Annotated in this window: 78 protein-coding genes, 3 tRNA genes and 1 pseudogene; 45 read left to right on the top strand and 37 right to left on the bottom strand. The window is 71.5% G+C overall.

The window, feature by feature from the left end; translation table 11 throughout:
• The first annotated feature begins 449 nt into the window (after window positions 1–449).
• Both ACFYX4_RS19360 and ACFYX4_RS19355 read left to right on the top strand, forming a co-directional pair.
• Window positions 450–629 carry a hypothetical protein gene (locus ACFYX4_RS19360; protein ID WP_389334165.1) on the top strand — a complete coding sequence of 60 codons (180 nt, stop codon included), beginning with the start codon at window positions 450–452 and terminating at the stop codon, window positions 627–629.
• 86 nt (window positions 630–715) lie between these two features.
• Window positions 716–775 (top strand) — tRNA-OTHER (locus ACFYX4_RS19355).
• A gap of 364 nt (window positions 776–1139) precedes the next feature.
• Here ACFYX4_RS19355 and ACFYX4_RS19350 read toward each other — a convergent pair.
• Window positions 1140–1514, bottom strand: coding sequence for a DUF6344 domain-containing protein (locus ACFYX4_RS19350; RefSeq protein ID WP_389334162.1), 375 nt, complete (start codon window positions 1512–1514; stop codon window positions 1140–1142).
• 350 nt (window positions 1515–1864) lie between these two features.
• On the opposite strand from ACFYX4_RS19350, the gene ACFYX4_RS19345 reads away from it, so the two are divergent.
• Together ACFYX4_RS19345 and ACFYX4_RS19340 are read left to right on the top strand one after the other, a co-directional pair.
• Entirely contained in the window at window positions 1865–1993 is a 129-nt protein-coding gene (locus ACFYX4_RS19345) for a DLW-39 family protein (protein WP_003999697.1), read from the top strand.
• A gap of 260 nt (window positions 1994–2253) precedes the next feature.
• Window positions 2254–3582, top strand: a complete 1329-nt coding sequence (locus tag ACFYX4_RS19340) for a hypothetical protein (RefSeq protein ID WP_389334159.1) — start codon at window positions 2254–2256, stop codon at window positions 3580–3582.
• Here ACFYX4_RS19340 and ACFYX4_RS19335 read toward each other — a convergent pair.
• Together ACFYX4_RS19335 and ACFYX4_RS19330 are read right to left on the bottom strand one after the other, a co-directional pair.
• The gene (locus tag ACFYX4_RS19335) at window positions 3546–5123 is read right to left on the bottom strand and encodes a serine/threonine-protein kinase (protein WP_389334156.1); all 1578 of its coding nucleotides are present in this window, start codon (window positions 5121–5123) and stop codon (window positions 3546–3548) included. The genes ACFYX4_RS19340 and ACFYX4_RS19335 overlap by 37 nt on opposite strands.
• Before the next feature lie 249 nt (window positions 5124–5372).
• Window positions 5373–5921: a helix-turn-helix domain-containing protein gene (locus ACFYX4_RS19330; protein WP_389334149.1), complete on the bottom strand. Its 549-nt coding sequence runs from the start codon at window positions 5919–5921 to the stop codon at window positions 5373–5375.
• Between the two features lie 186 nt (window positions 5922–6107).
• On the opposite strand from ACFYX4_RS19330, the gene ACFYX4_RS19325 reads away from it, so the two are divergent.
• Window positions 6108–6180: transfer RNA gene (locus ACFYX4_RS19325), tRNA-Ala, on the top strand.
• Window positions 6181–6271: 91 nt separating this feature from the next.
• Here ACFYX4_RS19325 and ACFYX4_RS19320 read toward each other — a convergent pair.
• Complete coding sequence (locus ACFYX4_RS19320; protein ID WP_389334146.1) at window positions 6272–6970, bottom strand: DUF5324 family protein; 699 nt, start codon at window positions 6968–6970, stop codon at window positions 6272–6274.
• A gap of 344 nt (window positions 6971–7314) precedes the next feature.
• On the opposite strand from ACFYX4_RS19320, the gene ACFYX4_RS19315 reads away from it, so the two are divergent.
• Together ACFYX4_RS19315 and ACFYX4_RS19310 are read left to right on the top strand one after the other, a co-directional pair.
• Complete coding sequence (locus tag ACFYX4_RS19315; RefSeq protein ID WP_389334142.1) at window positions 7315–7842, top strand: peptidylprolyl isomerase; 528 nt, start codon at window positions 7315–7317, stop codon at window positions 7840–7842.
• A gap of 185 nt (window positions 7843–8027) precedes the next feature.
• On the top strand, window positions 8028–8918 hold the full coding sequence (locus ACFYX4_RS19310; RefSeq protein WP_389334139.1) for a rhomboid family intramembrane serine protease: 891 nt from the start codon (window positions 8028–8030) through the stop codon (window positions 8916–8918).
• 279 nt (window positions 8919–9197) lie between these two features.
• Here ACFYX4_RS19310 and crgA read toward each other — a convergent pair whose 3' ends face one another.
• On the bottom strand, window positions 9198–9452 hold the full coding sequence (gene crgA / locus ACFYX4_RS19305; protein WP_389334136.1) for a cell division protein CrgA: 255 nt from the start codon (window positions 9450–9452) through the stop codon (window positions 9198–9200).
• A gap of 141 nt (window positions 9453–9593) precedes the next feature.
• Here crgA and ACFYX4_RS19300 point away from each other — a divergent pair, with 141 nt between their 5' ends.
• From ACFYX4_RS19300 to ACFYX4_RS19275, 6 genes are read left to right on the top strand one after another with little or no spacing between them, the layout of a single operon-like run.
• Window positions 9594–10385 carry a DUF881 domain-containing protein gene (locus ACFYX4_RS19300; protein WP_389334133.1) on the top strand — a complete coding sequence of 264 codons (792 nt, stop codon included), beginning with the start codon at window positions 9594–9596 and terminating at the stop codon, window positions 10383–10385.
• Between the two features lie 38 nt (window positions 10386–10423).
• The gene (locus tag ACFYX4_RS19295) at window positions 10424–11200 is read left to right on the top strand and encodes a class E sortase (RefSeq protein ID WP_389334130.1); all 777 of its coding nucleotides are present in this window, start codon (window positions 10424–10426) and stop codon (window positions 11198–11200) included.
• Between the two features lie 4 nt (window positions 11201–11204).
• Window positions 11205–11414, top strand: coding sequence for a hypothetical protein (locus tag ACFYX4_RS19290; RefSeq protein WP_389334126.1), 210 nt, complete (start codon window positions 11205–11207; stop codon window positions 11412–11414).
• Window positions 11411–12049 carry an aminodeoxychorismate/anthranilate synthase component II gene (locus tag ACFYX4_RS19285; RefSeq protein WP_389334123.1) on the top strand — a complete coding sequence of 213 codons (639 nt, stop codon included), beginning with the start codon at window positions 11411–11413 and terminating at the stop codon, window positions 12047–12049. Before ACFYX4_RS19290 ends, ACFYX4_RS19285 begins: the two co-directional genes overlap by 4 nt.
• Window positions 12046–13158 carry a class E sortase gene (locus ACFYX4_RS19280; protein ID WP_389334120.1) on the top strand — a complete coding sequence of 371 codons (1113 nt, stop codon included), beginning with the start codon at window positions 12046–12048 and terminating at the stop codon, window positions 13156–13158. Before ACFYX4_RS19285 ends, ACFYX4_RS19280 begins: the two co-directional genes overlap by 4 nt.
• 6 nt (window positions 13159–13164) lie before the next feature.
• On the top strand, window positions 13165–13923 hold the full coding sequence (locus ACFYX4_RS19275; RefSeq protein WP_389334117.1) for a class E sortase: 759 nt from the start codon (window positions 13165–13167) through the stop codon (window positions 13921–13923).
• Window positions 13924–13994: 71 nt separating this feature from the next.
• Here ACFYX4_RS19275 and pknB read toward each other — a convergent pair whose 3' ends face one another.
• The 6 genes from pknB to ACFYX4_RS19245 all read right to left on the bottom strand — a co-directional run bounded on the left by pknB (window position 13995) and on the right by ACFYX4_RS19245 (window position 22163).
• Entirely contained in the window at window positions 13995–15980 is a 1986-nt protein-coding gene (gene pknB / locus ACFYX4_RS19270) for a Stk1 family PASTA domain-containing Ser/Thr kinase (RefSeq protein WP_389334114.1), read from the bottom strand.
• A 169-nt stretch (window positions 15981–16149) separates the two neighbouring features.
• Window positions 16150–17622 (bottom strand): peptidoglycan D,D-transpeptidase FtsI family protein, encoded by a 1473-nt coding sequence (locus ACFYX4_RS19265; protein ID WP_389334111.1) that lies wholly within the window; start codon window positions 17620–17622, stop codon window positions 16150–16152.
• Window positions 17619–19058 (bottom strand): FtsW/RodA/SpoVE family cell cycle protein, encoded by a 1440-nt coding sequence (locus ACFYX4_RS19260; protein ID WP_389334108.1) that lies wholly within the window; start codon window positions 19056–19058, stop codon window positions 17619–17621. The genes ACFYX4_RS19265 and ACFYX4_RS19260 overlap by 4 nt, the downstream gene beginning before the upstream one ends.
• 27 nt (window positions 19059–19085) lie before the next feature.
• A complete protein-coding gene (locus tag ACFYX4_RS19255) occupies window positions 19086–20606 on the bottom strand; it encodes a Stp1/IreP family PP2C-type Ser/Thr phosphatase (protein ID WP_389334105.1) in 1521 nt (506 codons plus the stop codon).
• A 140-nt stretch (window positions 20607–20746) separates the two neighbouring features.
• On the bottom strand, window positions 20747–21265 hold the full coding sequence (locus ACFYX4_RS19250) for an FHA domain-containing protein (RefSeq protein WP_389334102.1): 519 nt from the start codon (window positions 21263–21265) through the stop codon (window positions 20747–20749).
• Window positions 21266–21275: 10 nt separating this feature from the next.
• Window positions 21276–22163, bottom strand: a complete 888-nt coding sequence (locus ACFYX4_RS19245) for an FhaA domain-containing protein (RefSeq protein WP_389334099.1) — start codon at window positions 22161–22163, stop codon at window positions 21276–21278.
• A 449-nt stretch (window positions 22164–22612) separates the two neighbouring features.
• On the opposite strand from ACFYX4_RS19245, the gene ACFYX4_RS19240 reads away from it, so the two are divergent.
• The 4 genes from ACFYX4_RS19240 (at window position 22613) to ACFYX4_RS19225 (ending at window position 25695) form a co-directional block, all read left to right on the top strand.
• Window positions 22613–22696 (top strand) — tRNA-Leu (locus ACFYX4_RS19240).
• A 217-nt stretch (window positions 22697–22913) separates the two neighbouring features.
• The gene (locus ACFYX4_RS19235; protein WP_389334096.1) at window positions 22914–24422 is read left to right on the top strand and encodes a DUF2252 domain-containing protein; all 1509 of its coding nucleotides are present in this window, start codon (window positions 22914–22916) and stop codon (window positions 24420–24422) included.
• Between the two features lie 104 nt (window positions 24423–24526).
• Entirely contained in the window at window positions 24527–25324 is a 798-nt protein-coding gene (locus tag ACFYX4_RS19230; RefSeq protein ID WP_389334094.1) for a hypothetical protein, read from the top strand.
• Between the two features lie 41 nt (window positions 25325–25365).
• Window positions 25366–25695, top strand: a complete 330-nt coding sequence (locus tag ACFYX4_RS19225; protein ID WP_389334226.1) for a rhodanese-like domain-containing protein — start codon at window positions 25366–25368, stop codon at window positions 25693–25695.
• 59 nt (window positions 25696–25754) lie between these two features.
• On the opposite strand, the gene ACFYX4_RS19220 is transcribed toward ACFYX4_RS19225, so the two are convergent.
• The 6 genes from ACFYX4_RS19220 to paaA form a co-directional block, all read right to left on the bottom strand.
• Window positions 25755–26894, bottom strand: coding sequence for an acyl-CoA dehydrogenase family protein (locus ACFYX4_RS19220; RefSeq protein WP_389334091.1), 1140 nt, complete (start codon window positions 26892–26894; stop codon window positions 25755–25757).
• 156 nt (window positions 26895–27050) lie between these two features.
• Window positions 27051–28118, bottom strand: coding sequence for a 2Fe-2S iron-sulfur cluster-binding protein (locus tag ACFYX4_RS19215; protein WP_389334088.1), 1068 nt, complete (start codon window positions 28116–28118; stop codon window positions 27051–27053).
• A complete protein-coding gene (paaD, locus tag ACFYX4_RS19210; RefSeq protein ID WP_389334085.1) occupies window positions 28118–28657 on the bottom strand; it encodes a 1,2-phenylacetyl-CoA epoxidase subunit PaaD in 540 nt (179 codons plus the stop codon). The genes ACFYX4_RS19215 and paaD overlap by 1 nt, the downstream gene beginning before the upstream one ends.
• Entirely contained in the window at window positions 28651–29403 is a 753-nt protein-coding gene (gene paaC / locus ACFYX4_RS19205; protein WP_389334082.1) for a 1,2-phenylacetyl-CoA epoxidase subunit PaaC, read from the bottom strand. The genes paaD and paaC overlap by 7 nt, the downstream gene beginning before the upstream one ends.
• Complete coding sequence (gene paaB / locus ACFYX4_RS19200) at window positions 29400–29687, bottom strand: 1,2-phenylacetyl-CoA epoxidase subunit PaaB (RefSeq protein ID WP_130439069.1); 288 nt, start codon at window positions 29685–29687, stop codon at window positions 29400–29402. The genes paaC and paaB overlap by 4 nt, the downstream gene beginning before the upstream one ends.
• Window positions 29684–30727 carry a 1,2-phenylacetyl-CoA epoxidase subunit PaaA gene (paaA, locus tag ACFYX4_RS19195; protein WP_389334079.1) on the bottom strand — a complete coding sequence of 348 codons (1044 nt, stop codon included), beginning with the start codon at window positions 30725–30727 and terminating at the stop codon, window positions 29684–29686. The genes paaB and paaA overlap by 4 nt, the downstream gene beginning before the upstream one ends.
• A 1094-nt stretch (window positions 30728–31821) precedes the next feature.
• Here paaA and ACFYX4_RS19190 point away from each other — a divergent pair.
• Genes ACFYX4_RS19190 through ACFYX4_RS19180 form a run of 3 tightly spaced genes read left to right on the top strand, consistent with a single transcriptional unit; the run spans window position 31822 to window position 34378 of the window.
• Window positions 31822–32388, top strand: coding sequence for a DUF5819 family protein (locus ACFYX4_RS19190; RefSeq protein WP_389334076.1), 567 nt, complete (start codon window positions 31822–31824; stop codon window positions 32386–32388).
• Window positions 32385–33602, top strand: coding sequence for an HTTM domain-containing protein (locus ACFYX4_RS19185; protein WP_389334073.1), 1218 nt, complete (start codon window positions 32385–32387; stop codon window positions 33600–33602). Before ACFYX4_RS19190 ends, ACFYX4_RS19185 begins: the two co-directional genes overlap by 4 nt.
• Window positions 33599–34378: a TrmH family RNA methyltransferase gene (locus ACFYX4_RS19180; protein WP_389334070.1), complete on the top strand. Its 780-nt coding sequence runs from the start codon at window positions 33599–33601 to the stop codon at window positions 34376–34378. The genes ACFYX4_RS19185 and ACFYX4_RS19180 overlap by 4 nt, the downstream gene beginning before the upstream one ends.
• Window positions 34379–34390: 12 nt before the next feature.
• Here the strand turns inward: ACFYX4_RS19180 and paaN are convergent, their stop codons facing one another.
• Window positions 34391–36097: a phenylacetic acid degradation protein PaaN gene (gene paaN / locus ACFYX4_RS19175; RefSeq protein WP_389334066.1), complete on the bottom strand. Its 1707-nt coding sequence runs from the start codon at window positions 36095–36097 to the stop codon at window positions 34391–34393.
• A 170-nt stretch (window positions 36098–36267) separates the two neighbouring features.
• Between paaN and ACFYX4_RS19170 the strand changes: the two genes are divergently transcribed.
• Together ACFYX4_RS19170 and ACFYX4_RS19165 are read left to right on the top strand one after the other, a co-directional pair.
• The gene (locus ACFYX4_RS19170; protein ID WP_389334063.1) at window positions 36268–37782 is read left to right on the top strand and encodes a 3-hydroxyacyl-CoA dehydrogenase; all 1515 of its coding nucleotides are present in this window, start codon (window positions 36268–36270) and stop codon (window positions 37780–37782) included.
• Window positions 37779–38372 (top strand): TetR/AcrR family transcriptional regulator, encoded by a 594-nt coding sequence (locus ACFYX4_RS19165; protein ID WP_389334060.1) that lies wholly within the window; start codon window positions 37779–37781, stop codon window positions 38370–38372. The genes ACFYX4_RS19170 and ACFYX4_RS19165 overlap by 4 nt, the downstream gene beginning before the upstream one ends.
• Window positions 38373–38405: 33 nt before the next feature.
• Here ACFYX4_RS19165 and ACFYX4_RS19160 read toward each other — a convergent pair whose 3' ends face one another.
• On the bottom strand, window positions 38406–38981 hold the full coding sequence (locus tag ACFYX4_RS19160) for an Lrp/AsnC family transcriptional regulator (RefSeq protein WP_389334057.1): 576 nt from the start codon (window positions 38979–38981) through the stop codon (window positions 38406–38408).
• Window positions 38982–39156: 175 nt separating this feature from the next.
• Between ACFYX4_RS19160 and pdhA (ACFYX4_RS19155) the strand changes: the two genes are divergently transcribed.
• The 5 genes from pdhA (ACFYX4_RS19155) (at window position 39157) to ACFYX4_RS19135 (ending at window position 45103) form a co-directional block, all read left to right on the top strand.
• Window positions 39157–40290: a pyruvate dehydrogenase (acetyl-transferring) E1 component subunit alpha gene (pdhA, locus tag ACFYX4_RS19155; RefSeq protein WP_389334054.1), complete on the top strand. Its 1134-nt coding sequence runs from the start codon at window positions 39157–39159 to the stop codon at window positions 40288–40290.
• On the top strand, window positions 40290–41294 hold the full coding sequence (locus tag ACFYX4_RS19150) for an alpha-ketoacid dehydrogenase subunit beta (RefSeq protein ID WP_389334051.1): 1005 nt from the start codon (window positions 40290–40292) through the stop codon (window positions 41292–41294). The genes pdhA (ACFYX4_RS19155) and ACFYX4_RS19150 overlap by 1 nt, the downstream gene beginning before the upstream one ends.
• Window positions 41294–42688, top strand: coding sequence for a dihydrolipoamide acetyltransferase family protein (locus tag ACFYX4_RS19145; RefSeq protein WP_389334048.1), 1395 nt, complete (start codon window positions 41294–41296; stop codon window positions 42686–42688). The genes ACFYX4_RS19150 and ACFYX4_RS19145 overlap by 1 nt, the downstream gene beginning before the upstream one ends.
• Window positions 42689–42758: 70 nt before the next feature.
• The gene (locus tag ACFYX4_RS19140) at window positions 42759–43679 is read left to right on the top strand and encodes an NTP transferase domain-containing protein (RefSeq protein ID WP_389334045.1); all 921 of its coding nucleotides are present in this window, start codon (window positions 42759–42761) and stop codon (window positions 43677–43679) included.
• Entirely contained in the window at window positions 43676–45103 is a 1428-nt protein-coding gene (locus ACFYX4_RS19135) for a molybdopterin molybdotransferase MoeA (RefSeq protein ID WP_389334042.1), read from the top strand. The genes ACFYX4_RS19140 and ACFYX4_RS19135 overlap by 4 nt, the downstream gene beginning before the upstream one ends.
• Window positions 45104–45192: 89 nt before the next feature.
• Here ACFYX4_RS19135 and ACFYX4_RS19130 read toward each other — a convergent pair whose 3' ends face one another.
• A complete protein-coding gene (locus ACFYX4_RS19130) occupies window positions 45193–46311 on the bottom strand; it encodes a potassium channel family protein (protein WP_389334039.1) in 1119 nt (372 codons plus the stop codon).
• A 120-nt stretch (window positions 46312–46431) separates the two neighbouring features.
• Between ACFYX4_RS19130 and ACFYX4_RS19125 the strand changes: the two are divergent.
• Window positions 46432–47091 (top strand): annotated as a pseudogene (locus ACFYX4_RS19125) (potassium channel family protein); the annotation flags it as partial.
• A gap of 1 nt (window position 47092) precedes the next feature.
• On the opposite strand, the gene ACFYX4_RS19120 reads toward ACFYX4_RS19125, so the two are convergent.
• Entirely contained in the window at window positions 47093–47941 is an 849-nt protein-coding gene (locus ACFYX4_RS19120) for an ABC transporter permease (protein WP_389334036.1), read from the bottom strand.
• A complete protein-coding gene (locus tag ACFYX4_RS19115; RefSeq protein ID WP_389334223.1) occupies window positions 47938–48984 on the bottom strand; it encodes an ATP-binding cassette domain-containing protein in 1047 nt (348 codons plus the stop codon). Before ACFYX4_RS19115 ends, ACFYX4_RS19120 begins: the two co-directional genes overlap by 4 nt.
• Window positions 48985–49152: 168 nt before the next feature.
• Between ACFYX4_RS19115 and ACFYX4_RS19110 the strand changes: the two genes are divergently transcribed.
• Window positions 49153–50136: an NAD(P)H-quinone oxidoreductase gene (locus ACFYX4_RS19110; RefSeq protein WP_389334033.1), complete on the top strand. Its 984-nt coding sequence runs from the start codon at window positions 49153–49155 to the stop codon at window positions 50134–50136.
• A gap of 710 nt (window positions 50137–50846) precedes the next feature.
• On the opposite strand, the gene ACFYX4_RS19105 is transcribed toward ACFYX4_RS19110, so the two are convergent.
• On the bottom strand, window positions 50847–51353 hold the full coding sequence (locus tag ACFYX4_RS19105; RefSeq protein ID WP_389334030.1) for a hypothetical protein: 507 nt from the start codon (window positions 51351–51353) through the stop codon (window positions 50847–50849).
• A gap of 163 nt (window positions 51354–51516) precedes the next feature.
• On the opposite strand from ACFYX4_RS19105, the gene ACFYX4_RS19100 reads away from it, so the two are divergent.
• Complete coding sequence (locus ACFYX4_RS19100) at window positions 51517–52065, top strand: bacterial proteasome activator family protein (RefSeq protein WP_389334027.1); 549 nt, start codon at window positions 51517–51519, stop codon at window positions 52063–52065.
• 94 nt (window positions 52066–52159) lie between these two features.
• On the opposite strand, the gene ACFYX4_RS19095 is transcribed toward ACFYX4_RS19100, so the two are convergent.
• Complete coding sequence (locus tag ACFYX4_RS19095) at window positions 52160–53809, bottom strand: protein kinase (RefSeq protein ID WP_389334024.1); 1650 nt, start codon at window positions 53807–53809, stop codon at window positions 52160–52162.
• 344 nt (window positions 53810–54153) lie between these two features.
• Here ACFYX4_RS19095 and ACFYX4_RS19090 point away from each other — a divergent pair, with 344 nt between their 5' ends.
• Window positions 54154–55770, top strand: coding sequence for a protein kinase (locus ACFYX4_RS19090; RefSeq protein ID WP_389334021.1), 1617 nt, complete (start codon window positions 54154–54156; stop codon window positions 55768–55770).
• A 78-nt stretch (window positions 55771–55848) separates the two neighbouring features.
• On the opposite strand, the gene ACFYX4_RS19085 is transcribed toward ACFYX4_RS19090, so the two are convergent.
• Window positions 55849–56847, bottom strand: coding sequence for a phosphotransferase (locus ACFYX4_RS19085; protein WP_389334018.1), 999 nt, complete (start codon window positions 56845–56847; stop codon window positions 55849–55851).
• 576 nt (window positions 56848–57423) lie between these two features.
• Between ACFYX4_RS19085 and pdhA (ACFYX4_RS19080) the strand changes: the two genes are divergently transcribed.
• The 3 genes from pdhA (ACFYX4_RS19080) to ACFYX4_RS19070 are packed head-to-tail and all read left to right on the top strand — an operon-like array spanning window position 57424 to window position 61145.
• Window positions 57424–58698: a pyruvate dehydrogenase (acetyl-transferring) E1 component subunit alpha gene (gene pdhA, locus ACFYX4_RS19080; protein ID WP_389334015.1), complete on the top strand. Its 1275-nt coding sequence runs from the start codon at window positions 57424–57426 to the stop codon at window positions 58696–58698.
• Window position 58699: 1 nt separating this feature from the next.
• Window positions 58700–59677, top strand: a complete 978-nt coding sequence (locus tag ACFYX4_RS19075; RefSeq protein WP_389334012.1) for an alpha-ketoacid dehydrogenase subunit beta — start codon at window positions 58700–58702, stop codon at window positions 59675–59677.
• Window positions 59678–59687: 10 nt separating this feature from the next.
• On the top strand, window positions 59688–61145 hold the full coding sequence (locus ACFYX4_RS19070) for a dihydrolipoamide acetyltransferase family protein (RefSeq protein ID WP_389334009.1): 1458 nt from the start codon (window positions 59688–59690) through the stop codon (window positions 61143–61145).
• Window positions 61146–61246: 101 nt separating this feature from the next.
• Here ACFYX4_RS19070 and ACFYX4_RS19065 read toward each other — a convergent pair whose 3' ends face one another.
• From ACFYX4_RS19065 to ACFYX4_RS19055, 3 genes are all read right to left on the bottom strand, one after another.
• Window positions 61247–61681, bottom strand: coding sequence for a hypothetical protein (locus ACFYX4_RS19065; RefSeq protein WP_389334006.1), 435 nt, complete (start codon window positions 61679–61681; stop codon window positions 61247–61249).
• A 358-nt stretch (window positions 61682–62039) separates the two neighbouring features.
• Entirely contained in the window at window positions 62040–63407 is a 1368-nt protein-coding gene (locus ACFYX4_RS19060) for a nitrate/nitrite transporter (RefSeq protein WP_389334003.1), read from the bottom strand.
• Entirely contained in the window at window positions 63404–64066 is a 663-nt protein-coding gene (locus ACFYX4_RS19055) for a GntR family transcriptional regulator (RefSeq protein ID WP_389334000.1), read from the bottom strand. The genes ACFYX4_RS19060 and ACFYX4_RS19055 overlap by 4 nt, the downstream gene beginning before the upstream one ends.
• A gap of 200 nt (window positions 64067–64266) precedes the next feature.
• Here ACFYX4_RS19055 and ACFYX4_RS19050 point away from each other — a divergent pair, with 200 nt between their 5' ends.
• Window positions 64267–65169 carry a D-alanyl-D-alanine carboxypeptidase family protein gene (locus ACFYX4_RS19050; RefSeq protein WP_389333997.1) on the top strand — a complete coding sequence of 301 codons (903 nt, stop codon included), beginning with the start codon at window positions 64267–64269 and terminating at the stop codon, window positions 65167–65169.
• Window positions 65170–65270: 101 nt separating this feature from the next.
• Here ACFYX4_RS19050 and ACFYX4_RS19045 read toward each other — a convergent pair whose 3' ends face one another.
• Window positions 65271–66095, bottom strand: a complete 825-nt coding sequence (locus ACFYX4_RS19045) for a maleylpyruvate isomerase family mycothiol-dependent enzyme (RefSeq protein WP_389333994.1) — start codon at window positions 66093–66095, stop codon at window positions 65271–65273.
• A 192-nt stretch (window positions 66096–66287) separates the two neighbouring features.
• Between ACFYX4_RS19045 and ACFYX4_RS19040 the strand changes: the two genes are divergently transcribed.
• Complete coding sequence (locus tag ACFYX4_RS19040; RefSeq protein ID WP_389333991.1) at window positions 66288–67139, top strand: carbon-nitrogen family hydrolase; 852 nt, start codon at window positions 66288–66290, stop codon at window positions 67137–67139.
• Between the two features lie 58 nt (window positions 67140–67197).
• Here the strand turns inward: ACFYX4_RS19040 and ACFYX4_RS19035 are convergent, their stop codons facing one another.
• Entirely contained in the window at window positions 67198–67692 is a 495-nt protein-coding gene (locus tag ACFYX4_RS19035; RefSeq protein WP_389333988.1) for an LURP-one-related/scramblase family protein, read from the bottom strand.
• An 87-nt stretch (window positions 67693–67779) separates the two neighbouring features.
• Here ACFYX4_RS19035 and ACFYX4_RS19030 point away from each other — a divergent pair, with 87 nt between their 5' ends.
• On the top strand, window positions 67780–69609 hold the full coding sequence (locus ACFYX4_RS19030) for a thioredoxin-like domain-containing protein (protein ID WP_389333985.1): 1830 nt from the start codon (window positions 67780–67782) through the stop codon (window positions 69607–69609).
• Window positions 69610–69684: 75 nt separating this feature from the next.
• Here ACFYX4_RS19030 and ACFYX4_RS19025 read toward each other — a convergent pair whose 3' ends face one another.
• From ACFYX4_RS19025 to ACFYX4_RS19015, 3 genes are all read right to left on the bottom strand, one after another.
• The gene (locus ACFYX4_RS19025) at window positions 69685–69930 is read right to left on the bottom strand and encodes a DUF6458 family protein (protein WP_389333982.1); all 246 of its coding nucleotides are present in this window, start codon (window positions 69928–69930) and stop codon (window positions 69685–69687) included.
• Between the two features lie 114 nt (window positions 69931–70044).
• Window positions 70045–71337: a M18 family aminopeptidase gene (locus ACFYX4_RS19020; protein WP_389333979.1), complete on the bottom strand. Its 1293-nt coding sequence runs from the start codon at window positions 71335–71337 to the stop codon at window positions 70045–70047.
• 155 nt (window positions 71338–71492) lie between these two features.
• A complete protein-coding gene (locus ACFYX4_RS19015; RefSeq protein ID WP_389333976.1) occupies window positions 71493–73319 on the bottom strand; it encodes an acyl-CoA dehydrogenase in 1827 nt (608 codons plus the stop codon).
• A 995-nt stretch (window positions 73320–74314) separates the two neighbouring features.
• On the opposite strand from ACFYX4_RS19015, the gene ACFYX4_RS19010 reads away from it, so the two are divergent.
• Together ACFYX4_RS19010 and ACFYX4_RS19005 are read left to right on the top strand one after the other, a co-directional pair.
• Window positions 74315–74788, top strand: coding sequence for an SseB family protein (locus ACFYX4_RS19010; protein WP_389333973.1), 474 nt, complete (start codon window positions 74315–74317; stop codon window positions 74786–74788).
• A gap of 124 nt (window positions 74789–74912) precedes the next feature.
• The gene (locus tag ACFYX4_RS19005; RefSeq protein ID WP_389333970.1) at window positions 74913–75893 is read left to right on the top strand and encodes a pirin family protein; all 981 of its coding nucleotides are present in this window, start codon (window positions 74913–74915) and stop codon (window positions 75891–75893) included.
• Window positions 75894–75971: 78 nt separating this feature from the next.
• Here ACFYX4_RS19005 and ACFYX4_RS19000 read toward each other — a convergent pair whose 3' ends face one another.
• On the bottom strand, window positions 75972–76907 hold the full coding sequence (locus tag ACFYX4_RS19000) for a Bro-N domain-containing protein (RefSeq protein WP_389333967.1): 936 nt from the start codon (window positions 76905–76907) through the stop codon (window positions 75972–75974).
• 175 nt (window positions 76908–77082) lie between these two features.
• Between ACFYX4_RS19000 and ACFYX4_RS18995 the strand changes: the two genes are divergently transcribed.
• On the top strand, window positions 77083–78201 hold the full coding sequence (locus ACFYX4_RS18995) for an AI-2E family transporter (protein ID WP_389333964.1): 1119 nt from the start codon (window positions 77083–77085) through the stop codon (window positions 78199–78201).
• Here the strand turns inward: ACFYX4_RS18995 and ACFYX4_RS18990 are convergent.
• Window positions 78099–80348, bottom strand: coding sequence for a SpoIIE family protein phosphatase (locus ACFYX4_RS18990; protein WP_389333961.1), 2250 nt, complete (start codon window positions 80346–80348; stop codon window positions 78099–78101). The genes ACFYX4_RS18995 and ACFYX4_RS18990 overlap by 103 nt on opposite strands.
• A 234-nt stretch (window positions 80349–80582) precedes the next feature.
• On the opposite strand from ACFYX4_RS18990, the gene aspS reads away from it, so the two are divergent.
• The 4 genes from aspS (at window position 80583) to ACFYX4_RS18970 (ending at window position 85192) form a co-directional block, all read left to right on the top strand.
• Complete coding sequence (gene aspS / locus ACFYX4_RS18985; protein WP_389333958.1) at window positions 80583–82346, top strand: aspartate--tRNA ligase; 1764 nt, start codon at window positions 80583–80585, stop codon at window positions 82344–82346.
• Between the two features lie 132 nt (window positions 82347–82478).
• Entirely contained in the window at window positions 82479–83510 is a 1032-nt protein-coding gene (locus tag ACFYX4_RS18980; RefSeq protein ID WP_389333955.1) for an intradiol ring-cleavage dioxygenase, read from the top strand.
• 178 nt (window positions 83511–83688) lie between these two features.
• Window positions 83689–84057 (top strand): hypothetical protein, encoded by a 369-nt coding sequence (locus ACFYX4_RS18975; protein WP_389333952.1) that lies wholly within the window; start codon window positions 83689–83691, stop codon window positions 84055–84057.
• 64 nt (window positions 84058–84121) lie between these two features.
• Entirely contained in the window at window positions 84122–85192 is a 1071-nt protein-coding gene (locus tag ACFYX4_RS18970; protein WP_389333949.1) for an intradiol ring-cleavage dioxygenase, read from the top strand.
• An 87-nt stretch (window positions 85193–85279) separates the two neighbouring features.
• Here the strand turns inward: ACFYX4_RS18970 and ACFYX4_RS18965 are convergent, their stop codons facing one another.
• On the bottom strand, window positions 85280–88408 hold the full coding sequence (locus ACFYX4_RS18965) for an FG-GAP repeat domain-containing protein (protein WP_389333946.1): 3129 nt from the start codon (window positions 88406–88408) through the stop codon (window positions 85280–85282).
• Between the two features lie 303 nt (window positions 88409–88711).
• Here ACFYX4_RS18965 and ACFYX4_RS18960 point away from each other — a divergent pair, with 303 nt between their 5' ends.
• Window positions 88712–90055, top strand: a complete 1344-nt coding sequence (locus tag ACFYX4_RS18960; RefSeq protein WP_389333943.1) for a polysaccharide lyase family 1 protein — start codon at window positions 88712–88714, stop codon at window positions 90053–90055.
• A 64-nt stretch (window positions 90056–90119) separates the two neighbouring features.
• Here the strand turns inward: ACFYX4_RS18960 and ACFYX4_RS18955 are convergent, their stop codons facing one another.
• A complete protein-coding gene (locus tag ACFYX4_RS18955) occupies window positions 90120–90485 on the bottom strand; it encodes a PH domain-containing protein (RefSeq protein WP_389333940.1) in 366 nt (121 codons plus the stop codon).
• Between the last annotated feature and the right edge of the window lie 141 nt (window positions 90486–90626).

Below are 90626 nucleotides of genomic sequence, written 5' to 3'. Positions count from 1 at the left end.
ACACGCACCGCAACGACGCGCACAGAAAAGCCGATCACGGCCACTGTCAACCATCAGCTGGGACCGAAGTGTCAAGCATCTCCCGGGACCGGACAAGCCCCGCACGTCCGACTGAGTTACAACTTTCTCTACGGGTTCAAGGCGGCTCGCTCCGCTCCCCGCGCGCGGCCCGGCCCCCGGCCGGGCCTGCGCTCCTGCCTTCGTCCCGCTCCAGCCCGGCCGAGGTCCGTGCCGCGCAGAAGTGGAGGAGCCGAATCGTGAGCGAGTACCGCATGCGAACGGCCATGGTCAGAACAATGCCTCCGGCGGGGGATCGGCCGGCACCGGGATGGAGGGGGCGCCGTTCCCGACCGCGGGTCCGTAGTGGCGTGCGCGGGGAGGCTCCCATCCCGTCCACCGCCGACCCAGGCAGAGCCGAGCAGACGTGGTGCAGGGGCGTCAAGAAAATCATGCTCCTGTGGGCTGTGGCCACGGCGTGCGTGATCAACGGCGACACGATGACGGGCGTTCTGTGCCAAGCCACTTGGCTGGTGGTCGCGGTGATCATGCTGATCGTCGTGCAGGTGATCGCCATGCGCCTTCCGCAGCCGCGTGTCAAGCCCGTTGCGGAGCCTGACACCAACGGCTGACACCAACGGCGGCGAACGCCAACGGACGAGAACGGCCCCAAGCGGTCGAAAGACCATCGCGACGCTTGGATCCCTCCAGCTTTCCGGGGGCCGTGATCGACCTGACAAGGATGAGGCCACAGGTTCAAATCCTGTTGGCCCCACCAGCATGAAGACCCTCGGTCCGGATGGATCGGGGGTCTTCTTTTTGGGGTTTGTGGGTGTGTTGAGGGGCGTGAACCGGTGGGGTGATCGGCCTGGTCGGGCTGGTTGGTGTGGTCGGGTCGGGAGATCTGGTCAGCTCCGTCGGTTGGAGTGGCGGTGTGCAGGACTGCCGGTCTGTCGGGTGGCGGACAGCCAGTGGGTGTGGGCGTCGGTCGGTGTGGCGGCCGGTGTGGGCGTTGGTCGGTGTGGCGGTCGTTGTGGGGTGGATGAGGACGTGGCGAAGGCCCGGGGCTCCTGGGGAGCTGCCGGGCCTGGTCTGCGGTGTACGCGGTTCGCCGTCAGAGGTGTCGGGGTGGGGCCGGAGGGTCAGCGCTGTAGGGGGACCAGCCTGGTGAGGGACGGTGGGGGGTCCTCAGGGGTGCAGGGTTCCGAGGCGGGGTCGGCGGTGGGCTCGCCCTCGGGGAGGGGGCTGTGGCGGCAGCTGGGGGACTTGCCGTGGGCCTCCGCGCGGATGCGCTGTTTCATCGTGGGGGGCAGGGACATCGCGGGGAGCCAGGGCTTGGCGGACGCCGGCGTCACGTTCGTGCGAACGGCGCCCTCGGTCTCGTCGCTGTTGCGCGTCGGCTCGGTCTGCGCTACTGCCGGCGCGGCGGTCGTCGTGACGAAGCCGAGCGCCGTGCACAGCGCGAGGAAGGCGCTGACTACGGCGGCCCAGAGCTTCATGACCCGGTTCTCGCGCATGTCCCCTCACTTTCGGGTTGGGCGATTTGCGTACTTTGCTCATCATGTGTATGGGGGGACCGAAGTGGTGGACCGACGCTCGTGGCGTGGCGATGTTCCGATGAACACCACTCGGATGGGCGCAAGGGGAGAAAAGAGCGGGAGAGGCGGGGTGCCGGGGCGGAATGATCACCGGTCGTGGAGATCCGATCACCCTCCGATCGGAGGGTGTGATCCGCTTTTCCCGCGCCCGCTACTGAGCTTTCGAGGGCGGGAGTTGGGGAGCCGACGTAGGTCACCGATCGGTATCGGTCGGTGTGTATAGTCGGGCGCCAGAGGTCCCCAACGTCAAGGAAAGACGAGGTAGCGCGGTGAAGAAGCTTCTCCTGGTCGCACTGGCCGCCATCGGCGGGCTCCTCGTGTACCGCCAGATCCAGGCGGATCGCGCCGAGCAGGATCTGTGGACGGAGGCGACTGACTCCGTGCCCACGGGTTCGTGAGTACCGACACCGGAAACTGAGCAGACCCCGGCCGCTTCTCGCGGTCGGGGTTTTGTGTTTCCGTGTTGCGGGCGACGCCGCCAAGGGTTGGAGGACGCGTGGGAGCCGGCGTGCCAGAGGGAAAAGGCGTGCGTCCGTCGTGTTTTGGACGGCCATGACGGATTGCGCCGCGGCCGGCGGGGCCACAGGGCAGGATGGCCCACGATCAGGTCGGTCCGGACAGGGCGCGGATAGGTGCCGGTGAGGCGAGGGGGCTTCTCATGGGGCGGCGTGGGGTGGGGCGGACGGCCGCCGTGCGGGGCCTCGCGGTGGCCGTGGCGGTCTGCGTGTGCTCCGTCGCGCTTCCGGGGGGCCTCGCCATGGCGGACACGTCCTCCTACGCCTTCGACGCCGACGCCCGTGGCGTCCCGGCCGCGGCCGGCACCGCCGACGCCGTGGGCCTGGCGCCCGGCACGACGTACCGGAGTTCCTTCACCGCCCCGGGCAAGGCCTACTACCGGCTCGAACTCGACGACGCCTCGAACGTCTACGTCCCCGTCACCGCCGTCCCCCGCCCCGGCGCCGTGCTCGCCATCGCTGACGGCATCAGGGTCTCCGTGCAGGACGCGGACGGCATCAACTGCTCCTCGGACTCCGTGACCGTCGGCGCGTCCAAGAGCCCGCGGCCGATCACCGCCTGGGGCGCCCGCGAGATCCTCGTCGGCAAGGGGCTGTGCCAGGGCGCGGGGACCTACTACGTCGTCGTCGAACGCACCGAAAGGCGCGGCGCGTCCGATCTGCCGTGGGAACTGGAGCTTGCGCCCGTCTCCGAGCCGTCACTCGCCACGGCCGGACCCACGGAGGTTCCCGAGGCGTGGGACTCCGCCACGCCCGCGCCCGCCACCGGCGAGGCCGTACGCCGCCCGGGTGGCGCCGGCTTCGCGCGGGCGACGGCCGTGGGACAGGGCGTCTGGCGCGACGACATCGCCCCCGGTGAGACCCTCTTCTACAAGGTGCCCCTCGACTGGGGGCAGCAGCTGTCCGCCGGGGTCGAGCTGGGCAACGCCGGCAAGGACACCGGCTTCGTGGTGCCCGCCCTGGAGATGACCCTCTACAACCCGGTGCGGTCCAAGGTCGACGAGACCAGTATCGGGTACGGCGGCGTCCAGAAGTCGAGCGCCCTGAAGCCTCTGCCCCCGGTCAGGTACGTCAACCGGTACGCCCCCACCGCGCCCGCGAAGACCCTGCGGTTCGCCGGCTTCTACTACCTCGAGGTGCACCTCTCCGCGGCCGTCGCCGAACGGTTCGGCGATGGGCCCTACGGGCTGCTGCTGCGCGTTCGGGTCGGCGGGACCGCCCAGTCCGGGCCGGGGTACGCGGGACAGGCGGTGCCTCGCGGATTCTTCGAAGTCGGCGCGGAGGAGCGGGCGGACGCGGCGTGGGGCGGGGGCGCGGGGGACGCGGGCGGCGGTACCGCGATGAGGGCGGTCGCCTTCGGCGGCCTCGGCACCGGCACCGCCCTGCTGGTCGTGCTCGGCGTGTGGACGGTCACCGCCCGGCGCCGGGCCTCCGCTCAGATCCGCGCCAGCGCCCAGAACCCGACGGCGTAGCAGGCCAGAGCAAGGAGCAGGAGCGGGACCGCGATCTTGAGGGGCGGTCCCGGGCGACGGGGCGCACGGGCGCGGCGGTGGGCACGGTGAGGTCGGTCCTCGCGCCGGTCCCCGGGCCGAGCCGCGGGCGGGAGGGGCGGAGGCGGGGCCTGGGGGTCTTGAGCCGTGTAGGAGGCGGTCGAGGTGTCCGCTCGCCGGTCGCCGGGCGGGTGGGCGGTACGGGCGGGCAGGGCGAACGTGGGTTCGTACGGGGCGAGCGCAGGCAGGGGCGTGGGAGTCGAGGACGGGGGCGGGGACGGGGACCGGGTGACCGTGGGCTGCGGTGGCGGCAGGTGGAAGCTGCCGGTGTCCGACATGGAAGGGGCGGGGACGGCCGGCGGTAGGGGTGCCGCATCCGGGGGCCTGCGGGGGTCGTCCGGCGTGGAGTCCGCGTCCGGCGTGGGGTCCGGGTCCTGGCGGGAACCGTGCGACGGCGATACGACGCCGGGGTCCGGGGCGGCGGGCGCGGGCAGGGATGCGGACGCGGAGGATGCGGAGTCCGTGCCGGGCCACTGCGCGAGGGAGCCCGTGCCCGGGGCGACGGGAGTGCGGCCTCCCGTGTCCTGCCAGGGGGACGTGCGTTCGAAGGCCTGCGGGGTCACGGTGATGCCCGAGGCCTGCTTCAGAGGGCCCTGAGGGCCGAACCCGTCGGGCAGCGGCCCGAGTTGGTCGAAGACCTCGATCTGCTCGTCGTCCGGGCCGGGTTCGGGCAGCAGCTCGACGGCCGAGGCCAGGGCCTTGCGCGCCCCCGTGGCCGTACGGAAGCGGGATTCGGGGTCCGGCTGGACCAGCGTGGCCACCACCTGCCACAACGGCTCGGGAATTCCCTTGGGAGCGGCGGGAGTTCCGTGCTCCGCGAAGTACTGGACGAGGGCCTTCGCGTCCGGTTTGGCGCCCTCCAGGAGATACAGCGCGACCAGGCCGACGGCGAACAGGTCGGCGGGGAAGTCGGGGTCGGAGCCGAGCATCTGCTCCGGGGCGAGGTAACCGGGCGTTCCCACCACGAGGTTGGTCTCGGTCAGACGTGGTTCGCCCAGCCGCATCGCGATGCCGAAGTCGGACAGCCGCAGCCGTGGCCGGGCGGTGCCGGTGGCCTCCAGCAGCACGTTGGCGGGCTTGATGTCACGGTGGACGACGCCCTCCGCGTGGACCGCGGAGAGCCCGGACAGCAGTTGGTCGATCAGGGTGCAGACGAACATGGGCGGCAGCGGGCCGTAGTCGCCGACGAGGTGGGCCAGCGAACCGCCGGCGACCAGGTCCATGGTGAAGAGAACTTGGTCGTCGTCCGCGGCCCAGCTGGCCGGCGCGAGGACATGCGGATGGTCGATGCGCAGGGCCTGCTCGCGGACGAAGCGCAGCAACGCGTGGGCGTCCCGCTGCTGGAGCACCTTGGCGGCCACATAACGGCGGCGGCGGTGGTCCCAGGCGCGCCAGACGGCGCCCACCCCTCCGCGCCCGATCGGATCCGCGAGTTCGTACCGTCCGGCGAAGACCTCACCCATGGCAGTGCGTCGCTCCTCCCCCTGCGGTTTCCCCCTTGCTACCCGCTCGCCACCCCCGTGATGAGCGGAACCCCCGCACGAACCTGCGACGGGCGGGCCACTCCGCTTCCCCCGTGATGAGCGGAACCCCCGCACGAACCCGCGACGGGCGGGCCACTCCGCTTCCCCCGTGAAGAGCGGACCCCCTCCGCGTCCCCCGTGCCGCTTCCCGCCCGGTCGCCGAACCCCCTTCGGCCACCGGGCCGAAGCTCAGCTCTGGTGGGACTGGTAGTGCGCGACCGCGTCCGAGGTGCGGCCGGCCCCGTACACCCGGAGGAACTCTGCCAGTTCCGGGTGGGTCGGGGCGAGGCTGTCGGCGGCGTCGATGATGTCGCCGGCGGCGGCCACCGAGCGCAGCAGCGACTGGATCTCGCGGACGACCCGCTTGACCGTGGGCGCCCCCGAACCGCTCGTCGTCTGCGTGGTGTTGCTGAGCACCGATCCCCCCTGCGACCTCTTGATCTCGTCCATGCGGTCGGTCGCCTCGGCGGCGCTGACGCTGCCGTTCGCCACCTGGGCCGCCAACTCCTGGAGCAGCTGAACCCGTTGCACCACCGCCGGGTTGCCGATCTTCGCCCGCTGACCGCTCATCAGCTGGGACAGCATCGGCGCCGACAGTCCCAGCACCCCCGCGAGACGAGCCTGGTTGAGACCAAGATCGTCGATGAGCTTACGGAAGAGCGCCCCCAACGGCTCCCCGTACCAGTTCCGCTGCAGTTCCCGCGCTCTCGCGGTGGCTTCCTGCTGTGCGGCGTCCATGTGCGTCTCCCCATCGCTTCCCCAAAAAACGGCGGTTCGCTGTAGCGAACCACGCCGAGCATCTTACGGAGAGTGGTCATCCGTGGGGACCCCCAATCTTTTTGCGAGATACGGGGGGTGACCCGGTACTCTGGTGCAGCGGCGCCCAACCGGTACGAGGTTCCTCCGGCTGGACGCTTCTCTTCCGGGGCCTTAGCTCAGTTGGTAGAGCGCTGTCTTTGCATGGCAGATGTCAGGGGTTCGACTCCCCTAGGCTCCACACACGAAGAAGCCCCTCCGGCCGGTGTCTCCACCGGGCGGAGGGGCTTCTTCGGTTGTTTCACGTGAAACAGCTGTTTCACGTGAAACGCTCAGCTGCGGTCCTCGCGGTTCGCGGCCTCCTCGGCTTCCTTGGCCTGGACCTCGGGGTCGAGGACGGCCGGGTCGGTGCCGTCGACCGAGGACAGACCGCCGGCGGCGGGGACCTCGGTGGCGGCGGGGGGCTCGACCAGCCAGTCAGGGTTGGCCTGCTTGTCCCACCATTTCCAGGCCGCGAAGGCACCGCCGGCCACGACGCCCACCACGGCCAGGGCCTTGGCGAGCTTGCCCGCCCGGGCCCGGCGCCGGTGCTTGCGCGCCAGCTTCTGGATTTCCTTCGGCGTCACCTGGCCGCGCAGTGCGGCCAGCGCGGCGACGCTTCGGGAGGCTGCCTCGTCCTTCACGGGCCCGGCCACGGCGACTGCCTGTTCGATCTTCGGCCGGGAGTACACGGCGGCCTGCCGTGCGGCGATGCGGGTACGGAGAGCTGCTTCATGAGCGGCCTTGTCGACCTTCGGCGGGACATGCGCCCGTGCCTGGTCCAGGCGGGGCGCGACATGGGCGTCATACTGCACGCGGGCCTGTTCGGCGGCCTGCGACACCTTGGGCGCGAGCCGTACGCGGGCCTCGTGCGCATAGAGCGCGGCCCTCTCCTTGGCCGTGTCGGCGTAAGGCGCCACCACTTCCGCGGCGTGCAGCACGCTGTCCTTCGCCGAGCCGGTCGCGGCGCGCACGCTGTCGATGCGGGTCACGGGTTCCTCCTCCTCGGTGGCGTACGGTATTTCGACTTTCCACCCTTTTACGGATCATGCCTGTCGACAGCCGCCGTGGCACGCCCGGACGGGCATACGGGTGCCGAACGTCCCGAGTTGTCTTGATCGGATTGCAAGAGGGGGTGAATACGGGACAACAGGAGCTTGTCGTCGACAATGCCACGGATCGGCGTGGCCCGCTCCCGTCCCGGGCGACTCGGGCGCAATTCCGTACCCGAAGCGACCCGTTCCCGGCGGGAGGCGGACGTCGGACGACGTACGGCAGAGCGCGTGCGAGGATGCGGGGATCGGGGATTTCACGGGAAGACAACGGAAGGCAGATCGTGGCCGAGCAGCTGTACGCCACCCTGAAGACCAACCACGGCGACATCGAGGTCCGGCTGTTTCCGGACCACGCCCCCAAGACGGTCAAGAACTTCGTCGACCTCGCCACCGGCGAGCGCGAGTGGACCCACCCCGCCACCGGCGAGAAGTCCACGGCGAAGCTCTACGACGGCACGGTCTTCCACCGGGTGATCAGTGGATTCATGATCCAGGGCGGTGACCCGCTGGGCAATGGCACCGGCGGCCCCGGCTACCAGTTCGAGGACGAGTTCCACCCGGACCTGCGCTTCGACAAGCCGTACCTGCTGGCCATGGCCAACGCCGGCCCGGGCACCAACGGCTCGCAGTTCTTCATCACCGTCTCCCCGACGGCCTGGCTGAACCGCAAGCACAGCATCTTCGGCGAGGTCACCGACCCGGCCAGCCAGAAGGTCATCGACGCCATCGTGGGCACGCAGACCAACCCGCGCACCGACCGTCCGCTCAACGACGTCGTCATCGAGTCGGTCGTCGTGGAGAAGCGCTGACGGCGGGTTCGCGCACCGCTTTCCCCGGTAGCCGACGCCGGCAGTCGCACGGGAACCATTTGCCCCGCTCGTCCGTAAGGATGGGCGGGGCAAAGCCCTGCGTACGAGGCTCCCGCACACAGGACGCGCACACAGGACGCTCCGCACACACGACGCTCTGCGACGAGAAGACGTTGGGGGACCCCATGGATCAGGCGCCGGGCAGCAGGCAGGACGACGCCCAGAGCGGCCTGCCCGTCTGCTACCGCCACGCCGGCCGTGAGACCGGCGTGCGCTGCACCCGTTGTGAGCGACCCATCTGCCCCGAGTGCATGATCAGCGCGTCGGTGGGCTTCCAGTGCCCGGAGTGCGTGCGCGGCGGTTCGGGCACGGGGCACGCGCCGACCGCGAACCAGCCCCGCACCATCGCCGGCGGCACCATCGTGGCCGATCCCCGCCTGCTGACCAAGATCCTCATCGGGATCAACCTGGCGGTGTTCCTCGCCGTCCAGATCCGCCCCTCGCTCCTGAGTTCCCTGGTCCTGATCGGCCAGTGGCCGCCGGCCGTTTTCGGGCCCACCGAGGGTGTCGCCGAGGGCGAGTGGTACCGCCTGGTCACCGCGATGTTCACCCACGAGGCCATCTGGCACATCGCCTTCAACATGCTGAGTCTGTGGTGGCTCGGCGGTCCCCTCGAAGAGGCCTTGGGCCGCGCCCGCTATCTGGCGCTCTACTTCATCTCCGGCCTCGCGGGCAGCGCCCTGACCTATCTGCTGGCCGAACCGGACAGTGCCTCGCTCGGCGCCTCGGGTGCCATCTTCGGCCTGTTCGGCGCCACCGCTGTCCTGATGCGCCGGATGCGCAACGACATGCGCCCGATCATCGCCCTGCTGGTGATCAACCTGATCTTCACTTTCGGGTGGAGCAACATCGCCTGGCAGGCACACATCGGCGGCCTCGTCGCCGGCGTCGTCATCGGCTACGGCATGGTCCACGCGCCGCGCGCCAGACGGGCTCTGGTGCAGTACGGCACCTGTGCGCTGGTGCTCCTCGCCGTCGTCGTCGTCACCCTGGTGAGGACTGGACAGCTCACCTGAGCGACTCTGTTTCCACAGTGTGGCGGATCTTGTGCACAGCGTGTGTGAACGACTGTGCCCCCTGTTACCGACCGGGTATTTCACCAGGTCAGGCAGGGGGCGAACAGCTTTGCGGAGGCCGGTGTGTCAGTCGTACCGGCGTCAATCCTCGACGGGTTATCCACAGATCGTCTTTCTTTTCCCCAGGCGAGGTGTGGAAATCTCCCGGAGCTGTGGATAACTCAGCGGATAGCCGTGGGCAGAGGTGCCCCGTCGGCTGTCTCCGCTATGTGCACGGGGCTACTTCCACTGGGTGGAGACGCCGAAGCCGGCGGCGATGAAGCCGAAGCCGACGACGATGTTCCAGTTGCCGAGCTGGTCGATGGGCAGGGACCCGTCGGTCACGTAGAACACGACGATCCAGGCCAGTCCGATGAGGAACATGGCCAGCATCACCGGCGCGACCCAGGCACGGCTGTTCAGCTTGATCGCGGTCGTCTGCTTGGCAGGCGGCGGCGTGTAGTCCGCCTTCTTGCGGATACGTGACTTCGGCACGAGGGTCTCTCCTGTCGATGCGCTGCGTGGCCGCGCAGGGTACTGGGTCGGGCTCGGGGCAGCGTACAAGGGGACACTGAGCGCTCCCCCGGGCGTCCGTTAGCGTAGTGCTTCTACGGCGCCGAAGGAGATAAGGGTACGTTGAGCAATTCTGCCGACTCCCCCAGGACGGGTCCAACGGGTTCCGCACCCGCCGCCCGTCGCTCCCGTTTCCGGCCGGTGCGGGTGCTCACGGCCGGCGTCTTCGCTCTCGCCGGACTCCTCTTCTTCACCAGCTTCAACACCGCCAAGGGCACCGACATCCGCACGGACGCCTCCCTGCTGAAGCTGTCCGACCTCATCCAGGAACGCAGCCGCAAGAACGGCGAGCTTGACGAGTCCAACGCGACCCTGCGCGACGACGTCGAGTCGCTGGCCGAGGCGGACGACGGCAGCACCGCGGCCGAGGACGAGAAGCTGGCCCGGCTGGAGGACGCGGCGGGCACCCACGAGGTCAAGGGCAAGGCGGTCACCGTCACCCTCAATGACGCCCCGCCGAACGCCACCGCCAAGCTCCCCGGCTATCCCGAGCCGCAGCCCGACTATCTCGTCATCCACCAGCAGGACCTCCAGGCCGTGGTGAACGCCCTCTGGCAGGGCGGCGCGCAGGGCATCAAGGTCATGGACCAGCGGCTGATCTCCACCAGCGCGGTGCGCTGCGTGGGCAACACCCTGATCCTCCAGGGCCGCGTCTACTCGCCGCCGTACAAGATCCAGGCGGTCGGCGACCCGGCGAAGCTCCAGCAGGCGCTCGCGGACTCCAAGGCGATCCAGAACTACATGGTGTACGTCAACGTCTACGGGCTCGGCTGGAAAGTCACCGAGGACGGACCGGTGACTCTGCCCGGCTACTCGGGCACAGTGGACCTGCATTACGCGAAGCCAGTCGAATAGGTGAAGTAGCCGGAGCAGCCGTCCCACGGGAGCCGCCGGTGCGCGTGATCGTCCGGACCGTCAGCGAACTGTGCATCACCGTGGGCTCCGTGATCGTCCTCTTCGTCGTCTACGTGCTCTTCTGGACGGGCGTGCAGGCCGACCACGTCATGGATGTCCAGATCGAACAGCTCCAGGAGCAGTGGGCCCAGGAGCAAGGGGATCAGGAGCAGCCGGCCGGCCCGCCCGCCACCGCGTCGGCCACCCTGCCCGCCCCCGCCACCACGCTCCCGCCCGGCTCCTTCGGACCCTCGAGCCCCACCGCGATCCCCGGGGCCGCCACCCCCGCGCCGCCGGCGCCGTACCGGGCCGGCAAGCCCTTCGCGATCATGTACATCCCGCGGCTTGGTTTCACGTGGAACAAGCCGGTCCTCGAAGGCACCGGGACCAACACCCTGAAGAAGGGGCTGGGCCACTACGCCGGCACCGCGCGGCTCGGGCAGATCGGGAACTTTTCCGTCGCGGGCCACCGCCGTACCCACGGCGACCCCTTCAAGGACTTTCCCGAGCTCAGGCGCGGGGACGCGGTGGTCCTCACCGACGGCAGGACCTGGTTCACGTATCGGATCGATCAAGGGCCCTACAAAACCGTTCCGACGGACGTCGAGGTGATCGACCCTGTGCCACGTAAGTCGGGGTATACGCGTCCCGGACGCTATCTGACGTTGACGACGTGCGACCCCGAGTGGGGGCACAGTCACCGGCTGATCGTCTGGGCGCACCTGGACTCCACGCAGCCCGTGGAGGCAGGCAAACCGAAGGCTCTACGCCGTTAGTCTGGTGACGTACGGCGTGAGTCTGGTGCCGTGGTGCGACGGAAGGGACGGCATGTACGGCTGGATCTGGCGGCATCTGCCGGGAAACGCCTTGGTCAAGGCGCTGATCTCGATCGTGCTGGTTCTGGCCGCGGTCTATGTCCTCTTCCAGTACGTCTTTCCGTGGGCCGAACCGCTGCTTCCCTTCAACGATGTGACGGTGGACAACCAGTGAGCGCGCGCATTCTCGTCGTGGACAACTACGACAGCTTCGTCTTCAACCTGGTCCAGTACCTGTACCAGCTGGGCGCCGAGTGCGAGGTCCTGCGCAACGACGAGGTGTCGACGGCACACGCCCAGGACGGCTTCGACGGCGTCCTGCTCTCCCCGGGGCCCGGCACCCCGGAGGAGGCCGGCGTCTGCGTCGACATGGTCCGGCACTGCGCGGCGACCGGGGTGCCCGTCTTCGGCGTCTGCCTGGGCATGCAGTCGATGCAGGTGGCGTACGGGGGCGTGGTGGACCGGGCGCCGGAGCTGCTGCACGGCAAGACCTCGCTGGTCGAGCACGGTGGCAAGGGCGTCTTCGCGGGCCTGCCGACCCCCTTCACGGCGACCCGCTACCACTCCCTGGCCGCCGAGCCGACGACCGTGCCGGCGGAGCTGGAGGTCACGGCCCGTACGCACGACGGGATCGTGATGGGCCTGCGCCACCGTGAGCTGCTCGTGGAGGGCGTGCAGTTCCACCCCGAGTCGGTGCTCACCGAGCACGGGCACCGGATGCTGGCCAACTGGCTGGTGGAGTGCGGGGACCAGGGCGCGGTGGCGAGGTCGGCGGGGCTCGCCCCGGTGGTGGGCAGGGCCACGGCGTGACCGCCCTGCGCCCCGAGCGCGAGGATCTGTACGGCGGATCGCCGTACGAGCCTCCCCTCGACGAGGAGACGGTGGCGCTGCGCATCCCGCGGCCGCCGGAGCCCGGGTTCGGCGGCGAGTCGGTATCCGCTTCTGGGGCCCCGGGCGGCGCTCCGGCCCCCGGAACCCCGGCGGGCGGGCGAGCGGCCCGCAGAAAGGCCGCCAAGGGCCGTCACGGGCGTCATGGAGGCGCAGCCGAGGCGCAGGCGCGGGAAGAGACACGGGAAGCAGCACGGGACGGGGCCCGTGCGGGCGGGCGTCGCGCGTCCAGGGAAGGCGCGCGCGGGGAGTCAGCGGAGGGCACGCGCGGGCAGTCAGCGGAGGGCACGCGCAGGCAGTCCCGTCACGAGCGGCCGCTCTCCCGGGTGGAGGCCCGCCGGCAGGCGAAGGCGCGCAAGCCGAGCGCGGCCGTGGTCGCCAGCCGCGCGGTCGGCGAGGTGTTCATCACCACCGGCGTGCTGATGCTGCTGTTCGTCACCTACCAGCTGTGGTGGACGAACGTGCGGGCGCACGCACAGGCGGACCGGGCGGCGAACAGCCTCCAGGACGACTGGGCGAGCGGCAAGCGCAACCCGGGGACCTTCTCGCCGGGGCAGGGCTTCGCCATCCTGCACATCCCCAGGCTGGACGTGGTGGTGCCGATCGCCGAGGGCATCAGCAACAAGAAGGTGCTCGACAAGGGCATGGTCGGCCACTACGCCGAGGGCGCCCTGAAGACGGCCATGCCCGACGCCGCGACCGGCAACTTCGGGCTCGCCGGCCACCGCAACACCCATGGCGAACCGTTCCGCTACATCAACAGGCTTCAGCCCGGCGACGCGATCGTCGTCGAGACGCAGAACGAGTACTTCGTCTACAAGATGGCGTCCATGCTGCCGGTGACCCCGCCGAGCAACGTGAGCGTCCTCGAACCGGTCCCGCCGGACTCCGGATTCACGGGCCCGGGCCGCTACATCACCCTCACCACGTGCACGCCGGAGTTCACGAGCAAGTACCGGTTGATCGTCTGGGGCAAGATGGTCGAGGAACGGCCGCGCAGCAAGGGCAAGCCGGATGCGCTCATCCAGTAGGGGCAGATGAACGTGGCAGCGACCACCGACGACACCGAGCACGAAGAGCACACCGGCGCGAGCGCGTCCCCGGCCGCGTCCCGGCGTCGCGGTCGCGGCCGGATCGCCCTGGCGGTCAGCGTCTTCGGCGAACTCCTCATCACGGCGGGGCTGGTGCTCGGCCTCTTCGTCGTCTACTCGCTGTGGTGGACGAACGTCCTCGCCGACCGCAAGGCGGACCGGCAGGGCGACAAGGTCCGCGACACCTGGGCCCAGGACAGCGGCCCCGGCGCCCTCGACACCGGGAACGGCATCGGCTTCCTGCACGTGCCCGCCATGAAGAACGGCGAGGTGCTGGTCGAGAAGGGCACCTCCTCGAAGATCCTCAACGACGGCGTCGCCGGCTACTACACCGACCCCGTCAAGTCCGCGCTCCCGATGGACGGCAAGAACGGCAACTTCTCCCTGGCCGCCCACCGCGACGGCCACGGCGCGAAGTTCCACAACATCGACAAGCTCGACGAGGGCGACCCGATCGTCTTCGAGACGCGGGACAACTGGTACGTCTACAAGGTGTACGCGGTCCTGGCCGAGACGTCGAAGTACAACGTCGAGGTCCTCGGCGCCGTCCCCAAGGAGTCGGGCAGGACGAAGGCCGGCAAGTACATCACCCTGACGACCTGCACGCCGGTCTACACGAGCCGCTACCGGTACGTGGTCTGGGGCGAGCTGGAGCGCGTCGAGAAGGTGGACGCGGACCGGACGCCGCCGAAGGAACTGAGCTGAGCCGAAGCACCGACGAGGGGCCCTGCCGGAAGTGATCCGGCAGGGCCCCTCGTCATGCTGCGGCGGTGCGGCTAACCGTTGTTGCCGCCGAAGAAGCTGATCCCGCCGTTGCCGTTGTCCCCGTTGCCGTTGTCGCCTCTTCCGGCGATCGTGAACAGGTTCACCGCGGTGCCCTTGTTGACGGTGCTCCCCGCGCCCGGGTCGGAGCCGACGACGATCGCGTTGTCGTCGTTGGCGCCGTTGACGTTGCCGACGCTCAGACCGAGGTTCTGAAGGGCGTTCCTGGCGTCCTTCAGCGTCTGGTTCTGGAGGCTGGGCACCTGGACCTGGCTGCTCTTGCCGATCTGGATCTGGACCGTCGACCCCTTGTCGGCCTTGGAGTTGGCCTGCGGCGTGGTCTGGATGACCTTGCCGACCTGGTTGGGGTCCTGGGTGTCGACCTCGACGCAGTTGCCGACCAGGTTGTTCTGCTCCATCTGCGCCTTGGCCGCGTCACAGGACGAGCCGAGGACGTCGGGAACGGTGGCCTTCTCCTCTGCCTTGGCGATGGTGAGCGTGATCTGGGTGCCCTTCTCGACCTCCGTGCCGAGCTCCGGGTCCTGCTCCAGGACGGTGCCCGGCTCCTCCGTGGAGATCTCCGTCTGCGTCTTGACGACGAACTGGTACTTGTCGTCCTCCAGCGCCTCCTTGGCCTTGTCCAGGCTCTGGCCGAGGACACTGGGCACGGCCACCTTCGGAGCGCCCGTGGAGACGACGAGGTTCACCGTGTCGCCCTTGTTGACGTTCGCGCCGACCGCCGGGTTCTGCTCGCAGACACTGCCCTTGGGCTGGTTCTCGCAGGGCTTCTCGGTGGTCGCCAGCTTCAGCTCGACGTTCTTCGCCATCGTCTGGGACTGCGCCAGCGTCTGGCCGACGAAGTTCGGCGTCTTGAACGGCTGGTCGCCGGCGGCGTCGCCGTCGACCACCCACTTGCCGATCAGGACCGCGCCGACCAGCACCAGCGCCGCCGCGACGACCAGCAGGATCGTCGAGGCGTTGGACTTCTTCTGCCGACGCCGGGCGGGACGGTCGTCGTAGCCGAAGCCGCCGTCGTCCGGGCTCATCGGGGGCAGCATCGACGTCGCGCCGGCGTCCGCGGAACGCAGGGCCGTGGTGGCCTGGTCGTCCGGGTAGCCGCCGTAGCCGACCGAGCCCATCGCCGCTGTGGCCGCGACCGGCTGGCCGTCGAGGCAGGCCTCGATGTCGGCGCGCATCTCGTCGGCGGACTGGTAGCGGTAGTTCGGGTCCTTGACCAGGGCCTTCAGGACGATGGCGTCCATCTCCGGCGTGATCTCGGGGTCGAAGACGCTGGGCGCCTGTGGCTCCTCGCGGACGTGCTGATAGGCCACGGCCACCGGGGAGTCGCCGACGAACGGCGGGCGGACCGTCAACAGCTCGTAGAGCAGACAGCCCGTCGAGTAGAGGTCCGAGCGGGCGTCGACCTGCTCGCCCTTGGCCTGCTCCGGGGAGAGGTACTGGGCGGTGCCGATCACGGCCGCCGTCTGCGTCATCGTCATGCCCGAGTCGCCCATGGCGCGGGCGATGCCGAAGTCCATGACCTTGACCTGGCCGTTGCGCGTCAGCATGACGTTCGCCGGCTTGATGTCGCGGTGGACGATGCCGGCTCTGTGCGAGTACTCCAGGGCCTGGAGGATGCCGATGGTCATCTCCAGCGTCCGCTCCGGCAGCAGCTTGCGGCCGGAGTGGAGCAGCTCACGGAGCGTCGAGCCGTCCACGTACTCCATGACGATGTACGGGATCGACACGTTGTCGATGTAGTCCTCGCCCGTGTCGTACACCGCCACGATCGCGGGGTGGTTGAGCGAGGCGGCCGACTGGGCCTCCCGGCGGAACCGGGCCTGGAAGGAAGGGTCGCGCGCGAGGTCGGCGCGCAGCGTCTTCACCGCCACGGTGCGGCCCAGGCGTGTGTCATGCGCGAGGTAGACCTCGGCCATGCCACCACGGCCGAGCACGTGGCTCAGCTCGTACCGGCCGCCGAGGCGACGCGGCTCTTCCATAGCTACCTACCAGCCCTCTCCGTCGGTCCCGACCGGCACACATGTGCGGTCGAAGGCTGCCGTCCGGGCATACCGTACCCGGACGGCGGTGCGTGACCTGGCCAAGCCCGTCACCCGATACAGGACCGGTATCGCAACGTGCACCGATGCGTAGGCGACGTGATCGGGGTCACTTCTTGCTGTCGATGACTGCCTTCATCACGTCCTTGGCGATCGGAGCGGCAAGACCACCGCCGCTGATGTCGTCGCGGTTGGCGGAACCGTCCTCGACGACCACGGCGACCGCGACCGGCGCGCTGTCGTCGGACAGCTTCGCGTAGGAGATGAACCAGGCGTACGGCTTCTCGCTGTTGTTGAGGCCGTGTTGGGCGGTGCCGGTCTTGCCGCCGACCTTCACACCGGAGATCTTCGCCTTGCCGCCGGTGCCCTGCGCGTCGTTGACGACGGTCTCCATCATTTCCTGGAGCTTCTGCGCGGTCTCCGAGGAGACGGCCTGGGACAGCTGCTCGGGCTCGGTCGTCGTGAGCGTGTCCAGGTTCGGCGCCTTGAGCTGGTCGACCATGTACGGCTTCATCAGCTTGCCGTCGTTGGCGATCGCGGAGGCGACCATGGCCATCTGGAGCGGGGTGGCCCGGTTGGAGGCCTGGCCGATGCCGTCCATGGCGTTCTGCGGCTCGTTGTCCTCGGGGTACACGCTCTGCGCGGCGCGGACCGGGGTGTCCAGCTCCTTGTTGTTGTAGCCGAACTTCGCCGCCTGCTCGATCATCTTCTTGTTGCCGACGTTGTCGGACATCTTCGCGAAGACGGTGTTGCAGGACACCATGAGCGCGTAGCGCAGGGAGGCGTTCTCGCACTCGCCGTGCTCGTTGGTGAGCGGCGTGGTCGTCTTCGGCAGCAGGTACGGGTCCGGAGCCTGGGTCTTGTCGTCGATGCCCTTGACCACGCCGTTCTCCAGCGCGGCGGCGGCGGTGACGACCTTGAAGGTGGAGCCCGGCGGGTAGGTCTCGCGCAGCGCCCGGTTGAGCGTCGGGTCGTCGGGGTTGTTCGCCTTCTGGACCGCGCTCCAGGCCTGCGCGTCCGCCTTGGACGTCCCGGCGAACTTCGACGGGTCGTAGGACGGCGTGGAGACCAGCGCCAGGATCTTGCCGGTGGACGGCTCGATCGCGGCGACCGCGCCCTTCTTGTTGCCCAGCCCCTCGTACGCCGCCTTCTGCGCGGCGCCGTTGAGGGTGGTGACGACGCTGCCGCCCTCCTGCTCCTTGCCCGTGAGCATGTCGAGCGTGTTGCGGAAGAAGAGCCGGTCGTCGGTGCCGGTCAGGAAGTCGTCCTCGAGCTTCTCCAGCTGGTTGGCGCCGAAGGCCTGCGAGGAGTAGCCGGTGACCGGCGCCCACATGGCGCCGTTCGTCCAGGTGCGCTTGTACTTGTAGTCGCCGCTGCTGGTCTCGACCGAGCCGGTGATGGCCTTGCCGTCGACGATGATGTTGCCGCGCGGGGTTGCGTAGCGCTCGATGTTGACGCGGCGGTTCTCGCTGTCGGTGGCCAGCGACTCGGCCTTGACGTACTGGAGGTAGTTGACGCGGATGAGCAGCGTGAGGACCAGGAGTCCGCAGAAGATCGCGATCCGGCGCAGGGGCTTGTTCATGACGGGCGGACCACCTGGGTCATCTCGGCGTCGGGGTTGGAGGCGGGGGCCGGGGCCGGTCGGCGCGCGGTGTCGCTGATTCTGATCAGGATGCCGATCAGCGCCCAGTTGGCGATGACGGAGGAACCGCCGTACGCCAGGAACGGCATGGTCATACCGGTGAGCGGGATGAGGCCCATCACACCGCCGGCGACGACGAACACCTGGAGGGCGAACGCGCCGGAGAGGCCGATGGCGAGCAGCTTGCCGAACGGGTCGCGGGCGGCGAGGGCGGTGCGCACGCCGCGCTCCACGATCAGGCCGTACAGCAGCAGCAGCGCCATCACGCCGGCGAGGCCGATCTCCTCGCCGAAGGTGGCGAGGATGAAGTCGGAGTTGGCGGCGAACCGGATCAGCTCGGAGTGGCCCTGGCCCCAGCCGGTGCCGAGGGTGCCGCCGGAGCCGAACGCCCACAGCGCCTGCATGGCCTGCTCGGAGTGGCCGACCACGTCCTGCCGGGAGAGCGTGTACTCCTTCATCGGGTCGAGCCACGCGTCGACACGCTGCTGGATGTGCGGTTCGAAGGACGCCACGCCGACGGCGCCGACCGAGGACATCAGCAGACCGAAGACGATCCAGCTGGTCCGCTCGGTGGCCACGTACAGCATGATCACGAACATGCCGAAGAAGAGCAGCGAGGTGCCGAGGTCGGTCTCGAAGACCAGGATCAGGATCGAGATCGCCCAGACCACGATGATCGGGCCGAGGTCGCGGCCGCGCGGCAGGTACAGGCCCATGAAGCGGCGGCTGGCGAGGGCGAGCGCGTCGCGCTTCACCATCAGGTAGCCGGCGAAGAAGATCGCCAGGACGATCTTCGCGAACTCGCCGGGCTGGATGGAGAAACCGGCGACGTTGATCCAGATCTTGGCGCCGTAGATGTTCTGGCCGAGGCCCGGAACCAGCGGCAGCAGCAGCAGGAACAGCGCGCTGACCATGGAGATGTACGTGTAGCGCTGGAGGACGCGGTGGTCCTTGAGGAAGATCAGCACCACGATGAACAGGGTGATGCCCATCGCCGTGTACATCAGCTGCCGCGGCGCGGCCGTTCCGGCCTGGCCGATGGACTGGAGCAGCTTGGACTGGTCCAGCCGCCAGATGGCGACGAGTCCGAGCCCGTTCAGCAGGGTCGCCAGTGGCAGCAGCAGCGGGTCGGCGTACGGCGCGAACTTGCGGACCACGAGGTGGGCGACGCCGGCCAGCAGGCCGAGGCCCAGGCCGTAGGCGAGCAGGCCGGAAGGGACCTGCTCGTTGATCGCGAGGCCCACGTTGGCGTAGGCGAACACCGGGATGACGACGGCGAACACCAGGAGCGCGAGCTCGGTGTTGCGTCGGCTCGGGGTGCCGATGGAGCCGATCGTGGACGTGTGGTGCGTCGGCGAGTTGGTTGTACTGCTCATCGTGTGACGGGGCCTCTCACGGCTTGCCTACTGCTTACCGCACAGCGAGACGACCTTCTGCTCTTCCTCCGAGAGGCTGGGGCCGGGGCTGGGAGTGGCGGTCGCGGTTGCGGACGGGGACGCGGACACCGAAGGGCTCGGTGTCGCCTTGGACGTGAGGGAGGAGGGAGTGGTTCCCGTGGCCTCGCCCGTCTTGGCGGTGCTCTGGCCCGTGGCCGACCCCACCTGCTTCTTGCACGCGGAGGCCTGCACGGCCAGTTCGTCGATCTTCTTCCGGGCGGTGGACAGGTTGCCCTCGGCGATCGTGGCCTCGACCAGCTTGCGCTGGTACTCGGGGAGGTACTTGAGTTCGATCTCGGGGTGGTCCTTCTCGACCTTCGAGAGCGAGACCCACGCGAGGTCCTGGCTGATGCCCCGGTACAGCGCGACGTGCTCGCCCTTGGCGCCGACGTAGTACTGCGTCTGCGTCCAGCGCCAGCCGCCGTACAGTCCGCCCCCGATGACGGCGAGCGCGAGGCCTCCGTAGAGGGATCTCTTCAGCCACCTGCGGCCCTTGCGGGGCTTGACGAAGTCGTCCTCGGTGTAGTCGCCGAAGCCGTCGGTGGGGATGAAGCCGGTGACGTCGTTGCCGGAGCCGGGCGGGCCGAACTCCCCGCCGCCCTGTCCGTGACCATGTCCGCGGCCGTGACCCTGGCGGCCGAGGCCGGAGGCGCGCCCTGCCGGGGTCTGCATGATGCCGTTGTCGTGCAGCTGGTTCTGGTTCTCGGCGACGGCGCCGACCACGACCGGGGTGTCGGACAGCTGCGCGGCCAGGGTGTCGCCGGTGTCCAGGTCGAGGACGTCGGCGACGATGACGGTGATGTTGTCGGGGCCGCCGCCGCGCAGCGCGAGCTGGATCAGCTCCTGCACGGTCTCCTGCGGGCCCTGGTAGCTGGCGAGGGTGTCCTCGAGCGTCTGGTGGGAGACGACGCCGGACAGGCCGTCGGAGCAGATCAGATAGCGGTCGCCGGCCCGGACCTCACGGATCGACAGGTCGGGCTCGACATGCTCGCCGCTGCCCAACGCCCGCATCAGCAGGGAGCGTTGGGGGTGGGTGGTGGCCTCTTCCTCGGTGATCCGGCCCTCGTCGACCAGCCGCTGCACCCAGGTGTGGTCCTGGGTGATCTGCGTCAGCACGCCGTCGCGCAGCAGGTACGCGCGCGAGTCGCCGACGTGCACCAGGCCGAGCCGCTGCCCGGTCCACAGCAGGGCGGTCAGCGTCGTCCCCATGCCTTCGAGCTGGGGGTCCTCCTCGACCAGGCCGCGCAGCTGGTCGTTGGCGCGCTGGACGGCCGTACCGAGCGAGGTGAGGACGTCGGAGCCGGGCACGTCGTCGTCGAGGGCGACGATGGTGGAGATGGCCTCGGAGGAGGCGACCTCGCCGGCGGCGGCGCCGCCCATGCCGTCGGCGATGGCGAGCAGGCGCGGACCGGCGTAACCGGAGTCCTCGTTGCCCTCCCGGATCATCCCCTTGTGCGATCCGGCGGCGAAGCGCAGTGACAGACTCATGCGCACCTCGCCCGTCGGCCCCGGGTACAGCCGGTCGTGTCGAGCCACACTGCCCACCCTCCGGTCGGGAGCGCGCCGGGGCCCGGGGTGCCGGCCGCCGCTGCGTGCTCGCTCCGCTCGCGCTCACTCATGATGTAGCACTACTTCCGCAGCTCGATGACGGTCTTGCCGATACGGATCGGCGCGCCCAGCGGGATCGGCGTGGGAGTCGTCAGTCGCGCCCGGTCGAGGTACGTGCCGTTGGTGGAGCCCAGGTCCTCGACGATCCACTGGCCGTCGCGGTCCGGGTAGATCCTGGCATGGCGGCTGGAGGCGTAGTCGTCGTCCAGCACGATCGTGCTGTCGTGGGCGCGGCCCAGGGTGATGGTCTGGCCCTGGAGCGCGACGGTCGTGCCGGTGAGGGTGCCCTCGGACACCACCAGCTTCGTCGGGGCGTTGCGGCCACGGCGGCCGCCGGAGGCCGGCTGCTGGCGCTGCTGCGGAGGCGCCTGGCGCTGGGCGGCGGCCTGCTGCGGCCGGGCGGCCTCCCTGCGCGCGCCGCGCTGGGTGACGCGCGTACCGAACAGGTCGCTGCGGATGACCTGCACGGCCACGATCACGAACAGCCACAGTACGGCCAGGAAACCCAGCCGCATGACCGTGAGGGTCAGCTCTGACATTGCCCCCGCTTCACCCTTCGGCTTGCCGGTAAATGATGGTGGTGCTGCCCACGACGATCCGCGAGCCGTCGCGGAGCGTAGCGCGGGTGGTGTGCTGCCCGTCCACCACGATGCCGTTGGTGGACCCGAGATCCTGGATCGTCGAGGGCGTTCCGGTCCGGATCTCGCAGTGCCGGCGGGAGACGCCGGGGTCGTCGATCCGCACGTCGGCCTCGGTGCTGCGGCCCAGCACGAGCGTCGAGCGGGAGATCTGGTGGCGGGCGCCGTTGATCTCGATCCAGTGGCGCGTGCGCGAGCCGGGCTGCGGGGCGCCGGCCGGGCCGCCGCCGGACCGCTGGCCGCCCGCGGCCGGCGGGTAGCCGTAGCCGCTCGAACGGCCGCCGGGCGGCGGTGCGGACGGCATGGGGGGAGCGGCGGGAGCGCCGCCGGCGGGCGGGTAGCCGTAGCCGCCGGGGCGCTGTTGTCCGCCCTGGCCGCCTTGCCCGCCGCCCGCAGGCGCGCGCTCGGGCGCCTGCTGGCTGCTGGAGGAGGCGAGCGTACGGCTGCGCACCCGGTACAGGCCGGTGTCGAGGTCGTCCGCCTTCTCCAGGTTGACCTTGATCGGCCCCATGAAGGTGTAGCGCTGCTGCTTGGCGTAGTCGCGCACCATGCCGGCGAGCTCGTCGCCGAGCTGGCCGGAGTAGGGGCTGAGCCGCTCGAAGTCGGGCGTGCTCAGCTCCACGATGAAGTCGTTGGGGACGACGGTGCGGTCGCGGTTCCAGATGGTCGCGTTGTTGTCGCACTCGCGCTGGAGCGCTCCCGCGATCTCCACGGGCTGGACCTCGGACTTGAACACCTTGGCGAAGGTGCCGTTGACCAGACCCTCGAGACGCTGCTCGAACTTCTTCAGGACTCCCATGGGGCACCTCCTCCGTCGCTGGTACTGCTGTCCCGCGTCCTGCTGCTTACCTGGTACTGCTTACTGATCGTATCCACGCGCCGGTGAATCGGCTGGTTCCCCCTGTCGGCCCCGTCGACGGGTGTCGACGGCCTCCTCGGGTCCTGCTTCCGCGTCGGCCGGTGCGCCGGCTTCCGAACGTGTCTTCCGCCCAGGATCGTAGAGGCGGCCGAGGTCCAGTGTCCCGCACCCGACTGTGGACCTCCGCCCTCTCCCGGGGAGACGGTCGCCATAGGTACGAGGTTGATACGTGAACCGGTCGTCGCCGATACGAACGGGGATGCCGCGCTCTCCCGGTGACCCCTGCCCGGGAACAAAGGGATGTGAACGCACCCTTCCCCGCGTGCTAATGTTCTGCATGTCGGAAGGCGGCGGGCAGAAAAGCCCACAAGCCCGAGGACACACCCAATGCGCGGGTGGCGGAATAGGCAGACGCGCTGGATTCAGGTTCCAGTGCCCGAAAGGGCGTGGGGGTTCAACTCCCCCCTCGCGCACGGCTGAAAGCCCCGTAGGTCTCAGACCTACGGGGCTTTCGCGTGTCCGGGACGCGGTGGTGTGCGTGAGGTATCTCACGGGTGGTCGGACGTGGCTCGCGGGTGGTCGGACGCGGGGGTGAGGGGTGTGCTCCGTGCCCGTTTTCGTTCACATTCCCGAAGTTGTCCACAGGGCCTGACGCGTTTCGGCCATCGGCTGTACGGTCGGCACGAGTTGATGTTCGGAGCGGGTGCGGGGGAGGCGGTCGTGGTGACCGAGACGGGTGCTGGAGCGGGCTCGGGCCTGGGTTCGGGTGCGGCTGTGGGTGCGGGCGCGGGGTCGGGAGCGGAGGGTGTCGAGGGGTCGCGGCTTCCCCGCGTGCGCGGGTTCGCCGAGTGGCCCGACGCGGGGGCGGCGAAGCAGGAGGGGAAGGCCCTGCGGGGGCGGGTGCCGCGGGCCGCGCACGCGGAGTTCGAGGTCGACGCCTCCCGGCCGGCGGCGGTGGCGGCCGTCGAGGAGTCCAACCGGGGCCGCCTTCCGGAGCTGACGCCGATAAGGGTGGGCAGGATGGCGGCCACTCCGTTCGCGTTCATGCGCGGCTCGGCCGGCCTCATGGCATACGACCTCGCCCGCACGCCGATGACCGGCGTCCGCGCCCAGATCTGCGGTGACGCGCACGCGGCCAACTTCGGCCTGTACGGCGACGCCCGGGGCGGCCTGGTCATCGACCTGAACGACTTCGACGAGACCGTCGACGGCCCCTGGGAGTGGGACCTCAAGCGGCTCGTCGCCTCCCTGGTGCTCGCGGGCCGCCAGGCCGGGGCCGACGAGGACACCTGCCGTCAGGCCGCCCACGGCGCCGCGGGGGCCTACCGCCGCACCATGCGGCTGCTGGCGAAGCTTCCCGTGCTGGACGCGTGGAACGCCATCGCCGACGAGGAGTTGGTGTCCCACACCGACGCCCATGATCTGCTGGGCACGCTGGAGCGGGTCTCCGAGAAGGCGCGGGCCAACACCAGCGGACGGTTCGCCGCGAAGTCGACCGAACCGACGCCGCAGGGCGGTCGCCGCTTCGTCGACGCCCCGCCGGTGCTGCGGCGCGTGCCGGACGAGGAGGCGGCCGCGGTGGCGGCCTCCCTGGAGCACTATCTGGCCACGGTGCCGGAGGACCGTCATCCGCTGCTGGCCCGCCACGCGGTGCACGACGTCGCCTTCCGCATCGTCGGCACGGGCAGCGTGGGCACGCGGTCCTATGTCGTGCTGCTGCTGGACCACCGGGGCGAGTCGCTGGTGCTCCAGGTGAAGGAGGCACGGGCGTCCGCCCTGGTGCCGCATCTGCTGACCGCCGGCTTCGAGACGCCGGACGCCGACCACGAGGGGCGGCGGGTGGTCCTCGGCCAGAAGCGGATGCAGGTCGTCAGCGACGTGCTGCTGGGCTGGACGACGGTCGCCGGCCTGCCCTTCCAGGTCCGTCAGTTCCGCAACCGGAAGGGCAGCGTCGATCCCGCCGCCCTCGCGGCCGACCAGGTCGACGACTACGGCCGGATGACCGGCGCGCTCCTGGCCCGCGCCCACTCCCACAGCGCCGACCCGCGGCTGCTCGCCGGCTACTGCGGCAAGAACGAGGAACTCGACGAGGCGATGGCCGCGTTCGCCGTCGCGTACGCCGACCGCACGGAGGCCGACCACGCGGAGCTGGTGGCGGCGGTGCGGGCGGGGCGGGTCGCGGCGGAGGAGGGGGTATGAGGCAGGGGGTGTGAGGCAGGGGGGTGGGGCCCAGGTGAGGTGAGTCGGGATGTGAGGCTCGGTGAGCTTCGGTGGGCTGCTCTGCCTTGGCCTACGCTGGTCGGGTGACGACCCCCGAAGCTGAGCAGTCGCGGCCCGAGGAGCGGCTGGAGCAGGCCGTGCGGGCCGCTGAGCAGGCGTTGATCGAGTTCGAGATCGCGGTGGAGACCTTCCGCGTCGAGGTCGAGAACTTCTCACGGCTCCACCACCAAAGACTCGGTCCGATGTACGCCCGGCTCGACGAGCTGGAGGCGCAGATAGCCGAGGCCAGGGCGGAGCGCAGCGGCGATCCCGAGGATCTGCGCAAGGCGGCCGAGGCGCGGGCCCGGGTGCTGCCGATGCCCGGGGTCGAGGAGCTGTTCCACGGCTGGATGGACGGGCAGGGGCTGTTCGACGAGGCCGCGGCGATGCTCACGGACCAGTCGGTACGGCCCCCGGAGCGGGTGCGGCCCAGTGACGAGGCCCGCAAGCTCTACCGTGAGCTGGCCCGCAAGGCCCACCCCGACCTGGCGCAGGAGGACGGGGAGCGGGCGCGGCGCGAGGAGTTCATCACCCGCGTCAACGCCGCCTACGCCCGGGGCGACGAGGGTCTGCTGCGCGAGCTGGCCGCGGAGTGGGCGGCCGGGCCGGCGCCCGAGGAGCGGCGTCCGAGCCCGAGCGAGGAGCTGTACGCGCGCCTCGAGTGGCTCGCGGAGCGCAAGGAGATGCTGGCGCTGGTGGCCCGCGAGCTGGAGGAGAGCGCGATCGGCGCGATGCTGCGGCTGGCCCCGGAGGAGCCCGACCGGCTCCTGGAGGAGATCGCCGACCAGCTGCTGGCGGAGGTCTCCAAGCGGGAGGCCGAGCTGGCGGAGCTGGTGGGGTAGCGCCGTCGGGTAGCGTCGGGCACATGAGTTTCGGAGCTGGTGTGCCCACGGTCGCGGTCGGCGACCTCAAGGACGGCGACTTCCTGCTGGACGTCCGCGAGGACGACGAGTGGAAGGCGGGCCACGCCGAAGGGGCGCTGCACATCCCCATCAGCGAGTTCGTCGCTCGGTACGGCGAGCTGACCGAGGCGGCTCCGCAGGACGGGCGGGTCCATGTGATCTGCCGCTCCGGTGGCCGGTCCGCCCAGGTCACCATGTATCTCGTGCAGCAGGGCATCGACGCCGTGAACGTCGACGGAGGCATGCAGCACTGGGCCGCCGCCGGCCGGCCTGTCGTGTCCGACGAGGGCCAGCCGGGCTTCGTCCTTTAAGGCCTGTTCGAGCGGGATCTCCCGTTGCGGGGTCTCCCGACGCGGGCTTTCGGCGTGGGTCAGGCGAGGGGGTGGGCGGCCAGAAGGTCGCCCAGCCGCTCCTCGTGCGCCGCGGCCGGGCCGAGGGACAGCTCCAGGTGCTTGGCCCAGGCGTGAAAGCGGTGCAGCGGGTAGTCGACGTCCGCGCCGAAGCCGCCGTGCAGATGCTGCGCGGTCTGCACCACCCGCCGTACGCCCTCCGAGGCCCAGATCTTGGCCACCGCGATGTCGCCGGAGGCGGGCAGCGCGCCGGGGGCTCCGGAGCTGATCCGCCAGGCGGCCTGCCACAGCGTGACCTCCATCGCGCGCAGGTCGATGTAGCGGTCGGCGGCCTGTACGGCGACCGCCTGGAACGTGGCGATCGGATGCCCGAACTGCTCCCGCTTGGCGGCGTAGTCGCTCGTCATCGCCAGCACGCGGTCGCCCAGACCGAGCGCCAGCGCGCAGGTGCCGGTGGTGAGCAGCGCGCGCAGTTCCTCCCAGGCGCCGTCGGCGGTGATGACGTGCCGGGCGGCGATCCGGGCGGAGTCGAGGCGCAGTTCCCCTAGGCGTTCACCGGTGGTGGAGATCTGCTCGGCGAGCGTGGCGCCCTCGTGGCCGCGGGGGACCAGGGCGAGGAGGCTGCGGTCGTCGCCGCCGGTGCGCGCGGGGACGAGCACGTAGTCGGCGTCGAACGCCCACGGCACCGCCGTCTGCACTCCGTCCAGCACCCAGGCGTCCCCGTCCTTCCGTGCGGTCACGGCGAGTTCGGCCGCGTCGTGACCGGTGCGGCCGTGTGCGGCGACGGTCAGTACGACCTCGCCCCGGCCGGCCCGGGCGAGCAGCTCCGACTTGGCCTCCTCGCCGCCATGGGCCTGTACGGCGGCCGCGGCCGCGCTGCTCTCCAGGAGCGGCACCCGCGCCAGCGCCTTCGCCGACTCGCGCAGCACCAGGCACAGGGCGACGGCGTCCAGGCCGGCCCCGCCGTGCTCCTCGTCGAGCAGCAGGCCGAGCAGGTCCGTGCGGGCGAGCTTCTCCCACAGCGCGCGGTCGAAGTGATCGGCGACCGGACCGCCCCTGGTGAGGGCGGGGCTGGGGACGCCGTCGGGTGCGACGTCGGCGAAGACTCCCCGCGCGGCCTCGGCCGCCGCCTGCTGCTCCTCGGTGAAGGTGAAGTCCACGGCCTGTCCTCCCGACGGGTCAGCTGATCTGACGGAGCGTCAAGATAGAACAGGTTCTAGAAGAAGGGAACGGGCGGGCGGGGACGGCCGGGTGGGGACAGGCGGGTGAGGACGAGTGGGTGAGGACGAGCGGGCGCGCGCTCAACTCCCGTTCTCTCAGCGGTCGAAGTCCACCTCCACCGCTTCCGTCAGCGGATGCGACTGGCAGGCCAGGACATAGCCCGCCTCCGTCTCCTCCGGTTCGAGGGCGAAGTTGCGGTCCATGCGGACCTCGCCCGAGACCAGGAAGGCCCGGCAGGTGCCGCACACCCCGCCCTTGCAGGCGTAGGGGGCGTCGGGGCGGTTGCGCAGGACCGTCTCCAGGAGCGATTCCCCGTCCCGCACGGGCCAGCTGCCTCCGCGGCCGTCGAGGCGGGCGGTGACCGTGCTGTGCGAGGGAGCGCCGGACGCGGCCCCGGGCACCGCTGCGGTGACGTCCACGTGGAAGATCTCCTCGTGGATGCGGGAGCGGGGGACGCCGATCTCCCGCAGCGCCCGTTCCGCGCCCTGCACCAGGCCGAAGGGACCGCACAGGAACCATCCGGCCACGTCCGCCACGGGCAGCAGCGCCGGCAGGAGCCGCGTCAGCCGCTCCTGGTCCAGCCGCCCGGACGGCAGTCCGGCCTGCTGTTCCTCCCGGGAGAGGACGGTGACCAGCTGCAACCGCTCCGGGTACCGGTCCTTCAGGTCGGCGACCTCGTCCAGGAACATCGTCGAGGCGGCCGTCCGGTCGCTGCGGATCAGGCAGAACCGGGCCGCGGGCTCCCGCGCGAGCAGCGTGGAGACGATCGACAGCACCGGTGTGATGCCGCTGCCGCCGACGACGGCCGCGTACAGGCCGGGCGCGGGGTCGAGCGTGAACCAGCCGGCCGGGGTCATCACCTCCAGCTCGTCGCCGACGTTGATCTCCTTGAGCGCGTACGTGGAGAAGGCACCGCCCTCGACCAGCCGCACGCCCACCCGCAGTGTGCGCGGACCGTCGCCGCCGGGGTCGGGTGCGGGCGAGCAGATCGAGTACGTCCGGCGGACCTCGATCCCGTCGGCCCGGCGGCGCAGGGCGAGGTGCTGGCCCGGCGCGTGCCGGTACTCCTCGCACAGTGCGGGGGGGACCTCGAAGGTGAGGGCGACGGAGTCGTCGGTGAGCCGGTCCACCGCGGCCACCGGGAGCGGGTGGAAGCGGGCCATCACAACTCCTTGAAGTGGTCGAAGGGCTCACGGCAGGCGAGGCAGCGGCGCAGCGCCTTGCACGCGGTGGAGGAGAAGCGGCTGAGCAGTTCGGTGTCGGCGGAGCCGCAGTTCGGGCAGAGGACGGGTTCCTCGGCCGGGGTCGCCGCCACGGTGTTCGTGCGGGTCGGGCCGAGGGCCAGCGAGACCGGTTCCGACGCCGACCGGGCGCGCGGCGGCGCGATGCCGAACTCCCGCAGCTTGCGGCGGCCTTCGGCGGAGATGTCGTCCGTCGACCAGGCCGGCGTGAGCACCGTGCGTACGGTGACCTCGCGCACGCCGTGCTCGTGCAGCACCCGCTCGATGTCCAGGGACATCGCCTCCACGGCCGGGCAGCCGGTGTAGGTCGGGGTCAACTCGACCTCGACGGCGTCCGTGTCGCGCACGTGCACCGCGCGCAGCACGCCGAGCTCCTGGAGCGTGATCACGGGCAGCTCGGGGTCGAGCACCGACCCGGCGACGGCGAGGAGTTCGGCCTCCAGCGCGGTGAGCGTCACCATGACGCCCCCGGGTGGCTGCGGTGCAGATGCTGCATCTCGGCGAGCATCCGTCCGAAGGACTCGGTGTGCACACCCTGACGGCCCGCGCCGGCGCTCCACGCCCCGGTCCGGGCACCCTCGGGCACCTCCAGCTCCGCCCGGCGCAGGATCTCCCCGACCGATTCCAGCCAGGCCGTCTCCAGCTCCGCCCGGTCGACGTCGACGCCTTCCACCGGCTGGAACATCTCCCCCGTGAACCGCCACAGTGCCGTGCACGCCCGGCGCATCCGCTCATGGCTGGTTTCGGTGCCGTCGCCGAGCCGCAGGGTCCACTGCTCGGCGTGGTCGCGGTGGTAGGCGACCTCCTTGACGGCCTTCGCGGCGAGCCCGGCGAACGGGCCGTCTCCTGTGGCCAGTTGGGCGTACAGCAGGTGCTGGTAGGTGGAGAAGTACAGCTGGCGGGCGATGGTGTGGGCGAAGTCGCCGTTGGGCTGCTCCACCAACTGAAGGTTGCGGAAGGCGCGTTCCTCACGCAGGTACGCGAGGTCGTCCTCGTCGCCGGCCATCGACAGCAGCACGCGGGCCTGGCCGAGCAGGTCGAGCGCGATGTTGCCGAGGGCGACCTCCTCCTCCAGGACCGGCGCGTGGCCCATCCACTCCCCCAGCCGGTGGGAGAGCACCAGCGCGTCGTCGCCCAGGGCGAGGGCTGCGGTCGCGTACGCGGGGGCCGGGCCGCCGCTCCGCGTCGTCTTCTCGGGCGTGGTCACAGGTGCTTCACCCCCTCCGGGATCTCGTAGAACGTCGGGTGCCGGTACGGCTTGTCGGCGGCGGGTTCGAAGAACGGGTCCTTCTCGTCCGGCGAGGAGGCGGTGATCGCGGTGGACGGCACCACCCAGATCGAGACGCCCTCGCCGCGCCGGGTGTACAGGTCACGCGCGTTGCGCAGGGCGAACTCCGCGTCCGGCGCGTGCAGGCTGCCGGCGTGGGTGTGGGAGAGGCCGCGCCGGGAGCGCACGAAGACCTCCCAGAGGGGCCAGTCGGTGTTCGTCATGCCTGCTCCACTCCCGCTCCGCGGGTACCGGCCCCGCCGCTGTGCCTGGCCGCGTGGGCCGCGGCCGCCTCCCGTACCCAGGCGCCCTCGTCGTGGGCCCGCCTGCGCTGGTCTATCCGCTGGTCGTTGCAGGGGCCGTTGCCCTTGAGGACCTCCTTGAACTCCGCCCAGTCGATCGGGCCGAAGTCGTGGTGTCCCCGCTCCTCGTTCCACTTCAGGTCCGGGTCCGGGAGTGTGAGGCCCAGGGACTCCGCCTGCGGGACGCAGATGTCCACGAAGCGCTGGCGCAGCTCGTCGTTGGAGTGCCGCTTGATCTTCCAGGCCATCGACTGCGCGGAGTGCGCGGACTCGTCGTCGGGCGGGCCGAACATCATCAGCGAGGGCCACCACCAGCGGTCCACCGCGTCCTGCGCCATCGCGCGCTGCTCCGGCGTGCCCCGGCTGAGGGCCAGCAGCAGCTCGTAGCCCTGGCGCTGGTGGAAGGACTCCTCCTTGCAGACGCGGATCATCGCGCGTGCGTACGGGCCGTAGGAGCAGCGGCACAGGGGCACCTGGTTGGTGATCGCGGCGCCGTCCACCAGCCAGCCGATCGCGCCTACGTCGGCCCAGGTCAGCGTGGGGTAGTTGAAGATCGAGGAGTACTTCTGGCGGCCGGTGTGCAGCTTGTCGAGCAGCTCGTCGCGGCCGACGCCGAGGGTTTCGGCCGCGCTGTACAGATACAGCCCGTGACCGGCCTCGTCCTGGACCTTCGCCATCAGGATGGCCTTGCGGCGCAGCGAGGGCGCGCGCGTGATCCAGTTCGCCTCCGGCTGCATGCCGATGATCTCGGAGTGGGCGTGCTGGGCGATCTGGCGGACCAGGGTCGCGCGGTAGGCGTCGGGCATCCAGTCGCGTGGCTCGATGCGCTCGTCGGCGGCGACGGCCTCGTCGAAGACGCGCTGGTAGACGTCCTCGGCGCTGGGCTCGCCCGCCGCGCCGTCCTGAGCGGCGTACTGCTGTGTGCCGGCCGGCTGGTGCGCGGCTGCGGCTGCTGTCGCCATGCGGTCCCCCTCGACCTCGGGCTCTGCCGAGCCTCTCCCGACCGATCGTTCGGTCCGTGCGATTCCATGGTGGGACGGCCGTCGTAAGGTGTCAACCGCTGTGGAAAACCCGTGGGTCTCCCTGTGGACAACCCGTGACGACCCGGGCGGCGGGGCCTGCCCGTCCGTCCGTCGTCCCGGTCGGGGCCGGGGGAGGGCTGCGCGGGCCGGGTGGGGCTGAGTACCGTTCGTGCGACGACTGTGCGACGGGCGTGCGAAGGCCGTCCGGGTGTGTGCGGCCGGGGCACGGGATGCCGCGGGGTGCGCGGGAACGGGCCGCCGTGGCACGGCTGGGCGGTCGGAAGACGGACGGAACCGGGGAACGGGGCGGAATGGACGCGTACGACGGAGGCACTGACGCCCCGCGGGAGGCGGAGGCGTCACGCGGGCCGGAGGCGGGGCCGCCCACGGGCGACGCGTCACGGGCGACGGGCTCCGTGCCCCGCCCGCGAACCGAGGCCCCCGGCGCCGGCCGCGGTCCGGACACCGGATCCGGAGCCGCCTCCGACTCCCCTGAGGACACCTCCGCCGACTCCGGCATAGCCCCGGCCGACCCGGCCGACCCGGCCGACCCGGCCGACCCGGCCGACCCGGCCGACCCGGCCGACCCGGCCGACCCGGCCGACCCGGCCGACCCTGCCGGCACCTCGGGGCACCCTGACCGGGCTGGTCGGGCTGGTCGGGCTGGTCCCGCTGGTCCGGCTGGCCCCACCAGCACGTCAGAGCACCCCGGCCCCGCTGGCACCCCGGACCGCCCTGGCCCCGCCGATCCCGCTGGCGCCTCAGGGCACCCTGGCCCCGTCGGCACCCGGGAGCACCCCAGCCCCGCTGGCACCCCGGCCCACCTTGGCCCCGGCGGCTCCACTAGCTCCGTCGGCCCCGTCGGCTCTGCCGGCCCCCCGGACCACCCTGACTCCGTCGGGTTCTCCCTCCGCCCCGGCACCACCCCCGCCCCTCCCGCCCCCGATGAACCCCGTACCGGTGTCGCCGCTCTCTCGACGCGGGGGCAGATAGTCGCCGCGCTGGCGCTCGCGGTCGTCGCGGTCGCTGTGTGTGTGCACGTCGGGATGGTGTTCCTGCATGTCGCGCCCGCCAACACGATCACCAAGGCGCACGGCGAGGCGGTCGACGAATGGGTCTACCCCGAATTCGAGCAGAACTGGAAGCTGTTCGCGCCGAACCCGCTCCAGCAGAACATCGCCGTCCAGGTCCGGGCCGACATACGCACCGCGGGCGGTGAGCCCCGGACCACCGGCTGGTACGACCTCTCCGCGCAGGACGGCCGCGACATCGACGGCAACCTGCTGCCGAGCCACACCCAGCAGAACGAACTGCGCCGCGCCTGGGACTTCTACACCGGTTCGCACGACTCCGAGAACCGCGCGGTGAGCACGCGCAGCGCCCTCTCCGAGTCGTATCTGCGCCGCATCGTCGTCCTGCGCCTGGAGCGCGGCGGCGCGGCCGGGCAGGGCGGCGTCGTCGAGCGGGTCCAGGTCCGTTCCAAGACCACCGAGGTGCCGGTGCCGAGCTGGAGCGACGACAAGACGTCGTCGGAGGCGTCGTACCGCGTCCTGCCCTGGTGGCCGGTGACGGCCGCCGACACCGAGGGAGGCGCGCGGTGAACCGGATCTCCCTGTCGGTGTCCGCCGCCATCGCGCGCGTGACCGGAACGGCGCTCGGGCCCTACCAGACCGCGGTGGTCCGTATCGGCTTCAGCCTCACCTGGCTGATGTTCCTGCTGCGCGAACTCCCCCACCGCGGCGAGCTCTACGGCCCCGACGGCCCCTGGAGCTGGGAGCTGGCCCGGCGGCTGATCGACGACAACGGCGCGTTCACGGCGCTGATGTGGTCGGACGGACGGGCCTGGTTCGAGATCGTGTACGCGCTGTCGGTGCTGTCGAGCGTGCTGCTGCTGCTCGGCTGGCGCACCCGCACCACCTCGGTGCTCTTCATGGTCGGCGTGCTCTCGTTGCAGAACCGCAGCGTCTTCATGGGCGACGGCGGCGACAACGTCCTGCATCTGATGTCGATCTACCTCGTGTTCACGCGCTGCGCCCAGGTGTGGTCCCTGGACGCGCGGCGGGCGCGGCGTGAGGCGGCGGCACGCGCGCGTGGGGAGTGGGTCACCGACCGGATCGGGCCCGTGCTGTGGGTGGTGCTCGGTTTCGCACTGGTCACCGTGACCGCGGCGGGCCGTCTCGACGGCGACCCGACGGTGCCCGTGATCCTGTGGGCGGTGTGGACCGTGCAGGGCCTGTGGTGGGCCGTGGGACGCCTGGGGAAGTCCTCGGAGCCCCGGATCCTGCTGGACGTCGTCGCCAACGTGCTGCACAACGGCGCCCTGTTCGTGATCATGGCCGAGGCCTGTCTGATCTACGCGACCGCCGGCTGGTACAAGATCCAGGGCTCGCGCTGGCAGGACGGCACCGCGGTCTACTACCCGCTGCACCTGGACTACTTCTCGCCCTGGCCGGCGCTGGCCGAACTGCTGTCCTCCAGCGGCACGATGGTCACGCTCGTGACATACGGGACGGTCATCGTGCAGGTCGCCTTCCCGTTCACGCTGTTCAACCGGCGGGTGAAGAACGTCCTGCTCGCGGTGATGATGCTCGAGCACGCGGTGATCGCCGTGGTCCTGGGGCTGCCGTTCTTCTCGCTCGCGATGATCGCGACCGACGCGGTCTTCCTGTCGACGCCGTTCCTGCGCCGGCTGGGCGGCTGGGCGGCACGCGCGCGTACCGGAATGATCTCGCGCGGCGCGGCGGCCGTGCCCAGGCAGCGGGATCCGGACGCGGCCGAGGAAGCCGAACCGCGCCGCGTAGGCTTCACGGCATGACCGAGCCCGACTCCGGCCCCGGCCTCCTCGGCGGCGTTCTCGGCCGATGGCGGCGGCTCGCCGACGCCTGTGTGCTGCTCGACGGCTTCCACGCCCTCAAGCACGCCGTGCGCTTCGGGGCCGACGTCCCGGTGGCGGTCTGCGTGGACCGGCGGGCGGCGCTCGCCCTGGCCGACGAACTCGCCCCCGACGTACGCGGGACCCTGGACGCGCTCCTGACGGAGGTGCCGGAGACGACGTACGCCTCGCTGGTGCAGCGCCCGCATCCCACCGCCGTGGCCGCGCTGGCCGTGCGCCCCGCGCGTGAGGCGAACCTGCTCGCGCTGGCCCGGGAGCCGCGCACCGCGCCCGTCGTGGTGCTCGACGAGCCGCGCAACCTGGGCAACGCGGGGGCGGTGATCCGGCTGGCCGCCGGGTTCGGGGCGACCGGGGTCGTCACCACGGGCACGCTCGACCCGTGGCACCCGACCGTCGTGCGCGGCGGGGCGGGACTGCACTTCGCGACCGCCGTGGAACGGCTGGGCGTCGACGAACTGCCGCCCGGCCCGGTGTTCGCGCTGGACCCGGAGGGCGAGGACATCCGGGGCGTGAAGCTCCCGGACGACGCCGTGCTCGCCTTCGGCTCGGAGCGCAGCGGGCTGTCCGGCGCGCTGCGCGCGCGGGCCGACCATCTCCTCGCGCTGCCGATGCGGCCCCAGGTCTCCAGCTACAACCTCGCCACCAGCGTGGCGATGACGCTGTACCACTGGAGCGCGGGGCCGCACGGCGCGGCCTGACGCGCGGCGTCCTCACGCCTCCCGGCGCACCTCGACGACCCGGAAGCGGTTCGCCACGAACGCCCCGTCGCACAGCGCGGAGTTCGCCGCCGGGTTGCCGCCGGAGCCGTGGAAGTCGGAGAACGCGGCCGTCTGGTTGACGTAGACCCCGCCGGTGAGGTTCAGCGACAGCTGGGCGGCCTCCTCCAGGCAGACCTCCTGGATCCCCTGCTCGACCTCCTCGTCGGTGGTGTACGCGCCGACCGTCATCGCGCCCTTCTCGCGGACCGTGCGCCGCAGCAGGTCGAGCGCGTCCGCGGGGGAGTCGACGGCGACGGCGAAGGAGACCGGCCCGAAGCACTCGCTCAGGTAGGCCGGCTCGTCGTCCGCGCCCTCCCAGTACTTGCGCGCGCCGTCCAGCTTGACGATCACGGGGGTGCGCACGACCGCGTCGGGGAACTCCGGGTTGCCGACCTCGCGGGAGGCGAGCGCGACCTCGCCGAGGCCCGCGGCGGCCTCCAGGCGGGCCTTGACGTCCGGGTTGACTAGGGCGCCCAGCAGGGCGTTGGCGCGGGCGTCGTCGCCGAGGAGGCCGTCGACCGCGCGGGCCAGGTCGGCGACGACCTCGTCGTAGGTCTTCGGGCCCTGGTCGGTGCGGATGCCGTCGCGGGGGATCAGCAGGTTCTGCGGGGTGGTGCACATCTGGCCGCTGTACAGGGACAGCGAGAAGGACAGGTTGGCGAGCATGCCCTTGTAGTCGCCGGTGGACTCGACGAACACCGTGTTGACGCCGGCCTTCTCCGTGTGGACCTGCGCCTGGCGGGCGTTGGCCTCCAGCCAGTCGCCGAAGGCGGTCGACCCGGTGTAGTCGATGATCCGGATCTCGGGCCGGGTGGCCAGCGTCTTGGCGATGCCCTCGCCGGGCCGCTCGGCGGCGAGCGCGACCAGGTTGGGGTCGAAGCCGGCCGCGGCGAGCACCTCGCGCGCGACGCCCACGGTCAGCGCGAGCGGCAGCACCGCGCGCGGGTGGGGCTTGACCAGGACCGCGTTGCCGGTGGCCAGGGAGGCGAACAGCCCCGGGTAGCCGTTCCACGTGGGGAAGGTGTTGCAGCCGATCATCAGCGAGACGCCGCGCGGGACCGGCGTGAACTGCTTGGTCAGCGCGAGCGGGTCCCGCTTGCCCTGGGGCTTCGTCCACTCCGCGGCGTCGGGCGTGCGGACCTGCTCCACGTAGGCGTACGCCACCGCCTCCAGGCCGCGGTCCTGGGCGTGGGGGCCGCCCGCCTGGAACGCCATCATGAACGCCTGGCCGGAGGTGTGCATGACCGCGTGGGCGAACTCGTGGGTGCGGTCGCTGATCCGCTTGAGGATCTCCAGGCAGACCGCCGCGCGGATCTCCGCGCCCGCGTCCCGCCAGGCGCGCTGCCCGGCCTTCATGGCGGGGAGCAGCACGTCGATGTCCGCGTGCGGGTAGCTCACGCCCAGTTCGACGCCGTAGGGCGAGACCTCGCCGCCCACCCAGTCGTCCGTGCCGGGCTGGCCGAGGTCGAGGCGGGAGCCCAGGAGGGCGTCGAAGGCCGCCTTGCCCGCCGCCGCGTCCAGGCTGCCGTCCTCGCCGTAGGCCTTGGGGTGCTCCGGGTGCGGTGACCAGTACGCGCGCGTACGGATCGCTTCCAGGGCCTGATCGAGGGTGGGCCGGTGCTTGGCGATCAGATCGTGTGCGGTGAGTTCGGCGGCCATGCGGGACCAACTCCTCGTCGTGAGAACTCTTCGTCGAGCTCAGGACCTGGACGGAAACCCTGCGAAGCAGGGACAGGAACGGACGGTCAGAGTTAGAGTAACCGAACGATCGGTCGGGACAAGGGGGTCCGCCGCATCTGTGGACAACGCCGTGCGGGAGGATCGCGCACATGACAGCACTCGACCTCAGCAGCCCCGTGGCCGTCGTCGGCACGGGCACCATGGGCCAGGGCATCGCCCAGGTCGCGCTGGTCGCGGGCCACCCCGTACGGCTGTACGACGCCGTCCCCGGACGGGCTCGGGAGGCCGCCGTCGCGATCGGCGCCCGCCTGGACCGGCTCGTCGAGAAGGACCGGCTCACCGCCGCCGACCGGGACTCCGCCCGCGACCGCCTCACGCCCGTGGACGACCTGGCCGGGCTCGCCGACTGCGCCCTGGTCGTCGAGGCCGTCCTGGAGCGCCTGGACGTCAAACAGGAGCTGTTCCGCGCGCTGGAGGACGTGGTCGGCGACGACGTCCTGCTCGCCACCAACACCTCGTCCCTGTCGGTGACGGCCGTCGGCGGCGCCCTGCGCAACCCGGGCCGCTTCGTGGGCCTGCACTTCTTCAACCCCGCGCCGTTGCTGCCGCTGGTGGAGGTCGTCTCCGGCTTCGCCACCGACGTCACGTCGGCCACGCGCGCGTACGAGACGGCCCGCGCCTGGGGCAAGACGCCGGTCGCCTGTGCCGACACCCCCGGCTTCATCGTCAACCGCATCGCGCGGCCCTACTACGCCGAGGCCTTCGCGGTCTACGAGGCGCAGGGCGCCGACCCGGCCACCATCGATGCCGTCCTGCGCGAGTCCGGCGGCTTCAGGATGGGCGCGTTCGAGCTGACCGACCTGATCGGGCAGGACGTCAACGAGTCGGTGACGCACTCCGTGTGGCAGTCCTTCTTCCAGGACGCGCGCTTCACCCCCTCGCTCGCCCAGCGCCGCCTGGTCGAGTCCGGACGCCTCGGCCGCAAGAGCGGCCAGGGCTGGTACGACTACCGCGACGGGGCCGAGCGGGCCGAGCCGCACACCGCGGAGAAGCACCGCGCGCCCGCTTACGTCGTCGCCGAGGGCGACCTCGGTCCCGCCTCGGAGCTGCTCGCGATGATCCGCGAGGCGGGCATCCAGGTCCGCGAGGAAGAAGAGGACCACGGCACCCGGCTGGTCCTGCCGAGCGACGGCGCGCTGGCGCTCGCGGACGGTCAGACCTCCGTGGAGTTCCGCGACGTCGTCTACTTCGACCTCGCCCTGGACTACCGCAAGGCCACCCGCGTCGCCCTGTCCGCGTCCCAGGACACCTCCCCGCAGGCCGTGTCCGAGGCGATCGGCCTGTTCCAGGCGCTCGGCAAGGACGTCAGCGTCATCGGCGACGTCCCCGGCATGATCGTCGCGCGCACGGTCGCGCGGATCGTCGACCTCGCGCACGATGCCGTGGCCAAGGGCGTGGCCACCGAGGAGGACATCGACACGGCGATGCGCCTCGGCGTGAACTACCCGCTCGGCCCCTTCGAGTGGAGCCGCAGGCTCGGCCGGGTCTGGGCGCACGACCTGCTGGAGGAGCTGCATCTGCGCGAGCCCTCCGGCCGTTACGCACCCTCCCTGGCGCTGTACCGCCACGGACACGCCGCAGACACGCGGAGGGGAACCTCATGACCACCGTCAAACGCGACACGTACACCCCGGAGACGCTGCTCTCGGTCGCCGTGCGGGTCTTCAACGAGCGCGGCTACGACGGCACCTCCATGGAGCACCTCTCCAAGGCGGCCGGCATCTCCAAGTCGTCGATCTACCACCATGTCGCCGGCAAGGAGGAGCTGCTGCGCCGCGCGGTGAGCCGGGCGCTGGACGGCCTCTTCGGGATCCTCGACGAGGAGCACGCGTGCGTGGGGCGTGCCGTCGAGCGCCTGGAGTACGTGGTGCGGCGCATGGTCGAGGTGCTCATAGCCGAGCTGCCCTATGTGACGCTGCTGCTGCGCGTGCGCGGCAACACCGACACCGAGCGGTGGGCGCTGGAGCGGCGGCGCGACTTCGACCACCGGGTGGCCGAGCTGCTGAAGGCGGCAGCCGCCGACGGGGACGTGCGGGGCGACGTGGAGGTCCGGCTCGCGACGCGGCTGGTCTTCGGGATGATCAACTCGGTCGTCGAGTGGTACCGGCCGGACGGGCGCGGCGCGGGCGAGCGCGAGGTGGCGGACGCGGTGGCCCGGCTGGTGTTCTCCGGGCTGCGCCAGGAACGGGACTGAAGCACAGGGCGCTCGCCTTCTCCGCGGCGTGCCCTAGCCGGGGCGGCCCTGGGTCTCCAGGTCCTCCTCCTCGAACACCAGCAGCGTGCGGGTGCTGAGCACCTCGGGGATCGCCTGGAGCCGGGTGAGTACCAGCTCGCGCAGCGCCCTGTTGTCGGGCGTGTGCACGAGGAGCAGCACGTCGAAGTCCCCGCCCACCAGGGCGATGTGGGAGGCGCCGGGCAGCTGCCTGAGCTGCTCGCGCACCGTGCGCCAGCTGTTCTGCACGATTTTCAGCGTGATGTAGGCGGACGTGCCGTGGCCGGCGCGTTCGTGGTCGACGCGCGCCCCGAAGCCGCGGATGACGCCGTCCTCGACGAGCCGGTTGATGCGCGCGTAGGCGTTGGCACGGGAGACGTGGACGCGTTCGGCGACCGAACGTATCGAGGCGCGGCCGTCCGCCTGGAGCATCTGGAGGATGTCCTGGTCGATCGAGTCCAGGGGGCGGGGCGGCGGCAGCGGGACGGCCGGGGCGGGAGGGGCGCCGCCTTCCGGGCGCGGCACGGCGGTGCTCTCCGGGCGTGGCGCGGCGGAGCTCTCCGGGCCGTCGGCCATTTGTTCAGATGCCATGTCCCCCCGCCTCTCCGCCGTGGACGTACTGCGTTCATTGCAGGCTGTGGAGAACCGTTTGTCCACAGCCTGAGGGGGCCAGTAGCCAAAATGTGCCGACGACCGAACAATCGGTAGGTGAGACGCCTCACAGCCGACGCGTCTCCCGTAGCCACTCCTTTGAGGAGGTGCCGTCATGACGGTCATGGAGCAGCGGGGCGCGTACCGGCCCACCCCGCCGCCCGCCTGGCAGCCCCGCACCGACCCCGTGCCGCTGCTGCCCGACGCGAAGCCCCACCGCGTCCTCGGCACGGAGGCGGCCGCGCAGACCGCGCCGGAGCTGCTGCTCCGGCTCTACGCGGAGCTCGTGCGGGGCCGCCGTTACAACGTGCAGGCCACCGCCCTCACCAAGCAGGGCAGGCTCGCCGTCTACCCCTCCAGCACCGGCCAGGAAGCCTGCGAGGTCGCCGCGGCGCTCGTGCTGGAGGAACGCGACTGGCTCTTCCCCAGCTACCGCGACACCCTCGCGGCCGTAGCCCGCGGCGTGGACCCCGTCGAGGCGCTGACGCTGCTGCGCGGCGACTGGCACACCGGCTACGACCCCCGCGAGCATCGCGTGGCGCCTCTGTGCACGCCGCTCGCCACCCAGCTCCCGCACGCGGTGGGCCTCGCGCACGCCGCCCGCCTCAAGGGTGACGACGTGGTCGCCCTCGCCATGGTCGGCGACGGCGGCACCAGCGAGGGCGACTTCCACGAGGCGCTGAACTTCGCCGCCGTCTGGCAGGCCCCGGTCGTCTTCCTCGTCCAGAACAACGGCTTCGCCATCTCCGTGCCGCTCGCCAAGCAGACCGCCGCCCCCTCCCTGGCCCACAAGGCCGTCGGGTACGGCATGCCGGGCCGGCTGGTCGACGGCAACGACGCCGCCGCCGTGCACGAGGTGCTGACCGACGCCGTGCGGCACGCGCGCGAGGGCGGCGGCCCCACCCTCGTGGAGGCGGTGACCTACCGCATCGAGGCGCACACCAACGCCGACGACGCGACCCGCTACCGGGGCGACGCCGAGGTCGAGACCTGGCGCGACCACGACCCGATCCTGCTGCTGGAACGCGAGCTGACCGAGCGCGGGCTGCTCGACGAGGACACCCGGCAGGCCGCGCGGGACGCCGCCGAGACCATGGCCGCCGACCTGCGCGCCCGGATGAACCAGGACGCGACGCTGGACCCGATGGACCTGTTCGACCACGTGTACGCCGAGCCCACTCCCCAACTGCGCGAGCAGCGCGCCCTGCTGCGGGCCGAGCTGGACGCGGAAGCGGAAGGGGCGCACTGATGACCACCGTCGCCGTCAAACCCGCCACCATGGCGCAGGCCCTCACGCGCGCGATGCGCGACGCGATGGCCGCCGACCCGTCCGTGCACGTCCTGGGCGAGGACGTCGGCACCCTCGGCGGCGTCTTCCGGATCACCGACGGACTCGCCGCGGAGTTCGGCGAGGACCGCTGCACAGACACCCCGCTCGCCGAGGCCGGCATCCTCGGCACCGCCGTCGGCATGGCCATGTACGGCCTCCGGCCGGTGGTGGAGATGCAGTTCGACGCCTTCGCCTACCCGGCGTTCGAGCAGCTCATCAGCCATGTCGCCCGGATGCGCAACCGCACCCGCGGCAGCATGCCGCTGCCGATCACCGTCCGCGTCCCCTACGGCGGCGGCATCGGCGGCGTCGAGCACCACAGCGACTCCTCCGAGGCGTACTACATGGCGACTCCGGGGCTCCATGTCGTCACGCCCGCCACCGTCGCCGACGCCTACGGCCTGCTGCGCGCCGCGATCGCCTCCGACGACCCGGTCGTCTTCCTCGAACCCAAGCGGCTGTACTGGTCGAAGGACGCCTGGAATCCGGAGGATCCGCCGAGCGTCGAGCCCATCGGCCGCGCGGTGGTGCGGCGCTCCGGCCGGAGCGCCACCCTCATCACCTACGGGCCTTCGGTGCCGGTCTGCCTCGAAGCCGCCGAGGCGGCGCGGGCCGAGGGCTGGGACCTCGAGGTCGTCGATCTGCGCTCCCTGGTGCCGTTCGACGACGAGACGGTCTGCGCCTCGGTACGACGGACCGGACGCGCGGTCGTCGTCCACGAGTCGGGCTCCTTCGGGGGGCCGGGCGGGGAGATCGCGTCCCGCGTCACCGAGCGCTGCTTCCACCACCTGGAGGCGCCGGTGCTGCGCGTGGCCGGTTTCGACATCCCCTACCCGCCGCCGATGCTGGAGCGTCATCACCTGCCCGGCGTCGACCGCGTCCTGGACGCCGTGGCGCGTCTTCAGTGGGAGGCCGAGAGCTGATGGCACAGGTGCTGGAGTTCAAGCTGCCCGACCTCGGCGAGGGGCTCACCGAGGCGGAGATCGTGCGCTGGCTGGTCCAGGTCGGCGACGTCGTCGCCGTCGACCAGCCGGTCGTCGAGGTCGAGACGGCCAAGGCGATGGTCGAGGTCCCCTGCCCCTACGGCGGTGTCGTCACCGCCCGCTTCGGCGAGGAGGGCACGGAACTGCCCGTCGGGGCCCCGCTGATCACGGTGGCGGTCGGCCCCGCGTCCTCCGACGAGCAGGCCGAGGGCTCGGGCTCGGGATCGGGCAACGTACTGGTCGGGTACGGCACGTCGGAGGCGCCCGCGCGCCGCCGCCGGGTACGGCATGACCGGCCCGCACCCGCCGCGCCCGCCGCACCCGCCGCGCCCGCCGTCTCCCTGCGTCCCGCCGACGGTCGTGTCGGCGGCTCCGGGCCGGCCGACGGGCCCGTTCCGGTGATCTCGCCGCTCGTCCGCAGGATCGCCCGCGAGAACGGCCTGGACCTGCGGCAGTTGACGGGGTCCGGCCCCGACGGCCTGATCCTGCGGGCCGACGTGGAGTACGCGCTGAGTGCGGCGGCCTCGCAGGGGCGGGGCACGGCGCTCGTCGACCGCGCGCCGGTCGCGGCGTCGGCACCCGCCGCGTCGACCATGGCGACCGCGCCCGCCCGGGCTGCGGCGTCCGCTCCCGCGTCCGTCGGGACCGGTACGCGCGTCCCCCTCAAGGGCATCCGCGGCGCGGTCGCCGACAAGCTCTCCCGCAGCCGGCGGGAGATCCCGGACGCGACCTGCTGGGTGGACGCCGACGCGACGGAGCTGATGCGGGCCCGGGCCGCCATGAACGCGGCCGGGGGGCCGAAGATCTCCCTCGTCGCGCTGCTGGCCCGGATCTGCACCGCCGCCCTGGCCCGTTTCCCCGAGCTGAACTCCACGGTCGACCAGGAGGCGCGGGAGGTCGTCCAGTTCGACCACGTCCACCTCGGGTTCGCCGCGCAGACCGAACGGGGGCTCGTCGTCCCCGTGGTCCGCGACGCCCACGCGCGGGACGCCGAGGGGCTCACCGCGGAGTTCGCCCGGCTGACCGAGGCGGCCCGCACCGGGACCCTCACCCCGGGCGAACTCACCGGCGGCACCTTCACGTTGAACAACTACGGCGTGTTCGGCGTCGACGGCTCCACGCCGATCATCAACCACCCCGAGGCGGCCATGCTCGGCGTCGGCCGCATCGTCCCCAAGCCGTGGGTGCACGAGGGCGAACTCGCGGTGCGCCAGGTCGTGCAGCTCTCGCTCACCTTCGACCACCGGGTGTGCGACGGCGGCACGGCGGGCGGCTTCCTCCGCTATGTGGCGGACTGCGTGGAACAGCCGGCGGTGCTGCTGCGCACCCTGTGATCACCGTGCGGGTCCTCTTGCCTCGTTTTCCGTCGTTCCCTGTGATCGAGGACCCGCGCATACTCGGGGGGTGACCTCGAACGAGCCGCCCGCCCATGACGCCGTCGTGCTCGCCGGCGGCGGCGCACGCCGTCTCGGCGGGGCGGACAAGCCCGGCGTCCGGGTGGGCGGCCGTGCGCTGCTCGACCGGGTCCTCGCCGCCTGCGCCGACGCGCTCACGACCGTCGTCGTCGCCGACCCCCGGCCCACCGCCCGCGCCGTGCGGTGGGCTCGCGAGGACCCGCCCGGCGCGGGCCCCGTCGCCGCGCTCGGCGCAGGGCTGCGCCACTCCACCGCCGGCCTCGTCGTCGTCCTCTCCGCCGATCTGCCCTTCCTCGGGCCGGACACCGTACGGCGGCTGCTGACCGAGCTGACGACGAGCGGGGCCGAGGGCGCGCTGCTCACCGACGCCGACGGCCGCGACCAGCCGCTCGTCGCCGCGTACCGCACGGCCGCCCTCCGACGCGAACTGACGGCGCTCGGCGGCCTCGCCGGTCTCCCCCTGCGCCGGCTGACCGCCGGACTCGACCTCACCCGCGTCCCCGACCCCGTCGCGTCCTTCGACTGCGACACCTGGGACGACATCGCCTCCGCCAGGGCACGTATCAGGGAGCATGGCCACGTGTTGGATGAATGGATCTCCGCAGTCAAGGACGAACTGGGCATCGACCTCGACGTCGACACCGGCGGCCTCCTCGACCTCGCCCGTGACGCCGCCCACGGGGTGGCCCGGCCGGCGGCCCCGCTGACCACCTTCCTGGTCGGCTACGCCGCTGCGCGGGCCGGGGGCGGCCCCGAAGCCGTCGCCGAGGCCGCCCGCAGGGCCGCCGACCTGGCGGTCCGCTGGGCCGACGAGTCCACGGGCGCCCCCTCGGCCGACGGATCGCCGTCCGGCGGCCGGCCCGACGTCGCCCCGGACGCCACGCCGGACACCCGCCCGGACGCCGGATGACCGCCCCCGGCGTCCGGGACGGCCAGAACGCAGCGGACCTCGACGAGGACCGCTACGTCGAGGAGGTGCTCGCCCTCGTGAACGAAGGCAACGGCCCCGCCCGTTCGGCAGGCGAGGCCCCGGGCTCCCGGGAAGCGGCTGCCGGTCATCACGCCCACCCCCGGCAGGACCACCCCGGCGAGGACCGCCACCACGAGGACCGCCCCCGCGAGGACCGCCACCGCGCCACCCCCTGGGCCGAGGCCCGCACCCTCGCCGGTCGCGCCGCCCGCTCCCTCGCCGCCCGCCGCCCGCCCGTCTCCGTCACCCTCGGCGACGCCCTCGGCCTCGTCCTGGCCGCTCCCCTCACCGCCCTCACCGACCTGCCCTCCTTCGACAGCTCCGCCATGGACGGCTGGGCGGTCTCCGGCCCGGGCCCCTGGGCGGTACGGGACGAGGGCGTCCTCGCCGGACACGCCGAGCCCGCGCCCCTGGCCGACGGCGAGGCCGTACGCATCGCCACCGGCGCCCGGGTCCCCGGCGGCGCCACGGCGGTGCTGCGCAGCGAACACGGCCACACCGACGAGAAGGGCCGGCTGCATCCCACCCGGGAGATCCAGCACGGCCAGGACATCCGCCCGCGCGGCCAGGAGTGCCGCCGCGGCGACCAGTTGCTGCCCGCCGGGGCCGTGGTGACCCCGGCCGTCCTCGGACTGGCTGCCGCCGCCGGCTACGACACGCTCGCCGCCGTCCCCCGCCCCCGTGTCGAGGTGCTCGTCCTGGGCGACGAACTGCTCACCGAGGGCCGCCCGCACGACGGCCTGATCCGGGACGCGCTCGGCCCGATGCTCCCGCCGTGGCTGCGGGCCATGGGCGCGGAGATCGTGGCGCTGCGCAGGATCGGCGACGACGCGGAAGCCCTGCACCGGGCCCTCACGACGTCACCGGCCGACCTGATCGTCACCACCGGCGGCACGGCCGCGGGCCCCGTCGACCACGTCCACCCCATCCTGCGCCGCATCGGTGCCGATCTCCTGGTCGACGGTGTCCAGGTGCGCCCCGGCCATCCGATGCTGCTGGCCCGCCTCAAGCCCGAGCAGCACCTCGTCGGTCTGCCCGGCAATCCCCTCGCGGCCGTCTCCGGCCTGCTCACCCTCGCCGAGCCCCTGCTGCGCACCCTCGCCGGCCGCGCGGCACCGGAGCCGTACACGCTGGCGCTGCGGGAGACGGTGCACGGGCACCCGTACGACACCCGGCTGGTGCCTGTGGTGCTGCGGGGTGTCCACGCCGTGCCGCTGCACTACAACGGGCCGGCGATGCTGCGCGGCATCGCGGCGGCCGACGCCCTCGCCGTCGTACCGCCGGGTGGTGCGCGGGCGGGTCAGGAGGCCGAACTCCTTGATCTGCCGTGGGCGGCGGCCGGGATCGGGGCCTGTTCCTTCTGAGGCTTGTTTCACGTGAAACAGGCTCTGTTTCACGTGAAACAGGGCCAGCCGGACCATTCCGGCTTGTTCCACGTGAAACCGTGAAACTCTTACGTCTGCTCGCTGACCGTCGCCCGGCTGACCGTGATCACCCGGTCCCCGTGTCGCAGCTCCGTGAGCCGTGGATCGGCGTAGTCCAGCAGCTCCTTGCCGCGCATGACGGCCACGATCAGGTCCTTGCAGGCGCGCGGCTCCTTCCCCACCTCGTGCTTGGTGACGGGGCGTTCGATCAGGTCGAGGCCGCTGCCGAGGGTCATCAGGTCCTCCAGGGTCCTGGCCACGGCAGGGCTGACCATCGAGACCCCGAGCAGTCGGCCGGCGGAACTGGAGCTGGTGACCACGGTGTCCGCGCCGCTCTGCTTGAGCAGCGGCACATTCTCGTCCTCGCGGGCGGCGGTGACGATGGTGGCGCGCCGGTTCAGCTGGCGGGCGGTCAGGGTGACCAGGGCGGCGGTCTCGTCGCGCTGGGGAGCGACGATCACCTTCGAGGCCAGGGGTACTTCGGCCTTGAGGAGCGTCTCCGAGCGGGTGGCGTCCCCGGTGACGGACACCAGCCCGTCGTCGCCTGCCGCGTGCGCGGCCTTGCGCTGGGCGTCGACCACGACGATCCGCTTCTTGGGGATGCCCTGGCCGATGAGCGTCTCCACGGCGTGCCGGCCCTTCGTGCCGTAGCCGACGACCACGACGTGGTCGCGGGTGCGGGTGCGCCAGCGGTGGACGCGGACCTGCTGGCGGGTGCGTTCGGTGAGCACTTCCAGGGTCGTGCCGACCAGGATGATCAGGAACAGCACGCGCAGCGGCGTGATGACGAGGATGTTGATGAGCCGGGCCGCGTCGCCCACGGGCGTGATGTCGCCGTAGCCGGTGGTGGAGAGGGTGACGGTGGCGTAGTAGGCGGCGTCGAGGAAGTCGACGTGGCCGTCGGAGTTGTCGTTGTAGCCGTCGTGGTCGGCGTAGACGATCAGCGTGGTGATGAACAGCACGAGCAGGGCCAGCGCCAGGCGGCGCAGCACCTGCTGGAGCGGGGGGATGCCGCTGTGCACCGGCATGGTGATGGAGCGGCCCGCCTCGGCGTCGTCGCGGGCCTCGGTGCGCGAGCGGCGGTGCCACAGCGACTTGAGCAGGGAGAGCCGGCCCGTTGTGGCCGGCTGTCGTTCGTGGTCTCGCATCGCGTGCCCCCTGTGGTGGTGATCCGATCGGTGGGCACCATGGTTCCCGGCGGGCTCGCGCCCGTCACCCAGCAACACCCGTCCCTGTAGAGCTCGTGCCCAGCATCCCCGGAGGTCCCCTTGCGTGACCACACTGTCGTCGTCGGCTTCGGCACGAAGGGACGGTCCGCGATCCGGACCGCCTGTGCTTCGGGGCTGCGGAAGGAGCAGGTCGTGGTGATCGACCCCGGAGCGAAGGCGATCGCGGCGGCCACGTCCGAGGGCTACGAGGGCGTGGTCGGCGACGCGACCCGAAGTGACGTGCTGCGCAAGGCGGAGGTGCAGCGGGCGGGACGGATCATCATCGCCACCGAACAGGACGACACGGCGGTCCTCGTGGTCCTGACCGCCCGCCAGCTCAATCCCCGCGCGAAGATCGTGGCCGCGGCACGGGAGGAGGAGAACGCGCCGCTGCTGAAGCAGTCCGGCGCGGACGAGGTCATCACCAGCGCCGGTGCGGCCGGGCGTCTGATGGGGCTGTCCGTGCTCAGTCCCGCGGCCGGCGTGGTCATGGACGACCTGATGCGGCAGGGCAGCGGCCTCGACATCGTCGAACGCCCGGTCACCAAGGCGGAGTCGGGGCGCAGCCCGCGTGAGACGGACGACCTGGTGGTGAGCGTCGTGCGCGGCCATCGGATCCTCGCCTACGACGATCCGGCCGTCGGCGCGCTGGAGTTGACGGACCGACTGGTCACGATCGTGCGGGTGCCGCCCGCCCCGCCGGCGGCGCCCCGCCTCTGACCTACTTGCGGTTGTACAGCCGCATCGTCACCGGCCCGAAGGCCGCGACGAACAGACCGGCCCACCCCAGCGACCAGGCGATCTCGGCGGTGGGCCAGTCGCCCGCCATCAGTCCGCGCACCGCCGAGGACAGATGGGTGACCGGGCTGTTGTTGACGAACGCCTGGAGCCAGCCCGGCATGGTCTTCGGATCGACGAACACGTTGGACAGGAAGGTGAGCGGGAAGATCACCATCATGCTGACGCCCATCACCGACTTCTCGGTGCGCAGCAGCAGCCCGAACATCGTCCAGATCCACGAGAACGCGAACGAGAAGACGATCAGCAGGGCGATTCCCGCGGCCACGCCGGCGATCCCGCCGTCCGGCCGGTAGCCGAGGATCATGCCGACGGTCAGCATCACCACGGACGCGATGGTGTAGCGCAGGGCGTCGCCGAGGAGGTAGCCGACCATCGTGGACGGCCGCCAGATCGGCAGGGAGCGGAAGCGGTCGAAGACGCCCTTCTCGATGTCGGTGTTCACCGAGACACCCGTGTACATGGTGATCATCACGACCGACATCACGAGGATGCCCGGCAGCAGGAACTGGATGTACTCCCTCGGCGACCCGGCCAGGGCGCCTCCGAAGAGGTACGTGTACATCAGCACCATCATGATCGGGAACGCCGTGACGTCGAAGAGCTGCTCCGGCACGTGTTTGATCTTGAGGATCGCCCGCCAGCCGAAGGTGAGCGAGGCCGACCAGGCGCTGGGGCGCGGCGGACGGTCCTTGGCGACGAGCAGCGCGGCGAGGGAGTCGGCGCTGACGGGGGCCAGTTCCTGGGGCTCGTCGGTCGTCGCGGTGCTCATGCCGCCACCTCGTTCTTCGCGTCGCTCTTCGTGTCGTTCGCCGCGGCGTCCTTCGCGGCGTCGTGGGCCGCTGCACGGGTGTCGTGTCCGGTGAGGGCGAGGAAGACCTCGTCCAGGCTGGGCTGGCCCAGCGAGAAGTTGTCGACGGTGACGCCGGCGAGGGCCAGCTCGCCGAGCGCCCGGGCGGCCTGCTCGGCGGCCGTGTCGCTCGCCGCCGCCGTCAGCCGGGCGACGAGGGCCACCGGGTCGGGTTCGAGCTGGACCCGCGCCTCCAGCACCCTGCGCAGCACCTCCGCCGCCGCCGGCCGCTGCTGCGCGTCCCGCAGCCGCAGATGGACGGAGCCGGCGCCCACGGACGCCTTCAGCTCGCCCTTCGTGCCCTCGGCGATCACCTTGCCGCGGTCGATGACGGCGATCCGGGACGCCAGCTGGTCGGCCTCGTCCAGGTACTGCGTGGTCAGCAGCACGGTGGTGCCCTGCGCGACGACCGCCCGCACGATGTCCCACACCTGGTTGCGGCTGCGCGGGTCGAGCCCGGTCGTCGGCTCGTCGAGGAAGAGCAGGTCGGGCGTGCTGAGGATGGACGCGGCGATGTCGATGCGGCGACGCATGCCGCCCGAGTAGTGCTTGACCTGCTTTCCGGCCGCGTCGCTGAGCCCGAACGCCTCCAGGAGCTGGGCGGACCGCTCCCGGGCGGCCTTCTTGCCGTGTCCGAGGAGGCGGCCCAGCAGCACCAGGTTCTCGGTGCCGGTGAGGTCCTCGTCCACGGACGCGTACTGGCCGGTGAGGCTGACGCGACCGCGCACCTCGTCCGCCTCGCGGACGACGTCGTGGCCGAATACATGAGCCTGTCCGCCGTCGGGCCGGAGCAGGGTGGCGAGCATCTTGACGGTGGTGGTCTTGCCGGCGCCGTTGGGGCCGAGGACGCCGTAGACCATGCCGGTCGGGACGGCGAGGTCGACGCCGTCCACTGCCCTGGTCTCGCCGAACGTCTTCACCAGGCCCGCGGTCTCGATGGCCAGGCCGGCGGCCTGTTGGCTCATGGGGCTCATGAGGAGTCCTTCCACGCGTGTGGGTTACGCAGGGGGAGACCTTCACGGTGGCGCGAACTCATCGGTCGTGCACAGTGTTTTCCGCCGCGGGTATGTGACCGCGGGTGCCGCGGGTATGTGACCGCGGGTGTGGGGGCGCGGAGGAGTAGCGTCCCTCTCATGCATGCGATCACGATTCCCGAACCTGGTGGTCCCGAGGCGCTGGTGTGGGACGAGGTCCCCGATCCCGTACCCGGCGCGGGCGAGGTCCTGGTCGAGGTGGTGGCCGGCGCCGTCAACCGTGCGGACGTCCTTCAGCGGCAGGGCTTCTACGACCCGCCGCCGGGCGCGTCGCCCTATCCCGGGCTGGAGTGCTCCGGCCGGGTGACCGCGCTCGGCTCCGGCGTCTCCGGCTGGTCCATCGGCGACGAGGTGTGCGCGCTGCTCGCGGGCGGGGGTTACGCCGAGAAGGTGGCCGTGCCGGCCGGGCAGCTGCTGCCCGTGCCCGACGGGGTCGATCTCGTGACGGCCGCCGCGCTCCCCGAAGTGACCTGCACGGTCTGGTCGAACGTCTTCATGATCTCCCATCTGCGGCCGGGTGAGACGCTGCTCGTGCACGGCGGTTCCAGCGGCATCGGCACCATGGCGATCCAGCTCGCCAAGGCCGTCGGCGCAACGGTTGCCGTCACGGCGGGCACCGCGGAGAAGCTGGAGCGGTGCGCGGAGCTGGGCGCGGACGTCCTGATCAACTATCGCGAGCAGGACTTCGCCGCCGAGATCGAGAAGGCCACGGGCGGGGCGGGCGTCGACGTCATCCTCGACAACATGGGCGCGAAGTATCTGGAGCGCAACGTCCGGAGCCTGGCCGCCAACGGGCGCCTGGCGATCATCGGGATGCAGGGCGGCGTCAAGGCTGAGCTGAACATCGGCGCGCTGCTGAGCAAGCGCGCCGCGATCAGCGCGACCTCGCTGCGGGCCCGTCCGCTCGGCGAGAAGACGGCGATCGTCGCGGCCGTGCGCGAGCACGTCTGGCCGCTGATCGCCGCGGGGGACGTCCGCCCGGTGGTCGACCGCACCCTCCCGATGAGCGACGCGGCGGCCGCACACCGGGTGGTCGAGGAAAGCGGCCACATCGGCAAGGTGCTGCTCACGACCCCCCGCTAGGCCACGCTGACGCCCACACCGACACGAGCGCCGGCCTCCCCGGGGGGCCGGTAGCAGCCCCGGAATCGGTGCCAGCCCTTGGGTTCAGGGTGAGCTCCCGGGGCCGATGGCGGCTCGCGGGTTTGGTGCCGGCTCCCGGGTCGGGTGCCGGCGCCCGGGGTCGGCGGTGGTCCTTGGGTTCGGTGTGAGGTCCCGGGTCCGGCGGCAGCCCTCGGGTCCGGTGCCGGCGCCCCGGGTCTGGCAGCAGCACTCGGGTCGGGTGCTGGCGCCCCAGGGCGGCGGCGGCCCTTCGGTTCGGCGTGAGGTCCGGGGCTGGCAGCAGCTCTCAGGTCCGGTGTCAGCTCCCTGGGCCAGCGGCGGCTCTTGAATTCGGTGCCGGCTCCTGGGGCCGGCACCAGCTCCTGGGGCCGGCACCAGCTCCCGGGTTTGGCACCAGTTCCCGGGTTGGGCACCCAGATCCGGGGTTCGGTGCCAGGTCCCAGGTCTGGCACCAGCGCCCGGATCCTGTGGCAGCCCTCGGGTCCGGTGCCAGCCCTGCGCTTGATCCCGCACCCGGCCCCGCGCTCGATCCCGCACCCGCGCTGGTGCCTGGTCCCGCCCCGCAGCCCCGCAACCGCGGCCCCCTCGCCCCTCCGCTCGTGGCCCCGCCCGCACCCGCTGCCCCTCACCCCACCCCGCCCACACGCGGCCCCGCCGCCCCCACCCCTTCCTCAACCGCGACGCAATCTCAGGCCGAAGAAGGCCAGGCCGCAGCCGAGGCCGATGAGGAGTAGGCCGCTGCCTAGGGGGAGGATGCGGAGCATGCGGCCGACGGGCTGCTCCTCGGCCGGGGCTGCCTGCGGCGTCGCGGACGGTACGAAGCCGGCCTCCCTGGGCGGCTCGATCCCGCCGTCCGGATCCTCGCTCACGTCCTCGCCCGGTTCCTCGCCCGCTTCCTCCCCCGCCTCCTCGTCCTCGCCGACGTAGCCGTCGCCGTCGCCGTCAGTAGTGGCCTCGCGGCTGCGGCCCGGTCGTGCTCGGCCCTCTCCGGCGCGGCTTCCGGCCCGGTCGGGATCGGAGGGGGACGCGGACGGTGAGGCGGACGCCGATGCGGCGGCGTACGGGACGCTGCCGTACGGCGGGTCGGCCGCGTGGGCCGCGCCGCCGCCGTACAGCGGTCCGCCCAGCGCGAGCAGTGCCGCCCCCGCCGCGTACAACCCCCGTCGCCATGGAGTCACGATCGTGACCCCCTCCCGGTGTCTCAGCCGCCAGAAAAGTAGCCACAACACTCACATAACGACATATGAGCCGCATGACGGACTGCTCCGAACGGAAACGGTGGATCAGCCGTCTGCGGGGGCACCACGGTGATGAGGTGTACCGGTGCGAGAGAATGGCGGCATGGAGATGCCGAGGAACGATAGATCGTCGGAGAACGCTCAGAAGATCCTGGTCGTAGGGCAGGACGGGATGGCGCTCGGCGGCGTCGACGCGGACGACGACCCCCGCGAGATCCCGGTGACGGAGCAGGTCGAGCAGCCGGCGAAGGTCATGCGGATCGGCAGCATGATCAAGCAGCTTCTCGAGGAGGTGCGCGCGGCTCCTCTGGACGAGGCCAGCCGGGCCCGGCTGAAGGAGATCCACGCGAGCTCGGTGAAGGAGCTGGAGGACGGTCTGGCGCCGGAGCTCGTCGAGGAACTGGAGCGGCTCTCCCTGCCGTTCAACGAGGACTCCACCCCGAGCGACTCGGAACTGCGCATCGCGCAGGCCCAGTTGGTCGGCTGGCTGGAGGGCCTCTTCCACGGCATCCAGACCACCCTGTTCGCCCAGCAGATGGCCGCGCGGGCGCAGTTGGAGCAGATGCGCCGGGCGCTGCCGCCGGGCATGGGCGGTCATGAGGGCGGCGACGACCCGCGCACGGGAGGCCGTTCGGGCGGCCCGTACCTGTAGGCCGTCAGCAACACTTCTTATTCAGACCCTCATCGACGCAGCGGGGCCCGGCGCACCAGCGCCGGGCCCTCTCCGTGTACGTGCGCCGCTCGTGTCAGGAGGAGGGATTACCCGTCGACACGCTCAGCTCGATCTCGGGCATGTCCTCCGGGTCGACGTCCGTCCCCGCGGAGGGGAACTGGTCCATGACCGCGCCCTCGCCGTACGTGTTCTCGTCGACGTTCTTGATCTTCATGTTCCAGCCGGCCGCCTGGAAGCACTCCTTGACCGACTTGACGTACTTGAACTGGAAGTCCGGCACCCGGATCTTGTCGGGGTCGTTGTAGGACTCCTGCGGCTCGGAGCACTCGGTCGGGTCGATCGTCTTGGACGCGTCCGGACCGCGATGGTCGGCCGCCTTCGACGGCGTCGCGGAGGCGCTGGAGCCGCCGGCGCCGCCCGTGCCGCTCGCCTCGTCGTCGCCGGCGCGCGACACCAGCGTGCCGATGAGGGTGCCGGCGACGACCACGGCGACGATCGTCGAGCCGATGACCACGCCCTTGCCGCCCTTGAGGCCGCCGCCCGGGCCCACGGGGGCCGGGTGCTGCGGGGAGATGTTGTACGCGGGCGGCGTGTGCGGGGCCGGCTGGTGGCCGCCGTAGGGCGGGGTGGGCGCCTGGTAGCCGCCCTGCTGCGGGTAGCCGTACGACGGCGGCGGCGTCGAGGGGGCGCCGTACGGATTCGGGGTGGGGGTCGGCTGGTAAGGCGTCTGGACGTTGTTCACGGGCGGCGGCGGGGTCTGGCCGACCGGCGGGAACACCGCGGAGCCGACGCCGGAGCCGCTCTGCGCGGGCGTGCCCGGGACGATGCTGGGCGGGGCGGCCTGGAAGGAGGCGGCGACGCGCAGGCACTCGTCGCGCATGGCGACCGCGGTGGGGAAGCGCTCGTTCGGGTTCTTCTTCAGCGCGCGGGCGACGAGCGCGTCCACGGCCGGCGGCAGCGCCCGGTTGATCGAGGACGGCGCGACCGGCTCCTCCTGCACGTGCGCGTAGGCGATCGCCAGCGGTGAGTCCGCGTCGAACGGAAGCCGCCCGGTGACCAGTTGGAACAGCATGATGCCGACCGAGTAGAGGTCGGAGCGGGCGTCCACGCCACGGCCGAGGGCCTGCTCGGGCGAGAGGTACTGCGGGGTGCCCACGACCATGCCGGTCTGCGTCATCGAGGTGACGCCGGACTGCATCGCGCGTGCGATGCCGAAGTCCATCACCTTGACGACGTCGCGCTTGGTCACCATCACGTTGCCGGGCTTGATGTCGCGGTGGACCAGCCCCATCTCGTGGCTGATCTCCAGCGCCGCCAGCACGTCCGCGGTGACCTTCAGCGCCTTGTCGGCGGGCATCGCGCCCTGCCGCCGCACGGCCTCGTCGAGCACCGAGCCGAGCGGGCGGCCCTCGACGTACTCCATGACGATGTACGGCGTGGTCATCCCGTCGAGATTGTCCTCGCCGGTGTCGAACACAGAGACGATATTGGTGTGCGTGAGCTTGGCCACTGCCTGGGCCTCGCGGCGGAAGCGCTCACGGAAGGCCTGTTCGCGGCCGAGTTCGGTGTGCAGTGTCTTGATCGCGACCTGTCGGTCGAGCACGGAGTCGTAGGCGAGGTGCACCGAGGCCATGCCGCCCTCGCCGAGCAAGTCGCGCAGCTGATAGCGGCCGCCGGCGAGCGCCCGCCCCGCGAACCGGCCCTGCGCGCCGTCCTGGCTCATCTTCTGCGTCCCCCGTAAGGCCTTCAGGCACTCTGCTCGCCGCGGCTCGCCATTGATCGAAAGTGCTATTCCCGGCCAAGTCTGCCCGAGGGCACTGACACGTCAAGCTCGGTGCCCGTTCCGTGACCGTACGCGAAAGAAGCGTCTCGGAAGCGTTACAGCGGGCGTACGCCCGGTACACACAATTTGCACGAGGGTACGGAATCCAGGTTTGATGACCGGTCCGTCTCCGACCGGCACCGGGGCTCGTCCCGGACCGGCGGCTTGCGCGGAGGCTGTAGCGTGGCCGACGGAGACCGTAACAACACCGCGCGCACCGCGGGCAGAAACGACGGCGAGGACTGATGGCACAGCAGCAGCGCGCCCAGGGCCCGTCCGACCCCGAGGCGACTGGCGGCGGTATGTCAGATGCGCCGGAACTGTGGGGTAACGGCGGGCTTGTCGGGGACGGCCGGTACCGGCTGACCGGCAGACTCGGCCGGGGCGGCATGGCGGAGGTGTTCGCAGCCGAGGACGTGCGCCTCGGGCGCACCGTCGCCGTGAAGCTGCTGCGCGCCGACCTCGCCGAGGACCCGGTGTCCAAGGCCCGCTTCACGCGCGAGGCCCAGTCGGTGGCCGGCCTGAACCACCACGCGATCGTCGCCGTGTACGACTCCGGCGAGGACGTGGTGGGCGGCCAGAGCGTGCCGTACATCGTCATGGAGCTGGTCGAGGGGCGGACCATCCGCGACCTGCTGCTCAACGCCGAGGCGCCGGGCCCCGAGCAGGCCCTCATCATCGTCTCCGGCGTCCTGGAGGCGCTGGCCTACTCGCACCAGCACGGCATCGTGCACCGCGACATCAAGCCGGCCAACGTCATCATCACGCACAACGGCGCGGTGAAGGTGATGGACTTCGGCATCGCCCGCGCGCTGCACGGCGCGTCCACGACGATGACGCAGACCGGCATGGTCATGGGCACCCCGCAGTACCTCTCCCCGGAGCAGGCGCTCGGCAAGGCCGTCGACCACCGCTCCGACCTGTACGCCACGGGCTGCCTGCTGTACGAACTGCTCGCGCTGCGCCCGCCGTTCACCGGTGAGACGCCGCTGTCGGTGGTCTACCAGCATGTTCAGGACATCCCGGTGCCGCCGTCGCGGAGCTCGGACGGGGCGTGCCCGCCGGAACTCGACGGCCTCGTCATGCGTTCCCTCGCCAAGGAGCCCGACGACCGTTTCCAGACCGCGGAGGAGATGCGCGGCACGGTCCAGTACGCCCTTCAGATGCTGTACGACCAGGGCGGTCACACCGGCACCTGGAACACCGGGCCGGTCGACGCCGCCGCCGGTGCGGGGGCCGCCGCGGGGGCCTTCGCGAGCACCTCGGTGATGCCGCACGGCGTCGGCGGCGCCAGCACCTCGCAGATCCCCCAGCCGATCCTGCCCCAGGGGTACGGAGGCGGCGGCGACGACGGCGGCTTCGAGGGGCACGGCAACAAGGGCAGCGGCCGGGGCAAGTTGTGGATCCTCGCCGTCCTCGCGGTGATCGCGATCGCCGGCGGCGTGGCCCTGGCGCTGAACAACACCGGTTCCAAGGGCGGCGACCAGAAGACCACGCAGTCGCCGTCCGCCGCGCCGTCCGCGTCGTCGGCGCAGCCCAGCGTGTCGGAGAGCGCGACGGCCAGCGACGAGCCCACGAGCGATCCCACGGACACCGGCGGCGAGTCCGACGGCGGCTCGTACTGGACGCCGTCGTCGAAGCCGTCGTACTCGCCGTCCCAGAGCTTCACCAGCGAGCCGTCGTCGTCGCCGTCGGACCCGGTGACGAGCGATCCGACGTCGGAGGAGCCGTCGAACCCGACGACCAGCGAGCCGGGCACCGCGGACGGCGGGACCGGCGAGGACCCCGGCGGCTCGTCGGAGGGCGGGGCCACGAACGGGGCCGCGCTCCAGGGCAACACCACCCTCGGCGGCAACGGCTGACCCCGGGCCCCTCCCCCTGCCCACCCACTCTTCGCGCGCGCGTGAGCCCCTGTCAGGGCTCCACGCGCGCGTGGTCGTTCAGGCCGTGAAGGCGTCGCTCACGCCCTCGTACTCGCGCGTCCACCACACCACCAGCGCCGAGGCCGCCGGGAACTGGGGGTCGGCGCGGGTGTCGCCGCGCTCGTAGTGCCAGCGCAGCATCCAGAAGTCGTTGAGGCGCTCCCACCACACGCGGTGCACGGCCGCGGCCAGTTCCGAGGGCGTGGCCCCCGCCGCGCGCCGGTACGCGCGCGCGTAGGGCCGCGCCCTGGTCAGGTCGAGCGTGCCGTCGGGCCGGACGAAGAAGATCGCGGCGGCGCGGACGGCCTCCTCGGCGCGGGGCTGCACGCCCAGCCGGTCCCAGTCGACGATGGCGGCGGGGGCGTCGTCGCGGTAGAGCAGGTTGTAGGGGTGGAAGTCCCCGTGGACCCAGCCGACCGGCCCGCCGTGCGGGGGACGCCGGTCGGCGTGACGTTCCAGCAGGGTGCGCCGCTCCAGGAGCCGGTGGCGGGCCAGTTCGTCGAAGGAGTCGGCCGGGCGGTGCCGGCGCACGCGCGCGAGGAGGTCGTCGATCAGGGCGAAGGTGTCGGCGGGCGCGGGGCTCTCGGCGGGGGCGGCGCGCGCCCGTGCCGGCATCACGCGCTCCAGGCTCGCGTGCACCACCCCTAACAGCGCTCCCAGCCGGGCGCACTCGTCGGGGGTGAGCTGCGCGCCGTGGCGGTGGCGGCCGTCGACCCAGGGGTGCAACGCGTACGCGTGGCCGCCGACGACGGCCACCGTGCGCCCGTCCCGGCCGGGCAGCGGGGGCGCGACGGGCACGCCCAGGTCGGCGAGACGCTGGGTGGCCCGGTGCTGGCGGACGATCGAGGCCGGATCGGCGGTGTCCGGGTCGAAGTGGTGCTTGAGGAAGTAGCGGCCGCGGGTCGTGCGCAGCCGGTAACCGCGGTTCAGCAGCCCCTGGTCGACGGGCTCGCAAGCGAGCGCCGATCCGGCCGCGTAGCGGCGGAGCAGAGCGCCCAGCGGGGGCGTGTGGGACATGGGGGGTGGTGAACAGGGGCGCTGCACGCGGCCGATGCTAGGGCACGAAAGAAGCCTGTGAGCTGGGCGTTGTCACAGAACGTCACGGGGGATCACAAGCGGTCCGCGACGGTCGTCTTTACGACAATAGGGGCCGCGCCCCGCGCGCGGGGGCGCGAGTCCCTTCAATGCGCCCCGCGCGCGTGCCGCGAGCCCGCTCGGCGCGCCGTGGGCGAAAAGCTGGATTTCTCCTTGTGGGGGCCGGAGCGGCGCGCGAGCGGGACTCGCCGCCGAACCCTTCCCGGGACCTGGGTGGGCGGGATAACGTGCCGTTGCTCCGGCCTCCTGCGAGGCTGTGACCAGGGTCCTTCCCGACTTTGCCGATTTACTTGGATATCCAAGCAAAAACGCAGGTCAGGTGGGGTTTCACAGAAATGTGTCGCACTGGGTAACGTGAGGCTTGCAGGGCGCTCGCCGGGGCAACCTGTCACGCCTGTTCCGGCCGAGTGGCACCCACCCCGTGCCCGGGTGCCGGAACCAGGTGAGCCGCACTGGTCACCCGGCAACCCCGGGGGCCGGACCGACGGAGGAGCACACGTGACCGTGGAGAGCACTGCCGCGCGCAAGCCGCGACGCAGCGCCGGAAGCAAGGCCGGCGCCACCGGCACCGATGCGGCGGCCGGCACCACCCGCGCCGCGGCGGCCAAGGCCACCGGCACCAAGCGCACCACCCGCACCACCCGCGCCACCGCCGCCCGGGGCTCCGACCCCGAGCTCGTACAGCTGCTGACGCCCGAGGGCAAGCGCGTCAAGAACGCCGAGTACGACCCCTACGTCGCCGGCATCACCCCCGAGCGGCTGCGCGGCCTCTACCGCGACATGGTGCTCACCCGCCGCTTCGACGCCGAGGCCACCTCCCTGCAACGGCAGGGCGAGCTGGGCCTGTGGGCCTCGCTGCTCGGCCAGGAGGCCGCCCAGATCGGCTCCGGCCGGGCCCTGCGCGACGACGACTACGTCTTCCCGACCTACCGCGAGCACGGCGTCGCCTGGTGCCGCGGCGTCGACCCGGCCAACCTGCTCGGCATGTTCCGCGGCGTGAACAACGGCGGCTGGGACCCGAACAGCAACAACTTCCACCTCTACACGATCGTCATCGGCTCCCAGACGCTGCACGCCACGGGCTACGCGATGGGCGTGGCCAAGGACGGCGCGGACAGCGCGGTCATCGCCTACTTCGGCGACGGCGCGTCCAGCCAGGGCGACGTCGCCGAGTCGTTCACCTTCTCCGCGGTCTACAACGCCCCCGTCGTGTTCTTCTGCCAGAACAACCAGTGGGCGATCTCCGAGCCGACCGAGAAGCAGACCCGCGTCCCGCTCTACCAGCGCGCCCAGGGCTTCGGCTTCCCGGGCGTCCGCGTCGACGGCAACGACGTCCTGGCCTGCCTCGCGGTCACCCAGTGGGCCCTGGAGCGGGCCCGCCGGGGCGAGGGCCCGACCCTCGTCGAGGCGTACACGTACCGCATGGGCGCGCACACCACGTCCGACGACCCCACCCGCTACCGCCACGACGACGAGCGGGCCGCCTGGGAGGCGAAGGACCCGATCCTGCGCCTGCGCCGGCACCTTGAGGCCTCAAACCACACGGACGAGGGATTCTTCGCGGAACTCGAGGCCGAGAGCGAGGCGTTGGGCAGGCGAGTGCGCGAAGCGGTCCGTTCCATGCCGGACCCGGACCACTTCGCCATCTTCGAGAACGTGTACGCGGACGGGCACGCGCTCGTCGACGAGGAGCGGGCCCAGTTCGCGGCCTACCAGGCGTCGTTCGCGACAGAGTCCGACAGCGGCGTCGCCGCGGGCGAGGGGGGAAACTGACATGGCGGAGAAGACGGCTCTCGCCAAGGCGATCAACGAATCGCTGCGCAAGGCGCTGGAGGCGGACCCGAAGGTCCTCGTCATGGGAGAGGACGTCGGCAAGCTCGGCGGCGTCTTCCGGGTGACGGACGGCCTCCAGAAGGACTTCGGGGAGTCCCGCGTCATCGACACCCCGCTCGCCGAGTCCGGCATCGTCGGCACCGCGATCGGCCTGGCCCTGCGCGGCTACCGGCCCGTGGTGGAGATCCAGTTCGACGGCTTCGTCTTCCCGGCGTACGACCAGATCGTCACCCAGCTCGCCAAGATGCACGCTCGCTCCCTGGGCAAGGTCAAGCTGCCGGTCGTCGTGCGCATCCCCTACGGCGGCGGCATCGGCGCGGTCGAGCACCACTCGGAGTCCCCCGAGGCGCTGTTCGCGCACGTGTCCGGCCTGAAGATCGTCTCCCCGTCGAACGCCGGCGACGCCTACTGGATGATGCAGCAGGCCATCCAGAGCGACGACCCGGTGATCTTCTTCGAGCCCAAGCGGCGCTACTGGGACAAGGGCGAGGTCGACACCGAGGCCATCCCCGGCCCGCTGCACAAGGCGCGGGTCGTCCGCGAGGGCTCCGACCTGACCCTGGTCGCCTACGGCCCGATGGTGAAGCTCTGCCAGGAGGCCGCCGCCGCGGCGGCCGAGGAGGGCAAGAACCTGGAGGTCCTGGACCTGCGCTCGGTCTCCCCGCTCGACTTCGACTCCATCCAGGCCTCCGTGGAGAAGACCCGCCGTCTGGTCGTCGTCCATGAGGCGCCGGTGTTCTTCGGTTCGGGCGCGGAGATCGCCGCCCGGATCACCGAGCGCTGCTTCTACCACCTGGAGGCCCCGGTGCTCCGGGTCGGCGGCTACCACGCCCCGTACCCGCCGGCGCGCCTGGAGGAGGAGTACCTGCCGGGCCTGGACCGGGTGCTCGACGCCGTCGACCGTGCCCTGGCGTACTGAGGAGAGGGTCGTGACGACGATGACGGAAGCGTCCGTGCGCGAGTTCAAGATGCCCGACGTGGGCGAGGGACTCACCGAGGCCGAGATCCTCAAGTGGTACGTCCAGCCCGGGGACACGGTGACGGACGGTCAGGTGGTGTGCGAGGTCGAGACGGCCAAGGCCGCCGTCGAACTGCCCATCCCCTACGACGGCGTGGTCCGCGAGCTGCACTTCCCCGAGGGCACCACGGTCGACGTGGGCATGTCGATCATCGCGGTGGACGTGTCGGGCGGCTCCGCGCCCGCGACGGCCCCCGCCCAGGTGCCGGCCCCCGCCCAGGCGACCGCACCCGCTCTGGCGGCAGCCCCCGCGCCCGCCCAGGCCCCCGCTCCGGCCCGGCCCGCGGAGGCGGAGGCGAAGACGGAGGGCGGCTCCGGCCGTCAGCCGGTGCTCGTCGGTTACGGCGTGGCCACCACCTCGACCAAGCGCCGCCCCCGGAAGTCCCCGGTCGCGCCGGCGGAGCTGAACGGCCACGGCAGCGCGCCGGCCGTGAAGGAACGCCCGCTGGCGAAGCCGCCGGTGCGCAAGCTGGCCAAGGACCTGGGGGTGGACCTGGCGACGGTGGTGCCGTCCGGCCCGGACGGGATCATCACCCGGGACGACGTCCACGCGGCGGCGGCCCCCGCCCAGGCGGCCCCGCCCCAGACGGCGCCCGAGCAGGTCCCCGCCGCGCAGCCCGCCTCGCCGGCGACGGCACCAGCGGCGGTGGCCGCGTCGTACGACTCGACGCGCGAGACGCGGATCCCGGTCAAGGGCGTCCGCAAGGCCACCGCGCAGGCCATGGTGGGCTCGGCGTTCACCGCGCCGCACGTCACCGAGTTCGTGACGGTCGACGTGACGCGCACGATGAAGCTGGTCGAGGAGCTGAAGCAGGACAAGGACATGCAGGGCCTGCGGGTCAACCCGCTCCTGCTGGTCGCCAAGGCCCTGCTGGTCGCCATCAAGCGCAACCCGGACGTCAACGCGTCCTGGGACGAGGCGGCACAGGAGATCGTGGTCAAGCACTACGTCAACCTGGGCATCGCCGCGGCCACCCCGCGCGGGCTGATCGTCCCCAACATCAAGGACGCGCACGCCAAGACGCTGCCGCGGCTGGCCGAGTCCCTGGGCGAGCTGGTCTCGACGGCGCGGGAGGGCAAGACGTCCCCCGCCGCGATGCAGGGCGGCACGGTGACCATCACCAACGTCGGCGTCTTCGGCGTCGACACCGGCACGCCGATCCTCAACCCGGGCGAGTCCGCGATCCTCGCGGTCGGTGCGATCAAGCTCCAGCCGTGGGTCCACAAGGGCAAGGTGAAGCCGCGTCAGGTCACCACGCTGGCGCTGAGCTTCGACCATCGCCTGGTCGACGGCGAACTGGGCTCCAAGGTGCTCGCCGACGTGGCGGCGATCCTGGAGCAGCCGAAGAGGCTGATCACCTGGGGGTGACCCCCGCCGCGGGACCACGCCGCCGCCGGTGACACGGTTTCACCGGCGGCGGCCCCGCCCGACGGCATCCTCACCGGCGGTGGTTCCGCCCCGCGGCATCCTCACCGGACCGCCGTCGGCGTCCGCCGCTCCCGCAGCCCGTGCCCGCCGGTGCTCCATCCCAGCAGCCGTCGGCCCGTGCCGTCCTCGGCCGAGCCGCCCGCCGCGACCTGGTGCAGGCCGGTCAGCGCCGGGCCCAGCCGGGTCGTCACATGCCCGGCGTGGCGGGCGGCCTCCTCGGACAGCCAGGCCAGGGTGCGCGTCCGCTCCGCCTCCGTGCACAGCGACAGGAAGAACAGCAACTGCCGCCAGGCGTAGGCCACGTCCTTGATCGTGCCCAGCGGCCGCGGATTGCCGTGCAGCCGCGCGGTCAGCCGGCACACGGTGCCGAAGCAGCGGCGCGCGAGGTCCTCCCAGCCGGGGGCCGGCGCGATGCCCACCCGGTGGACCAGGGTGGCCAGGTTGTGCGTGGTGAGGATCTGCGACTGCTCGATCACCGTGCCGTTCGCCGCGGCCGACCCGAACCCGTGGCCGTATTCGTGCTCGTAGCCGTGCCCGTGCCCGGACTGCCGGGGCGGCGAGAAGCCCTCGGCCCGCGCCGCGCACAGCTTCGCGAACCCCGGCGAGGTCCGCGGCCGGTCCGCACGGGTCAGCGCCTCACCCGTCTCGGCGATCGCCAGGTTGCGGACGGCCCGGTAGTCGATGGCGTAATACCGCTCGTAGAGCGAGCCCCCGCCGGGGAGTTCCGCCGCGATCCGGGCGGCGGTTTCAACGGAGTTCCGAGCAAAAGATTTTCGGCCGGGCGGGGGCCCGGGGGCGGCAGCCCCCGCGACGCTCGCAGCAACTCCCGCTCAGCTACGCAGGAACGTGCACCGAAGACACCCTGCTCGCCACCAACCGCTCCCGCTCCCGTCGAGCCGCGCGTGAGCGCAGCCGCAGGATCTGGCTGACGCCGAGCGCCTGGAGGACGAACACGGAGGAGAAGGCCACCGTGTAGTCGTCGCCGGTCGCGTCCAGCAGCACGCCGATCGCGAACAGCGTCGTCATGGAGGCCACGAAACCGCCCATGTTGGTGATGCCGGACGCGGTCCCCTGCCGCTCGGGCGGGTTCGCGGGGCGGGCGAAGTCGAAGCCGAGCATCGACGCGGGCCCGCACGCCCCCAGCACCGCGCACAGCGCGATCAGCAGCCACGTCGGCGCGTGCGCGCCGGGCCAGGCCAGCGTGGCGGCCCACAGCAGCGCGGTCGTCCCGACGGTGCCGAGCGCGAGCGGCAGCCGGGCCCCGTGGTGCCGGGCGACGACCTGCCCGTACACGAGGCCGACGACCATGTTGGACAGCACGACGAGGGTGAGCAGCTCCCCGGCCGCGGCCCGGCTGAGCCCCTGCGCCTCGACGAGGAACGGCAGCCCCCACAGCAGCAGGAACACCATCGCAGGGAACTGGGTGGTGAAGTGCACCCACAGCCCGAGCCGCGTCCCCGGCTCCCGCCAGGACGCGGCGATCTGCCGCCGTACGTAGGCGGTCCCCTGGTGCGGGAAGGGCGCGGGCTCGTGTCCCTCGGGGTGGTCCCGCAGGAACAGCACGAGCAGCACGAACACGACGACCCCGGCGAGCGCGCTGCCCGCGAACGCGGCTGTCCATCCGATGTCGTGCAGCAGACGGGCCAGCACCAGCGTGGAGACGAGGTTGCCGGCCATGCCGGCCAGTCCGGCGAGCTGCGCGACCATCGGCCCGCGCCGCGCCGGGAACCAGCGGGTGCCCAGCCGCAGCACGCTGATGAACGTCATCGCGTCCCCGCAGCCGAGCAGCGCCCGCGAGGCGAGCGCCATGCCGTACGACGGCGAGAACGCGAACCCGAGCTGCCCCGCGGTGAACAGCACGACCCCGATGCCGAGCACCCTCTTGGTGCCGAGCCGGTCCACGAGCAGGCCGACCGGTATCTGCATGCCCGCGTACACCAGCAGTTGGAGGATGGAGAAGGTGGACAGGGCGGAGGCGTTCACGCCGAACCGGTCGGCGGCGTCCAGGCCGGCGACCCCGAGGGAGGTACGGAAGATGACGGCGACGAAGTAGACGGAGACGCCGATCCCCCATACGGCTACGGCGCGACGGCCGCCCGGAGGGTCACCCGGAAGTGTGAAGTTGCCGCCCTGCCCGCCCTGCCCGCTGCGTCCGCCCTGCCCACCGAGCCCGCCCTGCCCGCCGGAGCCGCCCGGCTTCATCGGACCTCCCCCCGCGCCAGATGCGAGAACCAGCCGACGTGCCGGTGCACCACCCGCACGGCCTCGTCCGCGTCGCCGACGCGCAGCGCCTGGAGGATCTCCTCGTGCTCGGTGAGCGTCTTGGCGATCCGGTCGGGGTGGGAGTGCAGGACGGCGACGCCCATCCGCAGTTGCCGGTCGCGGAGTTGGTCGTAGAGCCGGGACAGGATCTCGTTGCCGCCGCTGCGAACGATCTCGGCGTGGAAGCAGCGGTCGGTGACGGCGGCGCCGGCCAGGTCACCCGCGGCGGCTTGCGCCTTCTGCCGTTCGAGCAGTTCCTCCAGCCGGGCGATGAGCCCGGCGGGGGCGGGGACGGCCTTGCGAGCGGCGTGCTCCTCGACCAGCAGCCTGGTCTCGACGACGTCCGCGATCTCCTGCGCGGACACCGGCAGCACCAGAGCGCCCTTTTTTGGGTAAAGCTTGATCAGTCCTTCCGCCTCCAGCCGCAGCAGCGCTTCCCGCACCGGCGTACGGGAGACGCCGACGGCCTCGGCCAGCTCGCCCTCGGTGAGGAGGGTTCCTCCTTCGTAACGGCGGTCCAGTACACCCTGTTTGACGTGGGCGTAGACGCGTTCGGCGGCGGGCGGCTGCTTGACGGGGGCGGGTGGGGCGGACGGCATGCCGACAGGATAGATACAACACGTACGCATGGGCAGGCTCCGTCCATCATGCGGACCTCCGGACGGGGCGAGGAAAACGGTTGCAGCGGGAGTACAACTTTCTGTGCTACTTACGTGTCACACACGTGCGGCCCACTTCTTTCTTCCCCCTTCAACCCGGCCGCATCGCAGGGGCATTCGACGTAATCGGGGTATTTCAGTTGATAACCGCCACCCAGGGCATCAGGACCCGCCGAGCCGCAGCCGTCGCCGTCACGACCGGCGCGATGCTCGCCGCCGGTGCCCTCTCCGCGGCACCCGCGCAAGCCGTTGCATCGCCCACGATCGCCGCGAAGACCGGCTACGTGATGAACAACGCCAACGGCGCAGATCTCTACAACAAGGGCATGAACACCAAGATGCCCACCGGCTCCACCACGAAGATCATGACCGCGAAGGTGGTGCTGGCGCAGGCGAACCTCAACCTGGACGCCAAGGTCACCATCCAGATGGCCTACAGCGACTACATCGTGTCGAAGGGCGCTTCGTCCGCCCGTCTGATCGTCGGTGACAAGGTCACGGTCCGTCAGCTGCTCTACGGGCTGATGCTGCCGTCCGGCTGCGACGCCGCGTACGCGCTCGCCGACAAGTTCGGCACCGGCACGACCCGCGCCGCCCGCGTGAAGTCGTTCATCGGCAAGATGAACGCCCAGGCCAAGGCGCTCGGCATGACGAACACGAAGTTCGACTCGTTCGACGGCATCGGTAACGGGGCCAACTACTCGACCGCCAAGGACCTGGCGAAGCTCGCCGGCAACGCGCTGAAGAACACGACGTTCCGCACGATCGTCAAGACCAAGTCGTACACGGCGAAGACCACCACCAAGACGGGCTCCACCCGCACGATGGCGGCCTGGACCAACACCAACACGCTGCTGAGCAGCTACAGCGGCGCCATCGGCGTGAAGACGGGCTCCGGCCCGACGGCGAAGTACTGCCTGGTCTTCGCCGCGACCCGGGGCGGCAAGACCGTCGTGGGCACGGTGCTGGCCTCCACGAGCGCGACGGTGCGTGCCCAGGACGCCACGAAGCTGCTCAACTACGGCTTCGCGCGCCTCGGCTGACGCCGCCGCACCTCCTGTACGGACCGGGCCCGTCGTGATCTTCACGACGGGCCCGTCCCGTGTCCGCCCGGCCCCGCGGGCCCGGCCTCCGGGGCGCGGTCCTACCTCGTCACGGCGAAGTTCCGCAGGATCGCCGCCGTCAGCTCCGGTTCGCCCTCCGCCTTCACCCGGTCCGCGACCGCCTCCGGCGTCACCCGCCCGCAGGCCAGGCGCACATACGTCTCCCAGTCGAGGGTGAAGGCCGCGGCCGGCCCGAGCGCGGGGACGGTCTCCAGGGTGCCGCGGCCCTGGATGTCGACGCGGATCGTGCGCAGGAACTCGACCGGCCCATGGACGTCGAAGACGACCGCGGAACTGCGCGGGGCCTCGGCCCGGTCGGCGACGACGGCGGGCAGCTCGCCCAGCAGCACGTCACGGGCGATGTGCGCGCCGGGGGAGTCCAGGTTGCCGGGGCGGCCGAGGGCGGCGCGCAGGTCCTGCTCGTGCACCCACACGTTGAACGCGTGGGCGCGCATGGACTGTTCGAGGGTGAGCTCGGTGCCGAGGGGGCCGCGCACCTTCGCGCCGGGGGCGCGCGACTCGTTGCGCAGCTGGCGGTTGCGGCGGATGACCGTGTACTCCAGCTCGGAGGTCATCTCCGGCGCCGTGTGGTGCCGGCGGACGTCGACCTGCACCTCGAAGTAGCGCTGGAGGTCGGTGGTCATGTGGAAGAGGTCGCGGGGCAGGGAGTGGATCGGCCGCGGGTCGCCGTACATCTCGCAGTCCAGCCCGATGACGTGCGAGACGATGTCGCGCACCGACCAGCCCGGGCACGGCGTCCGGCGGTTCCAGTCCGCCTCCACCAGTGGCAGCACCAGCTCGGATATCGCTTCGATGGAGTGGGTCCAGGCGTCGGCGTAGGGCTGGAGGGTGGGATGCAGACTCACGGAACGGGACCCCTCGGCGGTCGGTACACGGGCGGGCAGGTGATGGCGGCGTTGCCAGCGGGAGGTGGCGGTCGGCGGCTGTCGGCGGGTGTCTGAAACGCTAAGTTACGCTGCTGTGAGGCACCCCGGCAGTGCTTTCGTGTGACGATCGTAGGCCCGTGGGGACGACTCGAATGCCAGGACGGTGGTAGTGTGCGCGCCTCTCTGATCCAGATCGCCGTGGAAGAGGGCGAATCGGTCGAATCCCGGCGGGGCCGGGCGGCCGCTCTCGTGCGGGAGCAGGCGGGCGTCGCCGATCTGGTGGTGCTGCCGGAACTGTGGACGACCGGGGCCTTCGCCTACGAGCAGTTCGCCGCCGAGGCCGAGCCGCTGGAGGGGCCGACGTACGAGGCGATGGCCAAGGCCGCGAGCGACGCGGGCGTGTGGCTGCACGCGGGCTCGATCCCCGAACGGGCCGCCTCCGACGCCGGTGCCGCCGGTGCCGCGGGTGAGGGCGAGGGCGAGGGCAGGGGTGAGGGCGTCCTCTACAACACGTCTCTCGTCTTCTCCCCCTCCGGTGAGCTGGCCGCCTCCTACCGCAAGATCCACCGCTTCGGCTTCGACAAGGGCGAGGCCGTCCTGATGGGCGCGGGCCGTGACCTGGTGACGGTCCGTCTGCCCTGGACGACCGTCGGCGTCGCCACCTGCTACGACCTCCGTTTCCCCGAACTGTTCCGCGGCCTCGTCGACGCCGGCGCCGAGACCCTCGTCGTCCCGGCGGGCTGGCCGGAGCGCCGCCGGTCGCACTGGACGCTGCTGGCCCGGGCGCGGGCGGTCGAGAACCAGGCGTTCGTGCTCGCGTGTGGAACGGCCGGGACGCACGCCGGAGTTCCGCAGGCCGGTCACTCGATCGTGGTGGATCCCTGGGGCGAGGTGCTGGCCGAGGCCGGCCACGGCGAGGAGGTCCTCACGGTCGAGTTCGACCCGGCGAAGGTCTCGACGACCCGCGAGCAGTTCCCGGCCCTGAAGGACCGGGTGCTCGGCCTGGAACCCCCGCGCCGCTGAAGCCTCGCGCCGCTGAACCCCCGCGCCGCTGAAGCCTCACGCAGTCGAAAGTGCGGGCTCAGTCCTCCCGTTCCTTCTCCGCCAGGTGGATCACGCACACCGCCACCGCGATCAGCAGCGCCGGATCCGCGTCGTCCCGGACGACGTCGACGCCGTACGTCTCGCGCACGTGCAGCCAGCGCCGGGAGACGACCGCCAGGAGTTCGCCGTCGTACTCGACGGCGAACTCGCGGTCGAGGATCTTCCCGCTGACGTCCAGCTCGGTGCGCCCGTCCGCAAGGGACACCCGGTAGTGGTTGCGCAGCAGGGACAGCCGTTTGCGGCGGATCGTGGCGAGGGGCTCGCCGTCCCGCTCGATCACCATGGTGTCGCGCAGCGCGAACATCTTCTGGTGGATGTCGATCAGGACCCGCCCCTGGGTGTCCTTCAGTTCGAAGGTGTCCCGCACCCGGATGGCCTTGCCGTCGACGAGGAAGACCTTGTTGCCGCGGTCGTCCTCGATCCAGTAGTCGTCACCGAAGCCGAGGATCCGGTCGCGTACGAGGAATCTCATGGCTCTACGGCTTCCCCGGCGACCCCCGCGGGACGCAGCCGCTAGCCCGACGGGCCGATTGTCGGACCCGGGTGGCACCCTTGATCCATGACCGATCCGACCCCCGCTCCGACCCCGCGCCGCGTCCGTGTCCGCGCTCCCGAACTGATCGGGAAGGGCGGCTGGCTGAACACCGGCGACAAGCAGTACAGCCTCGCCGACCTGCGCGGACGCATCGTCGTGCTCGACTTCTGGACGTTCTGCTGCATCAACTGCCTGCACGTCCTCGACGAGCTGCGGGAGCTGGAGGAGAAACACCGGGACACCGTGGTCGTCGTCGGGGTGCACTCGCCGAAGTTCGTCCACGAGGCCGAGCACCAGGCCGTCGTGGACGCGGTGGAGCGGTACGGCGTGGAGCATCCCGTGCTGGACGACCCCGAGCTCGCCACCTGGAAGCAGTACGCGGTGCGGGCCTGGCCGACGCTCGTCGTCGTCGACCCGGAGGGCTACGTCGTCGCGCAGCACGCCGGCGAGGGCCATGTGCACGCCATCGAGCGGCTGGTGACGGAGCTGGAGGCGGAGCACGAGGCGAAGGGCACGCTGCGGCGCGGCGACGGGCCGTACGTGGCGCCGGAGCCGGAGCCGACGGCGCTGCGCTTCCCCGGCAAGGCGCTCCTGCTGCCCTCGGGGAACTTCCTGGTCAGCGACACCACCCGGCATCAGCTGGTGGAGCTCGCGGAGGACGGGGAGAGCGTCGTGCGGCGGATCGGGTCCGGGGCGCGCGGCTTCGCCGACGGACCGGCGGGGACGGCCTCGTTCAACGAGCCGCAAGGCCTCGCCCTGCTCGACGAGGGCGCCGTCGTCGTCGCCGACACCGTCAACCACGCCCTGCGCCGCCTCGACCTCGGCTCCGGCGCGGTGACGACCCTGGCGGGCACCGGCAAGCAGTGGTGGCAGGGCTCGCCGACGTCGGGCCCGGCCCGCGAGGTCGCCCTCTCCTCGCCGTGGGACGTGGCGCTGTTCGACGGCCGGGTGTGGATCGCGATGGCGGGCGTGCACCAGCTGTGGGCGTACGACCCGCGGGACGGGACGGTCGCGGTGGCGGCCGGGACGACGAACGAGGGGCTGGTGGACGGGCCGGCCGCGGAGGCCTGGTTCGCCCAGCCGTCCGGGCTCGCCGCCACGCCCGACCGGCTGTGGCTCGCGGACTCCGAGACGTCGGCGCTGCGCTGGGTGGACCTCGAAGGTGTCGTGCACACGGCCGTCGGCACCGGGCTGTTCGACTTCGGGCACCGCGACGGCGGCGCGGGGCAGGCCCTTCTCCAGCATCCGCTGGGCGTCACGGCGCTGCCGGACGGCTCGGTCGCCGTCAGCGACACCTACAACCACGCCCTGCGGCGCTACGACCCGGTGAGCGGTGAGGTGACCACGCTCGCCACGGATCTGCGCGAGCCCAGTGACGCCGTCCTCGTCGGGGAGGACATCGTGGTCGTGGAGTCGGCGCGGCACCGGCTGACCCGGCTGCGGCTGCCCGAGGAGGCGGTGCGGGTGGAGGCCGTCGCCCACCGCACGCAGCGTGCGGCCACGGAGGTGGCGCCCGGCCGGCTGCGGCTGGACGTGATCTTCCAGGAGCCCGCGGGCCAGAAGCTGGACACGCGGTACGGTCCGTCGACCCGGCTGCTGGTCTCCGCCACCCCGCCTGGGCTGCTGCTGTCGGGGGAGGGAGCGGGCACGGACCTCTCCCGCACGCTGGAGCTGGATCCGGCGGTGCCGGAGGGGGTGCTGCACGTCTCGGCGATGGCCGCGTCCTGTGACGACGACCCCGCCGAGGAGTACCCCGCCTGCCATGTCCATCAGCAGGACTGGGGCGTTCCCGTCGTGCTCAGCGAGAGCGGCGCCGACCGGCTGCCGCTGGTGCTGGCCGGTCTGGACGCCTGATCCCGTCCGCGGTGTCCGCCGCGGCGGAGTCACCCGCTCGTCCGCGGTGCTCCGCAGCGGCGTCACCCGCTGCGGTCACACGCCGTACCCGTCGCTGTAGCCGTCGCGGCGCCGGTCCGTCTCGACCACGGTGGTCGAGGCGGGGGGCACCATCACGCGGCGGCGCCGGGCGATGCTGCTGAAGGTCGTCACGCCGATCAGGCCGACGATCATCAGGATGACGCCGACCAGGTCGAGGTTGACCCCTTGCATGTCCCAGTCGGTCGCGAACGTGAGGATGGCTCCCACGGCGATGAGGATGATGCATCCGCCGAGGCCCATGAGTGTCGCCTCCCTGTCCGGTGTACCGGTCGTTCCGGTCCCTGACTCCGGATACCCCGCCGGGCAACACCCATGCGGGGCGGCACCCTTGTCACCCCGTCACCAGGGCGGCCGCTACCCCTCCAGGAACGCCGTCAGCGCGTTGGCCAGCAGGTACGGGTCGTCCGCGCCGCTCAACTCCCGCGCGCTGTGCATGGACAGGATGGCCACGCCGATGTCGACGGTCGTGATCCCGTGCCGGGCGGCGGTGATGGGGCCGATGGTGGTGCCGCACGGCATGGAGTTGTTGGAGACGAACGACTGGAACGGCACACCGGCCTTCTCGCAGGCGGCGGCGAACACCGCCCGGCCCGAACCGTCCGTGGCGTAGCGGTTGTTGACGTTGACCTTGAGGATCGGGCCGCCGTTGACGCGCGGGTGGTGCGTGGGGTCGTGCCGCTCCGCGTAGTTGGGGTGGACGGCGTGGCCGGTGTCGGAGGAGAGGCAGAGCGTGCCGGCGAAGGCCCGCGCCCGGTCCTCGTACGAGCCTCCGCGCGCGAACACCGAGCGCTCCAGCACGCCGCCGAGCAGCGGACCGTCCGCGCCGGTGTCGGACTGGGAGCCGCTCTCCTCGTGGTCGAAGGCGGCGAGCACCGGGATGAACGGCAGGTCGCCGCCCGCGGTCGCGACGGCGGCCAGGGCGGCCGTGCCGGCGTGCACGGACAGCAGGTTGTCCATGCGCGGGCCGGCCACGAGTTCCTCGTCGCGGCCCAGGTAGGCGGGCGGCTCCACGGAGTGGGTCATCAGGTCCCAGCCGGTGACCTCGCCCGCGGGCAGCCCCGACTCCTCCTCCAGGAAGGAGATCAGGTCGCCCTCGAGGACGTCCCCGAGGCCCCAGACCGGCTGGAGGTGGCGCTGCTTGTCGAGCTTGAGACCGTCGTTGGCGGCGCGGTCCAGGTGGATGGCGAGCTGGGGCACCCGCAGCAGCGGCCGGCTCACGTCGACGAGGTGGGTGGAGCCGTCGCGCAGGGTCAGCCGGCCCGCCAGGCCCAGGTCGCGGTCGAGCCAGGAGTTGAGCAGCGGACCGCCGTAGATCTCCACGGCCACCTGGCGCCAGCCGTGCGCGCCGGCGTCGGGCAGCGGCTTGACGCGCAGGTTGGGGGAGTCGGTGTGTGCGCCGATGATCCGGAACGGGGTGTGCGCGGCGGTGCCCTCGGGGACGTACCAGGCCACGATCGCGCCCCCGCGCAGCACGTACTTGCCGCCGCTGCTCCCCTCCCAGGCGTCCGTCTCGGCGACCTGACGGAAACCTGCCTTCTCCAGCCGTTCCGCGGCGTTCGCCACCGCGTGGTACGGCGACGGGCTGGCCGTCAGGAAGGACATCAGGTCGTCGGTGTGGCCGCGGTCGAAGCGGGAGGGTGCGCTCATGGGGTTCACCTTAACGACGGACGAGGGCCCGCTCCCGGTGATGGGAGCAGGCCCTCGTGAGGACGGTGTGTGGGTCGGTGCAACCGTGCCGAACCGGACGGGTCCGCCCGGCCGGCCCTCGGGCGACGGGTGCGACGCCGCTTTCGGAACCCGCTCTAGAACGCGGCCTCGTCCAGCTCCATCAGGTCGAGCTCGACGCCCGCGGCGACCTTGCGGGCCAGGGTGACGCCGGGCAGGACGTTCGCCGCGAAGAACTTCGCCGCCGCGATCTTGCCGGTGTAGAAGGCCTGGTCCTTCGCGGAGGCCGTGCGGAGCTTGTCGGCGGCCACGGTCGCGCCCTTGAGCAGCAGGTAGCCGACGACGACGTCACCGGAGGCCAGCAGCAGGCGGCTGGTGTTGAGGCCCACCTTGTAGATGTTCTTGACGTCCTGCTCGGTGGCCGCGAGGTCGGTGAGCATCAGGCCGACGATGGCCTCCAGCTCGACGGCGGCCTTGGCCAGCTGGTCGCGGGCGCCGGACAGCTCCTCGCCGCCCTCGCCGAGCGCCAGGAACTTCTTGATCTCCTCCGCGAGGGAGTTCAGCGCGGCGCCCTGGTTGCGGACGATCTTCCGGAAGAAGAAGTCCTGGCCCTGGATCGCCGTCGTGCCCTCGTACAGGGTGTCGATCTTGGCATCCCGGATGTACTGCTCGATCGGGTACTCCTGGAGGAAGCCGGAGCCGCCGAAGGTCTGGAGCGACTGGGCGAGCTGCTCGTAGCCCTTCTCGGAGCCGTAGCCCTTGACGATCGGCAGGAGCAGGTCGTTCAGCGCCTCCAGCGCGGAGGCGTCCTCGCGGGCGGCCTCCTTGACCTGGATCTCGTCCTGGATGGACGCCGTGTAGAGGACGAGGGCGCGCATGCCCTCCGCGTACGCCTTCTGCGTCATCAGCGAGCGGCGCACGTCGGGGTGGTGGGTGATGGTGACCTTGGGCGCGGACTTGTCCATGAAGTTCGCGAGGTCGGGACCCTGGACGCGCTCCTTGGCGTACTCCAGCGCGTTCAGGTAGCCCGTGGACAGCGTGGAGATCGCCTTCGTGCCGACCATCATGCGGGCGAACTCGATGATGCGGAACATCTGGCGGATGCCGTCGTGCTTGTCGCCGATCAGCCAGCCCTTGGCGGGGTGGCGGTCGCCGAAGGTCATCTCGCAGGTGTTGGAGGCCTTCAGGCCCATCTTGTGCTCGACGTTGGTCGCGTAGACGCCGTTGCGCTCGCCCAGCTCGCCGGTCTCGAAGTCGAAGAGGTACTTCGGGACGAGGAAGAGGGACAGGCCCTTGGTGCCGGGGCCGTGGCCCTCGGGGCGGGCGAGGACGTAGTGGAGGATGTTCTCCTCCATGTCGTGCTCACCGGAGGTGATGAAGCGCTTCACGCCCTCGATGTGCCAGGAGCCGTCCTCCTGCTGGATCGCCTTGGTGCGGCCGGCGCCGACGTCGGAGCCCGCGTCGGGCTCGGTGAGGACCATCGTGGAGCCCCACTGCTTCTCCACGGCGACCTTGGCGATGTGCTTCTGGACCTCGTTGCCCTCCTCGAAGAGGATGCCGGCGAACGCGGGGCCCGAGGAGTACATCCAGACGGCCGGGTTGGCGCCCAGGATCAGCTCGGCGAAGGCCCAGATCAGGGAGCGGGGCGAGGTGGTGCCGCCGATCTCCTCGGGCAGGCCGAGCCGCCAGTACTCGGAGTCCATGAAGGCCTTGTAGCTCTTCTTGAAGGACGCCGGGACGGGCGCGGTGTTCGTCTCCGGGTCGAAGACCGGCGGGTTGCGGTCGGCGTCCGTGAAGGACTCCGCCAGCTCGTTCTCCGCGAGGCGGGTCAGCTCTTCGAGGATGCTCTTCGCGGTCTCGGCGTCCATCTCCTCGAACGGACCGGTGCCGTACAGCTTGTCGCGCCCCAGTACTTCGAAGAGGTTGAATTCGATGTCGCGGAGATTCGACTTGTAGTGCCCCATGGCGACGGCTCCCGGCTCCGTAGAGAGATCGGCGAGGCACTGTGGTTCCTCGCGCTAGTTCACGTACCAACAAGTAGCTCCGATGATGCTACCCGCCGGTAATAAGTCGCAACCCCGATGCGCCAGGTGTGACGAGACAGACCACCACGGGGCTGCCGCCCTCCCTGGGCGCCCGTCTTGCCGGGGCTCCGGCCTTGCGGCCCTGCCGGACTGTCGCCCCTTGCCTGGGCTGCCGCCCCGCCTGGCTGCCGCCTTGCCGGGCTGCCGTCCCGCTGAACTTCCGTCCTGTCGGGGCTGCGGCCTTGCGGCCTTGCGGCCCCGCCTGGGCCCCCGCCCCGCCTGGCTGCCGCCCTGTCTGGCCCCCGCCCCGCCTGGCTGCCGCCTTGCCGCCTTGCCGGGCTGCCGTCCGGCCGAACTTCCGTCCTGTCGGGGCTGCGGCCTTGCGGCCTTACGGCCTTGCGGCCTTGCGGCCTTGCGGCCCTGCCCGGGCTGTCGCCCCTTCCCGGGCTGTCGCCCTGTCTGGCCCCGCCCCGCCTGGCTGCCGCCCTGTCGGGCTGCCGTCCCGCTGAACTTCCGTCCTGTCGGAGCTGCGGCCCTGCGGCTCTGCCGGGGCTGCGGCCCTGTCGGGCTCCCGTCCCGCCGAATTTCCGTCCAGCCGGGCAGCCGCCTTGCCGGGCTCCCGTCGTGCCCGGGTCCGCCGCCTTGCCGGGCTTCCGCCCTACCCGGGTCCGCCGCTTTGCCGGGTCCGCCGCCTTGCCGGGCTTCCGCCCTACCCGGGTCCGCCGCTTTGCCGGGGCTGCCGCCCTACCCGGGGCTTCCGTCCTGCCGGGGCCGCCGTCCTGCCGGGCTGCCGCCCTGCCCGGGCTTCCGTCCTGCCAGGGCCGCCGTCCTGCCGGGCTGCCGCCCTGCCCGGGCTTCCGTCCTGCCCGGGCCGCCGTCTCGCTTGGGCTTCTGTGTGGGCCCGGCTTGCGGATGCTCTGGGTACTCTTGCGCCCATGTATGGATACGGCCAGCCCATGGACGGGGGCGGCGCCCAGCAGCAGTACGCCCCGCCGCAGCAGCCCATGGCCGGCGGCTACGGGCAGCAGCCGCCCCTGTACCCCGAGCCGTCCCCGCCCTCGCTCGCGGACGCGGTGCGCGCCTTCACCACCGGGCAGATGGTCGCCGAGGACTTCCAGCAGGTCTTCGCGACCTCGAAGGTCTACTGCCCGCGCGGCGACAACCCCGGATTCCTCGCCCTGCACAACACCCAGCAGCCGGTGATCCCGATGTTCACCACGCTGAAGGAGCTGCGCCGGTACGCGGGCAAGGAGTCCAAGTACTTCGTCATCACCGGCGCGGAGGTGCTCGACCTGCTGCCCACCGGCTACGGCTTCGTTCTCGACATGGAGGGCGAGCACCGGATGGTGTTCGACGCGAAGGCGGTCGAGCAGATGGTGGACTTCGCGATGCGCCGGATGTACGGCTGAGCGACGCCGTGTTCTGAGAGCCGGGAGCCCGGAGGGAATGTCCTCCGGGCTCCCGCGGTTGTGGGTGGCAGAAAGTTCAACGCTCAACTAAAGTGGTCCGTACGTCGCCCAAGGAGGTACCGACATGCCCGCTGTGACCGTCGAGAACCCGTTGACGCTCCCCCGCGTGGCCGCCCCGGCGGACGCCGTGGCGCGTCCCGTGCTCGCCGTCGCCACCGCGCCGACGGGGTACGAGGGTGAGGGCTTCCCGGTGCGCCGGGCCTTCGCGGGGATCAACTACCGGCACCTCGACCCGTTCATCATGATGGACCAGATGGGCGAGGTGGACTACGCGCCCGGAGAGCCCAAGGGCACGCCCTGGCACCCGCACCGGGGCTTCGAGACCGTCACCTACATCATCGACGGCGTCTTCGACCACCAGGACAGCCAGGGCGGCGGCGGCACCATCACCAACGGCGACACCCAGTGGATGACGGCCGGTTCCGGTCTGCTCCACATCGAGGCGCCGCCGGAGCACCTCGTCATGTCCGGCGGCCTCTTCCACGGCCTCCAGCTGTGGGTGAACCTGCCGGCCAGGGACAAGATGATGGCCCCGCGCTACCAGGACATCCGCGGCGGGAACGTCCAGCTGCTCACCACTCCCGACGGCGGCGCGCTCCTGCGGGTCATCGCCGGCGAGCTGGACGGCCACCAGGGCCCCGGCGTCACCCACACGCCGATCACGATGATCCACGCGACGCTGGCGCCGGGCGCGGAGATCACCCTGCCGTGGCGCGAGGACTTCAACGGCCTGGCGTACGTGCTCGCGGGCAAGGGCTCGGTCGGCGCGGAACGCCGCCCGATCCACCTGGGCCAGACCGCCGTCTTCGGCACCGGCTCCTCGCTGACCGTCCGCGCGGACGAGCGGCAGGACTCCCACACGCCGGACCTGGAAGTCGTCCTCCTGGGCGGCCGCCCGATCCGCGAGCCGATGGCCCACTACGGCCCGTTCGTCATGAACACCCAGGCCGAACTCCAGCAGGCGTTCGAAGACTTCCAGAAGGGCCGCCTGGGAACCGTCCCGGCGGTCCACGGGATGACGAAGGAGGGCCCGCGGAAGGGCTGATCCCGGATAACGTACGAGGAAGGCCCGAAGCCGCAAGTTTGCGTTGCGACTTCGGGCCCTTGTGCTGAGCCGACCGCCCTACGGCAGCACGTACACCGGCGCGCCGTCGGCGGCACACCCGGTCTGCCGCACGCACCCGCGCTTCAACAGCATCCGCAGACAGTCGTGAACGCGGTCCTGGGACAACCCGGTCCGGCTGACGATCTCCTCCACCCGGTACCGGGCCTCACCGCGCACGAGTGCCGGTGCCAGGCAGGCGGCGACGGCGTGAACGTCGTCGGTGACCACGAGATTCTTGGCCTTCCAGACGGCGAGCAGCTGCTGCGGCGTCAGCTCCGGCGCCGGCGACGGCAAGGAACGGCCGGCGGGGCTCCTGAGAGCGTCGGCGATGTCCCGCAGGCTGTGACTGATCTCCCGCAAGAGCCCGTTCTGCTCCCTCAGAAGGCCGTGGCGCTGCTCCTGGAACGCCACCAGCATCTCGTCCGCCCGGATGTTCCGCTCCTCCAGTCGCACAATGGCGTCGGCGACCTGATCCGGCATGACGTACGCGGTGCCGCCGGCGGGCGAGGGTTGCACGGGGGCCGGTTCCAGGGCGTAGGAGCCGTCGCGCTGGATGGTGACGACGACCTCGCAGACCCAGTCCTTGAAAGGGCGGCACTCCGGTTTCGTGCAACCGTTGACAAGGGCGATGAGACCCTTCAGGTTCACCAGCTTCATCGACTTCTGTAGCTTGTGAGCTGCGAGTTTGCGCGAAGCGTCTACTCCATAGACGCCTTGTGCAATCTCGCTCAGTCGCTTGGTGCACTCTGCTGCAACGTGCCAGCCGAGCGCCTGTCGTGTGTTTGCGTACCCGAGATCCGTGGCCACGTCCGCCGCAACGAACCAGTGCTCCCCACCCGGCGTCGTCAGCCTCCGCACCCGCGCCCCCGTGGCCGCGAACACGAAGTCGTTGATGTCGATCGCGTCCTGCTGTGCCGTCGGCTCGTCCGGCGGCATGTCGTTCTGCTCGTACATCGAGCATCACCTCCAGCCAGGGAAACTAGGCACGCGCATATGCAACGCGCATGAGCAAAAGGGATGTTCACCCGAAAGGGGGATGAGCTGTTAATTCTGCTCATCGGTGACGGTCCGTCACCCGGGCGGTCTGCTCCCGCAGGACAGCCCGCGGAGGGCGTGGTCCGCTGGACGGGTGCGTCTGTTGCCCTTGGCTGTTCGTCGGCTTGCTGCCTGGTGTGTTGTCGTCCTGCTGGTGTCGGGGGTGGCGTACATCGGGATCCTGTTGTGCGCGGCGTTGCGTACCGCCGTGGTGCCCGTGTTGCTCGCGTTGCTGGGGAGCGCGTTGCTCGGGCCGTTCCACCGGCGGATGGTGAAGGCGCGGGTGAACCGGTCGGTGGCCGCCGCCGTCACGTGTGTGGCGGTGGTGGGCGTGGTCGGCGGGGCCGTGTACATCGTCGTCGCCGCGCTCATCGAGAGCGGGGACGAGATCGTCGCCTCGCTGAAGGAGGCCGCCCGGGGACTGACCGAGCACTTCGGGGCCGCGGGGACCTCGCTCGACGATCTCGCCTCCAACGCCCGTGAGCTGCTGGGCAAGTTCGGCGGGACCGCGGCCTCCGGGGTGATCAGCGGGGTGAGCGTCGTGGGGGAGAGCATCGCCATGGCCGTGCTCGCGCTGCTGCTCGTCTTCTTCTTCCTGCGCGACTCCGACCGCGCCGTCGACGGCCTGCGCGCCGTCGCCCCGCACGGCACCGCCGACATCGTGGAGGCCATGGGCCGGCGGGCGTTCCGAGCCGTCGAGGGCTTCATGCGCGGGACGACCTTCATCGCGTTCATCGACGCCGTCTGCATCACCGTCGGACTGCTCGTCCTCGACGTCCCCGGCGCCGCCGGACTGGGCGCGCTCGTCTTCGTCGGCGCCTACATCCCCTACCTGGGCGCGTTCCTCTCCGGCGCGGTCGCCGTGCTCGTGGCGCTCGCCGACCGGGGATTCGTCATCGCGCTGTGGGCGCTCGGGGTGGTGCTCGCCGTGCAGGTGCTGGAGGGGCACGTCCTCCAGCCGATGATCCAGAGCCGGACCGTGCAGATGCACCCGGCGGTGGTGATGCTGACGATCACGGCGGGAGCCTCCGTCGCCGGGATCCTCGGCATGCTGCTCGCCGTGCCGCTGACGGCCGCCGCGTTCGCCGTGCTGCACGAGCTGAGGGAGCGTTACGCCGCGCCCTCGGAGGCCGTGTCCAAGCCGGCGTCCGGCGGGCTGCCGCCCGGCTCGTCCCCCGACCCGTCCAGCGGAGCGTCCGCGGCCGGCTCGTAGAGCTCGAACCAGATGCTCTTGCCCTGACCCCGCGGCGCCACCCCCCACGCGTCGGCGAGCAGTTCGATGAGGACCAGGCCGCGTCCCGAGGAGGCCAGTTCGCCGGGGCTGCGCTTGTGGGGCAGGTCGTCGCTGGTGTCGGACACCTCGATCCGGATCCGGCGTCCCTCGGCCCCGCCGGTGACCTCGGCGACGAGCAGCGCGTCGGCGTCCGTGTGCACGAGGACGTTGGTCAGCGTCTCGGAGACCAGCAGGACCGCAGAGTCGACCTGGTCGGCGCACGGCCAGTCGTGCAGCAGCTCCCGCAGCTGCTGCCGGGCCTCGGCGACCCGCTCGGGCTCGGCCTGCGCCACCGTCAGCATGGTGCGCCGCACCGACGGCCGCGCGGACCCGGCGTCACGACCGCTGCCCACCCCGTGCCGGGAGAGGAGGAGGACGGCGATGTCGTCCTCGCGGCGGTCGGCCAGCGGCCCGGTGGTGTGGTGGGACGAAGGCCCGTGCACGGCCTGGACCAGCGCGTCGGCCAGCTCCTCCAGTCCCCCCTCGTGCGCGCCCACGCCCCCCTCGTGCGCCTCCAGCGTCTTGCGGACCCGGCCCCAGCCGGTGTCCAGGTCGTGGCCGCCGGTCTCCAGCAGACCGTCGGTGCACAGCATCAGCGCCTCGCCCGGCTCCAGCGCGAGCCGGGTGGTCGGGTAGTCGGAGTCCGGGTCGATGCCCAGCGGCAGCCCGCCGGCCGTGGCGCGGACCAGGACCGTGCCGTCGGCCATCCGGATCGCCGGGTCGAGATGGCCGGCCCGAGCCGTCTCCAGCACCCCCGTCGCCGGATCGACCTCCACATAGAGGCAGGTTGCGAAGCGCGGGTCGGCGTGCGCGTCGGCGTCGTCCGTGTGGGTGAGACCGTAGAAGAAGCGGGAGGCGCGGGAGAGGACGGCGTCGGGACGGTGGCCCTCGGAGGCGTACGCCCGCAGCGCTATGCGCAACTGGCCCATGAGGCCCGCGGCACGCACGTCGTGCCCCTGGACGTCGCCGATGACCAGCGCGAACCGCCCGCCCCCGGACCGCGTCCGGGACGCTCCCCCCGGCAGCGGGATCACGTCGTACCAGTCGCCGCCGACCTGGAGACCGCCGCCGGTCGGTATGTAACGGGCGGCGAGGGTCATGCCCGGGATCTCGGGGCCGAGCGTGGGCAGCATCGAGCGCTGAAGGCCGTCGGTCAGCTCGCGCTGGGTCTCGGCGGCGCCGGCGCGGGTCAGGGCCTGGGCGAGCATGCGGGCCACGGTGGTGAGCACGGACCGCTCGTCCGGGGTGAACGCCACCGGGTAGGCGAAGGCCGCCATCCAGGCGCCCATCGTGCGGCCGGCCACCGTCAGCGGCAGGAACGCCCAGGACTGCCGGCCGAAGTGCGCCGCCAGCGGCCAGGTCAGCGGATAGCGCTCCTTGTACTGCTCGGGCGAGGACAGATACACGGCCCGTCCGCTGCGGACGACCTCGGCGGCCGGATAGTCGGTGTGCACCGACATCTGGGTGAAGGGGTCCTCGTCGCTCTCCCGCTGCCCGTGGTGGCCGATGATCGTCAGCCGCTCGCCCTCGACGCCGAAGACGGCCAGCCCGTCCGGGGTGAAGCCCGGCATCGACAGCGCCGCCGCGACCCGCAGCACCTCCTCCGTGGAGCGCGCCTCCGCGAGCGCACGGCCCGCGTCCAGCAGGAACGCCTCCCGGGAGCGCCGCCAGTCGCCGGTGACGGCGGTGCGTCCGGCGGGAGTGCCGGGCCGGGGCTCGGTGACCTCCTGCAACGTGCCGATCAGCTCGTACGCCTGCTTCTCCGGGTCGAACGACGGCTTGGAGCGGCTGCGGGCGACCCGTACGACCCGCCCCTGGTCGTCCATGATCCGGATGCGCACCTCGGCGAGGGTGCCCTCGGCGACGGCGAGCTGGATCACGCCCGTGATCTCGTTCCAGTCGACGGGGTGCAGCCGGGCACGGGCCTGGGCCTCCGTGAGGACGGCCTCCTCGGCGGGCAGCCCGAGCAGCCGGGCCGCCTCGGCGTCGACCGTGACCAGCCCGGTGGCCGTGCTCCAGTGCCACAGGCCGGTCGCGAGGGAGGCGAGGACCTCTCCCACGGCGGGCAGAGGCTCGCCAGTACGCATTGACCCACTTTAAGAACAGGCGATCGAACCGTGCCACTGATCGCGACCGAAGCCGACCGATGATCGCGACCGGAGCGTGCCGGTGATCGCGACCGAAGCGGGCCATGGGTCAGCGGCGGTGAATAGAGGGGAGCCGATCTTGGCCCGCCCGGTACCCTGGGGGTTGTTTCACGTGAAACACGCCTTGTTCCACGTGAAACACGCCCCCGATCCGCGAAGACTGGATGAACGACGATGCATCGGTACAGGTCCCACACCTGCGGCGAGCTCCGCGCCTCTGACGTCGGCACCGACGTCCGGCTGAGCGGCTGGCTGCACAATCGGCGCGACCTGGGCGGCATCCTCTTCATCGATCTCCGCGATCACTACGGCATCACCCAGCTGGTGGCCCGTCCCGGCACGGCCGCGTACGAGGCCCTCGACAAGCTGACCAAGGAGTCGACCGTCCGCGTCGACGGCAAGGTCGTCTCCCGTGGCGCCGACAACGTCAACGCGGACCTGCCGACCGGCGAGATCGAGGTCGAGGTCGGTGAGGTCGAGCTGCTCGGCGCCGCCCAGCCGCTCCCCTTCACCATCAACACCGAGGACGGGGTCAACGAGGAGCGGCGCCTGGAGTACCGCTTCCTGGACCTGCGCCGCGAGCGCATGCACCGCAACATCATGCTGCGCACCGCGGTCATCTCCGCCATCCGTCACAAGATGGTGGCCCTCGGCTTCAACGAGATGGCGACCCCGATCCTGACCGCGACCTCCCCCGAGGGCGCGCGCGACTTCGTGGTCCCCTCCCGGCTGCACCCTGGCCGGTTCTACGCCCTTCCGCAGGCCCCGCAGCAGTTCAAGCAGCTGCTGATGATCTCCGGCTTCGACCGCTACTTCCAGATCGCGCCCTGCTTCCGCGACGAGGACGCCCGCGCCGACCGTTCGCCGGGCGAGTTCTACCAGCTCGACGTCGAGATGAGCTTCGTCGAGCAGGAGGACGTCTTCCAGCCGATCGAGAAGCTGATGACCGAGCTGTTCACGGAGTTCGGCAACGGCCGCGAGGTCACCTCCCCGTTCCCGCGGATTCCGTTCCGCGAGTCGATGCTGAAGTACGGCTCCGACAAGCCGGACCTGCGCGCGCAGCTGGAACTGGTGGACATCACCGACGTCTTCGAGGGCTCGGAGTTCAAGGCCTTCGCCGGCAAGCACGTGCGCGCGCTGCCCGTGCCCGCCGTCCAGGACCAGCCCCGCAAGTTCTTCGACCAGCTCGGCGACTACGCCGTCTCGCAGGGCGCGAAGGGCCTGGCCTGGGTGCGGGTCGCCGAGGACGGCTCGCTGTCCGGCCCGATCGCGAAGTTCCTCACCGAGGAGAACGTCGCCGAGCTGACCAAGCGCCTGTCGCTGGCCGCCGGTCACGCCGTCTTCTTCGGCGCGGGCGAGTTCGACGAGGTCTCGAAGATCATGGGCGCGGTGCGGGTCGAGGCCGCGAAGCGTTCCGGCCACTTCGAGGAGAACGTCTTCCGCTTCTGCTGGATCGTCGACTTCCCGATGTTCGAGAAGGACGAGGAGACCGGGAGGACCGACTTCTCGCACAACCCGTTCTCCATGCCCCAGGGCGGCATGGAGGCCCTGGAGAACCAGGACCCGCTGGACATCCTGGCCTGGCAGTACGACATCGTCTGCAACGGCGTCGAGCTGTCCTCCGGAGCGATCCGGAACCACGAGCCGGACATCATGCTCAAGGCGTTCGGGATCGCCGGCTACGACGAGGAGACCGTCGAGCGCGAGTTCGCCGGCATGCTGCGCGCCTTCCGCTTCGGCGCCCCGCCGCACGGCGGCATCGCGCCGGGCGTCGACCGCATCGTGATGCTGCTCGCCGACGAGCCCAACATCCGCGAGACGATCGCCTTCCCGCTCAACGGCAACGCCCAGGACCTGATGATGGGCGCGCCGACCGAGCTGGAGGAGACGCGGCTGCGCGAGCTGCACCTGAACGTGCGGAAGCCGCAGCCGAAGTAAGGCAAGCCTTTTGCAAGGGCAATGTGAAAGGGACCTGAAACCGACGTCGGTTTCAGGTCCCTTTCGCGTGCGCGGGGAAAAGGCGCTGTTTTCTCAGGTCGTTGACAGGGTTCCTACCTAACTTCCGGGGCCATGACAGCGAATCAACAGCATCCGGAATCTCAGAACGGAAGGGAATCGACCGAACTGACGCGGCGCAAGGTGGTCGCCGTCGGCGCGGGCGCCGTCGCGGCGGCCGGTCTTGGCGGCAGCGCGTTCGCGGCGAGCGGTCTCGGCCAGGGCGGCGGAAGACCTCCGGGCGGCGGCTCCCAACCCGGCACCGAGCCCGGCTCCGAACCCGGCTCCGAGCCCTGCTACCTGCTGACCACGGAGACCACCGAGGGCCCCTACTACATCGACGCCGACAAGCTCCGCCAGGACGTCACCGAGGACCGCGAGGGCATCCCGCTCCTCCTCGACCTCAAGGTCATCGACGCCCAGACCTGCCGGCCGGTCCGGAACGCGGCCGTGGACATCTGGCACTGCGACGCGGTGGGCGTCTACTCCGGCTACGAGGACATGGGCAACGGAGGCGGCGGCGGTCCCGCGCCCACCGGACCGCCGCCCTCCGGCACCCCCACCGGCGAGCCCCCGACCGGGACGCCCACCGGAGCGCCCAGCGGCCCGCCTCCCGGCGGCGGCCACCAGGAGCCCACGGACGACACCCGCTACCTGCGCGGCACCTGGCGCACCGACCGGCAGGGCCGCGTCACGTTCAGGACGGTGTTCCCGGGCTGGTACCGGGGGCGCTGTGTGCACATCCACACCAAGGTGCACGTGGACGGCGAGTGGACCGACGCCGGGTACGAGGGCGGGCACACCTGCCACACCGGCCAGTTCTTCTTCGACGAGGAGTCCGTCCTCGCGACCGAGGGGCTGGCTCCGTACTCGACGAACACCGACGAGCGCACGACGCTCGACGAGGACACGATCTACGACGGGAGCGGGACGCAGGGCGGCCTGCTGAGGCTGCGCTACGACAAGCGGAACATCGCCAAGGGGGTGCGCGCCACGCTCACGGTGGGCGTGGACCCGGAGGCGACGGAGGACGGCCAGGGCACACCGCCGGGATCACCGTCCCCTACGTCGTCCCCGTCCTCGTCACCCTCGGCTTCGGCGGGCTGAGGAGCCGCCCGGAAAGGGCGGAAAGGCGTCCGGCCACCGACTGCGTCCCGGTGGCCGGACCTCTCTTGGAGACCTCACCGGAGGCGCACAGGAATCCCGAGGGGCGCCCACAGGGGCCTGCCGTTCCATGGGTGGCGAGGCCGGCACGAGCCGGCGGGGCAGGGAGGAAGCCACAGCCATGGGGTTCATGATCACGCTCTCGGTGCTGCTGATCGCCGGCGCGGTCGCCGGGATCGTCACCCAGCGACGCGCCCGGCGGACGCGTCCCCCGTCCGGCCTGGACGCCGAGGCGGAGGCGAACCACTGGCTCGTACGGCTGGGCGGAGGTCTGGTCCCGCCCGACGTGCGGATCTGGGAGAGCGCGGACGCGGCGGCGGCGCGGGAGCTGACCAGCGCGGCGGAATGCCACCGGCAGGCCAGGGAGCGGCTGGCGGCCGCCCGCACGGCGGCGGAGTACGAGGACGTCACGCGGACGGCGAGGGAAGGACTGGAACATCTGCGCCGGGCACGCGCCGGTCTGGGCCTCGTTTCGGCCGGCGAACGGTGAATCCATGGAATCGCACAGCCCTTTCCCACGTTCCTGACAGGCCGGCCTCCTAACTTCCTCGCCCATGACGGGAAACACGGAAAACACTGAGCCGGCGGACATCACGGAGGCCAAGCAAGGCCCGAAACACAAAAGGGATCTGACGCGCCGAAAGGTCGTCGTCGCCGGCGCGGGAGCGGTCGCCGCGATCGGAGCGGGCGGCGCGCTGGCCGCGGGCGCGTTCGCCGGGGAGCCGGGCAAGGCGAAGGGCGCCGGGGCCAAGCCCAAGGCGTCGGCCACCGGCACCGCCGCCGAGGCCTGTTACAAGCTCACCTCGGAGACCACCGAGGGCCCCTACTACATCGACGCCGACAAGCTCCGCCAGAACATCGTCGAGGACCGGGAGGGCATCCCGCTCACCCTCGACCTCAAGGTCATCGACTCCGAGACCTGCAAGCCCGTCGCCAACGCCGCCGTGGACATCTGGCACTGCGACGCGCTGGGCCTCTACTCGGGCTACGAGAGCCTCTCCAGCGGAGGCGGCGGCGGAGGCGGCGCTCCCACGGACGCCCCGTCCGGCACCCCGTCCGGCACGCCCACGGGCACCCCCACCGGCGCACCGCCGTCGGGCGCGCCGACCGGCGGCGCGGGCGGAGGCGGCGGCGGGGGCCACGAGGAGCCCACCGACGACAAGCGGTACCTGCGCGGCACCTGGCGCACCGACCGGCAGGGCCGCGTCACGTTCAGGACGGTGTTCCCGGGCTGGTACCGGGGGCGCTGTGTGCACATCCACACCAAGGTGCACGTGGACGGCGAGTGGACCGACGCCGGGTACGAGGGCGGGCACACCTGCCACACCGGCCAGTTCTTCTTCGACGAGGAGTCCGTCCTCGCGTCGGCCGAGGTGGAGCCGTACTCGACCAGCACGACCGAGCGGACCACGCTCACCGAGGACACCATCTACGACCAGAGCGGCACCGCGGGAGGCCTGCTCAAGCTCAAGTACGACAAGCGGAACATCGCCAGGGGTGTGCAGGGCTCGATCACCATGGGCGTCGACCCCGAGGCCACCCACGACGGCACGGACGACGCGGTCCAGCCGGGCGCGTCGACCCCGGCGTCACCCACGGCCTCCGCCTCCCCCACGGCGAGCTGACACCGGACCGGGACCGCACGGACCTGAGCGGAGGAAGGCCCACCCGGACCTTCCTCCGCTCGGTCTCGCCGTCCCCCTCGTCGGCGGCTAGAGCAGGGCCCGGTATCCGCCCCAGCCCTTCGCGATCAGCGTCCGGGGGAGGAACGAGCCCTTGCCGTCGCCGTAGTGGCGATACAGGCTGCCGGCCGTGTCGCGGGCGACGATGTCGTTCCTGCCGTCACGGTTGATGTCGCCGACGCCGACCACCGCGTTGTACGACCCGCCCCAGCCGGCGGCCAGCTTCACCGCCCCGGAGAAGGTCCCCTTGCCGGTGCCGAGGTAGCGGAACAGGTTGTTCGCCTTGTCCTGCGCCAGGAGGTCGCCGACGCCGTCGCCGTTGAGGTCCCCGACGCCGACGATCTTCTTGTACGCCTTCCAGTTGGCGTAGAGCTGCACCCGCGCGGACAGAGTGCCGGTGCTCGTGCCCTTGTAGAGGTACACCGCGCCCGTGGCGGTGTTGCGGGCGATCAGGTCGGGACGGCCGTCCCTGGTGACGTCGCCGGGGGCGGTCAGCACGTCGTACTGGTTCCAGCCGCTCGCACCGAGGGCGGTGTACGGCGTGGACGGCGTCAGAGTCGTCCGACACCTCGGCTTGTAGAGGCGCAGGGCCCCGTTGCCCAGCCGGACCAGCATGTCGTTGCAGCGGTCGCCGCTCAGGTCGCCGACCGGCAGCGCCGTGAGCGTCCTGGCCCAGCCCGTGCTGGTGTCCTCGACGGCGAACGTCCCGGAGCCCCTGCCCGTGTGGAGGGTCAGGCCGCCCGAGGCGTTGAGGGTGTGCAGGTCGCCGATGCCGTCGGGTCTGCCGTGGTCGTGGCGCACCGGCGAGCCTTCCCCGAGGAAGCCGCTGCCGCCGCTCACCGCGGTGGGGGTGGCGGAGCCGAGGCCGGTCACGGTCAGGGTCCACTGGTACAAGCCGTTGGGGAAGCGGACCCCGTTCGCGGTCAGCCCGTTCCACCGCGCTTCGACGGACGCCTTCGCCGCGCCGCCGGTGAGCGTGCGGGTGCCCTTGCCGGTCGGGCCGCTCTGCACCGAGGTGAGGGTGAGGGACCAGGAGCTGACCGGGCGGGACAGCTGCCAGCTGGAGATCCAGTAGTCGGCGGAGCCGAGGGGCGCGAGGGCGTCCCAGTTCCGCTCGAACACGGTCGGCGCCGACGGGGCCACCCCGGTGGTGGTGACGCGGACGCGCTCGTGGAGGTCGGTCCAGGCGACCAGCCCGGTGTACTCGTCCACCGTCCACCGGTACCGGCGGTCGGCGGCCAGGCCCGTCTCCGGGACGTGCGAGACGATCACACGGGTCGCGCCGGTGGCCGCCTCGGTCAGGACGAGCTCGTTCGTCGTGTGGTCGTGGCGGACGGTGAAGCCGTCGCCGAGCAGGACGTCGCCGGGGGTGACGGGGACCGCCGTGCGGGCCCTGGTGTCGTAGACACCGGCCGAGGCCGTGCCGCAGGCCCAGTACAGCCAGCGGCCGGCCGCCTGGAGCTCGGTCGGGACGCAGGAAGCGCCGGGCAGGGTGACCGTGGCGAGCGTCTTCTCCTCTCCGAGGCTGTAGGAGGTGACCTGGCCGGTGACGCCGGTGGCGCTCCAGAGGGTGGGGCCGTTCACGGCGGCGGCGCGGACCGTGCGCTTCAGGCGCAGGCTCTGGTTGAGCTCCGTGACGTACTGGGCGGGGGCGGAGCCGCCGGATTCGTAGATGACGTAGTCGTCGGAGACGTCGACGATGCGGCCGCCCCGGGTGCCGAACTCCACCGGGGCGGAGCGGGTGGCGGCCACCCGGTCCGGCGGCGCCTCCCCGTCCGTGCGGGCGTTGAGGTAGACGTCGTCCGGTGCGTCGTCCGAGTTGCCCCACAGCATCGCGCACGCGGCGCCGGCGTACGGGCAGGAGGCGTAGACCGGCTCGGCCGCCGTGGCCGCGGACGCGGTCAGGTTCGTACCGCCGTCGGCGGTGAGCGTGCGTACGGAGGTGACGTGGTCGGTGGGGTCGGTGCTCGCCGGGTCGTCCGACGCCACGCGCAGGCTGCCGCGGCTGAGGGCGAGGCCGGTCTTGGCGTGCTCCGGGGCCGGGACCTGGAAGAGCTTCGTCAGCTGCGGTGTGCCGTCGTCGGCGAGGCTCACTCGCTGCGTCCACCAGTCGTCGGCGCCGGTGCCCCCGCTGACGAGGGCGTCGTCGCCGGATGCGGGCAGCGTGTGGTCTCCCGCAGAGGTCAGCAGGTCCTGCGAGGAGCCGTCGGTGAGCGACAGGGCCGTCAGCCGGTTCGTCCCGGAGCGGGTCTCGACCGGCAGCAGCAGGCGGTCGCCGACGAGGACCGGGGCGCTGTCCGGGCGGCCCGGGTACGGCACGCTGTCCGACCGCACCGGGTACGGCACCGAGAACGTCTGCGCGTCGGCGGCCGGGTCGGTGCGGGACTTCAGATGCAGCTCGTCGGTGGAGTCGTCGTACCAGCCGAACCGGTCGTCGCTCAGCACGAGGTACTGGGTGGAGATGGAGCCGAACGCCAGGGTGGAGACGGCCGTCTCCAGGTCGACGTAGTAGACGGCGCTGTCGCGCTGGACCAGCACGCCCCGTGCGTCGGCGGCGCCCACCGAATCCTCACCGACGGTCACCCGGTCGCCGGTGACCGTGCGCTCGCGCCGCTCGCCGCCCGGGAAGTCGACGAGGGTCCGGGCGGTGACGACCGTCTCCCCGGCGAGCGCGCGGTAGGCGTGGCCGGAGGAGACCGTGGACGTCTGCTGCGTCGCCGGGTTCCACAGGGTGACGGACGTGGCGGCCGACGCACCCGGCAGGGCGACGAGGTCGCCGTCCGAGCCGTACCAGGCGGGCCGGCACCTGGCGGTCACGGTGGCGCAGGGCGCGGCGGGTGTGTAGACGCCGTCCGCCGTCTCCACGGTGACCGTCGCGCCGGTGGCGTAGTCCGTCCACTGGAGTCCGGCGACGCCGCCCTGCCGGTGGAGATAGCCGGTCCTGCCGGCGACGAGTGGCCGCTCGGTGCGCGGTGTCCCGGAGACCGGATCGGCGAGTGTGATCCCGGCGGTGCCCGCGGCGACAGTGGTCGTGGCGGTGCCGTTGGTCGCGTGGGCCGCGTCGCCGCTGCCCGTTCCTGCGACGGCGGTCGTGATCGCGACCGCGAGTGCGGAGAGCACGGCGGTCGGACCGCCGGGTCTCCGGGCGTTTCTGCCCACGTGCTGTTTCCCTCCCCGCGAGAGCCCCCGCTCTCGCACAAGCGCACAAGTGAGCGGACTTTAGCAGTGCTTTGCCGACTCTTCGCAGGTAGGGGGCTTGTACGGGGTCCGCACGAAGCACCGGGAGCGCGGACGGAGAAGAGGACGGAGAGGAGGGCGGAGAAGCGGGCGGAGTGGCGGGCAGAGAAGCGGGCGGAGTGGCGGGCGGAGTGGCGGGCGAAAAAATTCTGACCCTTCGGCAACTCTTCTCACAGCGGCGGCCACTGACAGGGCGTAAACCCGTTCCTCTCGTAAGGATCCCCTGTGGCAGCTCCCTCCCACCGCCGGTCCCTCCGTAAGCGCCGTGCGCTCGTCGTCTCCGCCGCCGTCGTGGCCGCCGGGGTCGGCGCCGGTGTCGTCGTGATGAACGCGAACGCCGGGACCGTCGACCTGTACCACCAGACGCTCGCCGCCAAGGACGGCTGGGCGTCCTCCGGGACGGGGACGACCGGTGGCAGCAAGGCCGACGCCGCGCACACCTTCACCGTGTCCACCCGCGCCGAGCTCGTGAAGGCGCTCGGGTCGGCGTCCGACACCACGCCCCGGATCATCAAGGTCAAGGGCACGATCGACGCCAACACCGACGACGCCGGCAAGAAGCTGACCTGCGCCGACTACGCGTCCGGCACCGGCTACTCGCTCTCCGCCTACCTCAAGGCCTTCGACCCCGCCACCTACGGCCGCTCCAAGCTGCCCTCCGGCGCGCAGGAGAAGGCGCGCGCCGCCGCGCAGGCCAAGCAGGCGAAGAACGTCGTCTTCAAGGTGCCCGCCAACACCACCCTCGTGGGCGTGCCCGGCACCAAGGCCGGGATCACCGGGGCCATGGTGCAGATCCAGAACGTGGACAACGTCATCGTCCGCAACCTCACCTTCGCCGCGACCGAGGACTGCTTCCCGCAGTGGGACCCGACCGACGGCGACGACGGCAACTGGAACTCCAACTACGACTCGGTCACCCTGCGCGGCGCGACCCATGTGTGGGCGGACCACAACACGTTCACCGACGCCCCGCACTTCGACACCGCGAACCCGAAGTACTTCGGCCGCGAGTACCAGATCCACGACGGCGCGCTCGACATCACCAAGGGCTCCGACCTGGTGACCGTCTCGCGCAACCAGTTCACCAACCACGACAAGACGATGCTGATCGGCAGCAGCGACACCGACAGCGTCGGCAAGCTCCGCGTCTCCATCCACCACAACGTGTGGAAGGGCATCATCCAGCGCGCCCCGCTGGCCCGTATCGGCCAGATCCACATCTACAACAACTTCTACGACGTGACGACCCTCAACGGGTACGCCCCGCAGTACAGCATCAACTCCCGTGCCAAGGCGCAGGTCGTCGCCGAGCACAACGCCTGGAAGCTGCCCTCGGGCGGCAAGGCCGCCAAGCTCCTCAGCGGTGACGGCACCGGCTCGGTCGCGGGCTCCGGCAACCTCGTCAACGGCACGGCGACCGATCTCGTCGCCGCCTACAACGCCGCCTCGTCGAAGAAGCTGAAGACGACGGTCAACTGGACCCCGGCCCTGACGGCCGGCCTGGAGACCTCGGCGAAGAACCTGCCGACGTCGCTGGCGACGACGACGGGCGCGGGCGTGCTCAAGTAGCACACGAGACGCGCGAGGGCCGGGTGACCACGAGCCCCCGGCCCTCGCGTCCACCAGCGGTGGCCTACTTGGCCACGAACTGGGTGAGGATCGCCTGCACCTCGTAGATGTCCACGTCCTTGGTGAACGACTTCCGGATCGGCATCGGCGTGCCCGACACCCAGATCTTCAGCTCGGCGTCGAGGTCGAGCGTGCCGGCGGTCTCGACCGCGAAGTGGGTGATGCTGCGGTACGGGATCGAGTGGTACTCCACTTTCTTCCCGGTGATCCCCTGCTTGTCGACCAGCAGCAGCCGCCGGTCGGTGAGGAGGATCGTGTCGCGGATCAGCAGATACGCGGCATGCACCCGCTCCCCCTGGCCCAGCAGCCGCGCGTACTCCTGCTGGGCCGTCGCCGTGTCGATGGTGTGCGCGTTGCCGAACAGCGCCATGCGGGCCTCCCTGCCTGGTCGATCGTGTGGTCGATGTCGCAGTGGGGGACGCCGGGGAACGGCCGCAGGTTGCGCGCGACATGAGCTCACGCGTGCCGCATGACCTCGTTCTCCGCCGCCAGAAGCCAGTGGCAGTGAGGT

It is taken from the genome of Streptomyces sp. NPDC002328 (assembly GCF_042890065.1).
Classification (GTDB): Bacteria; Actinomycetota; Actinomycetes; order Streptomycetales; family Streptomycetaceae; genus Streptomyces.
Note: the sequence above shows the minus strand (reverse complement) of the source record. Positions and strands in the feature narration are given on the sequence as shown.

What these genes read in the sequence shown, in the direction of transcription:
- ACFYX4_RS19360 (WP_389334165.1), top strand. Translation starts at nt 450, where the DNA reads ATGCTCCTGTGGGCTGTGGCCACGGCGTGCGTGATCAACGGCGACACG.
- ACFYX4_RS19350 (WP_389334162.1), bottom strand. Translation starts at nt 1,514, where the DNA reads ATGCGCGAGAACCGGGTCATGAAGCTCTGGGCCGCCGTAGTCAGCGCC.
- ACFYX4_RS19340 (WP_389334159.1), top strand. Translation starts at nt 2,254, where the DNA reads ATGGGGCGGCGTGGGGTGGGGCGGACGGCCGCCGTGCGGGGCCTCGCG.
- ACFYX4_RS19335 (WP_389334156.1), bottom strand. Translation starts at nt 5,123, where the DNA reads ATGGGTGAGGTCTTCGCCGGACGGTACGAACTCGCGGATCCGATCGGG.
- ACFYX4_RS19330 (WP_389334149.1), bottom strand. Translation starts at nt 5,921, where the DNA reads ATGGACGCCGCACAGCAGGAAGCCACCGCGAGAGCGCGGGAACTGCAG.
- ACFYX4_RS19310 (WP_389334139.1), top strand. Translation starts at nt 8,028, where the DNA reads ATGGATCAGGCGCCGGGCAGCAGGCAGGACGACGCCCAGAGCGGCCTG.
- ACFYX4_RS19275 (WP_389334117.1), top strand. Translation starts at nt 13,165, where the DNA reads ATGAACGTGGCAGCGACCACCGACGACACCGAGCACGAAGAGCACACC.
- pknB (WP_389334114.1), bottom strand. Translation starts at nt 15,980, where the DNA reads ATGGAAGAGCCGCGTCGCCTCGGCGGCCGGTACGAGCTGAGCCACGTG.
- ACFYX4_RS19265 (WP_389334111.1), bottom strand. Translation starts at nt 17,622, where the DNA reads ATGAACAAGCCCCTGCGCCGGATCGCGATCTTCTGCGGACTCCTGGTC.
- ACFYX4_RS19260 (WP_389334108.1), bottom strand. Translation starts at nt 19,058, where the DNA reads ATGAGCAGTACAACCAACTCGCCGACGCACCACACGTCCACGATCGGC.
- ACFYX4_RS19255 (WP_389334105.1), bottom strand. Translation starts at nt 20,606, where the DNA reads ATGAGTCTGTCACTGCGCTTCGCCGCCGGATCGCACAAGGGGATGATC.
- ACFYX4_RS19250 (WP_389334102.1), bottom strand. Translation starts at nt 21,265, where the DNA reads ATGTCAGAGCTGACCCTCACGGTCATGCGGCTGGGTTTCCTGGCCGTA.
- ACFYX4_RS19245 (WP_389334099.1), bottom strand. Translation starts at nt 22,163, where the DNA reads ATGGGAGTCCTGAAGAAGTTCGAGCAGCGTCTCGAGGGTCTGGTCAAC.
- ACFYX4_RS19235 (WP_389334096.1), top strand. Translation starts at nt 22,914, where the DNA reads ATGTTCGGAGCGGGTGCGGGGGAGGCGGTCGTGGTGACCGAGACGGGT.
- ACFYX4_RS19215 (WP_389334088.1), bottom strand. Translation starts at nt 28,118, where the DNA reads ATGGCCCGCTTCCACCCGCTCCCGGTGGCCGCGGTGGACCGGCTCACC.
- paaD (WP_389334085.1), bottom strand. Translation starts at nt 28,657, where the DNA reads ATGGTGACGCTCACCGCGCTGGAGGCCGAACTCCTCGCCGTCGCCGGG.
- paaB (WP_130439069.1), bottom strand. Translation starts at nt 29,687, where the DNA reads ATGACGAACACCGACTGGCCCCTCTGGGAGGTCTTCGTGCGCTCCCGG.
- paaA (WP_389334079.1), bottom strand. Translation starts at nt 30,727, where the DNA reads ATGGCGACAGCAGCCGCAGCCGCGCACCAGCCGGCCGGCACACAGCAG.
- ACFYX4_RS19180 (WP_389334070.1), top strand. Translation starts at nt 33,599, where the DNA reads ATGACCGAGCCCGACTCCGGCCCCGGCCTCCTCGGCGGCGTTCTCGGC.
- paaN (WP_389334066.1), bottom strand. Translation starts at nt 36,097, where the DNA reads ATGGCCGCCGAACTCACCGCACACGATCTGATCGCCAAGCACCGGCCC.
- ACFYX4_RS19170 (WP_389334063.1), top strand. Translation starts at nt 36,268, where the DNA reads ATGACAGCACTCGACCTCAGCAGCCCCGTGGCCGTCGTCGGCACGGGC.
- ACFYX4_RS19165 (WP_389334060.1), top strand. Translation starts at nt 37,779, where the DNA reads ATGACCACCGTCAAACGCGACACGTACACCCCGGAGACGCTGCTCTCG.
- ACFYX4_RS19160 (WP_389334057.1), bottom strand. Translation starts at nt 38,981, where the DNA reads ATGGCATCTGAACAAATGGCCGACGGCCCGGAGAGCTCCGCCGCGCCA.
- pdhA (WP_389334054.1), top strand. Translation starts at nt 39,157, where the DNA reads ATGACGGTCATGGAGCAGCGGGGCGCGTACCGGCCCACCCCGCCGCCC.
- ACFYX4_RS19150 (WP_389334051.1), top strand. Translation starts at nt 40,290, where the DNA reads ATGACCACCGTCGCCGTCAAACCCGCCACCATGGCGCAGGCCCTCACG.
- ACFYX4_RS19145 (WP_389334048.1), top strand. Translation starts at nt 41,294, where the DNA reads ATGGCACAGGTGCTGGAGTTCAAGCTGCCCGACCTCGGCGAGGGGCTC.
- ACFYX4_RS19135 (WP_389334042.1), top strand. Translation starts at nt 43,676, where the DNA reads ATGACCGCCCCCGGCGTCCGGGACGGCCAGAACGCAGCGGACCTCGAC.
- ACFYX4_RS19130 (WP_389334039.1), bottom strand. Translation starts at nt 46,311, where the DNA reads ATGCGAGACCACGAACGACAGCCGGCCACAACGGGCCGGCTCTCCCTG.
- ACFYX4_RS19120 (WP_389334036.1), bottom strand. Translation starts at nt 47,941, where the DNA reads ATGAGCACCGCGACGACCGACGAGCCCCAGGAACTGGCCCCCGTCAGC.
- ACFYX4_RS19115 (WP_389334223.1), bottom strand. Translation starts at nt 48,984, where the DNA reads ATGAGCCAACAGGCCGCCGGCCTGGCCATCGAGACCGCGGGCCTGGTG.
- ACFYX4_RS19110 (WP_389334033.1), top strand. Translation starts at nt 49,153, where the DNA reads ATGCATGCGATCACGATTCCCGAACCTGGTGGTCCCGAGGCGCTGGTG.
- ACFYX4_RS19100 (WP_389334027.1), top strand. Translation starts at nt 51,517, where the DNA reads ATGGAGATGCCGAGGAACGATAGATCGTCGGAGAACGCTCAGAAGATC.
- ACFYX4_RS19095 (WP_389334024.1), bottom strand. Translation starts at nt 53,809, where the DNA reads ATGAGCCAGGACGGCGCGCAGGGCCGGTTCGCGGGGCGGGCGCTCGCC.
- ACFYX4_RS19090 (WP_389334021.1), top strand. Translation starts at nt 54,154, where the DNA reads ATGGCACAGCAGCAGCGCGCCCAGGGCCCGTCCGACCCCGAGGCGACT.
- ACFYX4_RS19085 (WP_389334018.1), bottom strand. Translation starts at nt 56,847, where the DNA reads ATGTCCCACACGCCCCCGCTGGGCGCTCTGCTCCGCCGCTACGCGGCC.
- ACFYX4_RS19075 (WP_389334012.1), top strand. Translation starts at nt 58,700, where the DNA reads ATGGCGGAGAAGACGGCTCTCGCCAAGGCGATCAACGAATCGCTGCGC.
- ACFYX4_RS19060 (WP_389334003.1), bottom strand. Translation starts at nt 63,407, where the DNA reads ATGAAGCCGGGCGGCTCCGGCGGGCAGGGCGGGCTCGGTGGGCAGGGC.
- ACFYX4_RS19055 (WP_389334000.1), bottom strand. Translation starts at nt 64,066, where the DNA reads ATGCCGTCCGCCCCACCCGCCCCCGTCAAGCAGCCGCCCGCCGCCGAA.
- ACFYX4_RS19035 (WP_389333988.1), bottom strand. Translation starts at nt 67,692, where the DNA reads ATGAGATTCCTCGTACGCGACCGGATCCTCGGCTTCGGTGACGACTAC.
- ACFYX4_RS19030 (WP_389333985.1), top strand. Translation starts at nt 67,780, where the DNA reads ATGACCGATCCGACCCCCGCTCCGACCCCGCGCCGCGTCCGTGTCCGC.
- ACFYX4_RS19025 (WP_389333982.1), bottom strand. Translation starts at nt 69,930, where the DNA reads ATGGGCCTCGGCGGATGCATCATCCTCATCGCCGTGGGAGCCATCCTC.
- ACFYX4_RS19020 (WP_389333979.1), bottom strand. Translation starts at nt 71,337, where the DNA reads ATGAGCGCACCCTCCCGCTTCGACCGCGGCCACACCGACGACCTGATG.
- ACFYX4_RS19015 (WP_389333976.1), bottom strand. Translation starts at nt 73,319, where the DNA reads ATGGGGCACTACAAGTCGAATCTCCGCGACATCGAATTCAACCTCTTC.
- ACFYX4_RS19010 (WP_389333973.1), top strand. Translation starts at nt 74,315, where the DNA reads ATGTATGGATACGGCCAGCCCATGGACGGGGGCGGCGCCCAGCAGCAG.
- ACFYX4_RS19005 (WP_389333970.1), top strand. Translation starts at nt 74,913, where the DNA reads ATGCCCGCTGTGACCGTCGAGAACCCGTTGACGCTCCCCCGCGTGGCC.
- ACFYX4_RS19000 (WP_389333967.1), bottom strand. Translation starts at nt 76,907, where the DNA reads ATGTACGAGCAGAACGACATGCCGCCGGACGAGCCGACGGCACAGCAG.
- ACFYX4_RS18990 (WP_389333961.1), bottom strand. Translation starts at nt 80,348, where the DNA reads ATGCGTACTGGCGAGCCTCTGCCCGCCGTGGGAGAGGTCCTCGCCTCC.
- aspS (WP_389333958.1), top strand. Translation starts at nt 80,583, where the DNA reads ATGCATCGGTACAGGTCCCACACCTGCGGCGAGCTCCGCGCCTCTGAC.
- ACFYX4_RS18980 (WP_389333955.1), top strand. Translation starts at nt 82,479, where the DNA reads ATGACAGCGAATCAACAGCATCCGGAATCTCAGAACGGAAGGGAATCG.
- ACFYX4_RS18975 (WP_389333952.1), top strand. Translation starts at nt 83,689, where the DNA reads ATGGGGTTCATGATCACGCTCTCGGTGCTGCTGATCGCCGGCGCGGTC.
- ACFYX4_RS18970 (WP_389333949.1), top strand. Translation starts at nt 84,122, where the DNA reads ATGACGGGAAACACGGAAAACACTGAGCCGGCGGACATCACGGAGGCC.
- ACFYX4_RS18955 (WP_389333940.1), bottom strand. Translation starts at nt 90,485, where the DNA reads ATGGCGCTGTTCGGCAACGCGCACACCATCGACACGGCGACGGCCCAG.